This window comes from uncultured Treponema sp., assembly GCF_945873775.1.
Lineage (GTDB): Bacteria > Spirochaetota > Spirochaetia > Treponematales > Treponemataceae > Treponema_D.
In genome coordinates this window covers 1-115,343 of record NZ_CAMCEC010000003.1, presented here as the reverse complement: position 1 = coordinate 115,343, position 115,343 = coordinate 1, and the positions used below count along the sequence as shown (strand labels likewise).

Sequence of the window (115,343 nt, the reverse complement as noted above, 5' to 3'; positions counted from 1 at the left end):
TATGCATTTAATCCGCCAAAAAATCGGAATGGTTTTTCAAAGCTACGATTTGTTTCCGCATTTAACTGTTGAAAAAAATATTTTGCTTGGACCTGTAAAAGCGCAGGGAAGAAATTCTGATGACGTAAAAAAAGAAGCAGAACTTTGGCTTGAAAGAGTCGGACTTCTTGAAAAAAAAGATTCATATCCAAGAGAACTTTCCGGCGGACAAAAACAGAGAGTTGCAATTGTACGCGCGCTTTGCATGCATCCAGAAGTTCTTTTGTTTGATGAAGTTACAGCTGCTCTTGACCCGGAAATGGTGCGGGAAGTTTTGGACGTAATGGTAAACCTTGCAAAAGAAGGGCGCACAATGGTAATTGTAACCCATCAGCTTGAATTTGCCCGTGCAGTTGCGGACAGAATTGTTTTCATTGATGAAGGAAAAATTGTAGAAATATCAAAGCCGGAACAGTTTTTCAACAATCCAAAAACTGAACGCGCTAGAAAATTCCTAAAAGCCTTTATGTTTGACAAAGTAAAAAATAATTGAAATTGCGCTTGACATTTTCCTATCAAACAAGTATGTTTATTCTATCTTAAACAAAAGAGGTAGAACTATGAAAACAAAAAACGGAACTATTCTTGCCGCCGGAATTGCAGCAATCCTTGCTTTATTTTCAGCCTGCACAAAAGAAAATAAAACTTCCGCAAGAACTGTTGAGCAGATAAAGAAAAGCGGAGAAATAAAAATAGCAGTTTTCAGCGACAAAAAGCCTTTTGGATATGTTGATGAATACGGCGAGTACCAAGGATACGATGTTTACTTTGGCAACCGCATCGCAAAAGATCTTGGCGTAAAAGTAAAGTACGTTCCAGTTGAAGCCGCAAGCCGCGTTGAATTTCTTGTTACAGGAAAAGTTGACATTGTTCTTGCAAACTTTACAGTAACTCCAGAACGTGCAGAAAAAGTTGACTTTGCGCTTCCTTACATGAAGGTTGCGCTTGGAGTTGTTTCCCCGGAATCAGCTCTCGTTACAAAGCCTGAAGACTTGATTGGAAAAAAACTTATAATCAGCAAAGGAACTACAGCTGAAACTTATTTTACAAAAAATTATCCAGAAGTTGAGCTTTTAAAATTCGACCAGTATGCAGAAGCCTACGCCGCCCTGCTTGACGGAAGAGGAGCCGGAATGTCAACAGACAACACAGAAGTTCTTGCCTGGGCTTTGGAAAATCCTGGATACAAAGTTGGAATTGAAAGTCTTGGTGAACTTGACACAATCGCTGCCGCAGTTCAAAAAGGAAACTCAAGCCTTCTTGAATGGCTAAACAATGAAATCGTAGAACTCGGAAAAGAAAACTTTTTCCATGCTGACTATGAAGCGACTCTTCGTTCAACTTATGGAGCAGATTCTGACGCAGACGCTCTTGTAGTTGAAGGCGGAAAACTTTAATAAAAAACAAAAAGGAAACTAAAAAGAGATTGCTTTTTACAAGCAGTCTCTTTTTTTTAATGAAAATTATGTGGTTAATTTTTGCAATCTTATCTTCTGTATTTGCCGCGCTAACTTCAATTCTTGCAAAAATAGGAATTGACGGCGTAAACTCAAATCTTGCAACAGCAATAAGAACTGCGGTTGTTCTTGCAATGTCTTGGCTCATGGTGTTTGTAACAAGCGCGCAATCTGGCATTTCCGAAATAAACAAAAGAAGCTGGATATTTTTAATTCTTTCTGGGCTTGCAACGGGAGCTTCCTGGCTATGCTATTATAAGGCGCTGCAAATCGGTGAAGCTTCAAAAGTTGTTCCAATCGACAAAATGAGTGTTGTGCTTACATTAATTCTTGCGTTTGTTTTTTTGCATGAACAGTTCACGGCAAGAACATTGGCAGGAATGGCTCTTTTGACGGCTGGAACAATTCTTATGATAAAATAAATTTCAAAATTCTTTCAGTCGTTCTGGCAATGTATAAAAGTCAGTTCGTGCTTATTATAATTCAAATGCAAAACTTTACTGTCTGGAATTTCTTCAAACTTTGAAATCAGATTCCAGTCAGCTTTTCCCTGCATTTTTATTGTGCAAATCATCTTTTTAGTTTTTCCGCTTTCAAGCCACATTTTTATCCATTCAAGAAGACGTTCAGGGTAGCAAATCACGTCGCTGAAAACCCAGTCAAATTCTCCAAGAGATTCAGGCTTCAATGTAAAAGCATCATGCGCCAAAAATTCCACAAGCGGATTTTTCATTAAAGACGGAACAAGCTCGCTTCTGTCAACTGCAAAAACTTTTGCGCCTAAATTCACAAGAACGTAAGTCCAGCCGCCGGGACACGCTCCAGCTTCAAAGCACCTTGAAGAAGCAGAAGGAAGTCCGCAGCCAAAAATGCTGTCTGCAACAGAAAGGCTTTCCTGAATTTTTAAATACGCACGGCTTGGAGGATTTTCGTGATCTTCTATAAATGAAATTTTTCCTGCAGGAAGCGGACTGGAAGTTTTTGCGGAAGCAATCATCTCGCATTTATCAAGCAAACAGAAAAGTCCAATTTCTGATGCAGGAAGTTTTACAGGAAAATTTTTAGGCTTGAAATTTATATACGGAAGTTTTTCCTGAATCAATGCGGCTCTTCTAAAACAAGTTGAACTGCATGAAGCCCAGGAACGTTGAATTTTTTTCAGTTCAACAGCGGCTTCTCCAATTGAATCAAATTTCAAAATGAAAGGCTCAAGCATTGCGCTTCTGCAAAAGTAAGGAACTTTAAAAGCTCCGTCAGAATTTTTTGCGCTGTAGTCAGGAATGTAAAGAAGTTCCCCGTAAGAAATAGCATTTTCCATAGAAACAGAAAAACGTTCTTTTAGCTCGTCCTTTAAAATTCCATCCATTTCTGGAAAAGGAATAAACGCCGCGCCTGAAATTTTTTCTATTGAAATGCTCATTCTACAAATTCCGCTTCTGGAGAAATAATCATATCGGCAAGATCAGGATTTTCCTCGGAATTTTCCTGAAGGCTGTTTATAAAGGAAGCCAATACAGGAGAATCCGGAGAACGCAAAATCTTAAATCCAATTTCAGTTTCACTTTCGTCTTCGTTTTTCCATTTTGGAACACAGACAAATTCTAGCGGACGTGAAAAATCCTGCCGTGAAAAAGTTATAAATACAGTATATTCATCTTCCGCATCTACAAAGACAGGATTTGGAAAATGCGCACTGAATCCAGACATGCTTATATCTTCAAGGACTCCGGGCAAGGCGCAGATACGTTCACAATCAATACGCCCAATTTCATTAAAACGCTCTTCCCCTCTGAGCTCCTTTTTCATATCAGTTCATAACCTCTTCGCTGAGTTTCATAATCATGTCGTAAATCGGTTTTCCGCCTGGAACCATAGGGAGAACCATTTCGTCAATGTCAACTTCAGCATCGATTACTGCCGGCTTTTTTGCGTCAAAAGCTTCCTTGAAAACTTTTTCAAATTCCTTTGCATTGCTCGCCTTGTAGCCTTTAATTCCGTAAGCATCAGCAAGTTTGCACCAGTTCGGTCCAAAGTCAAGAGTTGTCTGGCTGAATCTTTTTCCGTAGAAAAGACGTTGCCACATTCTTACATTTCCAAGCGCGTGGTTGTTCACAACAATAATTACAATCGGAAGATTATAATGCTGAATTGTCGCAAGCTCATTGCAGTTCATGCGGAACGAGCCATCGCCTGCAATATGCACAACGCGATTATTTTTGTCCGCAAACTGAACTCCCATTGCAGCTCCAGTTCCAAATCCCATTGTTCCCAATCCGCCGGAAGTTATAAAAGTTCTAGGCTTTGTGAACGGATAAAACTGAGCTGTCCACATTTGATGCTGACCAACTTCAGTTGTGATAAATGTATTTTCACCTGCAATTTTGTTTATACATTCGCAGATAAATTTTGGATTTATGGAATGCTCTGGCTTTTTGTCGTAGCATTCAGGATATTCTTTTTTCCATGCCTGAATTTGATCAATCCATTCCTTGCGTTCTTTTTTTTCAACGGAAGGAATAAGGCGGCTAAGGATTTGCTTTAAATCTCCAACAAGCGATGTGTAAGCCGGAATATTTTTATTAATTTCCGCAGGGTCAATATCAATATGGACAACTTTTGCATTCTGCGCAAATTTAGAAGAATCCAAAATAACACGGTCGCTGAATCTTGAGCCAAGAGAAATCAAAAGGTCGCACTCTGTAACGCCCATGTTGCTTGCTTTTGTTCCGTGCATTCCAATCATCCAAGTGCATAGCGGATGATTTGCCGGGAACGATGAGCGGGCCATAAGACTTTCACTTACAGGAATATTTGCTTTTTCCGCAAGCTCAAGAAGTTCTTTTTCTGCGCCGCTTATTCCAATTCCGCCGCCAGCATAAATAAAAGGGCGTTCTGAATTATTTATCAGCTCTGCAACTTTTTTTATATTTTCTTCTGAAGGAATATTTATTTCAGCGATTCTTTTTAAATTTGAATGATTTTCTATGAGAATACCGTTTCTTTCATTTTCTTTTGAAAGCGGCTCAAATTCAACTTCCGCAGCAGTAACATCTTTTAAAATATCAATCAGAACAGGGCCAGGACGACCGGTCTTTGCAATAAAAAATGCCTCGCGGATAGTCTTTGCCAAATCCTTTACATCGCGAACCATGAAGTTTTGCTTTGTAATCGGCATAGTCACGCCTGTAATGTCAATTTCCTGAAACGTATCTTTTCCCAAAAGATTGTTTGGAACATTGCAAGTAATTGCAACAATCGGACTTGAATCCATATATGCAGTTGCAATTCCTGTAACAAGATTTGTAGCACCCGGACCGCTTGTTGCCATGCACACTCCAACTTTTCCAGTTGCACGCGCATATCCATCCGCAGCATGAGCAGCACCTTGTTCATGCGCAGTCAATATATGATTTATTCTGCCTGAATTTTTATAAAGAGCATCATAAATGTTAAGAATGTTTCCGCCTGGATAACCGAAAACAGTATCAACTCCCTGCTCTATAAGACATTCTATAACAACTTGTGAACCTGTAATTTTCATTTCTTAATATTCCTTTTATTTTTTTATTTACTGAAAAATCGTAGTCTTACGGCAAACTCGCAGAACACTGGTTATTGTAAAATAGCTCCCTTATCCGGTCGTAGCCTACGGCTACTTATCGAGTTTGCTTTCGCAAACTCGCACAATTATTCTACTGTAATATCGCGCCTTTGTCTGCGCTGCTTACCAGCTTAGCGTAGCGGGCAAGATAGCCGGTTTTTACTTTTGGCTCCGGGGCAACCCATTTTGCTTTTCGGGCGGCAAGTTCCTCGTCGCTTACTTCAAGATGGATTTTGTAGTTGTTTATGTCCAAAGTGATTTTGTCGCCTTCTTCAACAAGCGCAATCGGACCGCCAACAGCCGCTTCCGGTGAACAATGTCCCAACGACGCGCCACGTGTAGCTCCGCTGAAACGTCCATCTGTAATGAGCGCAACCTGCTTGTCCAAGCCCTGACCTGCAAGTGCCGCTGTAACCGCAAGCATTTCACGCATTCCAGGACCGCCTTTTGGACCTTCGTAGCGGATTACTACAACATCGCCCGGCTTAATCTTTGACTTTTGAACAGCCTCCATCGCCTCGCTTTCGTCGTTGAACACGCGGGCCGGACCTGTATGGTGCATAAGTTCCGGGGCGCAAGCTGAACGTTTTACAACAGTTCCGTTTGGCGCAAGATTTCCGAACAAAATCGCAATTCCGCCGTTGTCGCTGAACGGATTTTCAATCGGGCGCAGGATTTCAGGATTCCTGTTTTTTACGCCTTTAATATTTTCGGCGATTGTTTTTCCTGTAGCGGTAATCAAAGATGTATTTATAAGATTCTTTTTTGCAAGTTCAGCAAGAACAGCCTGAACACCGCCGGCATCATCAAGCTCGCACATAAAAGTGTGTCCTGCCGGTGCAAGATGGCAAAGGTTCGGAGTTCTTTCTGAAATTTTATTAACTTCGTGCAGGTCAATGTCAATTCCAGCTTCGTGCGCAATCGCAGGAACGTGCAGCATTGTGTTGGAAGAACATCCGAGCGCCATATCCGCTGTAAGCGCATTGCGGAAATTCTCACCTGTCATCATCTGGCGGGCAGTAATTCCTTTCTTATACAAATTCATAACAGCCATACCAGCGTGCTTTGCAAGAGCAATTCGTTCACCGGTAACAGCAGGAATTGTTCCGTTTCCAGGAAGACCAAGTCCCAAAACTTCAGTCAGACAGTTCATTGAGTTTGCAGTGAACATTCCAGAACAAGCGCCGCAACCCGGACAAGCCCTGTGCTCCATTTCCTTAAGCTGCTCCTCAGTGATTTTTCCGACAGCAAGACCGCCGACAGCCTCGAACATATCTGTAAGCGAAAGATTTTTGCCGGAATAAGGATTTGAAGCATCGTTTCCCGGAAGATGCCCCGGCATCATCGGACCGCCGGAAACAAAAACAGTCGGCAAATCAAGACGAGCGGCAGCCATAAGCATTCCCGGAACAATCTTGTCGCAGTTTGGAATCATAACCAGAGCGTCAAACTGATGAGCCTTTGCAACACATTCAACGCTGTCGGCAATAAGCTCGCGTGTAACAAGCGAATATTTCATTCCCTCGTGGCCCATCGCAATTCCGTCGCAAACGCCAATCGCCGGAAATTCAATCGGAGTTCCACCAGCCATCCTGACGCCGGCCTTAACAGCCTCCGCAATCCGATCAAGCTCAATATGCCCCGGAATAAGTTCATTTTTTGCGCAAATAACACCAACCAGCGGCTGATCCAATTCCTCATCAGTGTAGCCGGAAGCATAAAAAAGAGAACGGTGCGGCGCGCGTGCTGTTCCCCTGCAGGCATTGTCAGATTTTTTTGTCATAGTCGAACCTCGGTATAAAAACTTTCTTTAAAAATCAAAAGTTTTAAAATGTATTTTTCTATATAAAAGAGCTTCAAAAGCCAAACGATTTTTGAAACTAATTTCTATTATACAAAAATATACAGATTTGTAAAAGTCAGAGCGTTTTTAAAAGACAAACTGAATTTCAGCGTACGAATTTATCTTCTTCCAAATGCTTCAAGATTTGCAAGTCCTCTTTTAAACTGCGGAATCCTTGCACAAGCTGTTGTATTCAGCGGACTAGTTTCTCCTCGCTTAAGAAAATGATACGCAACGCCGGCAATCATCGCGCCATTGTCTCCGCATAATTTTAAAGGAGGAAAAATGCAGTTTATTTCTTTATGTTCAGCAAGCATTGCCCTAAGCCGTGAATTTGCAGCAACACCTCCGCCTGCAACAACAGTTTTTAGCCCTGTGTCTTCCACCGCCCTAAGCAATCTTGAAACCAAAGTTCTGCAAGCAGTTTCCTGAAAAGACGCCGCGATATTTTCAACTGACTTTTCAAATCCTGAATTTAAAAACATATCAGCCTGATGGATTACGGCAGTTTTTAGTCCGCTGAAAGAAACATCATAACGATGTTCTCCTTTATCAAGTTTTGGAAGAGGAAAACTGAACGCATCTGGATTTCCGTTTTTAGCAAGCCTGTCAATTATAACTCCTCCCGGATAACCCAAGTCATAATATTTTGCAACCTTGTCAAACGCTTCTCCAACGCTGTCATCAATTGTAGTTCCTAAAATTTCCAAGTCGTCAAAGCCATTCACTTTTGAAATAATGCTGTGTCCGCCGGAAACCAAAAGCCCAATGTACGGATAAGGAATGTCATTTTCAAGATGAGCAGCATACATGTGTCCAAGCATGTGGTTTACAGCGATAAAAGGTTTGCCAGAAGCCCATGCCAAAGTTTTTCCAAAAGTAAGTCCAACCAAGAGCGCGCCCATAAGCCCTGGACGATTTGTAGCGGCAATCGCATCAACTTCATCAAGATTCAAATGAGCTTCTTCAAGGCTTTGTCTTACAACTGGAAGAATCCATTCAGCATGCTTGCGGCTTGCAATTTCTGGCACAACGCCTTTATAAATCTGATGAAAAGGAATTTGCGTTGCAACAACATTGCTTAAAATTTTTCTGCCGTCTTCAACAATTGCGCAGGCAGTTTCATCACAAGAAGATTCTATTCCAAGAACTTTCATATATACTCCAATACATTACATTCCAAGTAAAGTTATTTTTGAATCTGCGAAGGAAAAGCGAACTTGTATCCTTTCTGCTTTAAATATGGATACATATCATTTAAAAGCTGCGGAAGAATTTTTGCAGATTTATCAACGTGGCCAATCATTATAACTTTTCCATTTTTATTTGCAATTCCAAGTCCGCGGTAAATTTGAGCAAGCATTTCATCTTTAGAAATTATGTCGTCTATAAAAACATCACGCTCAAGAATTTTCATGTCTCGTTCCAATGCGGCTTGAGGAGCTTTTGTCTGCGCGGAAGTTCTGGAATCCACAAAGAAAATTCCATTGTCAAGAACCGCATCAAGAACCGCACCAATTTTCATAACATCGCAAGTTATAAGAGAACCTTCATGATTGTTAAGACCTTTTATTGGTCCGATTTCCGCAATATTTTCTGAAACCTGTTTATAAACTTCGCTCAAAGACATATCGGGCAAAATCGCGCCTTCACCTGGATTAAGCTTTAAATTCTGGGCTTGCATTGGCTGATGAAGCATAAGTTCCTGTCCCGAATTTCTTACGATAGCTGCACAGTCTTTTGAATGCGCAAGCTTTGGAAGAACCGCAATCGCAATTGGAAAAGGAAGACTTGTGTAAAGCTTTAAATTGTAAGTGTCGTATCCGCCGTCATCAATTATAAAAACAAGCGTCGCTCCATTTTTTGCAGGCGGAATTGAATATTTTTCAATTTTTATTTCTTCAGTTTTTTTTGCAGGCGGATTCACAGAAGCAATTTTAGGTTCTTCTTTTTTTACTTCCGGCTTGGAAATTGGCTGCGGCTTTTTCTCTTCAGTTTTTTTCTCAACTGGAACTTTTTTTACTTCAGGCTGAATCTCAACTGGCTTTTTAACAGTTTCCTTTTTTTCAGGCTGAACCTTTTTCGGCTGGTTTACATTTTCTGAAATTTTATTTTTTTCAGCAGACTTGACTTTTTGTTCCTGATGCAAAACTGGCTGCTCAACATTTGTAGCATTTGGCTGCTTTTCTTTTTTGGGAGATGAAAAAACAAAAGCCATGGAAAGAAAAACTGCGCACAAAAAAATAATCGATGCAGACAAAAGCATAACACTTTTATTGTCAAGAATTATCTTTGGCTTTTTTTTACGAGGAGTTCTTTTTTTTGCAGTTCTTTTCCTGTTTTGTTTTTTTGCAGACATTTTTATCAAGAAATAATTTTAGCAAAACTACAAGTTTGCGTCTGGCACAATCAAATTAAAAATGCGGTCCAAATCTTCAGAAGAAAAATAATTTATAGAAATTGTTCCCTTGCTGAATCCGCCTTTCAACTGAACTTTTGTTCCAAGCCGCTCAATAAGCTTTTGCTCAAGAGCTGCAAGATTCGGATCTTTTTTTTGTTCTGGTTTAAAATCAGTTTTTGCAGCTGAAGGAATTCCGCTTTTCATTTCCTTGGCGATATTTTCAGACTGCCTTACAGAAAGTCCCTGTCCAATTATTTTTCCAAAAAGAATCCGCTTGTCAGAATCATTTTCCAAGCTCAAAATGGCGCGCGCGTGTCCAGAAGAAATTGAATCTGTAACAAGAGCTTTTTGAATATCTTCCGGAAGCTTTAAAAGACGAAGGCAGTTTGCAACAGTAGATCTGTTTTTTCCAACACGCTCCGCAACCTGATCCTGCGTCAAGTTTCCAAGCTCCATCAAATCATAATAAGCCTGGGCTTCTTCCAACGCATTCAAATCTGTACGCTGAATATTTTCTATAAGCGCAACTTCAAGTTTTCTTTGCTCTGAATATTTTCTAAGCTGAACAGGAATTTTTTTAAGGCCTGCGGCTTTGGCTGCGCGGGTACGGCGTTCACCAGCAATGATAAAAAATGTTCCGTCGTTTGCATCTTCTATTATAACTGGCGAAAGAATTCCTTCCTTGCGCACTGACTCTGTAAGCTCAGCAAGTTTTTCATCATCAAAGTAAGTTCGCGGCTGACGAGGATTTGGCTTTAAAAGAGCCGGGTCAACCCAAAGCGTTCCGTTTTCGTCAGAAGAAATTCCAGCCGGAAGATCTAAATTTACAGGAGACGCACTTTCCTTAAGCTGAACTCCATTTTCGGAAACTTCCTCGGACAAATCAGCTTCCTGCATCAAGGCGCCAAGACCTTTTCCCAATCCCTGATGTTTAGCCACGGCTGATTACCTCTTCTGCAAGTCTCTGATAGCTTTTTGCGCCAACACAATTCGGATCATAAATGCAAATCGGCTCGCCATGTGAAGGCGCTTCTGAAAGCCTTACATTGCGCGGAATAATTGTATTGAAAACAACATCTTTGAAATAGCTTTTTACTTGCATAACAACATCTTGCGCAAGACGAGTTCTGGAATCATACATCGTAAAAAATATTCCGCCGATTACAAGATTTTTATTTATGCTTTCCTGAACTTTTTTTACTGTCTGCAAAAGAAGAGTGATTCCTTCAAGCGCAAAATATTCGCACTGCATAGGAACAAGAACAGCATCTGCGGCGGCAAGTCCGTTCAATGTAAGAATTCCAAGGGAAGGCGGACAGTCAATCAGAATGTAATCGTATTTTTCACGGACAGGAGCAAGGGCGTTTTTTAAAAAGTATTCGCGGTTTTCCTGATCTACAAGTTCAATCGCCGCGCCAGACAAATCAATAGACGCGCTTATGACATCAAGATTTTTTACACCAGAATGTTTTATAGTTTCGTCAATAGTGGACTGACCGGCAAGGAGCTCATAAATAGTAGGCTTTTTTTTGCTGACTCCAACGCCACTAGACATATTTCCCTGGCTGTCAAAATCAACAAGCAGAACTTTTTTTCCGCCAACAGCAATATACGCCCCGATATTTATAGCAGATGTAGTCTTGCCAACGCCACCTTTCTGATTAACAAAAACAAATACCTTTCCCATGATTAAACCATTATAGATTATATAGTAATAATTTTCAATTAATATGCGCCAGTTTCAAACTTCCGATAAAATTGAAAAAAAATTTATTGCTACGCTTTTAATGCGGAAACTGAAAACTTCTGTTTGTAAAGTTTTGCAAAATAAAAAATTTCTGCCGCAGCGGTAATCGTCCAGGAAAAAGCAAAAAGCAAATAAAGAGATTCAATTGTTTTAAAATATGCAAACACGGTAAAAATCCATGCGATTCTAAAAACACATGAACCAAGAATAACAATTACAGTCGGAACGGAAGTCTGACCAAGTCCGCGTGAAGCCGCAATAGTGCAATCCATAAATGCTGAAATGCAATAAGAGCAAGCCATTATCGAAAGCCGCTTCATTCCAAGTTCCACAATCGCAGGATCTGAAATAAAAATCGAAATAAAATTTCTTCCAAACGCAAAAAGCAAAAGACCTAAGAACAACGCAAAAAAGAACGAGCACGCAAGACTTATAAAATAGCTTTTTAAAACTCTGGATTTTTTTCCAGCTCCATAATTCTGGCCTATAAAAGTTGAGCAAGCCACATAAAATGCGCTCATAACATTATAGACAAGCGGATCTGAATTTGAAGCTGCGGAATTTGCAACAACCATAGAAGCGTCAAAAGAATTAACTCCAATCTGAATAAAAAGATTTGCAAATCCAAAAATCGCATTTTGCATTCCAGCAGGAATTCCAATTTTTAAAAGCCGAACAAATTTCGATTTATTGACTTTAAGCTTGGAAAAACGCAGCGCAAGAGAATCATTTTTTCTGTGCAGTTTTATAAAAACAAGAAATGCTGAAACATAAAGCGCGACAACGCTTGCAATTGCAACTCCGGCAATATCCATTTTAAAATGAATAACCAAAAGCAAATCCAGCACAACATTGAAAATTCCAGAAATAAAAAGAAAAAGCAAAGGCGACTTTGTATCTCCTTCCGCGCTAAGAATTCCATTTCCGAAATTATAAAAAGCAAGAGCAGGAAGTCCAACCATGTAAATTCTAAAGTACAAAACCGCGTCTTCAATAAGAACTGGCTTTGTGCTCATCAAGTTCAAAACGGAACGGGAAAAAATTATTCCGGCGGCACCGACAATGAATCCCGCAACAAGGCAAACAACCGCGGAAGTATGAACAGTTTCGCAAATGTCGTTGTCATTTTTTGCGCCTATAAAAAACGCCACAATGACGTTAACGCCAGAACCAAATCCAATAAGAATTCCTGTGCATAAAAAAACAAGAATTACCGTAGAACCAACCGAGCCAACAGAAGACGGACTTGCAAAACGTCCCAAAACCGCAATATCAGTCATATTGAAAAAAGTCTGGAGAAGATTTGTAAAAATTAGAGGCAAACTGAAAATCAAAATATTTTTTAAAAGCGGACCTTCAGAAAAATCTTTTTTAACTGACATCTTTGTAACCCTTTCTGTAGAAATATATCATTTATAATAAAAATGTAAAGGTCATAAAAAATGCGCTATCCTCAAAAACAAATGTTTGTGCTAATATAAAAATATGATTTTAAGCGCAGTATTTTCAAAGCCATCAAAAACTTGCCCGGAAATTTTTGGCAAGCCTTATATAAAAATCCGGATCTGGAAAAACCCATCTCCTTCCGCAAAAAAGCAAAATGAATTTCAACCTGAATTTTTTACAGAAAAGCAGGCGTTTCAAAAAAGTTTCACTGCAGAGCAAGCGCGGGAATTTATTGAAAAGCACGCAGGAACAGCTTTTAAAAATTGCATTGTAAAAACGGATACAGAAGAAATTACAACAATGGCAAATAAAAAAGGCGAAATAAAAGTTTTCAGAAAAGCAGCAAAAAATTTTTCAGCGGAACAAAAGTTTTCAAATAATTTCAACCGAATAAAAAATTATATTTTGCAAGAAGGAATTCCAGTTCCGTTTTTAGTTGAACTTGGAGTTATGACAAAAGACGGAAAAGTTGTCGCGCAAAAATATGACAAATTCCGGCAAATAAACAGATTCCTCGAATTTATAAACGACATAATTGAAAACATTGAAAATCTAAATGGAGCTTCTTACAGTCAGGGAAATCCGCTAAGAATTGTTGACTTCGGCTCAGGAAAATCTTATTTAACTTTTGCAGTTTATTATTTTTTGACTGAACTGAAAAAAATTCCTGTCTGCATAACAGGACTTGATTTAAAAGAAGACGTAATAAAAAACTGCGATTCGCTTGCAAAAAAACTTGGATGCAAAAATCTTGAATTCAAAGTGGGAAACATTGCAGACTATTCATCTGAAAAAACTCCAGACATCATAATTACACTTCACGCCTGCGACACAGCAACAGACTTCGCGCTCGACTATGCGGTTAAACATAATGCAAAAGCAATTCTTTCAGTTCCTTGCTGCCAACACGAAATAAACAGCCAGCTCGAAAAACAAAAAATCAAATCAGAAAGTCCGTTCGCTTCAATTGAAAGATTTGGAATTTTACGTGAACGGCTTGCAGCAATTGCAACTGATGCAATCCGTGCAGAACTTCTTGAGCAATGCGGATACACAGTTCAGCTTTTGGAATTCATCGACATGAGCCACACTCCAAAAAACATTTTAATCCGCGCTGTAAAAAAACAGTCAGGCAATTTAAAAAGCCAGGAAGCAAAAATCAGAATGAAAAGTTTGTTTAAAGAGCTTGGATGTTCCCAAACACTTGAAAAACTTTTGAGCAAAGAATCAGAGCTATAGAAAAAAAAAATCAACTATGTTAGACTTAGTTAATTTTTCAATAAAAGGAAGCAGATATTATGGAAGAGAAAGAAATACTTGAAAGAGCTGCAAAATATATTGCAGAAGAAAAAGACGATTCTTTCCGCAAGGAAGTTGAAGATTTAGTTGCAAAAAAAGACATGGCTGAACTGGAAGACCGTTTCTATCAGAGCCTTGAATTTGGAACAGGCGGACTTCGCGGCGTAATGGGCGGCGGAACAAACCGCATGAACACACTCAACATTTCAAAAGCAACTCAAGGTCTTGCAAACTATTTAATCAAGGCATTTCCAGAAGAAGCAAAAAACGGCACATTGAGCGCATGTGTTGCTTATGACAGCCGCCACAACCACGATAAATTTTCTGACATCACCGCAAGAGTTTTTGCAGCGAACGGAATCAAAGCATACCTTTTCACTTCGCTTCGCCCTACTCCAGAACTTTCTTATGCAATCAGAATTCTTGGATGCAAAACTGGCGTTGTTGTAACTGCAAGCCACAATCCACCACAGTACAACGGCTACAAAGCTTACTGGGACGACGGCGCGCAGGTTGTTGAACCACATGACAAGGGAATTATCGATGAAGTCAACGCAGTAAAAGAAGTAAAGCTTATCGAAAAAGACGAAGCTGTAAAGTCAGGAAAAATTGTTTTAATAGACAAGGAAATTGATGACAAATTCCAGGCAATGATAAAGTCAAACCTCTATCGTCCTGAGCTTATAAAAGAAAAAGCAAGCAGCGTAAAAGTTGTATACACTCCGCTCCACGGAACAGGCGCAATGCACGTTGAAAAAGTTCTTGGAGACCTTGGACTGAATGTAATCACAGTTCCAGAACAGCGTGAAGGAAACGGCGACTTCCCGACAGTAGAAAAGCCAAACCCAGAAGAAGCTCCAGCACTTAAAATGGCAGTTGAACTTGCAGAAAAAGAAAAAGCTGATGTTGTAATGGCAACAGACCCGGACGCAGACAGATTCGGAACTGCATTCCCAGACAAAAACGGAAAATACGTTCTTGTTTCAGGAAACCAGATGGGCGCGCTTCTTGCAGACTATGTTCTTCTTTCAAAAAAAGAATTCAACAAGATGCCGGAAAAACCAGTTCTTATCCGTTCAATCGTAACTTCACCTTTCGTTGATTCAATTGCAAAAAAATACAACGTAGTTGTAAAAGAATGTCTTACAGGCTTCAAGTGGATTGCTTATGATGAAGGCCAGATGGAAAAAGACGGAAGCGGAAACTACGTATTCGGACTTGAAGAAAGCTACGGTTATCTTGTAGAAACAGAAGTACGCGACAAGGACGGAATTTCGGCTGCCGCAATGTGCGCAGAAATGACTCTTTACTGGGCAAGCAAAGGAAAATCGCTTCTTGAACATTTGAACGATATGTACAAGGAATACGGACTTTTTGAAGACCGCGCAATCAGCAAATACTTCCCTGGAGTACAAGGTCCAAAAATCATGGGCGGAATCATGACAAAGCTCCGCACAGAAGGACTTACTTCTCTTGGCGGAAAGAAAGTTGTAAAAATCCGCGACATCCAGCAGCAGGTTGCTTTTGATCCAGCAAATCCGTCTGTAAAAGAAAGTCTTCCGTGGCCAAAGAGCAATGTTCTTCAGTTCGTTCTTGAAGGCGGAACAATTGTAAGCGCGCGTCCAAGCGGAACAGAACCAAAGATTAAGTTCTACATAAACAGCACAGTTCCTGTTTCTGCAAAAACAGACGAAGCCTTGGAAGAAGCAAAGAAAGCCGCCGACAAACTCTGCTCAGATATTTCAGAAGAAATAAACGCAGTTCTTAACGCAGCAGGCTGAATCTAAAAAAAACAACAATGGTATCCGTAATGATTTTGCGGATGCCGTTTTTTTTCAACTTATGGCATTTAAAATCTTCAACAGTTTTAGAAATCTCGCAAAAGAATTTTATTCAGGAAAAACTTTTGTAGCATTTGACACAGAGACCACAGGATTAAAAGCTGAAAAAGAATTCATAATAGAAATCGGCGCTGTAAAATTCAACTGCGACGGACTTATCGGAGAACCGTTTGATATTTTAATAAAGCCGCCAATAGAACTTCCTCAGTTCATAAAAGACCTTACACACATTACAGACGAAATGATTTCATGCTGTCCAGACGCAAAAGAAGCCGTCCCGCAGTTTTTAAATTTTTTAGGTGGAAAAGAAACAGTTCTTGTAGCGCACAACGCGCAGTTTGACTTGGGCTTTGTAAATTCAGAGCTAAAAAGATTTAATCATCCAGAACTTCCAAACGTCTGCATAGACACATTGAATGCCTCAAGATGGGCGTATCCTGATTTCATAAAGGAACAGGAAAAAGGCCAGTACAAACTTCAAAGCCTAGCAAAAAGATTCGGAATAGAAGCAAAAGCCGCTCACCGCGCAAACGACGATGCAAGGCTGTGCATGGAAATTTTCAAGCGGATAATAAGCGACACAATGGACAGGCAAAAAAATTTTTCAATGAACAAAATCAAAAGAAATCCGATTCAGGCAGAATTGTTCTAAAGCAAAAATACTAATTGATAAAAAAAACAATTTAATATAACATTGGCGAATGTCAGAAAATATCAGAGAAAACAAAATGGGCGTAATGCCTGTAACAAAACTTCTTTTAAATATGTCATTGCCAATTATGCTTTCAATGCTGGTAATGGCGTGCTACAATATCGTTGACAGCATTTTTGTTGCGCAGATAAATGAAAATGCGCTGACTGCCATATCGCTTGCATTTCCTGTTCAAACACTGATGATTGCAGTTTCAATAGGAACAGCAATCGGTGTAAATGCGCTTCTAGCAATGAAGCTTGGACAAAAAGACAGCGATGCCGTAAACAAAATCGCCATGAACGGACTCTTCCTTTCAGTTTGTAGTTTTATTGTTTTTTTTATTCTTGGATTTCTTTTTACAAAGCCTTATTTAAAAACACAGACTAGCGATGGACAGATTATTCAATTCGGAAGCGAATATTTAAAAATAATAACAATGGCATCGTTCGCGCTTTTTGTTTCAACAATGTCGGACAGACTTTTGCAGGCAACAGGAAGAACATTTTACACGATGATAACACAGCTTGTTGGAGCAATCACAAATATAATTCTTGACCCTCTTATGATTTTTGGAATCGGTCCTTTTCCTAAAATGGGAATGGCAGGCGCGGCATGGGCAACAGTCATCGGGCAAATTTTTTCTGCGGCAGTTTCGCTTTATTTCAATCTGAAAAAAAATCCTGACATACATTTTAAACTAAAAGGATTCAAACCGAACTCTCTGATAATCGGCCAGATTTATAAAATCGGAATTCCTTCAATTCTTCTTCAGTCTATAAATTCTGTTACAACTTACGGAATGAATTTAATTCTTGGAACTTTTTCCGCAACAGCAATCGCAGTCTATGGAGTTTATTTTAAACTGAATAGCTTTATCTTTATGCCAGTATTCGGACTTACAACTGGAATGGTTCCGATTGTTTCATACAACTACGGAGCAGGAAACGCAGAGCGGATCAAGAAAACTGTAAAGTCAACAATTTTAATTGCAGTTTCAATTATGATATTCGGCATTGTAATTTTTGAACTTTTTCCAGCGGAACTTTTAATGCTTTTCAAGGCAAGCGAACACATGCTTGGAATCGGATGCACGGCAATGAGAATTATCGCGCCAAGTTTTATTGGAGCGGCAATCGCAATTACATTTGGATCAACTTTTCAAGCTTTAGGAAAATCTTTTTTAAGCATGACTGTTTCTTTTGTAAGACAGATAGTTGTTTTGCTTCCTGTGGCGTATTTTCTTTCGCGCACTGGAAAACTTGAAAACGTCTGGTTCTGCTTTCTTGTTGCTGAAATTTTTGCAATCAGCCTTTCTGCATTTTTTATGCACAGAATAAAAAAGACAATGCTCGACAAGCTATAGTTTTAGTTTTAAAAAGAGGCAGGCGAATAAAGCTAGCCTCTTGGAGCCTTTGCAGGATCAATAGGATTTGACTTTTGAAAAACCATAAGGCAAATCTGCGTTGTGCCTTTTATGCTGTCTGTTCCCGCTGTTCCCAAAGAATCGCCAAACACAACATAATCGCCTTTGCGGACTTTTATAGAGCCGAGCCCTGAATAAACATAAATGTGCCCAGTTTTCGCCTGAACAAAAACAACTTGCCCGTAGCCTCTGTAGTTTCCAACATACATAACCGTTCCCGCGCGGATTGCAGTTACGCTTTCATTTTTCTGCGCGCTAAGCTGAACGCCGCTGACTTTTCCGTTCATGTAAGTTACAGTCGGATTTTTTACAGGCCAAGTCAAACTTGAATCGCCTTTTTTCTCTGAATATTTGCGAGGATCACTTGAAGGCAAGCTAGGAAGAGATGCCGAAGTATCAACAATTGTAACAGGAATTTTCAGACGCTGTCCGGCTTTTAAAACTGTATCGGAATCAAGATTATTCAAGGACTTGAGTTCTTCAACAGAAATTCCATTCACTTTTGCAATTCTATAAAAAGTATCGCCTTTTTGAACTGTGTATGTGTCAAATTTTCTTTCTGCATTAGATGGATTTTTCGAAGATGAAACTGAAGGCAAAGAATTTTTTTCAGTGTTTTTTTCTGGAATTGAAAGTTTCTGTCCAACTTTTAAAACATCGTTTACTGTAAGATTATTTACAGCGCAAAGCTGATCCACAGAAATTCCATATTTGCGGCTGATTGAATAATAAGTTTCTCCCTTTTCGACTGTATGAGTTTCTGCAAAAGAAAAACAGACAGTCAAAAAAAGAATTGAAAGAAACAAAATATTTTTTCTATATTCAAATTTTTTAGTCATAATCATACCGTTAGTTTATCGGCTGATTTATGAAAAAAAATTACCTTAAAGTTTTAAAACAATTCAGGAAAAACATCATTCATGCCGTATAATGCGCCGGGCTTTAGTCTGCCTTCTTTCAACATGGAAGAAAGATTTTCCAAAGCGTGAACTGCTCCGTTTGCAAATCCCTTGCGGCTTCTTGCTGTGTGCGTAATTTCAATTGTATCAGCTTCGCAGTCAAAGAAAACTTTATGTGTTCCCGGCACTGAACCGCATCTCGTAGAAGAAACATGAAGCTGGCTCGGCAAAGGCTTTTCCTTGAACTCATTTGTTACAATTGAATTTTTTCTTTTGAATTCAGAAAGCAAATGATTTGCAATTTCAAGCGCAGTTCCAGAAGGACTATCAGCTTTTTGATTGTGATGCATTTCCCAAATCGCAGCGTCATACTCAGAAAATTTATTTGCAAGACGAGCGGCATCTTCTACAATTTTATAAAGAATATTAACGCCAATGGAAAAATTCGCACTTGTCATAATTGTTCCGCCGCACTTTGCAGCAAGAGAAGCAACTTCATCTTTTTTGTCATTCCAGCCTGTAGTTCCAACCACCATAGGAATTTTCAAAGGAAGAAGCGTCTTTATATTTTCAAGAACAGAAGACGGATGAGTAAATTCAATTATTCCATCTGCGCCGCTAGAGTCAACTGCATCTGCAAGAGCCTTGCTGTCCCCTGCGGAAATTTTCACTTTGGCATCTGGCGCAAAAACATCGATTGTAGACACAACTGAATGTCCAAGCGACAATGCGGACTGCTCAAGCATGTGTCCCATTTTTCCATATCCAACCAATGCAATTTTCATTATTAATCCTCCCAAAAATCAGGCAAAAAGAACTGAATGAATTGCTTCAACAGTTTTATCTGCCTGCTCTGTATCTACAAGCATGCTTATGTTAACTTTGCTTGCTCCTTGGCTTATCATCTGAACATTTATTCCTTCTTTTGAAAGTCCGTCAAATGCCTTTGCAATAATCACGCTGGATCTTGAAGCGTCGCAAATTATTGTAACAATAGCCTTGCCTGTTTTAACGTTGACATCAGCAACTCGCTTTAAATCTTCAATAAGTCCTGCCAAATCTGTTTTTCCATCTACAGTCAAGCTTACAGAAACTTCGGAAGTCGCAATCACGTCAATGCTGATATTCCATTTTAAAAACTGATTGAAAATATGCGCAAGAAATCCGGCAGCCCCAAGCATACGGCTAGACTGAATATCTATGAGCGTTACATTTTTTACTTTTGTAATTGCTGTAACAAGAGGACGAATTCCAGTGTGCTCTTCAACAATAAGAGTTCCGCGGCTTTTTATGTTGTAGCTGTTTTTTACGCGGACAGGAGTTCCTGTTTTTCTGCAAGGAATCATGCTGCGCGGATGAAGAACCTGGCTTCCGAACATTGCAAGTTCCTGAGCTTCTTCATAAGTTACTTCGTCAACAGGGCGGGCTTCTTTTACAATGCGAGGATCTGTTGTCATAATTCCGTCAACATCTTTCCAAGTCTGAATTTCTTTTGCCCGCATTGCCGCGCCAATCATTGTTGCGCTCAAGTCGCTTCCGCCGCGTCCCAGAGTTGTTATGATTCCGTTTTTATCTTTAGCAATGAAACCAGTTACTATAGGAATTTCATCTGATGTTCCATTTTTATATCCGTCAAGATGCTTCGGAATATTTTGCCAGACTTCATCCAGAAGTTCAGCCGCCATATAATTTGAATCGCTCACAAATCCAATGTCCCAAGAATCAAATGCTTTCGCTTCAGTTCCAAGAGAACAAAGATAAGCTGACATCATGCGCACGGACATACGTTCGCCAAAAGACACAAGATAATCTCTGGTGCGTTTTGTAAGTTCATGCAGCATGCTTATTCCAGTAAGAAGCGTTTTCAATTCAGCAAGCAATTCTTTTATTTCTGGAACAGAAACACCAAGTTTTTGTTCTGTTTCAATATGAAGCTTTTCAATTTTTTCAATGTCAACAGTTCCCTTAACTGCCATGTCAGCAGCTTCAAGAAGATGATCTGTTGTGTCTCCCATTGCGCTTAAAACAACAACGGGACGTTCATCCTTATATGCCTGAATTATTTCGGCTACATGTTTAATGCGGTCAGCGTTTGCAACTGAGCTTCCGCCAAATTTCATTACGATCATAGCAACGATTATACTTAAGGATTAACTGAAAGTCTATCGGCTGAAAAAAGTTTTCGGCACTCAAGATAGAATCTTTTTTCGCTGGCTTCTCCCATGCTGAAACTTTTTCGAGGCAAAGGTCCGCGGATAGAAATTGTTTCAAAGAACGAATCTTTCGCAATTGGAGGAAGAAGAATTGCAACTGCGTTTTTCTGCGCGCCAAGCCTAAAAACTTCTTCATTACCATGAATGTAGTCAATTTCAATTTCTTTGTTACAGGAAATAAATTCATCAAGCAACGGCTGAAGACGGCTGACTGCAAGCTCTTGAATTTTTGTTTTTATTCTGAAATATTTTTGCTTTTCATTTTCCTTAAAAACAAAGCCAAAATCTGCCTTGAAATTTTTTACATTTTTTTCCAAAGAAGTTTCACTTGTTTCTTCTACAAGTTCTCCGTTAAGTTTTTCATTTAAAAAAGAAATCAATTTGAAAGCATTGCAATTAAAAAGCACACGATGGATCGGCTCGAAAGTCAAACCAAAATCATAAATATTTACAATTTCAACAAGAGCATAGCGCGCATTTAAATCTGGCGAATCAGAATTTTTGCATTCATCCCAAACAGCTTTTGCAGTTGCCAAAGAATGATTTCCGTCTCCAACAGCAAACAAAAAAGAATTTCCATCGCCGTCAGAATTTTCTCTTTTTAATTTTTCAAGCGCAGAAAAAATTTTTTCAAATGCCTCTTTTGATTTTACAGCCCAGCCTGAAATATGCCCGGCATTCATCATCAAGTCTCCGTCATAAACCGGCGGATTTTTTTTAGCCTCACTGCCAGCCTGTTCTATAAGACAATGTTCAGGATCGTTTACCAAAAGCATAATGTGAGGAAGCTCAAGCGGCGCGTCTTTTCTAATTTCTTTTCGTACTGGAATTCTTTCTGGAATAGTAGCTTCCGTGGCACGGATTAAACTTTTTGAAAACGGCTTCCATTCATAAGTTTCCAAATCAATCGCAACAACAAGACCGCGGCGAATTCTTCCGTAGCAAGTTTTTCGTTCAACATAAATAAATTCTTTTTCAGGCGAATCAAAAATATTTTCATCAAGATATTTTTTCATTGTCTGGCGGATTTTTTCTATTCGCTCTTTTTTATCTGGAGAAGAAAGAAAAATTTCCGGCAAAATCAAATTCAAAGTTGAAGAAGAATCACCAGCAATTTCTTGTGTTTTTTTCCAATAATCAAAATCCTGCGTATACTGATCGCACGCCACAACGCACCAAGTCTTTAAATCCTTTTTTCTAGGCAAAAGAATTTCTGGGATTTGTATTCCAAACTGCTCAAAATTTTCCATAAAAAAATTATATAGATATTTTTCAGTTTTAGCCATAAGAGAAAACAAAAGATTTGGCAAGCTCAAAAGCAAAATTGAATTTTCTGCAAATTGAAATTATAATTAAGCAATGACAGGATTAGAATTTCAGCAAAGACAGATTCAGTCTCAAATTCAAATAATGAGCCAAAAGCAAATTCAGGCATTAAAACTTTTAGCCATGAACTCAAAAGATTTGACTGAAGAAATCTATAAAGCTGCGGAAGAAAATCCTGCGCTGGTCATAACAAAAGACAGATCAAACTGGGACGGAACAAAAGTATCATCAGCAACTGCAAGCGGCGAAGAAGCAAGTGAAAATTTTCAGGCGGCACTTGAAGCAAAAGCGGATGAACGTGAATCTTTGCAGGAACATCTTTTGTCCCAGCTGAATGCAATGCGTCTTGGCGCAACTGAAAAAACTTTATGCGAAAAACTCATTTACAATCTTGACGCAAAAGGATTTTATATTCTTGCGCCAATTTCACTTCTTGACAAAAAAGACAAACTGCAAACGCCGGGGCTTTTGGAAAAATGCATTGGAATTGTAAGACAGCTAGAGCCTTGCGGAGTGTGCGTTACAAACACAGAAGAAAGCTTGCTTGTGCAGGCAGAACAAAAAGAAAATGCGCCGCTTCTTGCAATTTTTATTTTAGACGGAAAACTAAAATTCCTTGATCCGCCTCGTCCTGAAAAAGTTCTCCAGAAAATTCAAGAATATCTTTTAGAACAGAAAAAACTTTTTGCAAATTCCCAAAATGAAAAGTATCTAAATTTAAATCCTACAATTCAAGATGTGGAAAAAGCAATTAATTTTATACGGACGCTAGATCCTTTTCCTGCGCGAAATTTCAGCACAAAAGAAATTCATTTTATTTCTCCTGATGTCTACGTGGAAAAAATTCAAGAAGGATTTCAAGAAAATCAAATTGAAGATAACATTGTTACGAACGGAAAAAATTCCTGGAACGTGAGGCTTGCAAAAGACAACTTCCCGCAAATTTCAATAAACCCGGAATTTTTAAAGCTTGCAAAAAACAATGCAAAAAATTCTTCATCAATAAAAACTGAAATAAAAAAAGCAAAAGATTTTTTAGATACTTTGGAATTCAGGCAAAGCACGCTTTTAAAGGCCTGCATAGAAATTGTGCGGATTCAAACTGATTTTTTTCTTTACGGACAAGGCAACTTGGTTCCTTTAAGACAGCAAGACATTGCGGACAAACTTAAAGTCCACGAAACAACAATTTCACGAATGGCAAACAGCAAATTTCTTCAATGTGAATGGGGACTTTTTGACATAAAATATTTTTTCACAAACGCCGCAAGCAAAAAAAACAAAACAATAAGCCAAGACAAAGCAATAGCAGAGCTAAAAAAAATATTGAACTCTTCCGTCGGAAAAAAAATGAGCGACCAAAAACTTTCAGAAGAGCTAGAAAAATCTGGAATAAAAATTGCGCGCAGAACAGTTGCAAAATACAGAAGCAGACTCAGCATAGATTCTTCATACAACAGGCAATAAAAAAGGCTGCCATTTTAGACAGCCCGAATTGTTTTAAAGTTCAAATAAAGAAACTACTTTTTTGAAAAAGATTCTTTCCTTAAAAGAAAAATTATTTTTTTTCCTGAACCTTATCTTTTTCTTTCTTGATTTTTGTATCAAGGACATCCATCATTTTGTTGAGCGCAGCCGCAAAGTCAAAGTCATCGCCTGTAACATGAGCATTTCCGCCCCATCTAAAGTTAACAGTTGTATCAAAATAGAATTTTTTATCTTCCTTTACGTGCATAATCAAGTCAACGATAAGATTTTCAGCGTAGCTTATGCGCTCCAGTTTTTTGTTGATAAGAGCTGTCTGGTCTGAATCCAAAGTAAAGCCCTGTGCAGATATTGATTTTGTCATAGTTTTTCTCCTAATAAATATATTTAAATTCCGCAGCAAACTGCCGCCGCAATCTTTTTAAGATTACACTAATATTATACTACGGAATATTCCAAAAAGCAAAGAAAAGTTTTTTTTATAAAAAACACTTGACAGAATCCCCGGGGGGGGTACAATAAAATATCCCATTTTTCTGGAGGTAAATATGAAAAAAGGAGTAGGTTTATTGTTGTCTATGCTGATTTTAGCGGCAACACTAACAGGCTGCATTTCTATGACACCACTTAGTGATGCAGGAGCTTTTCCAGGTGATGCGCAAAGCTATGAAGTTCTTGGACGTGTAGAAGTAAAATCTTCAGCCACAAATTCTGGCTACAGCAAGCTTTATGCAGAAGCAAAGAAAAAGTACCCTGAATGCGATGACGTTGTAAATGTAAAAGTTGACGCAAAGAAAACAGTGTTCCTTATTTTTACATTCAACAGTTACAACATGAGCGGAATTGCTATCAGCTATAAATAATAACTAAAATTTATTTATAGCAAATTGGCTGCCAAAAACGCATAATGAATTAAACTTCATAATGTTCTTAGGCAGCCTTTTTTATTTTGTAAGTGCAAGCTGTTCGGCAATGTTAAAGCAACGGTCGCCTATTTTTTCTATCTGGCGCACTAAATCCATGTACAAAAGCTCGGCCTTTACATCCGCACCATCTTCAAGTCGTTTGCGCGCTATTTTTTTCAAGGCTTTGCGTTCTGCGTCAATCTGGGATTCAAGTTCATTCGCAAAATCAAGCTGTTCTTTTGAAAGAGCCTTGTTGATATTTTTGTAAATAAACTGAAGCAGCTGCCGTGCAAGCTCAAGATAAGGAATCAGGCGGTCAAAATCTTCTTTCTTAAATACGTAATGCTTTTCTGTTATGCGCTTTAGATAAACGCCGATGCTCAAACAATCATCAGACATAGATTCAAGTTCACCTGTAATCGAAATCATTACATTGATATTTTCACGGAGCTTGTCATCAATATCAAGCTGGGCGCATTTTAAAAGATACTTTGTAAGCTGTTCCTGCATCTGGTCAAGGTAATCTTCTTCGCGCACAAGATTGTCGTAATGATCCACAGCAAAACGCCCGGACAAATCAGTAAGCCCGTACTGAAGCCTGTCAAACATCTGCACAGAAATATCAGCCATACGCCTTACTTCCATTTGCGCTGAAACAACAGGAATTGTAGGAGACTCATGCGCGGCGCGTTCAGGAAATTCAAACTTATATATAGAAGGAAGTGAAGTTTTGTCGTCTTTTATAAGAATATGCGTAAGCTTGCAAAGAGGATTCACAAACGGCATAAAGAAAAGCGAGCCGATTATGTTGAACATTGAATGAAGCATCGCTATGTGCATTGTAATATTTTCTGTAACAGTTCCCGGAACAATTAAATCCACAAACTGCGTAAACGGCTTTATAAAAATCAAGGCGACAATTGCTGTAAACGAATTAAACAAAACATGAACAAGCATTGTGCGCTTTGCATTTGCGTTTGCCCCGAACGAAGCCATAACAGAATCTATAGTCGAACCGACGTTGCTTCCGATTATAATTGCCGCGGAAAATTGCCAAGTAAGAATCTGGTTGTATGCCATTGTAATTACAATCGCCGTCATAGCGGAAGAAGAATGAATCATTGCAGTAACAAAAATTCCGATTACAAAAGCAATAAGATAGCTAAAAATTCCTTTGTCTTGCAAGGCAGGAAGAAAATTCATTGAGCCTGAATTAAGCGAAATTGTGCTTGAAAGCCACTGCAACGCAATAAAAAGAATTCCAAATCCCATAATGGCCTGGCCAAGCCCCGGATTTCTTATTTTCTTTATAACTGTAAAAAGATAGCCAATGCCAAAAAGCGGAATTGCAAATGCTGAAATTTGAAAATTAAAGCCGAATATAGCAACAATCCAAGCCGTTATCGTTGTTCCAACATTCGCACCCAAAATCACGGCAATCGACTTGCTTAGCTCGATAAGCCCGGCGTTTACAAAAGAAACAACCATGACAGTTGTAGCCCCGGAAGACTGAATTATCATAGTCAAAAAACAGCCTGTAAAAAATCCGGTAAAACGGTTTCCTGTCATAAGATGAAGAGCAGCCTGAAGTTTATCTCCCGCAGACTTCTGGATTCCATCGCTCATCATTTTCATTCCAAAAAGAAGAAAACAAAGACTGCCAAAAAACTGAAGGAATATAGACAATATACTCGAAATGCTCATAAGCCGATTATACAGAAAAACACCACGAATTTAAAGCAAAAAGTTAAGAGCAGTAAAATTTAAAATTGAAAGAGTGCCTATTTTTCAAAAAAATCATATTGAAAAAAATTCCAGCGGAATCTGAAGAATTTGTTTTCCATCAATATTGAATTCTCATCACGCCGAACGACTTAAAGCGCGAATCAGTGGCGGCATAATATCGGCAAGTAACACCGCTGATGTCGTCTTTTTCCGTGCTGTCGATAAAATAGACATTGCCGTTTTCCAGTCGGTCAAAAAGCGCGATATGCGACACAATGGAAGAATCCGCCTCGCCCATGAAAATCAAATCGCCCTGCCGCATTTGCTCCAGAGAAACGTGAGACGAAGCACTTTCGCACATATAAGCCGCCGTCATGTCCGAAACAGGCAAAGAATATTTTGTATCGACCATTGCGTACTTGTAGCACATCACGACAAGCCCCGAGCAGTCTATGGCAATAGCGGAACGGACTGGAGCTTGACCGCCCAGCTCATAAACCGTATCAGAATCTTTGTACAATTCAGCAAATCGGAACGCGCGGGAAGCAATTTCCGCAGGGCAGTCTATTTCAGTAGTATCATCGGAATCATTGTTAAAATTGCAGGAAACAAACACAATGGCAAAACAGAACAAAAAAGGAGCAAATATAAATTTGCTTTTCATTTCTACCCCCCTCGTGTATAGTATTTTACGGGGTTGATAAAATTAAGATTTGAATGGTTTATTATAACACGAAACATAAATATTGCAACGGTATAATAAAACACAAAGAAAACGAAAAATCCCGCCAGAAGAAATTCCAGCGGGATAGACCTATCGTTTGCCTTTCAGCAAACTAGCATGGTTGTTATGCTTTGTTAAGACGTGATTCCAAATCATCCAAGCAAGCTGAAAGTTCTTTTGGAAGATGTTTGCCGAACTTTGGATAGTGGTTTTCGCGGATGTCTTTACATTCCTTGAGCCAGCCTTCCTTGTCAACTGCTGTGATTGCAGGAATCTGAGCCTTGTAAACGTCTGCAAGACCGTCAAGGTTGAGAGCACCTTCTTTTGGCATGAATCCGATTGGTGTGTCAACGTAGTTGTCTTTTCCGTCGCAGCGGTCAAAAATCCATGCAAGAACGCGGCTGTTGTCGCCGTATCCCGGCCACATGAATCCGCCTGGCAGATCCTTGTTGTTTTCGTCCTTGCGGAACCAGTTTACATAGAAAATCTTAGGAAGTTTGTCCTTGTCAGCAGCAGCGTTGCCAACGTCGATCCAGTGCTGGAAGTAGTCGCCCATGTTGTATCCGCAGAATGGAAGAATTGCGAATGGGTCGCGGCGGATTTTTCCAACCTGAGAAGCATCGATTGTAGAAGCGGCTGTGATTTCTGAACCTACGATAGATCCAAGGAATACACCGTGATTCCAGTTGCGGCTCTGGTGTACGAGCGGAACAGTTGACGGGCGGCGTCCACCGAACAGGATTGCGCTGATTGGTACACCTTCAGGGGACTCCCAGTCAGAAGCGATACAAGGACACTGTTTTGCAGGTGCTGTAAAGCGTGCGTTCGGATGAGCGAATTCTTCACCCTTAGGAGACTTGTCTTTTGGAAGAGCGTCGCGTGTGTTTCCTTTCCAGTCAACAAGCTTGCCTTTTGCTGGATAACCGATTCCTTCCCACCAGACATCTCCGTCTTCTGTAAGAGCACAGTTTGTGAAGATTGTGTTCTTTGAAGCAGCTTCAAGAGCGTTCTTGTTAGATTCAGCAGATGTTCCCGGAGCAACGCCAAAGAATCCTGCTTCCGGGTTGATAGCGTAAAGACGACCATCTTTTCCGAATTTCATCCATGCAATATCATCACCGACTGTCTCAACTTTCCAGCCAGGAATTGTAGGAATAAGCATTGCAAGGTTTGTTTTTCCACATGCAGAAGGGAATGCGCCAGTAACGTATTTAACTTCTCCTTCAGGGTTTGTAAGCTTAAGGATAAGCATGTGCTCAGCAAGCCAGCCTTCTTCGCGTGCAATTACAGTTGCAATGCGGAGAGCGAAACATTTCTTTCCAAGAAGAGCGTTTCCGCCGTATCCGGAACCATAAGACCAGATAAGGCGTTCTTCCGGGAACTGGCTGATGTATTTGTGCTCAACATCTGCGCAAGGCCAGACACCGTTGTCTTTCTCGCCGTTGTTGAGCGGCTTTCCGACTGAGTGAAGACATGGAACAAAGTCTCCGTCTGTACCGAAGTATTCCCAAACTTTTTCGCCGGCGCGTGTCATAATGTCCATGTTAAGAACAACGTATTCAGAGTCTGTAAGCTCGATTCCGTATTTTGCGATCGGTGAGCCGAGAGGTCCCATGCAGAACGGAATGACGTACATTGTGCGTCCGTGCATACATCCTGTGTAAAGGCCTTTCATTGTAGCCTTGAGCTCTTTAGGATCGATCCAGTGGTTTGTAGGACCGGCATCCTCTTCCTTTACAGAAGAAATGAACGTGCGTGACTCAACACGGGCAACATCACTCGGAAGAGAGCGGAAAAGGAAGCTGTTGGGCTTTTTGGCAAGCGGAGTTGCAAGACCTGCATCTACGCATTTTTTCATAAGGCGGTCATATTCGGCTGTAGAACCATCGCAAACAACAACATTGTCCGGCTCACACATCTTAACACATTCTTCAATCCATGCCTTGATTTTGGCATGTTTGATGTCATTAACTGTCATTCGATTACTCCTATGCTTAGAGTCAGAATTGAAATAGCTTTAAGCCTTCTGATTCCATATAGAATAAATATACTTTTTTTTCTGATGATTTTCAATAGAGACAAGAAAAAGAAGTTTATATTAATTTTGCAAAATCTATAATTTTTTCTTATCAATTGAATTTTATAAAAACTTGATTTAAAAACAAAAAAGGCAGCGTAAAACTGCCTTGAATCTTAAAAGCATATCTTTGACCCTCGCGGGGTTCGAACTCGCTACCTACAGCTTAGGAGGCTGTCGCTCTATCCATAGTGAGCTAGGGGGTCATGGCATTCCAAAGGAAAGAAAATCAGTCCTTTGGAAAAACAAATTATTTGTCTTTTGCTCTTTCTACAAATGAACCATCTCTTGTGTCGATTACGATTTTATCATCTGTGTTGCAGAACAAAGGAACTCTTACTTCCATTCCCGTATCAAGAGTTGCAGGCTTCAAAGATTTTCCAGAAGTGTCTCCTTTGATTCCTGGCTCGCAGTATGTAATTACGCGAACAACGTTAATAGGAAGCTTTACGCCAACTGGCTTTCCTTCATAATATGTGATTGTTACATCATAATCATCATCTGGAGAAATGTATCCAGCGTTGTCTCCCAAATCTTCCTTAGAAAGCATAACGTCTTCGTAAGTTTCCTGATCCATAAAGTGAAAGTCATCACCATCGATATAAGAAAGCTTTACATTTTTTTCTACAAGGTCAACATCGTCAAATTTTTCACCAGCATCAAGACCCAAATCCTGAGTTCCGCCTGTAACAATATTTTTTACACGAAGCTTTACTGTAATTCCCTGACGTCCGGCTTTCTGACCAAGCATTTTCTGAACAATAAAAGGAGAGCCTTCAAACATAAAAGCTGTTCCAACTTTAATTTCGTTTGTTGATAACATAATAAACTTCCTTGATAATAAACTTGCTATTCGATTATATATGAACTGAAATAAAATTGCAACATTTCAAAACGCAGGCAAAATAAATTTGCTTTAGCGCGGAATTTTTGTTTCAAGGAAATTCAAAAGATTTTCCGCAAGATTTCCGTTCTTTAAAATTTCATTGGAAAACTTTTTAAATTCCGGTTTCAAATTTTCAGAATTTTTCAACAAGGAAAGAATTTCAGTTTTCATTTCTGAATTTATTTTTTCAGGTTCAGATGGAAGTTTTTTTTCTTCAAGAATTTCCAAAGCTTCCGGACAGCAGCTGACTTCAAAATTTCTGTTGTACAAAAAAGAAAATTTTTCAATCTGCGGAATTTTTATTCTTTGCAAAAACGCATTCAACTTTACAATATGAAATTCTTCTTCCTGCGGATAAATGTTCCATACAAACGGATTTCCCAAAAGACAGCAGCGGCTAAACGAATCTTCTCCGCGCACAAAAGAAAAATCCATAAGCGACAAAAAAGCGTCCCAAACTTCCTGCTGCATAAACGGAAGGCAAATAAAATCGACATTGAATTTTTCCAAGGAATTTTTTGCTGAATCCGCTCCAGCTCCGGGCGCAACAAAAACAAGAACTTTTTTTAAAAGAGAAAATTCTTTTATTGCAGAAGCTAGAAAATCAAAATTTTTTGGATACGAAAAAATAAGAATTTTAAATGAAGTAGAAAAATCTTCGGAAAGAATTTTTTTATCAAGATTTTGTTTTACAAGATTCAAGGCATATTTTTTTTCGGAAAGGCAGCGCATGAAATTTTTATCCAAAATCAAGCCGCCAGTTTTTTTTGTAAATCCCGGCATGAAATTTATTTTTTTTATTTTTGCAGAACGCGTGCCGCTTTTTAACAGATGAAAATCATCAGCCCAAGATTCAGCCGTCAAATATTCAACATTCACAATTTGAACATTTAAATTGAACTGCGGCGAAAATAAAATTTCTTCAAGCCATTCCGGGCGTCCGCATTGAAAACATTCCAAAATAAATTCCGGCGGATTTATTGAAAATTCTTTTTTGCAAAGCTCATTGTCGTTCCAGTCAAAAATTTTCCATCCGCAGAATTCCTGAAATGTTTTTGCGGAATCTATGTCTTTTGAAATTTTTGCAAAGGAATCAAGATTGCTTACAACAAGCCGGATTTCAAGATTTTTTTTCAGCTCGGAAAGCGCGCGGCATAAACGAAAAACAACTCCGATGTCGCCAAAATTATCAACGACTTTGCATAAAACTGTAATTTCCATAGAAAAGCATTTTATCAAATTTTTTTGATTTGCGGCATTTTTTTTATTTTTTTCATAATAAAGTTTTTAATTCTTGAATTTTTTATTTGGAGTAAACATGAGAATTTTTTGTTTTTCGCCTTTCGGTTACGAAGGAAATCTTGTTACAGTTGAAGTTGATTTGCGCCGCGGAATTCCTGCCGTTGATATAGTCGGACTTGCGGACAATGCGGTAAAAGAATCGCGAGAAAGAATGAAAAGCGCAATTATAAATTCAGGGCTTTTGTTTCCGCCTGAACGAGTTCTTATAAGTCTTTCTCCTGCTGATTTGAAAAAAGAAGGAGCCGGCTTTGATCTTGCGATTGCTCTTGCAGTTTTGTCAGCAAAAGAAAATTTAGAAAATGAAAATTCTGCGTTTCAAATGGAACCGATTCTTGTAATCGGCGAACTTGAACTGAACGGAAATATACGTCCGGTAAAAGCTATTCATGCGGCGGCGGCAACTGCTTATGCTAGCGGAATAAGATACTGCATTGTTCCTGCTGCAAATGCGGAAGAAGCAAGAGAAATTCGCACAATGAAAATTTTTGGCGCGGAAAATTTAACAGAAGCTTTCAATGCGTTAAAAAATCCCGAATCATTTTCTGATTATAAAACTTCGCACATTGAAGAAAAAAATGGAAGCACAATAAAAGACGCAGTTGAAATAAATGGAATTCTTTTTCCGCCGGAAGAATTTGAATTTAAAGAAATTTGCGGACAAAAAGAACTTGTAAGAGGTTTGCAAATTGCAGCGGCTGGAAAACACAACTTGCTTGCGTTCGGTCCTCCGGGCTGCGGAAAAACGCTTTCGCTGCAAAGATTCCCCGCATTAGTTCCATTGCTCACAAAGGAAGAAAGTCAAAGCGTAACTCGAATTTATTCGATTGCAGGAATTCTTCAGGCCGGAACAAGAGTAATAAAAAAAGCTCCGTTCAGGCAGCCACATCAAACATCTACAATAGAAGGAATGTGCGGCGGTGGAATTCATTGCAGCCCAGGAGAAATTTCACTTGCGCATAACGGAACTCTTTTTTTAGATGAAGCTGCGGAATTCAGAACATCAGTTCTTCAGATTTTAAGGGTCCCGCTTGAAACAGGAAGCATAACTTTAAGCAGAGCTGGACGCTCAACAATTTTTCCGGCAAATTTTCAGCTTTTAATGTCAATGAATCCGTGCCCCTGCGGAAACTACGGTTCAAAGGAAAAACTTTGCTTGTGTTCTGCCCGCTCTGTTGAACAATATTGGAAAAAAATTTCCGCGCCGCTTTTAGACAGAATCGACTTAAGCATTCAGGTTGAAAAAGTTTCAATAGAAAAATCAGATTTATCGCAAAACATTTCAACATCAGAACTGCGAAAAGAAATTGCAGCGGCAATAAAAATTCAGCGCAAACGTGGAAAAAGAAATTCAAGACTGTCGCCATCGGAAATAAAAGAATTTTGCAAAATGGATTTGGACGCAAAAAAAATTTTAGACGAGGCAACAGAAACTTATGAGTTTTCACCAAGGTCCGTTTCAAGCTGCATAAAAATTGCAAGGACAATTTCTGATATGAAGGAAGAAAATATAATCGGAAAAGAAGCAATGGAGGAAGCTGTGAAATTTAAAAAGCCAGCAGGTGCAATGAGTCTTTTGGCATAAAAAAAGACCGAACAAAATTCGGTCTAAAAGATACCGGCTCAGAGACTTGAACTCTGACACGCTCGCGCGCAAAAGATTTTGAGTCTTTCGTGTCTACCATTCCACCAAGCCGGCAAGTGATAAATACTATATCAAAAAATAAAAATAAAATCAAGAGAAAGTTTTCAGAAGTTGTTTGGCTTTTAAAATTTCCTTTCAAGCAGAAAAAAAATGGAGGTTTTATTTTTGGAATCATTTTTGTATAATCATTTGTATGAATCTATAAAAAACATTTCATTTCAATTCGCGTTGCAAAACTCATTATTTTTTCAGGAACCATCTATGGACTACACATTATTCGACAGAACACCAGAAGATATTTTAAAATCAGTTTTTGGCTATGAATCATTCAGACCGATGCAAAGAAAAATAATTCAAAATGTTTTGGACGGACGCGACACGCTTGCAGTCATGCCAACTGGAGGCGGAAAATCTTTATGCTATGAAATTCCGGCTCTTATTCTTCCGGGAATTACAGTTGTTGTTTCACCATTAATTGCGTTAATGCAAGATCAAGTGGCGCAACTCGAATCCTATGGAATTTCTGCTGTCTGTTTAAATTCATCTCTTGAAAGAAACTATTATCAAAAATGCTGTGAAAAAATTTTATCTGGAAAAATCAAGCTTCTTTATGTTTCGCCAGAAGGATTGAATTCAGGAAGGATGATAAGGCTGCTTCAAGAATCAAAAAGTTCTGTTGACTGCATTGCAATCGACGAGGCGCACTGCATAAGCGAATGGGGACACGACTTCCGCCCGGACTACATGGAAATAACTCATATAAGAAATCAGTTTCCAAAAGCAGTTTTTCTTGCGCTCACGGCAACTGCAACAAAGCAAGTCCAAGCTGATATTATAAAAAATTTGCGGATGGAAAATCCTGAAATATTTATGGCAAGTTTTAACAGACCGAATATTTTTCTTCAAGTAATAAAAAAAGACAAGCCGATAGAACAGGTTCTCAACTTCATAGAAAATCATCCGAACCAAAGCGGAATAATTTATTGCTTTTCAAGAAAGCAAGTTGATTTAGTTGCGCAAGAACTGCACTTAAATGGAATAAAAGCATTGAGTTATCACGCCGGACTTAACGATGCGCAGCGGGCAAAAAATCAGCAGGACTTTATTTCAGACAAAGCCGACATTATGGTTGCCACAGTTGCATTTGGAATGGGAATTAACAAACCTGACGTTCGCTTTGTAATTCACTTTGACATGCCAAAATCCATAGAGCAATATTATCAGGAAATCGGACGTGCAGGACGTGACGGATTGGAAGCCGAAGCTTTGCTTTTATACAGCGCAGGAGACATTCACAAAATCAGATATTTTTTCAAAGACAATTTTGATTCTGCTAAATCAGAAAATCTTTTGCAAGGAATGATAAACTACTGCGAAAATTCTGTTTGCAGACGGCAAGCGCTCTTATCTTACTTTGGGGAAAGCTATTCAGATGCAAGGCAAGACTGCGTTTCTTCAGAAAATTGCTGTGATATATGCGCATCAAAAAAAATAAACTACAATCAGCCTCGTGCAATTCTTCATAAAAAAATCCAAAGTTTTCCAAAACCATCAAAAAAATCTACAGGAGAACTTTTTGTTTCTGACACTTTGGAAAACAATGAAAAAATTTTATCAGAAAAATTGCGCGGTTGGAGAAAAAAGGCGGCAGAAGAATTGAATGTTCCGCCTTATGTTATTTTTGGAGACAAAACACTTTTTGACATCGCGCAAAAGAAACCTTCAAACATAAAAGAGCTTACAAGCTGCTACGGAATAGGAGAAATAAAAGCTGAAAAATTCGGATACTTTATCTTGAAAATAATAAAAGAAAACGCGCAGTAATTTTTAAGATTGCTCCAAAATCCGTTTTGCTTTTTTTGCATTTGCATTTTTCTTTTTTGCTCCAAACTGATAACCTTTAGGTTTTTCTGTTTCTTCTGGCAAAACTTCTTCTTCGGCATCTTTTGCAATTTCTTCAACGGCGGATTTTACGCTTGAGTATCTTCCTTTCGCCCAAATATCAAGACCCGTGCCTTGAGTTGCAACATCATCGCTCGCAATATATTCCGCGCAAATATCAGCAAATTCGGAACGATCATATTTTGCAAATTCCTTTCCCAACGCATAACGTAAATTTTTCTGAATGTCGCTCTTCAATGTTGAACGAGCAAGTTCTATAACTTCTTTTGTTCCTGCATGATTATATTCCAGCAATGCCGCAGAAACCTTCGCCTTTGTAGCATCGCCAATTTTTTTGTCTTTTAAAACACTGATTAAATAATCGTTTCCGTCAGAAGTATTTAAATCCGCAATTACAGAATAACATTTCTCCTTTACTTGCTTCTGCTCGTCTTTATCTTTGCATCTGAAAATCAAAAAAGGAACAGCTTTGTCAATTCTATTTTTTCCAACTGCGGAAACTGCTTCAAGCCGGACTTTATACTGAGAATCACGCAACGCCTGCGTAATTAAATCTGAAGACTTTTTGTCGTTGAAATATGAAATTCCTTTTATAACGTAAGTTCTAAGATTCGGATCATTTGACTCAAACAATTCCACAAGAATATCTTCTGATTCAGGCTTTTCCATTGCACCAATCGCTTCCGCAGCATACATTCTAACAAAAGTGTTTTCATTTTCGTCTTTTGCAATTTCTGAAATCTTTTGCCAAGTTTCAACAGCCTTGATTCTTCCAAGAACACGCATGAGAGCTTGCCTCTGGGAAACATTCAAATCATCACGGTCAAGATAATCCGCAAGAAAAAGAGCTTCTTCTTTTCCACCTGTTTCGCCCAATGCAGAAAGCGCTCCCGTAAAATATGCATCTTCCTCCTTATCAACCAAATCAACAAGTCCCGGATTCGCATCTTTTATATCAGCTTCGGAAACATATTTAAAGCATTTTTCAACAATCGATTTTTTTTCATCGTAAGGATCATTTATAATTTCGACCGCATAAGAAGCAAGGCAAGGATCTTTTAACTTTGTGAAGTAATCAAGAATTTTTTCTTTAACAGCAACACTTTTTGTTTCCTGAAACAAATCATAAATTCCATCAACAAAACGATTGTCCTGATTTTTTGTAAGCTCATCAATAAGTTCTGTAATCTGACCTTCAAGTCCGTATTTTAAAATGTCATTGCAATTTTTTTCATAATCCTTGGAACGGTCAATATAATTTTTTGAGCTGTCATGTTTTTTGGGACGAGCATCTGCTGGATAAATTTTCTCTCTTGTATATTTAAACTTTATATTTTCTGAAGGCTGGCTTCCAGAAATCGCATCATAATTTTCTGATTCTGCCTCGTTCTGAATTTCTGGAACAGCATTTTCAGGAAGAGAAACATCTGGAATTTCTGTTTCCGAATTTTGGGAAGTTTCTTCTGAAATAATTTCATCTGGCGCAGAAATTTCCGATTGGGAATTTTCAGATTCAGACAAAATATTTTCAATAACTTCTGGCGCGGAAGATTCTTGAGACCATGCAAAAATAAAAATCAATGAAACAGCAGCGAGCAAAAATTTTCTCTTCATTTTTTCTCCAGACAAATCTTTTTAATTATCGGCATCAAAGTTCATTTGAATGAAAATTATCAAGGAAATTTTTTTTGTATTCTTCAAATTTATCATTTTCAATTGCAGAGCGGATTTCTAAAATCATATTGTGCAAAAAATAAAGATTGTGGTAGCTTGCCAGCATAGAAGAAAGAATTTCCTGCTCGCGGAAAATATGCCGCAAATATGCACGCGAATAAGTTTTGCAGACTTTGCAATTGCATTCAGAATCAAGCGCAGAAAAATCACGTTCAAATCTTTTTTGCTTAATTGAAAGCATTCCTTTGTGATGAAAATAAAGTCCATGCCGGGCAATGCGCGTAGGCTGAACACAGTCAAACATATCAATTCCATTTGAAACTGCGTCAAGAATATATTCAGGAGTTCCAATTCCCATAACATACCGAGGCTTGCTTTTTGAAAGAAACTGAACTGTATATTTCAACTTTTCAACGAAAACATCAGCAGGCTCACCAACACTTAATCCGCCAATCGCAAGTCCCGGAGTTCCAAGAGAATCTACAAATTCCGCGCTTTCTTTTCTAAGGTCATCAAAAAAATTTCCCTGGACAATAGGAAATAAAATTCCTTTGTATCCATTTTCAGAATGAAACTTCCATTCTTTTATCGCACGCACAGCCCAATCTGAAGACAAGCGGAAAGCACGTTCAGCCTCACGCCTTTCAACGCCATATCCAGAGCAAACATCAAGCTGCATTTGAATATCGCTGTTAAGTTTTACTTGAGTTTGAACAACATTTTCTGGAGTGAAAAAATGCTTGCTGCCATCAATCGTGCTTCTAAATGCAACTCCTTCATTTTCAATTTTCCGAAGATTTGAAAGAGACCACACTTGAAATCCGCCAGAATCCGTCAGAAAATTTTTGTTCCACTTTGTAAATCCGTGAAGTCCGCCAGCTTCGGAAACAATGTCAGCACCGGGGCGAAGATAAAGATGGTAAGTGTTTGCAAGAATAATTTCAAATCCGATTTCTTCCAAATCATCTTTTGTCAAAGCCTTTACAGTTCCTTTTGTTCCAACCGGCATAAAAACAGGAGTCTGAACATCTCCATGCGCCAAATGAACAACTCCAGTCCGAGCACAGGAATTTTTATCTTCGTGATGAATTTCAAAAAAATTTTTTATCATAATACTTTGCCTCATTTTTCAAATTTTTAAGTTTTAGCATATTTCAACAAAACACAGCTGATAATTATAAAAAGCACAACCGGACTCCATGCTCCAAACAAAGGCGGAATAGCTTGAAATTTTGCCATGAGCATCGTAATCATTTGAAGGACATAAAAAAGAACGACTGCCGTTATGCTCATTGCAAGGCTCACAAGCAAAACATTTTTACGAGTTTTCCCGCTAAGTCCAATCGCTAAAAAAACAACAATAAAAACAACAAAAGGAAACGAATATTTTTTATAATAAACAGATTTTTCTTCTGCGCTCGGAAGTCCGGCTTTTTCAAGATGCTCTATATATTCTCTAGCTTCTTTCGTGTTTACCCGTTCAACAGAAATTGTATTATTTCTGAAAGTTTCTGGAGGTTCCAAAAGACGTTCTTCTAATCTTTTTTCCAAAACGCAAGCTAAAAAATTTTCATCTTGAAATTTATATTCCACAGCATTTTCAAGTTTCCAAGAATTATTTTTCCAAAAAGCTTTTTGAGCATAGACAACCGCATCAGGCTTTTTGTCTTCAGTTCTAAAAAGAACATAAAGTTTTGAAAGAGATTCCGCCTTGTTGTTGAAAAAATCCGCTTTGTAAATTACATTTCCGCCTTCCGCCATAATTACAATTTTGCTGTTGTTCAAAGATTTTTCTTTTGACAAAACTGATTCCTGCAACTGCGTTTTTTTTGAAAATGTCGGAACAACAATATTGTCCTCAAAAATGAAAAGAGCAAAACTCATTGCAACAGCAACAGCAAGCAACGGAACCGAAAACTTAAAAAGTGAAATTCCAGATGCAAAAACCGCAAGCAATTCATTCCGCGCATAAAAATCACTGAGCATATAGGCCGTCGCAAAAAGCATTGCAATCGGAACAGCATACCAGACCGCTTTTGGAATATAATAAATAAGAATCAAAGCAACATCGCGCGATGAAACATTTTTTGAAATATAATTCCAAAGATTCATAAACAAATCTGTGAGGCAAAGAACAAGAACAAAAAACATAACCGCGCCAATAAAAACTGGAAAGAAACGCTTGAGCATATAAAAAACAAGTTTCATTTTTTCTTGAGCCTTATGTAAAGAATGATTCCTAAAATTCCTATTACAAAATTAGGAGTCCACATCATCCAAAATCCGTTGTAGCCTCCGCGGATTCCGAACATCTGTCCGATTATTGTTGCCGACCAGTAAAGAACTGAAAGTATTATTCCAAATATAAGTCCAAGTGTCTGACCGTCTTTTTTTCCGAAAATTAATGCAAGAGGAAAAGCTAACAATGCGAAAAAAAATGATCCAAAAGGAACTGAAAATTTTTTATTGCATTCAAGTATAAAAGTGTTTAATCTTTTTTTCGTTGAAGAATTTTCCTGCTTCATTTTTTTTATTCGCTTTATCAAATCCCACGATGTCATTTCACGCGGCGAAGTTCCGTTGCTAGAAGAGATAATAGAATCTTCAAAAATATTCAGCCTCAGTTTTTCAGCTGAAATAGATTCATAGTTTTCTGTTTTTGATTTATCAAGGCTCAAGACAATCGGACTGTTCATATCAAGCTGCATAATTACGCCAGGAGTTGAAGATTTTTTCACGTCGGAATTTCCAGCCATTATAATACGCTGAACACCGTCTTTTTCCGAGTCAAACAAAACAATATCAGAAACATTATTTTTGCTGACATTTCCAATTACTAAAGTTGAATCATTCATTCTTTTTATTGACTTTGATTCAAGCTCGATTGCAGGGTTTGACACAATAATTTGTTTGAAAAGCCGGTTGTATTTTAAAGTTCCAATCGGAAGAAAATAATCATTCATAATAAAACTAAAAACTGAAATCAAAAGTCCCATTGCCAAAACAGATTTTAAAATCAAACTGTAACGCTGGCCGCTTGCCCGGAAAATCAAAATTTCATTGTCAGTAACAAGTCTGCCAAGGCACATCAAAAATCCAACAAGAGTTGCAAACGGCGCAGACTGGGAAATCACATTTGGCAAGCAATATAAAATCAGCTTTAAAACAGAATTCACAGGAACTCTTTTCTTTAAAATAGTTTCAGCAAGCAAAAGAATTTGATTTACAAAAAACACGACAAAGAAAAAAACAAAGCAAATCAAAAAGTAAAGCAAAAGTTCCTTTGCAATGTAGCGCACTAAAATATTCGATTTTACAGAATTCAGCTTGAAGATTTTCTTTGCAAAAAAAGCCTGAGTTTTTACACAATTAATTTTTCTTCCAATTGAAAATCCAGCTGTGTAAATTTTTCTTTGAAACTCAAAATGTTTTAATTTCTTAAATTTCCGTTTAAAAAAAAGAAAAGAAAAAGCGAATTGCTTTCTAGCAAAAACAACTGCCGAGTCTATTTTATTGTAAATAAATTCAAAAATTTTTTTTGCCAACATCAATATTAGACACCAGTGCTTCCGAAGCCTCCAGCTCCACGCAAAGTTTCAGAAATAGAATTTACAGAAATAAAATTCGCTGTTGTAACTAAAGAAATTACAATCTGGGCGATTCTATCTCCGCTGTTCACGGTAAAATCTTCCTGTCCAAAATTAGCAAGAATAATTTTAAGTTCTCCGCGGTAATCACTGTCAATAGTTCCAGGCGAATTTAAAACAGTAACGCCATTTTTTAAAGCAAGCCCGCTTCTTGGACGAACCTGAATTTCATAGCCAGCAGGAATTTCAAAAATCAAGCCTGTAGGAATCAAGGCACGCTCGCCTTGCTTAAGAACAATCGGAGCATCCAGCAAAGCGCAAACATCAGCGCCGGCGGAACCTTCGGTTTTATAAGCAGGCACAACAGCATTTTTTTGCGCAACAATTTTTAAATTTATTTTTTCCAGCATAATATTTCCTTTTTTTGTTTTGAAGAAAGCGCAGGTCCGTAAACAAGCGATGATTTTTTTTCTTCATTCAAAAGATTTTTTATAAAACTGATTATATCATTTTTTTCAGCTGAACGTATACTATTCAGAATTTCTTCAGTTTCGCAAAGCGGAAATCCCATTGAATAAAAATTCCAAAGCCGCTGCATCAAAAACGCAGTTCTAGTTTCTCCAAGAATTTCTGAGCCGCACAAACGCTCTTTTGAAATTTCAATTTCCTCATCTGAAATTTGATTTTCAACAAATCCCGAAATTTCTTCTGAAAGTTTTTTATAGACTTCTTCAGCTTTTGTTTTTTCACAAACAGCATAAGCGCACCAAAGTCCTGCATTTTCATAAGTCGTGTAAAAACTTCCAACTGAATAGCAAAGTCCGGATTTTTCACGAAGCGAAGAAAAAAGGCGGCTGCTCATAGTTTCTCCGGCGGCAGAATTAAAAATCAAAAGTGAAATGTAATCCTTGAAGGAAAGGTTTGAAGAAAGCGGATACAAAGAAAAAATTTGCGTCTGATTAAATTTAGCTTTTAAAATCCTGTTCTCTGTGTTCCAGACAACTTTTTCTGGAAAATGAAGATGCTTAAAAAATTCCTGCGAGGGCTTATGCTGCGGAAGTTTCTGCAAAGTTTCAACAAGAATGTCTTCAAAAATTTTTCCGCAAACAATTACAACAAGCTCGCCTTCCGCAAAATACTTTTTATACCAGTCAACCATCTGCTCCCGCGTAATTGAATCAACATCATCAGAAGTTCCAGTTATCGCAAGGCTAAGTTTTTGGTTCGGCCAAACACAAGACGCAACTTCATCCATTGCAGAATCATCAGGATCGTCCAAAACAGCAAGAATTTCACTTTGAACAACACCGCGCTCTTTTTCCATTTCTTCAGGCGGAAAAGTGCAATTCGAACTCAAATCGCAAAGAGTTTCCAATGCCGTTTTGTAATTTTCCAAATTTTCAGAAGGAACAGTGCAGTAAACGCCTACATTTTCGCGCTCGGTAAAAGCATTGAAAATTCCGCCCATTCTGTCAAAGATAAGAGATATGTCCCGGTTCGATTTTGTTTTTGTTCCTTTAAAAATCATGTGCTCGGTAAAATGGCTGATTCCATGCTCACCTTCATTTTCAAAACGGCTTCCAACTGAAAAGTAAAAGCCAAACGTTGTAACTTTTGAATTTGCAACTGGCTGAGTAATAAGCGTTATGTTATTTAAAAGATTTTGTTTTTTTGCGGGCATAAAATGATTTTAGCAAATTTCAAAAAGTTTTGCATCAGATTGAAATTTCGCAAAAACAAAAAAAAATCCGCCTGCAAATTTACAGACGGATTCAACATAAAGTTAAATAAACTTATTTGCTTTCAATTGCATCAATGTAGCTCAAATTCAAGCGGCCCATTTTGTCAACTTCAAGCAGCTTTACAGGAATAACCTGGCCTTCCTTAAGAACATCGCTTACTTTTTCAACACGATTTCTTGAAAGTTTTGAAATGTGGCAAAGTCCTTCTTTTCCCGGAAGAATTTCTATAAACGCGCCAAAGTCCATAATGCGCTTTACAGTTCCCTGATAAATTGTGCCTGGCTCTGGATCTTCGCAGATTCCCTTGATAGCAGCTTTTGCAGCATCAGTAGAAACTCCAGACTTGCCGTAAATTGTAACAGTTCCGTCATCTTCAGTATTGATTGTAACATTGTACTGCTGACAAAGAGCTTTTACATTTTTTCCGCCTGGTCCAATCAAAGCGCCGATTTTATCAACAGCGATTTTCATTGTTTCAATTTTTGGAGCGTAAGGGCTGATTGGCTGAGGCTTGCTGATGCATTTTTCCATTATGTCAAGAATGTGATTGCGTCCGCGTTTTGCCTGTTCAAGGGCGCGTCTCATAATATCCATGGAAACGCCGGCAATTTTTATATCCATTTGGAATCCTGTAATTCCATCGCGAGTTCCAGCAACCTTAAAGTCCATATCGCCAAGGTGATCTTCTTCTCCCAAAATGTCAGAGAGAATTGCATATTTTTTGTACTGCGGTCCGTCAGTGATAAGTCCCATTGCAATTCCTGCAACCATTTTTTTCATAGGAACACCAGCAGCAAGCAAAGACAAGCATCCGCCGCAAGTTGAAGCCTGTGAAGAAGAACCGTTAGATTCCATGATTTCAGAAACAACACGGATTGTATAAGGGAATTCGCTTCTTGAAGGAATCATCGGAGCTAAAGAACGGCGCGCAAGATTTCCGTGTCCAATTTCACGGCGGCCAGTTGTAAGCTTTCCAACTTCACCAACAGAATATGGAGGGAAATTATAATGAAGAATAAAGTTTTCGCTTCTGTCGCCTTCAATGTCATCGTAAACCTGCTCGTCCATTGCAGTTCCCAAAGTTGTTACAGCCAAAGACTGAGTTTCGCCACGGGTAAACAAAGCAGAACCATGAGGACGAGGAAGAACATTTACTTCGCAAGTAATCGGGCGAATATCTTCTGTGCCGCGGCCGTCAATGCGAAGTCCTTTTTCAAGAATGCTTGAGCGAAGCAAATCATACTGAATGTCATCAAACAAAGTGTTGAACAATTTTGCCTGAATTTCATCTTCAAGCTGCTCTGAATATTTTTCTGCAATCTTAGCTTTTACAGCCTTAACCGCATTTCCGCGCGCCATTTTTCCTTTCTGGAAACAAGCTTCCTGCATAAGAGGAATTGCTTCGGCTTTGATTGCATCTGCGTTTTCTAGTTTTACATCAAGAGGTGCAAGCGGAAGTTTTTCTTTTCCGGCAAGCTTTACAAGTTCTTCCTGAAGCAAGCACGTATCGGTAATAAATCCCTGCGCTTTTTCCAAAGCTCCAAGCATAACTTCCTCTGAAACTTCGTTTGCACCGCCTTCAACCATTGTAAATCCGTCTTTAGTTCCGGCAACAACAATTTCAAGCTGAATTTTTTCCATCTGCTCATAAGTCGGATTCAAAATGTACTCGCCATTCAAATATCCAACGCGAACACCTGCAACAGGTCCGTGGAAAGGAATGTCAGAAATAGAAACAGCCGCGCTCGAAGCAAGAACTGCAAGAATGTCTGGAGGATTCACGCCGTCAATAGAAACGCAAGTCGGAACAATCTGAATTTCACGGCCAAAAGATGTTTCAAAAAGAGGACGCATCGGGCGGTCAATAAGACGGCTTACAAGAATTTCCTTGTCCTTTGGACGGCCTTCACGTTTTACGAATCCGCCAGGAATTTTTCCTGCGGCATAAAATTTTTCGTTGTACTCAACTGTTACAGGAACAAAGTCAAGCCCTTCCTTTACTTCGCTTGAAGCGCAGACAGTTGCAATTACAGCAGTTCCACCAATCTGCGCATAAACACAGCCGTTTGCCTGCTTTCCGATTTTTCCAGTTTCAAGAATAAGTTCCTGATCACCAATTTTTTTGGTTACTCTTTGTATCATAAAAGTTTCCTAAATATGCTTTTTATGAACTTCTGATTATCCACAGATTACATCGATTCCCAATCTATAGAAATCCATATAATCGGTGGACTGACTCTTATCAGAATATTCAAAGGGAAATTCTTTTGAATCCACCTTAAAAAAACAACGGCAGTAAATCCATTTTTGAATTCATCTGCCGTCATCATCCAATTTTTTCTGCAAAATTACTTGCGGATTCCAAGCTCTTTTATAAGAGAGCGGTAGCCTTCAAGATTTGTGCGTTTAAGATATTTCAAAAGCTTGCGGCGAGCACCAACAACTTTTAAAAGACCACGCTGTGCGCAGGTGTCTTTCGGGAAAGTTTTGCAGTGAGCAGTAAGCTCTTTAATGCGCTCTGTCATCAAAGCAATTTGAACATTTGAATTTCCAGTGTCGCTTGCGTTTGCTCCAAATTTTGAAACGATTGACGCTGTTGTTTCTTTTGTAAGTGCCATTTCTTACTCCTGATAAAAATTTTTTTTCAGTCCTTCGATTTTTACAGGGAACAAAAGTGGCGCTTTGTATTCCAAGCAAAATCACAACGGAATGAACTGCTTTACATTTTACTGATATAGAAAGAAAAGTCAATGTTAAGCCGCGCGGCAAACTTCTCTGCGAATCAGCAAAATTTTATCTCGACTGTTTTTTCTGCAACTCCTGCCGTTGGAAGCGCAATCCTAAGATTTTCATTTTCAATCTCAAGAGTTGTGTGAAAAACATTTCCGTTAGAATTAAGCGCGGCAACTTTGTAAATTCCGTTCTTTGGCAAAACTTGATTTTTTTCATTGCGGAATTCAAAAATCGAATTTTCATTTCCAGCTGATTTTTCTTTCAATGAAATTCCGCGGACATCCAAAGCAAATGGGCGCAAAAGCATTTTCTGAACGCATATAAAATTTCCTGCAAGAATTTCTTTTTTTATGCGGCTTGAACTGATTTTTTCATCTTCAAAAAAAACGTAATCCTGTTTGCAAAGCTGGAAGTTTTTTTCCTGCGAAATTTTTTCAAGTTCTTCCATATTAAGCAAACCTTTGTAGCCGCATTTAAAATCGCTTCCTTCAACAAGAAATTTCATTCCGCAAACTGAAATCAAAGTTTCAATAAAATCATCTCCTTCAATTTTTGAAAAATCCTGCGTGAAGTCAATCACAACCGCAAAGTCAAGCCCAAGCTCCTTGAAAAATTCCAGCCGCTGCTCAAGAGTAAAAATTGAACCAGTTCCGTCATTTTTTATCTGCGAGGAAAAAGTTATAATTCCCGAAACAAAATTTTTTTGAGCAACAGCAGTTTTTATAAGCGCAACATGGCCTGCGTGAACAGCTTCAAAACTTCCGACCGTGAGAGCGCAGCCTTTTGATTTCCATTCAATCGGAAAATTCAAACTGCAAAATTCATTCCAAGAAAAAATTTTGAATTCCTTTTTTTCAGGCGGAACAACAAAACCATAAGAAAGTCTTGAATCCTTGTTTTTGCAAATTATTCCGGCGAAAGTTCCAGACGAATAAAAAACCGCAATTTCATTTTCAACATTTCCGCAGCTTGCAATGTCAAACATTTTCTGTGAAAGCGGACGGCCATTCAAATATGACTTTTCAAATTCAGGCTTTAAAATATCGCAGCTAAAACCGCAAAGAGACGCCAGTTTTTGAGAAAAAAGCAAAAAGTGATTTCTTATGTCTTGAATTTTTTCAGCTGAATCTTCACGGCGTTTTTTTATTTTTTGTTCAAACGGAAGATGGATTTTCTCTTTTTCCTTTTGAAAATAAATCGCATTTTGAATTCCGTTTTCTATTGAAAATTCTTTTAGCTCGCAAAAACACGCCGCATCTTTTAATTCAAACGGTCCGACTTTAGTCCGCCTCAAAGCGCATAAATGGGCGCAAGTTCCAAGGCTAGAGGCAATGTCTCTGGCAAGCGCGCGGATGTAAGTTCCTTTTGAGCAGACAATTTCAAGCAGTGCGTAAGAGCAAGCGTCATTTTCTGAAGGCTCTTTAAAATCAAGAAGTTCATTTTTGTAAATAAAAACTTGCCTGCTTTCAAGCCGAATTTCATTTCCGCCGCGGACAAGATCGCTTGCGCGTTTTCCGTCAACATGAAGCGCAGAATAAACAGGCGGAACTTGAAGAACTGCTCCAGTAAATTTTTTCAGCACAGTTTCAATTTGCTCTTTAGAAGCCGCCACACCAGTTTTTACAACATCGCCAGTCGGGTCAAGAGTGTCCGTTTCTTTTCCGAAGCAAACAACAGCCCGATAAGTTTTTGTAAATGAAGTTATATGAGGAACAAGGTGCGTAAGATTGCCAGACAAAACAACAAGCAAGCCTTCAGCAAAAGAATCCAAAGTTCCAGTATGCCCGACCTTTTCAGTTTTCAAGGCATGCTTTATGCTCCAAAGAGAAGAAAAACTTGTAATTCCCGGAGTCTTTGCATAAAGCATAACCCCGGAAACTTTATTCTTGGTCTTCTCTGGCATTTTGCTCATTCTGGCTGATTTCAACTTGCCTAGATTCATTTTCCAGCGCATTAAGTTTTTGAACCATTTTATAGCCTTCTTTCATGCTGAAATCTGCTACAAAAGTAAGTTTTGGAAATCTATAGATTGAAACTTTTTTTGCGATTGTAGACTGAATAAATCCAGCCGCGCTTTGCAAGCCTTTTACGCCGCGTTCAACAGAAGCGTCATCCAAAAAAGATGAAACATAGACTTTCGCGCATGATAAATCCTTTACAACTTCCACACGGTTTATTGTAAGAAATTCATTCACACGCGGATCTTTTACTTCGTGGCGCATTATGAGAGTTGCAATTTCTTCCCTAAGCTGGTTGCCCAGCCTGTCCATTCTATACTGTCCCATTGCAAATCCTTTTATTCAGCGGAAACTTCTGCAGCGGCATTTTTCTTTTCTGCTTCTGCCTGCTCATCTGCCAAAGTTTTTCCGAGCTTGCGTTTAACTTCGATTGTCTCAAAAGCCTCAAGCTGATCTCCAATCTGAAGATCCTGCCAGTTTTCAATTCCGATACCGCATTCAAATCCGTCTTTAACTTCTTTTGCATCGTCCTTGAATCTTTTGAGAGAAGCAATTTTTCCAGTGTAAATAACAACGCCGTCGCGGATAACATTCACGCTGCAAGTTTTTTTGATAACACCATCTGTAACATAACATCCGGCAATAACGCCAATTTTTGGAACTTTGAAAGTGTTGCGAACTTCCGCAGTTCCTGTTGTTTCGTCTTTTGTATCAGGCTGAAGCATTCCTTCCATGGCCTGCTGAATTTCTTCAACACACTTGTAGATAATGTTATACTTGCGGATTTCAACTTTTTCCTGTTCAGCCAAAGATTTTGCTTTTGGAGTCGGGCGGACATTGAATCCGATAATAATTGCATTTTCATCAGCGGCAGCCAAAGTAACATCGCTTTCGTTGATTGCACCCGCGCTTGAATGAATGACAACAAGCCTAAGTTCCTTTGTGCTGAGTTTTTCAAGAGAAGTTTTAAGAGCTTCCGCAGAACCTTGCAAATCAGCCTTGATGATAACTTTAAACTCTTTGACTTCGCTTGCTTCAATTGTTGAATACAAATTGTCGAGCGTAACTTTCTTGACAGCCTTTGCATCTTCAAAGCGTTTGAGTTCCTGGCGTTTTGCGGCAAATGCGCGCGCATCTTTTTCAGTTTCTGTAACCTGAATAGGATCTCCGGCATTCGGCATAGCTTCAAGTCCAAGAACTTCCACCGGCATTGAAGGTGTTGCCTCTTGAATTTTCTGTCCGCGGTCATTGAAAATTGCACGAACGCGTCCTGAATAAATTCCTGCAACCAAAGGATCGCCGATGTGCAAAGTTCCACGCTGAACAACAACAGAAGCAACAACACCGCGGCCTTGGTCAGTGCGGCTTTCAATAACTTTTCCTTCAGCCCGGCAATCATACTGCGCTTTAAGCTCAAGAACTTCAGCCTGAATAAGAATCGCATCCAGCAAATCATCAATTCCCTGATGCTTCAATGCTGAAATATTTACATATTGAGTGTCGCCGCCCCAAGCTTCAGGAGTAAGCCCAAGCTCAGAAAGCTGCGTCATAACTTTTTCAGGATTTGCATCCGGCTTATCAATTTTGTTGACCGCAACGATAATTGGAACTTTTGCATCTTTTGCGTGGTTTATAGCTTCCATTGTCTGAGGCATAACGCCATCGTCAGCCGCAACAACAAGAACAACAATATCTGTAATCTGTGCACCGCGGGCGCGCATCATTGTAAATGCCTCGTGTCCCGGAGTATCAAGGAAAGTAATTACGCCTTTTGGAGTTGAAACCTGGTAAGCACCGATTTTCTGTGTGATTCCGCCAGCTTCTCCAGCAGCAACATCAGCATTGCGGATTGCATCAAGAGTTTTTGTCTTTCCATGGTCAACGTGTCCCATGACAGTAACAATCGGAGGACGAGTGCGCTCACCTTCAGAGCTTCCCTTGTCGCTTTCAATAACAGTTTCATCGTAAAGGCTTACAAGGTGAACCTGACAGTTATATTCAGAAGCAAGAATTGTCGCTGTGTCAGAATCAATGGACTGGTTGATTGTAACCATCATTCCCATTGACATAAGCTTGCCGATAATTTCGCTTGCCTTAAGATTCATTTTGCGGGCAAGATCTGAAACGGAAATTGTCTCCATGATTTCAATTTTCTCTGGAACAACGCTTGCCGGAGTTGAATCATGCTTTTTGTTCTGATAAAGTTCTTCCTCGTCAAAGAAATCTTCTTTATCTTTTCTATTATAAACTTGCTTTTTTCCTTTAAATTGCTTTTTAGCCGGCGCTTTGTTTCCTGCAATAGCTGAAGGATCTGCAAATCCAGCTGGACGAGGTCCGCCAAATCCCGGACGGCCTGCTCCGCCAGCAAATCCTCCCGGTCCGCGATTGAAGCCGCCTTGACCACGGTTAAATCCGCCCGGCTGTCCGTTGTTTCTGTTGAATCCGCCTGGTCCGCGATTGAAACCGCCGCCAGTTCCATTTCTATTGAAGCCGCCTGGACCACGGTTAAATCCGCCCGGCTGCCCGTTGTTTCTGTTGAATCCGCCATTTGGATTTCCACGGAAAGAACCGTTGCGGTTTCCAAAATTCGATCCCTGTGGATTGCCACGGTTAAAATTATTTTGTCTTTCGCGGTTCTGATAGCTTTCTCTAGCCTGGCTTCCAGTGAATCCGCCATCTCTGCGGCCATTTCCATTATTTGAATAACGGTTTCTTCCGCCGCTCAAATTTCCAGCCTTGACATTTGGACGAACATTAGGAAATTCCAAAGTCTGAACCTGCGGCTTTGCAGGCTGGGCAACAGGAGCAACCGGCTTTTTTTCTTCTGCCGCAACAGTTTTTTCCTGAGAAACAGGAACTTCAGTTTTTGCATCCTCAGCTTTAACAGATGAATCAGGAGTCTTTTTAGACACTACGTGAATTCTTTTTTTCTGTTCTTGTTTTGCCGCCTCTGCAGAAGGAGCTTTTCTTTTTATAACAATCTTCCGCTTTGGGCTGGCTTCCCCTGCAGGATGAGAGTCCTGTACATGCTTATTTAAAACTACGCCTGTCTTTTTCTCTGATTCATCTGCCATACTGTATCCTATTACCTCTTACTCTTCTTCAAATGAGAATTCAACACCGCATTTTGGACATCTTGTCATATCCGGTGTAATTTTTTCGCCGCACTCAGGACAGAAATATTCTTCTTCTGAATCTTCCTCTGCTGAATCTGCTGTCTGCTGCGGTTCTTCCTCATCTTCAAATTCAACGTTTTCATTTATAATTGAATAAACTTCATCAAGCTGCTCTTTTGTTACGCCGTCAAGTCCATTCAACGCTCCGCTTTCATAAGACGAAACGAAAACTTCTATATCATCATAGCCGGCTTCCTTAAGAATTTCCGCAACACGCTGGTCAACACCTGGAAGCTGAGCAACTGTAAGAATTTCCTCGTAAGATTCATTTTCTGAACCGCCAAAGAGTTCTTCCGCAGCCCTTCTTGTGTCATTTTCAACAAGATCTTCGTCTGTAACCATAGCTTCGGTTTTTACATCGATTGACCAGTTGCAAAGACGGTTTGCAAGGCGGACATTCAAGCCCTGTTTTCCAATTGCAATAGAGAAATTTTCATCGGAAACAACCGCAAGCGCCTCTCTTTTTTCAGCATCTTTAATTACAACTTGCTTTACTTCAGCAGGCGAAAGCGCATTTTTTATAAACACATGAGGATCTTCGTCATAGCGCAAAACATCGATTTTTTCGCCTTCAAGTTCGCGGATTACATTCTGAATGCGGACACCTTTCAAGCCAACGCAAGCGCCAACAGGATCTACATCGATTTTGTTTGAAGCCACGGCAATCTTTGTTCTATAGCCAGGCTCGCGCGAAATGCTTTTTACAACAATCGTATTATCCTGAATTTCTGGAACTTCAAGCTCAAGAATGCTTTTTACAAAATTTTCATCTGTGCGGCTAAGCACAACCTGAATTCCGGAGGGAACTTTTTTTACATCTTTTACCAAAGCCCTGATTCTGTCGTTCTTTTCATAAACTTCGCGTGGACTCTGATATTTTACAGGAAGCACGCCTTCAACTTTTCCAAGCTCAACATAAATGTTTCCTTTATGCTCGCGCTGGTAATATCCGATTATAATCTGTCCGATTTTTTCCTTGTATTCATCAAGAAGCTTTTTGCTTGAATTTTCATTCAAATCCTTGTGGGCTTCCTGCTTTCCAACTGAAACTGCGCCGCGTTCAAAATCGCGTTTTGGATCAAGCGGAATATCAAGAGTGTCATGAATCACGGCTTCTGGAGCAAGCTTCTGCGCTTCTTCAAGCTCAATTTCAATAACAGGATCATAAACTCCGTCAACAACAGTTTTGCGCGCATAGACATTCACATCCGACATATCATCTGCAAATTTCACAATGCAGTTGTCGTAGCCTTTTCCGAATGATTTTTGATACGCCGCAAGAATCATTCTTTCTATAGTCTGCCTGATTGAAGATTCATCAATTCCTTTTTCTGCAGAAAGCGCACGGATTGCATCTGCCATTTCTGACATAACAAGCCCCCTTATAAATGTAAAAATTTTGCTTTAGCAATATCAGCATAGGCAACAGACTTTTCGCCGCCGCCTTCTATTTCCAATGTAACTTGATTTTTATCTGAAGATTTTATTTTTCCGCAAACCCAGTCGTTTATGTTTTTATCCCAGACGCGGACTTCTCTTCCTATAAAAATCTCAAATTCAGCCGCATTTCTTAAAGTGCGTTCAATTCCCGGCGAACACATTTCCATAGAAATATCGTCTTCATTTTTTCCGAGGATTTTAACCATTTCTGAAAACAACGCGCGATGTGCTTTTGCGCAATCTGAAACACCGATGTCTTTTTTAGAATCCGCCGAAGCTATGACAGCAGAAACATTAACTTTGCCATTCTGCGGAACAACATGAAGTTCCACCAGCTTAAAACCTTCCGCAGACATCACAGCGGAACACTCATTAAAATACGGAATATTCTCGAAAGAACTATACTCCAAGTCAAACCTCTAAAAAACACGCTTAACGAAAAGCATTTCAGACTAAAAAAAAAGAGCCTTTGTTGCGGCTCAATTTTCAAGGATAATCAAAATGTAAAATAATATTATCATATCAAACCAACATTGTCAATAAACAAAAACGCATTCTGGAAAAACTTTCCAAACAAATTCTTTTCTATTTGAATACAAATGTGCTAGAATAATCTGATGAATGAAATTGAAATCAAAGCCCACGTTTACAAAAAAGATGAGCTTATAAAAAAATTAAATTCTTTCGCTGAATTCAAGCATGAAGTTTTGCGGGACGACATTTACTACGAAAGCCCTCTGAATCCAAAAATCAAAATTAGAATCAGAAAAGAAAAATGCGGAAAAGAAACCCGCTTCATTCTCACTTACAAACGGAAAGAAATTAAAAGCGCGTCCGAAAATTCCAGCACAGAATTAAATGAGGAGCTTGAAACAGAACTTTTATCTTCTGCGCCTTTGGAACAATTTTTTTGCGACGCAGGATTAAAAGTTGCGCTAAAAAAACACAAGGAAGTCATGGACTGGGAACTGAAACTTCCAACTTCAATTGAAAACATTCAGCTTAAGGCGACTCTTGAGCTTTGCAATGTTCCGCCGCTCGGTGATTTTCTTGAAATAGAAATTCTTTCGCCGTCAAAAAAAGACGAAGATGTAAAAAAAGTTCAGCAAATTTTATTTGAGCTTCTTGAAAAATGCGGAATCGAAAAATCCTGCATAGAAGAAAAATATTATTCGGAACTTCTTTCGCAAATTGAAAAAAATAATTAAATTATAAAAAGAACATTACAGGAGAATTTATGTTTGAACGAATCAATTACAAAAATCAGGCACGTGAACAGCTAAAAGGAAAAATGAAAACTCCAATAATTGCGTTTGCTGTAACAATGGCAATCACAGCAATGGCGGCAGGACTTCCGCAGGAAAACCTAGACGGAACTGCAGGGCTTATTTCATTTTTGCTAATCGCTTTTATAAATAGTGTTTTCTTTTTTGCATTTTTAAGAATTTTCATTCAGATTCACAACACAAAAAACAAAGCCGAATTTTCAGATTTTATAAACAGTTTTTCGCATTTCTTAAAAGCATTTTTCGGATTTCTTTGGTTTTATTTATGGGTCGGACTTTGGAGCTTGCTTTTCTTTTTTCCGGGAATTGTAAAAGCATTTTCGTACTCGCAGATGTTTTTTGTTCTGGCGGAAAATCCAAAAATTTCAGTTTCAAAAGCCATGAACATAAGCAAGGTTCTCACTCGGAATCACAAAGGCGATTTGTTTCTTATGTCGCTAAGTTTTTTGGGCTGGGAATTTCTTTCAATGCTTACACTTTTTATTCTTCAGATTTGGGTCAAGCCTTACGAAGCAATGTCATTTACAAACGCATATTACGCGCTGAAAGAAGAAGCATTCAGAACAGGCTCTCTTACTCCGGCGGATTTTGAAGCGTAACTAAAAGTTATTTTTTATTGGAGAAAAAAATGAAAATAAAGTTTTCAACAGAAAATTATTCAAAAAAAGGGCTTGCCGTTTTTGCCTGCACAATTATTCTTGCGGCTGCAATTTTTATTTTTAACACAGCAAATTCCATTTTGAGCAAAAACACAAAAAGCACAATTTCCGCAGTTTCAAATTCCGAAACAAAAATCAAAGACAAACTGCTCGGAAAAAAAGAAAATAAATTTCCGAAGAGCGAATATATCGCAAAAGTCTTTATAAAAGGCGTAATTTCAGAAGCGAACGATTCGTACAACCAGGAATGGATTTTGTCTACAATAAAAGACTTGCAGGAAGATGAAAACAACCGCGGAATCGTCCTTGTAATAAATTCTCCAGGCGGCGGAGTTTATCAGGCTGACGAAGTTTTCCTTGCGCTTGAAAAATATAAAAAGGAAACCAAACGTCCGGTTTACGCATATTTCACTTCTCTTGCGGCAAGCGGCGGATATTACGTTGGATGTGCAGCTGACTACATAATGGCAAACAGAAATTCTCTAACCGGAAGCATCGGCGTTATCGCAGGCCAGTTCACGGATTTAACAGGGCTCATGGAAAAATGGGGAATCAAGTCAACGACAATCCACGCAGGACGCAACAAGCTCATGGGAAATTTCAACGAGCCAATGACGCAGGAACAGCGGAACATAATGCAGTCAATTGCAGATGAATGCTACGAGCAGTTCACGGACATTGTGGCAGAAAGCCGCGGACTTTCAAAAGAAGAAGTCTACAAACTTGCGGACGGAAGAATCTACACGGCATCACAGGCAAAAGAAGCGTCCCTAATAAATTCAATAGGAACTTTAGACGAGCTTATTGAAACAATGCAGCGAAAAGAATTCGATTTTGCAGAATACGAAACTGCGGATTTTTCTTACAAAAAAGAAGACAGCATTTACAGCCTGATTATGGGAAGCGCAAAAGAATTCAAAAAAGCATCTTTAGGAATTCCGGATGCTGTAATGGAAGTTTTAGAACCGCAAATTGAATTTCCTGCGTATTATTACAAATAGGAATCTTCTTCTGAAATAACAATTCCAATTTGCTTTAGCGTAAAGCCTTTCTGAACAAGAGAGGCTTTTATTTTATCCAAGTCTTTTTTGAACAACAGGCATTTTTTATAGGCACGCCGGCAAATCTCAAGTTCATCTTTTTCTGAAAAAAATTCATCAAGGGCTTTTTTTGAAGCCAAACGGTCAACGCCCCTGGACGCAAGTTCAGCCGCAAGCCGGATTCTTCCTTCAGCATGGTCGATTGAACGGCTTCTTAGCCAAGCACCGGCAAACCTTTCATCGCTCAAATTTCCACACTGCTCAAGATAGTCCAAGGCTTTTTCTACAGCGGATTTTTCAATTCCCTTTTTTAAAAGCTTTCGTTCAAGTCCGGCACGGCAATGCTCAGCACGAGCAAGATACGTCATTGCGGCAAATTCCGCGCCATAGACAACCGCCGCATTCAGCAAATCCGAGGCTTCTTCATCAGAAAGTTCCGCTCCGGCAAAAAGATTTTCTTCGGTTAAAAGAGAAAGATAACACGCACGCAAAAAAAATGCAGACCCAACAGAAAGCGTAATTTCGTACACTCCTGTAAAAGTCTGCTGTATTTGGCGAATAACCAATTTTAGCGTTTGCTGAACTGGAATCTGCGGCGAGCACCACGCTGACCGTACTTCTTACGCTCAACCATACGAGAGTCGCGTGTAAGATAGCCGTTTGCCTTAAGAGAAGGACGTGCATCTGGATCTACCTGAGTCAAAGCACGAGAAACTCCATGCAAGCAAGCTGCCGCCTGACCATTAAGTCCTCCGCCGCAAACGTTGATAAGAATATCAAACTTATTTACATTTGATGTAACCAAAAGCGGCTGAATTACAAGACGAGCCTGTGATTCTGTTGCAAAATAGTCTTTTATATCTTTTCCGTTAACAACAATTTTTCCTGAACCTTCGCGCATAAAAACACGGGCAGTTGCTGTTTTTCTTCTTCCTGTACCGATAGCTATATTCTTAATCACGATATGCTCCTATTTTAAACTTCAAGAGGTTTTGGATTCTGAGCTGCATGAGGATGCTCTGGACCTTCGTAAATCTTAAGATTTCCGATAATCTTGCGTCCAAGGCGGTTATGAGGAAGCATTCCCCAAATTGTTCTCTTCAAAGGCTCTGTAGGATGTTTTTCAATAAGAGTATTGAATGAATAAGAGCGCAAACCACGTACATAACCTGTATAATGGCGATAAAGCATATTGTCAGCTTTTTTTCCTGTAACCTGAATCTTTTCAGCGTTAACGATTACAACAAAATCACCACAGATAGAGTTCGGTGTATAAGAAGCTTTGTGCTTTCCACGGAGAACAGAAGCAGCTTTTGCAGCTACACGTCCCAAAGTTTTTCCAGATGCATCGATGACATACCAGTCATTTTTTACATCTTCATTTTTAGCAAAATAAGTTTTCATGTATATACCTTTCTAAATAAAACATTACGCTTTCCGCTTTGCATCTAGCTTCAAACGTTTGCAGGCAATGAGCAGTTGCCAACAATATATACGGGGTAAAAAAAGATACCATGTTTTCAGCTTTTTAGTCAATTGAATTCAAGAAATTCAACTGCAAAAACTGAAAATATTTGCGCCAAAAACGAAACTTATTTCTTTTCTATTGATTTAGCGGCGTTTTCTTCTTTTTTTGCTTCCTTTTTGTCTTTTATATCAGCAAAACCTATAAAAACAGAAATGAGTCCGCAGAATGCCGCAAAACACGGAGCAAATCCCTTCAAAAAAGAAACAATGTCAGAAGTCCAGTTCAAGCCAAGGCAAGAAAACACGCAAAATCCAATCAGAACAATTCCAATCAACAATGAAACCATGAAAATACTCCATAATTGTTTTAGCCGTTCTTGTAAAAACAAAAACGGCATTTTATAAAAAAATTATTAAACTAGTAATTTTCAGCTTTTACTTCAAAATAGCTTTGAGGATGAGCGCAAACTGGACAAATATCCGGCGCTTTTTTTCCTACGCAGATATGTCCGCAGTTTGAGCATTGCCAGATAACGTCTCCGTCCTTGCTGAAAACACACTCATTTGTAACGTTATCCAAAAGCTTGCGGTAACGCTCTTCATGCGTTTTCTCAATCGCGGCGACACCTTCAAATTTCTGGGCAATATCGATAAATCCTTCTTCACGCGCTGTCTTGGCAAACGAAGAATACATATCTGTCCACTCGTAATTTTCACCTTCCGCAGCATCCTTTAAATTTTCTGCGGTGCTTTTTATTCCGTCGTTAAGATATTTGTACCAAAGCTTTGCGTGCTCCTTTTCATTTTCAGCAGTTTCCTCGAAAATTTTTGCAATCTGCACAAATCCGTCTTTACGAGCCTTGCTTGCGAAAAAAGTATACTTGTTGCGGGCCTGAGATTCACCTGCAAAAGCCGTCTTAAGATTTTCTTCAGTTTTTGAACCTTTTAATTCCATGATTTACCTCCAGTACAAACACAACCACAAAAATAAAAATTTCCTATTTATATAAAGTATAATCAATTATTTGAACAATTGCAATTCAAACAGGAAATTTTTTAAGTTTTCACATAATTCTGGACAAAACCATAAAAATCACAGTGCTTGAAAAAATGCTTACCATGGAATTTTTAAATGCAAGATGAATAACAACAGTTACCACGGAAGCAATTAAATGCGGAATTCCAAAAGGAGAGGTCAAAAAGCTTGTGTCCTTGAAGCAATAAACAACCAAAACCGCCATAATCAAAGACGGCGTGTATTTTTCAATAAAACGGATTATCGCAGGCGGATTTTTTCTGCTGAAGGCAATAAAGGGAAGCAAGCGAGTTCCATAAATAACTGCCCCGGAAACAAAAATAGCCGCCAAAGCCATTAAAAGACTGTAGGACTCTTTCATGCCAATTCCTCCGATTTAGAATTTGAAAGAATTTTTTCTTTTGTAAAAAATGACGGACCTCTTACCAAAAGCATTACTCCAAGAGCCGCGCAAATTGAAACCCAGATTATATTTGACGAGCCAAAAACGCCGGTTTTATAAAGCGCAACGGAAACCACAGCGGCAAGTCCGCCAGCCAAAGCGGGCACACAATCCTTTGAAGATTTTAGCTGCTCAATCAAAAGAACTATAAAAAGCGAAGTCAGCGCAAAATCAACTCCGGTTAAAAATTTTCCAAGTCCGTAGCGGTCCATGACAGTGTAAGCCACAGCGCCAATAAGACTTCCCAAGCACCAGTAGCTTTGATCCAGCGCGGAAACAATCGCGTAAAATGAAATTTTATTTACACGAGGAGGAACTTCAATTCCCTGAACAAGCGCAAAAGTTTCATCTGTAATTGCAAAAATAAGATAAGGCTTTTTTCCGCCGGCATTTTTATATTTTGAAATAAGCGAAAGTCCGTAGAAAATATGGCGGATGCTAAGCAAAAACTGCACAAGAATTATTTCAGCAAAAGAAGCCCCGGAAGCAAGCTGGCCGACTATAAAATACTGGCCTGAACCAGTGTACATAATAAGCCCGGAAAGAACAGCAAGCCACCAAGGATAGCCCGCATTCGCAAGCAGCATTCCAAATCCGATTCCAATCGCAATATATCCAAAAAACACAGGCGCAGTTATTTTCAGTGCCTGGGCAAAAACGTAGCGGTTCATAATGAGCAAGTATAATAGCAATAAAGATAAATAGGTTCAACAGTGAAAAATTTCAACTTTCTACAATAAATTCAGCAAAAATCCGCAAAAAGTTTTTTTATAAATTTCCACTTATTTTTTCAAAAATTATTGACTTTTTTACGTATTAAATACAAATTAAGCCTTAGACTTTAAAGTCTATCAGAGCCTTGTTTTGCCAGACAAAAGGCTTTTATCACTCAGGAAGGAGTTGTACCCTAGTGAACGGAAGTACAGTTTCTATTAACAGCGTGTCCAAGCATTTTGGCTCGTTCCATGCGCTTGACGACATCAGCATTACAATTAAGCAGGGTGAATTTTTTTCTCTGCTTGGACCGTCCGGCTGTGGAAAGACAACACTTCTCCGCATTATCGCAGGATTTGAATTTCCTGATGAAGGCGCAGTTCTTTTTGATGACAAGAATGTTGTGCCTCTTCCGCCTAACAAACGCCAGAGCAATACAGTTTTTCAGAGCTACGCGCTTTTTCCGCACCTTTCAGTTTATGAAAATGTCGCGTTTCCGCTCCGCTTAAAAAAGACTGACAAAAAAACAATCGACGAAAAAGTAAAGGAATACTTGCATCTTGTTCAGCTTGACCAGCACATGTATAAAAAGCCGAACCAGCTTTCAGGCGGACAAAGACAGCGTGTGGCAATTGCAAGGGCGCTCATAAACGAGCCGAAGGTTTTGCTTCTTGACGAGCCTCTTTCTGCGCTTGATGCAAAGTTGCGCGCAAATCTTTTGGTTGACCTTGATGCGTTGCACGACAAAATCGGAATCACATTTATTTACGTTACCCACGACCAAAGCGAAGCTCTTGCCGTAAGCGACAGAATCGCTGTAATGAACCAGGGAAAAGTTCTTCAGGTTGGAACTCCGTTTGAAATTTATGAAAGTCCGGCAACGCAATTTGTAGCGCAATTCATAGGCGAGACAAACCTTTTTGAAAGCACAGTTGTTTCCTGCGAGCCTCACAAAAATTCCAAGGGAGAAGATGAATTCAACGTAACGCTGAACACTCCAGTTCTTGGACTTCAGGCAAAGCTTAAAGGCGAAACTCAGGCAATGCGCGAAGAAGACAAAAACATTCTTGTTACAGACTATGACCACACAGATCCTGGCCAGAAAGTCTGCTTTACAATCCGTCCGGAAAAAATCCGCATAACGCTTGAAGAGCCAAATGTAGGCGGAAGAAAAGACATCAATGTTTTCAAAGGAATTGTAGAAGAGCCGGTTTACACAGGATTTCAGTCTAAATTCTATGTGCGCCTTGAAAACGGAGCAATCATAAAAGTATTCAAGCAGCACACAAACTATCTTGATGACGGTCCGGAAATCGCCTGGAAAGATGAAGTCTTTGTTTCATGGTCAGCAGACGACGGCTACATTGTTGAGGACATAAACACATGAAAAGCAAGCAGGAAAAGAAAGAGCATAAAAGCTTTCAGCTCAAACTGGCTTCAAAAGCTTACAGTGCAAAATACAAGAAGGCAAATCCCGGTCCTGCTTATGCCTGGCCAATGGGAGCTTGGTTTTCACTTTTTTTTATTGTGCCGCTGATTATAATTGTGTGCTATTCATTTTTAAAGCGTGATGTTTACGGCGGAGTCACAAGGGAATTTTCGCTTAAAGCCTACGAGCAGATGCTAAGTCCAGCTTACGGTCTTATATTTTTGCGCACGCTTTGGATTACAATAATTGCCACAGCAGTTACAATTCTCATTTCGCTTCCGTGCGGATATGCGATGGCAAGAAGCAAGCACCAGACACTTCTTTTGATTCTTGTTATTGTTCCGTTTTTAACAAACAGCCTCATAAGAATTTTTGCTTGGATTACAATTCTTGGAGACAACGGACTTTTCAACCAGCTGCTTTCAAATTTGCACGGAATTATTTGCAAGATAACTGGCTCTACAAAAGAATTTGTTCCGCATAAATTTATGTTTACGCGCGGGGCAGTTATTCTTGTAAGCATTTATATGTACTTGCCCTATGCGATTCTTCCAGTTTTTACAGCGGTGGACAGATTCGACTTTACTTTGCTTGAAGCCGCACGAGACCTTGGCGCAACAAAAATGCAGTCCATGTTTAAGGTTCTGATTCCCGGAATTAAAAGCGGAATTTTAAGCGCAGTAATTTTTACGTTTATTCCGATTTTTGGAACATATACAGTTCCGCAGCTTGTAGGCGGAAAAGACAGCTATATGCTTGGAAACATCATTGTTGACCAAGTTCAGAAAGTACGCAACTGGCCGCTAGCTTCTGCATTCAGCCTTGTAATTACAGTTATAAGCATGGCAGGCGTTCTGCTTATGCTTTCAACAGGAAAAAAAGAAGCAGACTTGAACAAGAAGTCGAACAAAGAAGACACAACATCAAGCATCGCGGAAAGCATTTCCAAAGCCAGCCTCGAAGGAAGCAAATGAAAAATCCGATTTTATTACTGAACAAAAAATACAAGTCGATTCCCAAAAGCGAGTCAAACAGACACGCAAAACGCCAATGGAAAAAACGCAATCCAAAATTCAGTCTGTCAAATACAGTTCTGTGCCTTTCGATTTTGTTTTTGTTTTTGCCGCTGTTTGTAATTGTGTTTTTTTCATTCAACGAGTCAAAAGACACAACGTTTACAAATTTCTCATTCATCTGGTATCAGAAGCTTATTTTCAGTTCCAAACCTTTATGGCACGCACTCTTGAACAGTTTTATTGTAGCCGTAACTTCCGCAATTACAGCAACTGTGCTTGGAACTTTGGCGGCAATCGGAATCAGCTGGTATAAGTTCTTCGGAAAATCCTACATTCAGTCGATCAGCTTTTTGCCAATGGTTCTGCCGGAAGTAATCATGGGAATTTCCCTCCTGATTTTTTTCAGCGGAATAAAACTTTCGCTCGGACTTTTTACAATTTTCATTGCGCACACAACATTTTGTCTTCCGTTCGTTTATCTTATGGTAAGCGCGAGAATCGATGAATTTGACTATTCAATTATAGAAGCAAGCCACGATTTAGGCGCAAACGAATTTCAGACGCTCACAAAAGTAATTGTACCTGCAATCATGCCTGGAATTATTTCCGGCTTTATGATGAGCATAACAATGTCGTTTGAAGACTACGTTATAACAGCTCTTGTTTCAGGACCGGGAAGCACTACACTTCCGCTTTACGTTTATTCGCTTATAAGATTCGGCGTAAGTCCTGTAATCAATTCGCTTTCGTTCGTGCTGATTCTGATAATCTGCGCCATTGCAATTCTGCTTAGAAGCCGCCTAAAAACATTTGCGGCATCAAGATAATTCATTCTGCAAAAAAGCAAAGCTGACCTTAAATGCCAGCCTTGCACAGGAGTTTCTATGAAAAAAAGAGTTTGTTCAATTATTTCAGCTTTTATCGCCTGCGCCTCTGTTTCGTTTTTTTCATGCAAAGAAGAAAATGAAGTCTACCTTTACAACTGGACTTACTATACGCCGGATGAAGTTTTGCGCGACTTTGAAAAAGAATTCAACTGCACTGTAAAAGTAGACAGCTACGCTTCAAATGAAGAAATGTATGCAAAGCTAAGAGCAGGAGCAAAAGGCTACGACATAGTTGTTCCGTCTCAGGATTACTGCTCGATTATGATTAAGCAAGGAATGTTCCGCGAGCTTGACCAAAGCAAGATGACAAACAAAAGCCACATAAATCCGCTTGTATTTGAAAAAGCTGATTACGATCCGCAAATGAAATACTGCGTTCCATATTATCTTGGAGCCGCCGGAATTGCCGTGAACAAGACAAAAGTTTCCGCGGATTATGAAAGAACCTGGAACATTTTTGCAGACAAGCAGTTTGCAGGACACGCCACAATGATGGACGATATGCGCGAAGTTATTGGGGACGCCCTTACAACTCTTGGCTACAGCATAAATACAGTTAACCAGAATGAGCTGAAAGAAGCTTCGGATTACATAGTAAAAAACTGGAAGCCGAACCTTGTAAAGTTTGACGCTGAAGGATTCGGAAAGTCATTTGCTTCCGGCGACTTCTGGCTTTGCCAAGGATATGCGGAAGTTGTATTTGGAGAAGTTCCTGAAGACAAATGGGAAGAAACAATCGACTTCTTTATTCCAGCTGAAGGCGGACCTTCTTACCTTGACAGCATGTGCATTCTAAAAGATGCTCCTCACTATGACCTTGCCAATGAATTTATAAACTATATACATCGTCCTGAAGTCTACGCAAAGTTTCTTGACGCTTTCCACTTTCCTTGCTTTGTAAATAAGGATGCCGCCCAATACATGACAACAAAAGCAATGTATGAGGCAGACCAAATGTCAAACTGCGTTCTAAAGGAAGACCTTGGCGAAGACCTAGACAAATACAACGAGCTTTGGCAGGAAATAAGATTCACTGAATAATATGAAAATCATTGCTAAAAAAACAGCCCTCAATGGACACATTCAAGTTCCGGGCTCTAAATCGCATACAATCAGAGCGCTTTTGCTTGCTTCCCTTGCAGAAGGAACTTCATATATACGCAATCCTCTTCCAAGCGCAGACTGTCTTAGCGCAAGCCGTGCAGTTCCTCTTATGGGCGCAAAAATTGAACTGGAAGAAGGCTCTGTAAAAATCGGGCAGACTTGGACAGTCCAAGGAGCAGGAAACGAAATCCACTTGCCAAGCAATATTGTTGACGTAGGAAATTCCGGCTCGCTGCTTTACTTTATGTCGCCAATCGCAGCCACATTTGAAGGCTGGAGCGTATTCACTGGGGACGAAAGCATAAGAAAACGCCCCGTAAGCCACGTTGTAGACGCATTAAGGCAGCTTGGAGCGCAGGCATTCACTGCGGAAGAAAAAAGCGGAACTTGCCCAATGCTCATAAAAGGCCCTATAAATGCAAGCAATACAGTAAAAACAGGCGGCGAGCTTAGCCAGTATATTTCTGGAATGATGATGGCGGCTTGCAGGCTAAACGGAACTCTCAAAATCGAACTTTCAAATCCAAAAGAAACTCCGTATCTTTACATGACTCAAAAGTGGCTTGAAAGCTGCGGAGTAAAAGTCAGAATGTCCAAGGACTTTAAGCACATTGAAGTTGACGGTCCTGCAAAAATCAAGGCGTTCGACAAAATAATTCCAAGCGACTGGGAAGCCGTGGCATTTCCGCTGATTGCAGCCTTAATCACAGACAGCGAAATTACAATCGACAACGTGGACTTAAGCGGAACTCAGGGCGATGAGGCAATAGTTGAAGTTCTAAAATCACTTGGAGCGGACATTGAACTTGACAAGCAAGCCTGCTCGCTCAAAGTGCGCGGCAGAACAAAAGCCAGAAACGGAACAGGACAACTTTCCACGGAGCTTTTAAAAGACAAGGAGCTTCACGTAAATCTTTCTGGATTCCCCGATGCAGTTTGCGCTCTTGCCGCAGTTTCTTGCTTTGCGGAAGGAACTGTATTTATTGAAGACATTGGAGTTTGCCGCAGAAAGGAAACAGACCGCATAAAGGTTCTAAAAAGCGAGCTTGAAAAACTTGGCGCGCAAGTAGAAGAAGGCGAAGATTTTTTGGTTATCCACGGACATTCGCCAGTCCTAAATGACGGAAAAGAAAATCCAGCGTTTACCCTGCACGGCGCAGAAGTTGAAAGCTACCTTGACCACAGAGTCGCAATGAGCCTTGCATGCCTAGGACTTGGATTAAAAGAAGGTCAAGAAGTAAAAGTAAAAGACGCCGAATGCTGTTCTGTAAGCTTTCCTGAATTCTTTGAAGCCATGAACAAAATAGGAGCTGGATTCACGCAAGCCTAAAAAAACACGCCGAGTTTTTAAAAATTCCCGGCGTGAAATTTAAAAAGTACGGCGTGTTTTAAAGAAATTCTCGCCGAGAATTTTAAGAATACTACAGATACAAAACTGAAATTGAAAAGCAAACTGGATTATCGGGTCGCTGCCCAGTAATGATATTAAAAGCAAAACTGCACGTAAAGCGTTTTACTTGCTTTTTTCACGGCCTTCAACAAGCTGAACTCTCCAGTCGTACTCTTTCTGCTCGTCTTCAATTTCCTGCTTGCGGAATGACTTTGACACTTCTTCAATAACAGGAGCAATGTTTATAACGGCATCTACAATGCAAGGCTCAAAATGACTTCCGCTTGATTCCTTGAAAATTTCAATTGTGCGCTCAATAGAAAACGGCTGTTTATAAGGTCTCCAGCTTAAAAGGGCATCAAGAACATCGGCAGCAGCCATTATGCGGGCGCAAAGAGGAATTTCATTTCCAGAAAGTCCATTCGGATAGCCGCTTCCATCATATTTTTCATGGTGGCAGTAAGCCATCTGTTCCGCAACCATGTTAAACCAGCCTCTGTTTATCATAGGCAAAAGCTGCACAAGCCTTTTTCCTTCAGCAGGATGAGCTTTCATCATTTGAAATTCTTCATAAGTGTATTTTCCGGGCTTGTTAAGAATGCTGTCTGGAATGTGAACTTTGCCAATGTCGTGCAAGTTTGCCGCGGCGGAATAAACAGAAATTGCCTGCTCTGTAAGAATTTCCTTGTAATGACCTTCCTTTACAAGTTCCCTGGAAATAAGCTCCACATATTTTACAGTATGGCGGACATGGTGGCCCGTAAAAAGCTCGTGGCTTTCAAGCATTCTTGGAATAAATTCCATAATCTTCATCTGAGTATCTTTCAGCTGAAAAGCCTTTGTAAGCGCGCGGCTAAGAGTTGAACGGCTTCTTTTGGAAAGCGCAACCGCTATAATGTAGGAAAAAACAAATTCAATTGTAAATCCTGCGCTCTGCGAAAAAAAGTAAAAGCTTTCAGTTGTGTTAAAACTGACGCACATAATTTTTGCGCGGAAATAAATTGAAGCAATCATAAAAACGTAGCAGACAAGTGCAATGCATCTTGTAAGCACAGCATTGTAATAAAGGCAGCTAAGAAAAACTACAAGCGCATAAGAAATATTGATTCCGATATGTCCGTTTGTTCCCATGTACGCCAAAATCGCAGCCATAACGCAAAGCCCGAACACCATAGGAATTCTGTGCCAGCGGAAAACATAGACAAAAATGCTCTGAATAATAGAAAATAAAGCTATGACGATTCCAAGTGTAACTGAATATGAATAGGGAATTTCAAAAATGCCAATCTTGCTGATAACAATAAAAAGTGGCGCAAGAACATTTCCAAGCAGCAAAATGCCAGTTGTAAGCCTGTTGACACTTTCAATATTTTCAGCGAAAAATTCTTCGTCTTCAACCGGCACAGAAAACTCCCTTCACTCTCCCAGCAAGAAAAAATCCAGAAACTTAAGTTCTTAGAAATACTTTTCAAATTATAAAAATATTCCGAGTAAAAATCAACACACCATAATTGCCACAGCGTAAATTGAACAAAAGAACACACATTGAACGCTGGCAGATTTTATGATATAATTATAGAATTATAACAAAAGGGGTCTTACTTTGATTTACTATCTTGGCGGCTTGCTGAAAAACTTTTGGGGACCGGCTAGGCTTTTTCAGTCATATACAGTTCTGATTGCGCTTGCGCTTTACACAGGATTTTTTCTTTCCAAAGTATTAATTCCAAAATTCTACAAGTATCTTCCAAGCGACAGAGGAAGAGAATTCACACTGACAAAAGAAACCGCAAAAGGAAAGCCGACAGGTTCTGGCGTTGTGTTTATAACAATCTTTGTAATACTCTGCTTTATAATTGTTCCGCTGGATTACCTTCAGTCTGGAATTCTTGCGCTTACTTGGCTTATGATGCTTACTGGTTTTTTAGACGACAGAAGTTTAAAAGGCTGGGGAGAATACAGAAAGGCTTTTTTGGATTTTGTGATTGCAGTGGCGGCGGCAGTTCTTTTAATGCATTATCTTTCGCAGACTTCTCCAGACGGAAGACTCAGATTTTGGTTTCCATTTTTTTCAACTACGATTCATATTCCGTGCTGGCTTTACGTTGCAATAACAGTAATCATGCTTTGGATGTCTGTAAACACAACAAACTGCACAGACGGAGTAGACGGATTAAGTTCAACTCTGGTTCTGATTGCGCTTTTGACTATGGGCGCGCTTTTTTATATCGTGCTTGGCCATGTTGACATTTCAACATACCTTCTTGTTCCGCATTTAAAAGACGGAGCTTCCTGGGCAATAATAACATTCTGCCTTGCCGGAGTTCTTATGGGATACTTGTGGCACAATGCGTTTCCAAGCTCAGTTCTTATGGGAGACGCAGGCTCACGCGCTCTGGGATTTTTTATCGGCGTATGTGTAATGGTAAGCGGAAACCCGTTTTTATTCCTTGCAACTTCTTCAATTATTTTTGTAAACGGCGGCATAGGACTTTTAAAAGTCGCGCTAAAAAGATTCTTCCATATTTCAATTTTTGAAACAGTAAGATTTCCGCTGCACGACCACATGAGAAAAAACAAAGGCTGGTCGCCAACTCAAGTGCTCATCAAGTTTATGATAATTCAGCTTTTGATAACTGTCGCAATGCTCGGAATATTCTTTAAAATCAGATAAGGAGAATTTTCAGCTAATATAATAAATTAAATTTTGAGTTTTATAATTCAATGTCATTATCGGGCTCGCCCCTGCGATGTTTCTGAAAAAAATTCAGTTAATAATCTATTGAAATTTTGCATTAGATTGTCGTGTCAAGCACGGCAATGACAAACTTGTTAGCATAGGAATAACAGCAAAGTATCTACTTTTATCAAAAATCGACATTCAGTATAATAAATTAAAACACATACAACACACAAACCAAAGCGAGGAAGATTATGGAAAAAAAATCAAAAGTTTTTTTTACAGATTTCCGTGTAACTCAGGACGGCGGAATAGAGGCAAAGCTGAAAAAGCTCTGCAAGAAAGCCGGCATTGAGCAAATTGACTTTCACGGAAAATTCACCGCTATAAAGCTTCACTTCGGGGAAGACGGAAACCTTTCATTCCTGCGTCCGGATTACGCAAGAGCCGTTGCAGAACTAGTAAAAGAACTTGGCGGAAAACCATTTCTTACGGACTGCAACACTTTGTATCCAGGCTACAGAAAAAATGCTCTTGACCATCTTGACTGCGCGCAAAAGCACGGATTTTCCCCGGCGACAACTGGTTGCCAGATAATAATCGGAGACGGACTAAAAGGCACAGATGAAGTTGACGTTCCTATTGTAAACGGAGAATACTGCAAAACTGCCCACATCGGAAGAGCCGTAATGGATGCCGACATTTTTATAAGCCTTTCACATTTTAAAGGACACGAGGCAACTGGATTCGGCGGAGCAATAAAAAACATAGGAATGGGCTGCGGAAGCCGTGCTGGAAAAATGGATCAGCACAACACAGGAAAACCGCAGGTAAATCAGGAAGCCTGCAAAGGATGCCGCTTGTGCTCAAAAGAATGCGGTTCAGACGCAATCACTTATGAAAATAAAAAAGCTTTTATAAACCAAGAGCTTTGCAAAGGATGCGGAAGATGCATTGGAGCCTGCAACTTTGACGCAATCTATAATCCAAACTGGAACGCAAATGAAGACCTTGACTGCAAAATGGCTGAATACACTCAGGCAGTATGCTACGGACGTCCTTGCTTCCACATAAACATAATCCGCGATGTAAGTCCTTGGTGCGACTGCCACGCTTTCAATGACGCGCCGCTTATTCCAAACCTTGGAATGGCAGCAAGTTTTGACCCGGTTGCACTGGATCAAGCATGCTCAGACTTATGCTGTCAGGCTGCAAGATTTGAAAACTCGCAAATTGCAGACAACATAAAAAAAGGACTCAAGCCAACAAAAGACCTTTGGAAAGATTCCACGCCAGAATCAGTCTGGGATATGTCGCTAATCCACGGTGAAAAAATCGGTCTTGGAAGCCGCAAGTACAAATTAGAAAAATTTTAAGGATTAGATTTAAAATTTACAGCCAGCTTATAGCAATACAGTTTATAGGCTGGCATTTTTTTTTCATTTCAACTGACTAAGTTATCATAAAAATCATTTGCGATTAGTACCATTTTATAGTATCATTTATTTATGAACTCAAAGCAAAAGAGGATTTATGATTTAATCTTCAAGAATCCAGTTCAGTCAAATATTGAATGGAAAGAAATTGAAAACTTGCTTAAATCATTAGGAGCAAATATATCAGAAGGAAACGGCTCAAGAGTTCGCATAGAATTGAATGGAGAAAGAGCTGTATTCCATCGTCCTCATCCAGAAAAAGTAACAGACAAAGGCGCAATAAAATCAATGCGCAGATTTTTATATAATGCAGGAGTTAAAAATGATGAATTATAAAGGCTTTGTTGGAATCGTGGAATATGATGATGAAGCCCGCATTTTTTCAGGAGAAGTTATAAATACTCGGACAGTAATTACATTTCAAGGCACAACAGTAGATGAAATTGAAAATGAATTTCATGCCTCTGTTGATGACTATCTTGAATGGTGCAAAGAAGATGGCATTGAGCCAGAAAAGCCGTATTCTGGAAAGTTCAATGTAAGACTTACACCTTTCTTTCACAGTCAAGTCGCTATTGCCGCAAAAAAACTAAATATGTCCTTAAATAGCTTTGTAGAAAAATCATTGCATGATGAGATTGCAACTATGCAGTCAGCATTTTAATCACTTACAAAATCCCTAGCAGGAGGAAAATTATGGGAAAGAAAAATGTTGGAATTATTCAGCATCTTTATTTGGCAGGAATGGCAATTTGCGCCATTGGATTTTTGTGTCCGCTGTTCAAGGCTCTTGGGCAGACAGCGAACGGATTCGATCTTATTTCAAAAGATTCTTCTGTAATAAGCGCAGGAATTCTTTTGATTTTTATCGGAGCTGTGGCAGGCGCAGTTCTTTGCTTTATCAAAATAAAAAATGCAAAGCTCTTTAAGCTGATTGCTCTTGCAGCAAGCATTCTGGGAGGAATAATTCTTGTAGTGCAGATGAACAACAGCGCGCTTTCACGTCTTATTGGAAAAGAATTCTTAAAGCACGCAACATTTGGATTCTACATGATAATTGCCGGCTGGATTATTGCAATTGCAGGATTTATAAAAACGAAATAGTTCAACTTTAAAAACTTCGGGTTAATGCCCGAAGTTTTTTTTCAGCTGATAATTTTTTTGAAATGCTTGCAAACTCCACGGAACTTTTTTATATTCTATATATAAACATTGCAAAAAATATGCAAATCAGGGAAGGAAAAATCTTCAATGTATAAGAAGCTATTTTCAAAACACATATAGCTTTTGAAAGGCTAATATACGCAAAATAAAAATATACGGAGGATATATGGAAGACATCGCAAGAGCCTGTTTTGTTATAGACGGAAATTATACAAGAAAAGGCTTTTCACATTTGGCGCAAGACGGAATTGATGGAAATTACTATTCAATAAATTTTGCAGCTCTCACAGAATACACGTCTTCTCTTATTGAAGCGGAAACTGGCAAAAGATGCGTGTTCTCGGATAAAAAAGTGTTCATGGGAACAAACGCAGAATTTGACCGTGAAAACCAGAAATTTTACAGGGCACTTGATGAAGCCGGATTTCAGCGCAACACATTCAACTTGCGCTCGCAGGAAAATTCGAACGGAAGACTTCCAACACTAAAAGAAGACGCTGTAGACACAACAATTGTATTCAACACAGCAAAAGAATTCTACACAAAAAGCCGCGATGAACGGTTTGACACGCTTGTTCTCTATGCAGGAGACGGAGACCTTTCAGTTCTTGTTTCAGGGCTCAAAGCGGAAGGCGTGCGCGTGTTTGTTATCTACTATGATTTTAAAACACCAGTTTCCATTACAAGAGCTTCACAGAATTTGCTTGAAACCGCAGACAAGGCAATCAGCATTTCAAGTCTTCTTGACGAGCGTGTTTCTCAGCAGATAAAATCAATCTTTACAAAAATAGATGCGCCGGAACAAGGATTTCAAATTCACTACAAACCAAATGCCAGAAGCACATTTGAAATGCCTGCCCACAATTTTGTTTTGCCTGAAAGACTCATCATAGAAGGAATTTCCAACTGCCGAAAAGACGACGACGGATGGGCACTTGTTGCTCAGCTTGGAAAATCAATTGAATACAAAATGGGCGCAAAGCTTCCGTTTGGAACAAAACTCCGCGCAGAAATTGCAAGATACCCAAAAACATTTGAGACAAAAGAAGTGCCGGCATTCAGCGTAAGAGTAAAATCAGCAGCATTACAGCATAAAAGCTAACTAAAAAATCACAATCGAGGTGAATTATGAAGAAGCGTATTCTTTTTGTTTTATTTACAATTTTTATTTCTGCATTTTTATTTTGCCAGTCATCTTCTACGAAAAAAAAGAAGCCTGCAAATTCAACTTCTACCACAAGAAAAGCTGCCACCCCTTCAAACAGTAAAAAAAGAACTCAGCAAAAAGCGCAAAGCAATGCCAAAAGCAAACAAAACCCTAGCAGCACTGCAAGCGCCAAAGCAAAAAGCAAAAATTCTTTGTGGAACATTAAATTGCTAGACACCGCAAGAAATGTTGATTATCTGGACGACTTTGAAAAAAATGTAATTCTGGAAATGAACAAAGCAAGAACAAATCCAAAGCAATACGCTGATTTATATATTGTTCCAAGGCTGGAAAATTTCGATGGATACAACTATGTCGAAAAAAGAATGTCGGCGGCTGGTCCGTACTACAGGACAACTTGCACACAAGAAGGTCCTGCGGCTGTAAAAGAATGCATAAATTATATGTACGAACAAACTCCACGCCCGCCACTTAAACCATCTAAAGAACTTACACAAGCTGCAAGAGGCCATGCGGAAACCCAAGTAGTAACTGACCAGCTTGGGCACAAAGGAGTTGACGGCTCGACACCAGCTGAAAGAATGCAAAACTACGGCATGTTTATGGCGACTGCTGAAAATATATTTTATTGCGTAGACACAGCAAGAAATACGGTTGTAAAATTTTTAATTGACGATGGAGTAGATTCACGCGGACACAGAAAAAATATTATGAACAAAAGGTACAATATAGCCGGCGTAGGATATGCTGAATGCGAAGAAAACAGAAGAGATGAATGTGTAATCGACTTTGCCCAAAGCTATGTGGAGAAGTAATCAGTTATAATCGACATAATCCCAGCACCCGAAAGCGCATTGTTGCAGGTTGACTTGGAAAATTAATCAGTTATAATCGATTCAACAAATACAACTTACGTAACTTTGTTGCAGGTTGACTTGGAAAATTAATCAGTTATAATAGCATCGGAGGTTTTGATTATGAAAACTTAGTTGCAGGTTGACTTGGAAAATTAATCAGTTATAATTTTGGGAACCGTTGTAAACAACATCTTTGTGTTGCAGGTTGACTTGGAAAATTAATCAGTTATAATCCTCTTGCGGTAGAAACGCCATTAACAGGAGTTGCAGGTTGACTTGGAAAATTAATCAGTTATAATAAAGGAAGTGCAGACAAGAAGTAATCTTGAGTTGCAGGTTGACTTGGAAAATTAATCAGTTATAATGCATGATTATGTGATAATGAGGGCGGCTCAGTTGCAGGTTGACTTGGAAAATTAATCAGTTATAATAAACAGCGATGAATTTCTGAGTCGAAGTTTGTTGCAGGTTGACTTGGAAAATTAATCAGTTATAATTGCCAAGAGGGTACTCGCCTCTTGCGGTAGGTTGCAGGTTGACTTGGAAAATTAATCAGTTATAATACATCCGATGTAATTCTTTTTGAGATAAAGAAATAGAATACATTGGATGTATTTTTTTTTGAGGAAAAATCAAAATAACATAAGTTGTTCAGGTGCTTTTTTTTCAATTTTATTTCCTGACGAATAGCTGATTATATTGGAATATTGCCTATCTGTTATTGTAAGAATATCAACTTTTCCATCTGGAGGCAAGTTGCTTACTATCTGTTTATAATATTTTTCGCAGGCATCTTTTCCAGAAAAAAGTTTTGTGTAAATTGAATACTGAACCATAGAAAATCCATTGTCCAAAAGAAAATTTCTAAAGTCAGTTGCGGCTTTCCGCTCTTTCTTTTCAATCACCGGCAAATCAAACAAGACCATCATCCACATAAGCTCGTACCTGTTCAATTCAAGATTATTCATCTTCTTCACCTTGCTCCCAAATCGGAAGCTCAATGGCAGAATTTTTATCTTCCAGTGCGTGAACATAGGAAGCCGTCATATACTGCATACTCTGAAATGCCGGAGCATAGCCTTCTGAAGTTTTTACTTTTAGCCACAAAGAATCCGTAAGCCGTTTTTTGTTTTTTGGCGAAAGCTCTTCCTCGCCTTCCAAGCACATTTTATAGACAATAGAATCCACAAGCGGACGATAGATTTCAAAAAAGTCATCGGCAAGGCAAAACTGATTTAAATTGTTGCTGTGGTTCACACCTAAAGCCGGAATAAGTCCCGAAGCGCAGACTGCTCTTGTCATTGCCGCTCGCATAACCGCATATCCGTAGTTCAGAAATGAATTGATTCCTTCTTCGTTTCGGTCGCGGCGGAATTCTTTTCCGAACAGCGTTGTCCAGTAAATTTTTGCGGCATAAGCTTCCCGGTTGTCGCTGTCGCCAGACTTTACAAGTTTTGAAATCTTTTCAACAAGAGAATAATCTTTTTCGTATAATTTTAAGACTTTTGCCTGATTTTCGATTTTTCGGATTACTATCTGCTGCCAAATTCTTTTCTTTAACGGCTCGGAAGCGTTTATCTGATTTTTTATAATTTTTGTAAAAAGGCAGTGATTCGCTACAGGCAAAACCATGCTCTGCGGAATAAAATTCTTTCCGCACAAGACCGTAACGCAGCCCCGTTCAGAAAGAGCGTTAAGAATATTCTTGCTGAGCGTAATTCCCTGCGCAGAAAGCAGAAGAACCGACACGTCATCCAGCGGAACTTGCCCCAATGTCTCAGTTCCATGCTGGATAACAACAAAGCCGCGGCTTAGAGAAACATAGCGATTTTCTTCACAAATCTCTAGAATTCTATTCAGCATACTTTGTTTATCGGTATGAGAAATTAAGTACTCAATTCTTATTTTTTCTGAACACCCGGCCTATAGGATTTACAGTTATCGGGCGGGCGAATTTTTCTCCAAAGAGAACGTTTACTGAAATCCAGTTTTGAGTCGGCGTTGGCTTCCAGCAAGGCTCAAGCACAGAATCATCTGTAGAAATTATCCAGTCAGCGCAATTTGTAACGGCATAAATCGGACGAATATCAAACTTATTGCTTGTAGCTGCATATCCCGTAATTCTGCACTTGTACCAGTTTCCCTTGTCCACAAATTCAAGATAATCATTTTTATGCAGAATACATATCTTCTTTGCGGCAGGATGAGGCTTAGTCATAATTTTCGGATTTCCGTCTAAATCAACTTGGTCACGGCGAATAAACGTTGCCTTGTACGCAGGCTTCGAATCTTTATTTTTTGGAGGAATCTGCCAGACAACAGCGGCAAAATAATCTTCAGGACAAAGATAACGCATTGTGCCGTCTTTATTTTTAATTTCAATCGGAGTTTGAACACGGTTTATGCAGCGGACTTTTTTGATTTTTGTTTGCTCGCTGAACTTCTGCATTACATCTTCTATTTTTTCAGATTTGTGGGCTTCCGTAAATTCGCGAAGCTCTTTTTGGATTTTCTTATCGATTATCGAATCAAAATCCTTTTCTTTTAGCCCTAGAATATTTTCCTTGCAAACGTAATATTCCTTAAAAACCCAAACAACAGGATAAAGTTCCTTAAGCTCCTTTTGAACTTTTTTAATATCCTTAAGTTCTGCAAGTTTTTTTTCAAACTCTGAACGGACTTTCTCATTCTTTATGAAAGCAATATCTTCTTCCCGAATCTTTGAGATTGCAACCTGCTCTGCCATTTTTATTTTTCCAAGCAGAGTTTCTTTAGAAAGCTTGCCTTGTGCGCCGTGGTCAGGCTTAAAACTTACGACAATATTTTTTGTCTTTTCTATTAGGTCTGTTCTTATAACAGGCATCTGCGGAACTTCAATTCTGTTTTTCTTTCCAATCTGATTAAGACGCGAAATTTGCTGAACCATTGATCGGTCAATCAATGCGATTACGCTTGCATCAAGAGCATGATGGCGATGGTCATACCGGTTCTTTTTGTAAGTTCCAATCTGCTCATCTTTCAGTTCAAAATGAAAAATTTCATTTTCTCCGATTTTTCTTTTCAAGATTGAATCTATTTCCCATTTATCGCGCAAAAGTTTTGTCATTCCGCCGCTAACAGCCCAGACATTGGAATCTTTTTCAACAACGCACTTCAAATATTTCAAAGCCATTTTTGAAAGATAAGCGTTGTCAGTAAGCTGGCGCGAAATAAATCCGCTTTCCTTTTCAAAAGTTTCCATCGCATTTTCTGAAAAAAGCCGCCTTTTCTGAGGATCTTTTAAATGCGAAGCTCTTTCAAGAATTTCATTCCAGTTGTAGCCTTTTGGATTTTTAAAGAAAGCCTCGTAAGGTGTATTTTCGCCTTTGAATGCGTTGCATTTTGTATGGGCAATAGTCTTGTTATGCTCGGAATCCCACAAAGTGAGTCCAAATGGAAGAATATGCTCAATCTGAACGGTGTTGTCATTGAAAATATCTGCGCCCGAAATTAGTTTTCCGCAATAAACGCATCTTCTGTTTAGCGCGTTTTCCGGATCAAGTTCTTCCCAGAGCTTGTATTTTAGACGGTCAGTTCGGTTTGGAAATAGAATAGAAGAATTCGCGTCCTTTATTTTCTTGTTAAGAATCTCGTTCTGCCTTTGGTTTGCCGCAATTTTCTGCTGCATTTTATTTTTAGCTTCTCGACTGGCTTTTAGCTCCCGGCTTACTTCTATTACAACCTGCGTAGGCTTTCCGAATTCTTTTATAAGAGAATTTACAACAACGCGGGTCTGGTTCAACGCGATATGGACAGTCGGATTGCTTATTTTTCCAAAACGTTCCTCGTCATTTTTAGGATTCGGCTTTGCTCCCATCGTTGAGCCAGCAAGAACTTTTCCGTAATAAGGAAGCTCGCTGCATTTTTCCACAGACTGATTCGCATAAGTATAGCCAAGTTCCTGAATCACATTGTGAATCTGACAGCGTTCCGTGCGTTCATTAGAATCTGCGAAGATTTTTGCATTTTCTTCGATTTTGTTCACAACATTTTCAGAGAATTCTCGGCAGAAACTCGTTGTTCCGCTTGGAAGAACAAGCTTTGTGATGAAATTCTTCTGTTCAGGAGACAAATCGTATTTTTCAAGCATTTTTTGAACATCGGAATCTTCCTGTGCAGTTATCAGACATTCAACAATGTTGTCCTGCTCTTCAAGGCTTAACGAATCCCAAATCTCGCCAAAACGATTTTTGCTTCGAAGTTTTACAGCAGTTGAGTTTCCCTGCAAAAAGTCGCGAGTTTCTGATTCAAGATTGAAAGTAATATTTTCATCAAGACCAAGTTTTTTGCGGATTTCCTTAAAAGTCACTTTTTCTTTTGAATCAAGCAGCTTTATGATTTCGTTCTGCCATTCTGGAAGAAGCTTTTTTGATTTTCCTTCCGCAATAAAAGAAAGATTGAAAACGTCTTGCAAAATGCGGATTTTTTGCGCGCACGGCATCGCCTTGAATGTTCTTTCTTTTTCCGGCATATACTGGCATTTTCCGCGCTCTTGAATTTTTAGCGGCCGCTGAAAGAAAATCTTATCATAGATTTCTTCCCATTCAACGTCAGGATAAAACGGCTCTTGTTTTTGCCGTATCAGATTAAATTCTTCTATATAAAGCTGCCGTACAGGATAATAATTCATTCTGTTTGGAGCAAAGCGAGTTCCGCCGTTTTTTTCTCTGTTTTTCCAAAGAAATTCTCCAAGCGTTCTGCAGCCGGAAGTTTTTATTGCATTTGAAAGGTTTGAGCATTTGTCCGCCTGCGTCAGTTTTTCAGATTTCGAATTTTCTTTTGTTTCCTCTTGCGAGCCGTCTTTTCTATTGCTTTTAAATCCGCGCCGAACAGAAAGATTGAACAAAACGCGTCCAAGCTCAAACGGCTCAAGTTTTTCATCAATGGCTTTTATGCGAAGCTCATAAGGATTCATAAGTTTCAACGATTGATCCTCATCTTTTTTTACAGGAAGAAGCCCCTGCTTTTGCAAAAGCCGGAAAGTTTCTCTTCTGCGGAGTTTTCTTCTATAAATTATTCTGCGTTGCCCGCGTGCTGTTCTTCTTTCTACTGCGAGAGGTTCTTTTGACTTTGGATTCCGGCCGTCTGAAAATATTCTTACGCCGAGGTCTTCAAGTTTTTCAGGCTCGTTGTCTTCATCAAGAGAATAAACAGCCCAGCCAATTGAATTTGTTCCTAAATCAAGCCCTAAACGATATTTCATTATAATCTCCAGCCAAAATTATACCACGGCTTATTAAACAGAGGCAATTATTTTAGTTAGACCGAATGCCGAGTTTTGATAAAAAAAGCAATTTTAGTGTAATTCACGTGCAGTGCACCTGGAAAAAGACAAATTATAGCAGTTCTTCGTAAATTGCCCTTTAAATACTGCACTAAATGCCTCATTATTAGTACGCTAATCGACACCCATTTAGTGCAATAATCAACACCTTATTACTGTACTAATTGTACTATAATATTAGGTAAGATTGCCGTGCTTGACACTACGATATTTGCATAGCAAATTTGGTCAGAAATCATTTGACAAATCATATTCTATCATTATAAAATAGTCTTACTGATTAATTTTTCTAGTCAACCTGCTAACAAGGAATCTTTAAGATTCCGCAAAATGCTTATACATTCTTAGGAATGTGTATAGATAAGATGATAAAAGGAAGCTACGGCTTCCTTTTTGTTTTTTCAAAAATCAGATAAATAGTTCAAACTTTCCCCTTCAGTCTTAAAACCCAAAAACTTTTTCTTTAACCTTTGCAAATTTTTTGGTGATAAAACCAAGAATCAAGCCGACTAGGACAGCTGCGATTACAGTTCCAATACCAACACTTCCAAAGTTGTGCAAAGCAAAAAGACAAGTTACAACTGAAACAAGAACCATCAGGCAGTCAAATGTAATTTTCACTTTTGCAAATTCAATTCTTGCGACTCTTGAAATTACGCCCATGCAGCCCTCTCCTGCAAGAGGAACAATATTCGCCGGAACATAAAAGAAAATTCCAATTGCCACAAAAACACAGCTTAGCAAAGACAATACAAGGCGAAAAAGAAAAAAATCAGGAGACGGAAAAAAATCAGCAAGAAAATTGCAAAGAGTTGTAAATTTTCCAAAAACAATTCCAATAGGAATTTGCAGAAGAATAAGAGGCGAAAAACTTTTTCGCAAAATCAAAAACTGAATAAGAACCAAAGCACAATGAAAAATTATCGTTGCGTTTCCCATTTCAATTCCCCAAACCCGCGTCATTGTATACGGAATCGAGCTGACTGGTGAAACTCCAAGATTTGATTTTACAGAAAGTGCTATGCCAATTGTCATAACAAAAAGTCCGGCAAAATACACTGAAAGGCGAAGCAGTAATTTTTTCATTTATCAGCCTTTATGAATTTGCCTTGTAAGTTTCTGCAATGATTCTGATTCCGTCTTCAAGCTCATCATCGGGGCGCGCATAATTTATTCTTATGCACTTTGAATAATGCGGATGATTTTTAAATGCTCCTCCATTTCCGAAGAAAAAATATTCGCCAGGAACAACAACAACGCCCTGCTCTTTAAGTTTTTTGTAAAGTTCCTTCGTTGTAATTTTTAGATTGCGCATTAAAATCCACAGGAAAATTGAACCTTCACCTTTATGAACAGCGTAATCAGTTCCAGCAAAATATTTATGCACAAGGCTCTGGGCAAATTTATTTTTCTTTTCATAATACGGACGCACAAAGTTTGAAGCAGCTTCAATCAGTTTTCCGCTTTCAATCAGATTAGAAGCAATCGCCTGGCCAAGACTTCCCGAAGCAAGCGCAATTATAGAATTCAAATTTGAAAGAGCCGTAACAATTTCTTTTCTTGCAATTATAATGCCGGTGCGCAAACTTGGAAGACCTATTTTTGAAAGGCTCATGCTAAGAATTACATTTTCATTCCAGAAAGGTTTTGCGTCATTGAAAATTATATGCGGCCACGGAAGTCCATAAGCATTGTCAATAATCAGCGGAATAGAATGTTTTTGCGCAAGGGCAGACATCCGCGTAATTTCTTCATCAGTAAGAACGTTGCCAGTCGGATTTGTGGGGCGGCTCACACAAAGTGCTGCAATGTCATTGTCCTTGTTAAGACGCTCTTCAAGTTTTTCAAAATCAACAAAATATTTAAAAGTGTTGTTGCTGTATTCTTCAAAGCGTGAAGGAATGCTTTCAAAAGTTTCGCTTTCAATTCCCTGATCCGCATAGCCCACATATTCCGGCACAAGCGGAAACAGAATTTTCTTTTTAGATTTTTTTCCATCTGGCGAAGTGAATGTTCCTGAAAGAAGATTAAAAAGATAAAAGCACGCGCTCTGGCTTCCGTTGCACACAGCGATATTTTCCGACTTTACATTCCATCCAAAGTTTCTTGAAAAAAAAGATGCAACAGAATTTATAAACGCATTTTTTCCCTGCGGACCATCATATTTTCCAATCAAGTCTTCAAACGCACGTCCGTCTTTCATTATGCGTTCCATTTCAGCGCGATACATTTTTTCAAGTTCTGGAATCTGCGCAGGATTTCCTCCTCCAAGCGCGCAAAGTTTTTTTCCTTCAGGAAGAGGAGCTCCCAAGTCTTCCATCAATTGTAAAATTCCAGACTCTCCCGTAAGTTTTTTTCCAAAATCTGAAAACATATTTCTTCCTCGTTACTTTATTTTTATAAAAGTTGATTTGCTTCTTGCGCTGAAAGCTCTTGCTTTTTCTTTGCAGAAACTGCTCTTTTTTTCTTGCTAAGTTTTAATGAAATAATTCCATCAACGCAATCCACGGAAACAGTTTCGCCTTCCGCATTTTCATTTTGCAAAAAAAGATTTGCAAGCGGATCTTCAATTTCTTTTTGAAGCAGACGGCGCATCGGACGCGCTCCCATTGAAGGCTCATATCCATGTTCCACAAGATATTCTCTGGCTTTAGGTTTAAGCGCAAGTGAAATTGATTTTTCAGCAAGACGCTCTTCAAGCTCTTTAATTTGAATTTCAAGTATAGACGCAATCTGTTTTTTTGAAAGCGCATCAAAAACTATCACATCATCAATTCGGTTAAGAAGTTCAGGCGACATGATTTTTTTGAGTTCTTCCATTGCGCTGGATTTTATTTCGTTGTATGGAACAATTCCTTCTTTTGCTGTGGAAAATCCCATTCTGCTTTCCGCAGTAATCTCGCGCGCGCCGGCATTGCTGGTCATAATGACAACTGTATTTTTGAAGCTCACGGTATGACCAAGGTTATCCTTTAATTCGCCCTCTTCAAGAAGCTGAAGCAAAAGATTGTAAATGTCGTGGTGAGCTTTTTCAATTTCATCGAGGAGCACAACTGAATATGGATGCTGCCGAACTTGCTCCGTAAGCAACCCGCCTTCTTCATAGCCAATGTATCCCGGAGGCGCGCCAACAAGACGAGATGCGTTTTGCTTTTCCATGTAGTCGCTCATGTCCACACGAATCAAAGCTTCTTCCGTTCCAAAAAGAAATTTTGCAAGCGACTTTGCAAGCTGAGTTTTTCCAACGCCGGTAGGACCAAGAAAAATAAATGAGCCCACAGGACGTTTATGTGAAGAAATGCCAGCTTTGTTTCTGCGGACTGCGCTGCAAATTGAAGCAACGGCTTCGTCTTGCCCAACAACTTCTTCATGCAGAATTTTTTCCATGTTCAAAAGCCGACCGGATTTTCCTTCGTCCAGTTTTGAAACATCGATTCCAGAAATTTCGCTTATAATCTTGCAGACATCTTCCGCGCAAACACGGCGTTTTTTTGCGGCATCAGAAGATTTCCATTTGCGGTTCAAGTCATCTATCCGTGAGCGCAACAAATTTATGTGGTCTCTGATATATGCGGCCTTTTCGTATTCCTGTGAAGCAACCAGCTCGCGTTTCTGCTCGTTGTATCTTGCATATTCCGCTTCAAGTTTGTCCAGTTCTTCCGGACGAACATCTTCCTGCAATTTTTTTGCAGCTCCGGCTTCATCAAGAATATCAATCGCTTTGTCTGGTAAAAAACGTTCAGAAATATATCGCTTGCTGTATTTTACAATAAGTGGAATCACATCATCTTCATAAACGACATGGTGAAATTCCTCATAATATTTTTTAAGTCCCAAAAGTATTTTTTGAGTTTCATCTTCGGAAGGCTCTTCAACTTTTACAATCTGAAATCTTCTTACAAGCGCAGAATCTTTTTCAAAATATTTTCTGTATTCCTTTGTTGTGGTAGCTCCAATCATCTGAAGCTCACCGCGGCTTAAAGCAGGCTTTATCATGTTGCTTGCATCCATCGAGCCTTCTGGTCCGCCAGCTCCAATTATAGTGTGAAGCTCGTCAACAAAAAGAATCACATTTTTTGATTCCTTTATTTCTTTCATTACACGCTTAAGCCGCTCTTCAAATTCACCGCGGTATTTCGTTCCGGCAATCATTGCAGCCAAATCAAGCTGAAGCAATTTTTTTCCAAGAAGATCGGCAGGAACTTTTCCATTTGCAATGCGATGTGCAAGAGATTCCGCTATTGCAGTTTTTCCAACACCCGGCTCTCCAACAAGAACTGGATTATTTTTTGTGCGGCGGCTTAAAATTTGAATTGTTCGCAAAACTTCTTTTTCACGTCCGACAACAGGATCTAAGTTTCCGTCCTTTGCATCTTGCGTTAAGTCTCTTGAAAACTGTGCAAGAATTCCAGACTGCTTTTGTTTTCTCTGCGCGCTTCCGTCCGCCATAAAAGGAACTGGAGTTTCCTGCGCAAAGTTTCCGCCTGAAAAATTCTTTTGCTCTTTTACAGCTGATGAAGGAATTTTGCGCTGAATATCTGCAATTGCATTTCTGACCTGCTCAATGGAAATTCCTGCGCGCTTTAAATATGCCCACAAAAGCGAACGTTCCTCCGTAGCCGCTGCAAACAAAAGATGCTCCGTTCCAACATAGTTGCACTGCATTGTCTTTGCATCAAATGCAGCCTGATTCAAAAATCTTTCTGTGCGCTCCGAATTTGGAATCGTCTTCAGTTCTGTATCTGGAAAACGGGAAGGCAAACTTTGTTCAATTGCAAGCTGAAGAGTAAGAACATTTATTCTAAGCTGCTGAAGCACAACATAACCAAGTCCTTCCGCAGATTTTAAAAGCGCAAGTATAATATGTTCCGGCTCAATCTGCCGGCTTCCTAAAAAATAAGCTTCGTCTTGAGCAAGCGCAACCAAAATACGCTGTGCCCTAGGAGAAAAATTTTCATACATATAGGAACCTCACTTTTCAATATTTTCAAAAGCTTCCTGTAAAATCAAAGCTCTAAGCCGCTCAATTTTACGCGGACGGTTGTCCTGAATATCTTTTTCAAATTTAAATTTTCCGTTGTCAAGAACATATTCAAGATGTCCTTCTTGAACTCTGTAAAGCAAAGCGTGTAATTCAGCCTCTTCAACTCCAGAAAAAATTCCCATGTCCTTGCCGAACTTAACGCCACTTATAATGTCGATAGCTTCTCTGAGCGAAACAAAAAAACTGCTCTTTGCCAAAGCCAGCGAACGAAGCGCATAGTTTGAAATTTCCGTTATATGCTGAGCCTTGCAACTTTTTCGTGCAGCTCTTTCTTCCTTTAAAATATTTTGAACAGCGCACTGAATTGAAGCAATCTGATCGAACTCACTTCCGCCCGCTGAACTTTTCGGAACAACAATGTAATAGCTGCCCAAAGAAGTTCCTTTTGTTCCAAAGCCGCTCAAAGCATTTCCGCCGCCAGAACCATAGCAAGCCAGCAAATTAAATCCATCACCTGAAATATTTTTTACAATTGAATTTATTGAGCCAAGCAATGAGCAGGCAGGCAGATGAAGTTTTACAACAACAGAAAGCCCGCTTCCTGAATTTAAAACTGAATAAGTCAAATATCCAAACTCATAGCTTGCAGCAAACTGAATTCTTTTTTGAAGCTCGTTGTCTATTTCATAAACTGAATTCGATGCGGCTTCAATTCCAAGACCTGGAATAAATGAAGAGATTTTCAAATGATCATCAGTATTTACAGTGCAAGAAATTTTTCCATCATTGCGAAGAACAAGTCCAGATTTTTTTCCTTTTGAATCGAAAAGAATTCCGCGCTCATGCATTATCTTGTTCCCGATGCCATCAAGTTTGCAAACAGAAACCGCCTGAAAATCTTCCGCATTCTTTAAAAAATTAAACGCATCAAAAACAATAGACTGAATGCGCTCGCTTTCAGAATCATTCAATTTATCTGGAAAAGGAAAATTTGCAAGATTTCTTGAAAGAGTCGCTCTGGTCGCAACAACAATATCTTGCTCAGGACCTGCGCAGGCATACCACGCTCCAGAAACATCTTCTTTTGATTTTTTTATCATCAGCCGATTTCTCCACTAGAAATTTCCGCCGAACCTGAAACTGCATTTTTTTCAAGAGCCTTTAAATAATCTCTGTACATTGCGGCTTTTTCATAATCTTCTTTTTGAATCGCAATGTTCAATTTATTTTGAAGAATAACTCTGTCATTTAAAACAGAACGCACCGAAGAAAGACGAGCCGGCATTGAGCCTTTAAATATTTCTTTTATTCCATTAGTTTCAAGAAAATGCCTTACATCGTTTTTAAAAATAGCGTAGCATTCCGGGCAGCCAGTTTTTCCGCTTCGAGTTATTTCTTTCAATGAAGTTCCGCAGACAGGACAAAGTTTGTTTTCGCGCTCTGAAATTTTCTTTGAAACATTGGCAAGTTCTCTAAAAAGATTTCCGATTGAAGACTCTATGCTTTTTGGATCTGGAGAAATTCCGCGTTCCATTGCGCATTCGAGGCATATATTTATTTTCCGGCGCGAACCATCAGTTGTGGTTTGTTCCATAAAAATTACAGCTTCACGTTCGTGGCAAAAATCGCAAATCATACTTTTCCTCGTTTTTCAAATAGTGAGTGTACCATAAATTACATTTTACGCAAAGTATCAATAGGTTTCTCTTTTCCGGCTTTAACTGAAGGAATCAAAGAAACCAAAGCGGAAAGAAGAAGCGTGCATAAAACAACCGCGACAATTTCTTTTACAGGAATTTCTATTGGAATGTCTTGAAGATAATATGCCGGATCAAGCAAATGAAATTTTGCAATTTCATGCGAATCTCCAAAAGAAAATGCAAGCGAAAATTTTTCAAAAAAGTTTACACAAGATTCAATTGCGCTGATAATTCCATTTATGTTTACGGAAATTAAAAGTCCAATCGGAACACCAATCAAAATTCCTGCAAGGCCAATTGAAGCTCCTGTTAAAACAAATGAAAGAGCAATTCCATTTGGAGACGCGCCAACGCATTTTAAAAGCGCAATTTCTTTTTTGCGTTCCATTACAATTATCAAAACAGAAGAGCTTACGCTTATGCTTGCGACAATCACAATCATAACCATAATCACAACAAGCAAAGCTTTTGTCGAAGCAAAGTTTTCAAGTTCAGACGCATTGACTTCTTTCCAGGTTTGAACTCTGGAATCTACCAAGCCTTCATCTTGAAATGCAAAATATTGAATCCGCTCCGCAATAGAAGAAAGTTCTTCGGAAAAAGAATTTTCAGTTTTTATGCCAACAACAAATTCGCAGGATGATTTTGCAAGGGAATTAAAAGCCGCTTCAATTGGAATAAAAACCCACACCGCATCAAGCTCCTGATAGCCGCTTGAAATTATTCCTCCGACTTTAAACTGCGCAACTTTTGGAACAAATCTTTTTCCTGCTGTGTTCATGCTTATAATTTTTATATTATCTCCAACATGAACTCCAAGCTGTTCTGAAATTTTTTCTCCGATAACAGCAGTCCGCAAATCAGGAAAAGAAATATTTCCTTCAATAACTTTAAAAAGTGAAGAAAAATTTTTATCAGTCAAAAAAGTGCCTTGAGGAACGCCTCTTACAAATGCACCAGATCTATAATTTTGTCCGGCCGCAAGAGCCATTCCTCGCACTTCCGGGAAAACTTTTTCCACGCCTTGAATATCCGCAATTTTTTCCGATGCCAAAATAAAATTTTTGCATGAACTCAAATACATAGAGTTTTTATAAACTGAAACTGAAATATCACGTGAAAAAAGATTTATCATCCGGCTTGTCATTCCTTGAACCATTCCGTTTGTAACAACGAGAAGAACAACCATCGGAACAAGACTTATTCCAATACACGCAATAGCGCCAGTAAGACTTCGCTTTCCAATTCCAGAATCAGAACTTTGAGACTTTGAAAAAAATATTTTTTTTGCATACATCAAGCATGAAGTAAAAGTCATATTTCAAGCTCCTGAAGCTGCCCGTTTTCTATGGAATATTTTATCTGTCCTTTTGAAGCAAGATTCATATCATGTGTAACAAGAATCAAAGTTTTTCCGTATTTTTCAGAAAGTGAAAAAAGAAGATTGCCAACAGACTCGGCATTTGCAGGATCAAGATTTCCTGTAGGCTCATCAGCCAAAATCAATTCAGGATTATTCACAAGGCTTCTTGCAACGGAAACTCTTTGCCGCTCTCCACCAGAAAGTTCAGAAGGCAAATGCGACATTCTTTCTTTCAATCCAACGGCACACAAAAGTTCTTCTGCTTTTTCCATTGCATCTTTTTTAGAAACGCCTGCCATAAATGCCGGAAGAAAAACATTTTCCAATGCAGTAAAATCTTTTAAAAGATAATGAAACTGAAATATCATTCCAAGAAATTCACGCCTGAATTTTACAAGCTGCTTTTCTGACATTGAACTTACATTCATTCCGCCAACACAAACAGTTCCTCCAGTAGCCTTGTCCAACCCGCCGATTATATTCAGCAAAGTTGATTTTCCGCTGCCGCTTTTTCCAACAATTACACAAGTTTGTCCCTGCTTCAACTCCATGTTCAATTTTTTTAAAATCGCAAGTTCCTCACTTGAAGTCTTGTAAGTTTTTTCCAAATCTTTTATTGACAAAACAATATTCTGATTATTCATCGCGCAAAACCTCCGTTACAGTCATTCGCAAAACATTTCGGCTAGCAAGCCAGGTTGCCGCAACCGCTGAAAAAACTCCGAACAAAAAAATAAAAATAACTTCATGCAAAAAAATTCTCGTAGGAATTCTTGCGTAAATTGCAAACATTGGATTTTCCGTCACAAAGTTTTCATATCCTGAATTGAAAATCATTGTAAAAAAATATTCGATTCCAAACTGAATTTTAGAAAGCAAATTAAAAACTGTTTTCATATTCAGAGAAATAAAAACGCCAAGAAAAAGTCCAGTTACACCGCCCAAAATTCCCGTGAAAATTCCCTGAACAACAAAAATGCTCTGCACATTTTTTTCAGAAGCACCAAGCGCAGAGAGAACTGCAATTTCATTTTTCCGCTCCAAAACAAGTTTCTTCATTGAATTAAAAATATTTATTGCGGCAACAACAAAAATCAAAAGCACAATAACAAACAGAGTGTTCTTTTCCATGCGAAGAACTCCAAAGTAACTTCGGTTGTATTCGCGCCAGCCTACTGCCTTGGACTGCGGAAAAGCATTCTTGAATTCTTTTATAAATGAAGAATCTTTTGAAGCTGAATTTAATTTTATTCCATATTTTTCTTCAGCGGAATTTCCGAGAATTTTTTTTCCAGAATCAAAATTTATAAATGCAAATGAAGAATTTATTTCCGCATAGCCACAATGAAAAATTCCTTTTACAACAAATTGACGGTTTGTAGAAAGCAAGCTTGTATCGCTTGAACCGCTAAGCGCCGCAATGTTCACTCTGCTTCCAATTCTAAGATTCAAGTTATATGCCAAAGTGCTGCCAACAACAATCGAGTTTGCTTCAGACAAATTAAATTTTCCTGCAACAATTTTTAGCTTGTCTTTAAATCCAAAATCAGTTTCCATAATATTTTCTGGAACTGCCCGGACAATCGAGGCGCATTGTCTTTCTGAATTTCCAACCATAAGACCTTGTGCTTCATAAAAAGGAACTGCACAAAGAACTTTTTTATTTTTACTGCACCAATTTTCAAACGAATCGTCTTGAATTTTAGATACCTGAATATGGTATGATGAAATTTCCATTATAGAATCTATAAATCCCATCTGAAATCCATTCATAACACTCATTATGACAATCAGAGCCATTACTCCAAGCGCAATTCCCAATGCAGCCAAATACGAAGCGGCTGCAGTGCGCCCTTTTCTATTTATTCTGCTTATTCGTCTGGCAACAAAGCATATCCATTTAAAATCTGATTTCAATTTTACCCTCATTAAATTTTTTCAATTTATTTTTTCACCATTTATAAATTTTTTTTCCATACATTTTCCATCTGGGAAATATACAGTTTCAACAAAATCATCATCGCTTGCATATTTTATAGAAAATCTTAAAGTTCCATTTTCATAAAATTCAAAATCTGCATTTTCACTTTTGCCTGTATAACTATAAACATTTTTTTTTCTATAAATTTCTTTGCCTTCTTTTTTTTCATCATAGGAAATTTCTTCATCAGATAAAAGCCGATTCTGCATGTCATAAGAAAAGAAAGATTTTTTTTCTAGCACTTTTATTTCAGGCAAAGGATTTTCTTCTGTTGATTCTGGATTTTGAACATAACAATATTCCACAACATAAAGCGGAAGAAAATCTTTATTGTACCGAATCTCATAGCTTTTCTTATTTTTAAAATCTTCTTTATTTGAAAAAATATATTTGCCTGAATATTTCCAGTTTTCCTTTAAAATAATTTTTGAATCTGCAACAGTATTTTTATTTTCCCAAACAATTTTTTCAACAGGCTTATAATCTGAATTATATTTTATTCTTGAAAACTGATCTTCATTTACTGATGTGCAGGAAAAATTTTCAAGTTCCTTTGAAACACTTAAAAGTTCTTTGTCAAATTTAAAAAGAACAAGTTTTCCAAGAGAATTTTTTAAATAAAATCCAGAATGATTTTTTTCTGAATCTTCATAAAGCTCAAAATCAATTTCATCTGAATTTAAAAATTCTTTTAGTTCAGTTTTTAATTCTTCTGTTTTTTCAAAAGAAATATTCCCTTTCATTGCGCGAGAAATCAGAAGTTGATTTTCATTTATAACGGGAAACAAAAAATACAAAAAAAACAAAGCCTCAAAAAAAGACATCACTCTGTTCCAACAAATTCATCCACATATTTTTTTGGATCAAAGGATCCTATATTTTCATATTTTTCTCCAGTGCAGACAAACAAAACTGGAATATTCAAATCTTTTCCAATTGAAACAAGCGCGCCGCCTTTTGCAGTTGAATCATATTTTGTAAGAACAACAGCGTCAATTCCAACAGCTTCATTAAAAACTTCAGCTTGCCTTACAGCATTCTGACCAGTTGTCGCATCAATTACAAGAATTTTTTTATAGCAACCGTCATCAGCTTTGGAAGCACAAATCCTATCAATTTTTTTTAGTTCATTCACAAGATTTTCTTTGTTATGAAGACGGCCAGCTGTGTCCGCAATTACAAGCCCGCCATTGTTCGCCTTGCAAGCATCCGCAGCATCAAAAACAACTGCGCTTGGATCACTTCCCATTTGATGTTTTACAACACGAAGCTTAAGTTTTTCCCCGTGCATGGAAAGCTGGTCAACTGCCGCTGCACGAAAAGTGTCCGCCGCCGCCATAATCACATTGACATTTTTTTCAGAATACAGTTTTGCCATTTTTGCAACTGTCGTAGTTTTTCCAACGCCATTCACGCCAAGAACCATAAAAATATTTACTTTTCCATTTGAAGGCTCTATTGAAACTGGCTTTAAAAATTTCAGCAGAATATTTTTTAACTCGGCAGTAATTTCTTCTGGAGAAAATTTCTTTTCTTTTTTGCAAAAGGACTCAAGATTGTCAACAATTTCGACCGCGTTTTTTGCGCCCAAATCTCCTTCAATCAAGGCGTCAGTTAAGTCTTCAAAAAAATCTTCAGAGAAATTTTTCTTGCCGCCAAAAAGATTTTTTAATTTTTCTGAAAATGAAATCTTCGCCATATTTTTAACTCCTAAAAAATTTACTCTTCTTGAATTTCAGTCCAAGCTGAATTTGAAATTTCAGATGAATGAATTTCTTTTGCATTTGAAGGAAGCAATGAATTTGCAGCGATAAGATAACGCGCAAGTTCAAAGCCAAAAAATCCAAGGCACGCAAAAGTTATTCCGCTAGAAATAGTTCCATAGCGTCTCCATTTTAAAACTTCATCATAGTCTTTTAAAGAACCACGATTATAAGCATTTGTAACTGAATTATTTTTTCCAACCGCATACAAAGTAAACGGAACAGAAAGAACCAAAGCTGTATAAGCTCTGTAGGCGGCAATTCTCCGCTTGTCAATATATTCAGAATGATTTACAGTTTTTCCTTTTACAGAAAGTCGAGCCTGATTTTGTTGCAGGATTTCAGGCACATAAAAAAAGAACAAAGCATTTTCATCTTGCGCAGATTTAAATTGCCCAATGACAGGAGTTCCATCAAAAGAAATTTCCGCAGAAAAATTTTCATCTGAAATTTCAGAAAGCAAATTGCTTCCAGAATATAGAAATCCATTTTCCAGATTTCTTTTCAATTCAATAGAGCCGGAAACTTCTGACTTAAGTTTCATATTTCCCTGAAGCTTAAAAATTTTAGAGCCTTCAAAATCATAGTTTATCGAACACGGAATATAGCCTGGCGACTCAATTGTTATAGAATGATTTCCAGAAGGAACAGAAATTTTTTCCGGCGCATTTTTGTAAACATTTCCATCAACAGAAACAATTGCATTTTTAAAAACTTCAGGCGGCTGAATTTCGAACTTAATTTCAACAGGAAAACTATTTACAATAATCGGAACAAAATAATTTGCGGCATTTTCTGCAACTGAAATATAGTCCTTTAACGAACCAATTTCTGTAACCTGCCCAAGAATCTTTTTCCCTGGAAAATTATAAAGCGCGCAGGAAATTGAAAAATACTCGCCATAAACAATAATGTTCCCAGTTATAAGGCCGTTTATTTTTGCAGCGACGACTTCATTTTCAAACTTGCGGCTTTCAATTCCAGAATCAAGAGCTTCCTGTGAAGGAGAAAAAAGTTCGTAAGAATTTTCTTTGTAGAAAGAAACATTTTCATTTTGAGGCTCTGGAAGAACTGGAGAATTTTTTTTCACAAAAAGATTTTTAAATGGATTGAACGGAAGCGGACTAAAACTTGTTTCTGTTTTTTCCTCTTGAGAAGAATTTTCATTTTTAAATTCTTCATAAAGCAGATGAGTTTTTTTTAAGTTCTCGTCAATCTGATTTTTTATTTCGTCAATTTTTTTTTCTTGGGCTGAAATTTTTTTTTGAATTCTTTTCTTGCTTCCAGACAAAAGAAAAATTGCATCACGCGTTTTTATTTCTTTTGAAAGCTGAAGAAACAAAGACTGGCGTTCAACAAGCAAATTGTTCAAAGACCTGTCCAGCATTTCCTGAGGCGTTGTATTGCGCGAAAGTCCTTCAGAAATTTTTTCCATTATAAGCTGCGGCATTATGGAAGACAAATCCTGCTCTGCGGAATTCAAAGTTTTCCCGCTGTCAAAATCAAATTTTTTGGCAGCAAGAATCCAAGGCTCGCAAAAAATATTCTCCGTCAGAAATAGTAAAAGAGAAAAAATAAAAAAAAATCTTTTATATTTCTGAAAGAGAAAATTCATCTCTACAAATCATCTCCATCGTCATCTGATGAAGAAGGAAGATCTTTCCATTTTGCTGAAAGGAATTCATCCAAGAATCCGTCGATGTCGCCATCCATTACGCCTTGAATATTTCCAACTGAATATTTTGTTCGGTGATCCTTTACCATTGTGTAAGGCTGGAAAACATAAGAACGAATCTGGCTTCCAAAAGAAATGTCCTTTTTTTCACCTGCGAATTTTGAATTTTCCTTTTCGCGCTCTTCCTTGTAATATTCATAAAGCCTTGACTTTAAAATGCTCATTGCGGATGCACGGTTCATAAGCTGGCTGCGCTCACTATCGCAAGCAACTACAATTCCAGTTGGAATATGAGTAAAGCGGACTGCGGATTCAGTTTTGTTTACGTGCTGGCCGCCTTTTCCGCCGGAACGGTAAGTGTCTACACGCAAATCTTTTGGGTCGATATTAACTTCGATGCTGTCGTCAAGAACTGGAAAAACATAAACAGAAGCAAACGAAGTGTGCCGCCTTGCATTTGCATCGAACGGACTTATGCGAACCAAGCGGTGAACTCCAGCCTCGCCCTTTGTATATCCATAAACATAAGGACCTGAAATTTTCATGTTGATTGACTTGAGTCCGCCTTCGGCTTCTTCCTGCGAAAGAACTTCAACTTTATATCCATGACGTTCCGCCCATCTTTGGTACATACGGCTAAGCATAAATGTCCAGTCGCAAGCTTCAGTTCCGCCAGCGCCAGCATGAACAGAAAGAAAGCAGTCGTTCTTGTCAACTTCATCGCTAAGAAGATTTAAAATGCTTTGATGCTCATAATCGGCTTTTGCTTTTTCGTACTGCTCTTTTAATTCTGACTCAATGCTCTTGTCATTTTCTTCAAGTCCAAGTTCATACAAAGCTTCAAGGTCATCAACCCGCTGAACCAAATCCTGCCACGGCTCAATTCTTCCCTTTAAAAGCTTAATGTCATTCATTATTTTTGTAGCCTTGGCATTGTCGTCCCAAAATCCGGGAGCAGTTGTAAGAGCTTCTTTTTCTGCTATTTTTTTATTGATGTCATCAACGTCAAAGACGCCCCCAAACAGCCGAAACATCTGCCTTCAGCTGTGCAATAGGCTCCTGAAAATCTTCAATCATAATTGTCCTCAAATTTTTAATTCTTAGGGTGCGCAGTTCCGTTAAAACAGCATTTGCGCCATTTTTTCTGTTTCATTTCTGTAATAACAAAAAGTCCGTTCAAAGGAAACTGATAAATTCTGATTTTATCATAGTAATCAGTAACCCTGTCCAAATCTTTTTTCAAGGCGGAAAGCTCTGTTTCATTCAGCTTTAAACTTTCCCAGCAAGAACGCTGAATTTTCTGAAATCCATATCTGGAAAGAATATCCACCATCATCTTGCCGCTATCAAGTCCGCCCGGCTCTATAATTACAGAAATAAACATACATATAATAGAATAAATCAAACGCTAGACATTGTCAAACCGCACCAAATACAAGATCAGGGCAAACGCATTATAAATGTATTCAGCATAAAACTGGCTCCCAGACACGGTTTTCTGGTTCAAAATCGCGCAATAATGCGCTACACGCTGATTGTTGCAAAGTAACTATAGAATTGCCCGCTCACGCGGTCGCAACAATCAGAGTGTTTTTGCCCCACGAACCGTTCCTTCGCGCAAACTTTACTTAAATTATTTATAATGCTTTTGCCCTGAATGCAAGATACACTTGAAAATCAGCGGAATTTAGTCCAAAATACAAACATGGAAATTTCAAATTCATTTAGAAAATTTTTTTCATCGGCACTTTTAATTTTTTCATCCTCAATTTTATTTGCGCAAAGCAAACGACCGGTTGTTACAGGAATCAACGCAATTCAGGCTGAAAACGGAAAAATTTCAATAAGCTGGATTCTTCCAAAAAACGATTCAGATTCAATTTCTTCATTTATAATCTACAGAAGCAAAAAGCCTTTTACAAGCTACGGTCAAATTGAATTCAGCCAGCCTTTGGCAACTGTAGAAAAAATTACAGATTCATACACAGACTCGCCAAGAGACACAAGCGAATATTTTTATGCCGTAATCACAATGATTTCGGAAAACGGCAAAGCTCAAAGCAACAGCGAAATTTATTATGACGAGCAGCTCGACGGAAAAAAATCGCTTAGAACTGAAACTCCAGTCCGGCTTGTGCTTCCGGGAGTAAACGCCACAACTGAAGGAATCAAAGCTTCCGCAGCAATTTATCTAGGACAGCCTTCAATCAAAAAAACTCCTCAGGAAAAAAAAGAATACGAAGACAAAATGCGCGAAATGCCGTTGCCGCTTGTAGACGTTCTTGGTGAAAATTCAAAGCCAGCGGAAACTCAAATCAGCGAAAGCTCACGCCGAAAAATTCAGCCGCTTTTAAAATCAAAAAAAGAGCAAGCAAAAGTTCTGCCGGTTTATATTTTTGATGAAGACTTGATAAGTCCTGCAGGCGGAGACGAATATCTTTTATTTGAAATCTTGCGCACTTCATTTATAAAGAAAAAATATTCAGATTCAATTGTCGCGCTGAAAAAATTCCTTGCGCAAAACAGAAACAAGCAAGTTACAGACAGAGCGAATTTTTATCTTGGCGAATCTTATTACTACACCGGAAATTTTCCGTCTGCGCTCACATATTTTCTTTCGCTTGAAGAAACATATCCAGAACTAAGCCGCAAATGGACAGAAAGCACACTAGATAATTTTTCCGCTGAAATAGAATAAAACGTTTTAGAAAATTATGCGCAGATGATGAATGTTGCTATAACGTTTTTAAAAATTGCACGCGGACAGCGAACGTTACAGTAACGTTTGTCAAAATCACTTGCAGTCAACAAACGTTAAAATAACGCTGTCTGAAATCATGCGCAGTCAAAGAAAATTAAAATAACATTTGAAGAAATTACGCCAGTTCAAGGAACGTTACCATAACGTTTCAAGAAATTACGTCAAGTCAGAAAACGTTATTTTAACGCAAGCAGAAATTGTATGCGGTCAGTAAAAAAGATTCCCGCATCAAGCACGGGAATAACAGTTGGATAACCTTTCGCAATCTCCTTTCTCTTGACAAAATAATCCTCTGCCGTTATAAAACAACTAATCAGATTAGTTGTTCAACTGGAGGAAATTATGCCGCGTGCGGGTCTTACAAGGGAAAAAGTTATTGAGGCGGCGGCTCAGCTTGCGAACGAGCATGGCTTGAGTTACGTTACAATCACGACGATTGCCGAGCATTTTGGAATTAAAAAACCGTCGCTTTACAACCACATTGAAAGCCAGGAGGATATTCAGAAGTCGCTGATGATTTACGGCTGGACGCATGGAATCGAGCCGCTTTCCGAGCAAATCAAAACTGACGACGCGCACGAGGCTTTGCGCCAATATGCAAATCTCTTCTATAAATATGCGATTGAAAATCCCGGTGTTTTTGAGGCGATGCTCTGGTACAACAAATACGAAAGCCCGGAGCTTGTTCAGTCGACCGAAAAACTTTACGATTTCTTTTTTGCCCAGACCGACAAACTTAAAATCAGCCGTAAAGCCGCGAACCATCTTTTGCGTACTTACCGCGCATTTTTGGAAGGATTTTCGCTTCTGGTGATTCACAATTCGTTCGGAAACCCGATTTCAATTGAAGAAAGTTTTGAACTTTCGCTTGATGTGATGATAAAAGGAATGGAGCAGTTTGAAGGAAAGTAGAAAATGTGCTTATTTTCTTGACATCGAGTTTTGCGTGTATTACATTGTATACGATATATATTACAATTATAGAGGTTTGTATGGCAACACTTAGCATAAGAATGGATGACAAGACAAAAAACGCATTTGAAAAGTTCTGTGATTCGGTCGGGCTTACAGTTTCCGCCGCTGTGAATCTTTTTGCGAAAAAAGTTGTGAGCACGCACGAAATTCCGTTCAAAATTTCCGAACCTGACCCATTTTGGAGCGAAGAGAATCAGGCTTTTCTGAAAAAGGCAGTTACCGACATCAAAAATGGAGTTAATGTTTCTGAACACGAACTTATTGAGGTTGACTGATGAAAAAACTTTGGTACGACCTCGCATGGGAAGACTACCTTAAACTGCAAAATGAAGACAAAAAACTGTTGAAAAAGGCGAATGCGCTTCTGAAGGACATTGAGCGCAATCCTTACGACGGAATCGGAAAGCCCGAAGCTCTTGCTGGAGATTTGTCCGGATTCTGGAGCCGCAGAATTGATATTTTTAACCGTATTGTCTACCGGATAATCGAAAAAGACGGCGAAAAATACATTGAAATCGCGCAGTGTGGAACTCATTATCACAAATAATAAAAAATTCCGGACAAAGTTTCGGCGGAGGAAATCAAAATGACCGGACCAGACCCGAATAAAATTTATCCGAACGAGAACATTCGCCAACTTGTGTTTATCAAGAATGTCGTAAAGCGTGAGAACATCCTGGTGGGCGATTACACTTACTACGACGACCCGGACGGCGCGGAAAATTTCGAGGAGCACGTGACGCACCACTACGATTTTCTGGGCGACAGGCTGATTATCGGAAAATTCTGTGCGATTGCGCGGGGAATCGAGTTTGTGATGAACGGAGCGAACCACAGGATGTACAGCGTGACGACTTATCCGTTTAACATCATGGGTGGCGGCTGGGAAAAGTTTTCGCCAAAGCTGAAGGACTTGCCGTTCAAGGGCGATACGGTCGTGGGAAACGATGTGTGGATCGGGCAGAACGTGACGGTGATGCCGGGCGTGCATATCGGCGACGGGGCGATTATCGCGGCGAATTCGGTGGTGGCGAAGGACGTTCCCGCGTATTGCGTTGCAGGCGGAAATCCGTGCAAAGTCATCCGCAAAAGGTTCGACGACGAGCTGACGGAATATCTTCTGAAACTGAAATGGTGGGACTGGGATGCGGAGAAAATTTTCCGCAATATGGAAGCCCTGTGCAGCGGCGACCTGGAGAAAATCAGGAAGATTAAAAACTAACGAGTTCAATTTCGAATTTTGATAAAAATTGCAACTAAACTGTCATTGCCTGGCTTGACCGGGCAATCTGTTTCATAACTGCATGAGATTGTCGGGTTTAACCCGACAATGACAAAGTTGTAAGCACGAAAATGACAAAGTGGCTGTGCCATATAATGACAAGAGATATTCTCGATAATGGCAGTAAAATATAAACTTTGAATTCAACTTAGCAGCGAGATTCGCGGAAAAAAACGATGAGCAAATATAATGACTTGTGGATTTATATTGATTTGATTTTCAAACAAACGAATAAAGAAAAACTGGAACTGTCTTTCAGCCAGATAAAAGACGTGGCGGGAATTGAACTTGACCATTCGTTTTTAAACTGCAAAAAAGAGCTTCTGGATTACGGCTACAAAGTTGAGAAAGTAAAACTGAAAGACAAGAAAATTGTGTTTTCAAAGGTGAATTAAAGGCAAAATTTGCTAATGGAATATTTATATAAGTTTATAGGATAAAAATGGAACTTAGAATCTTGCGGTATTTTTTGGCGGTTGCGAAAGAGGAAAATTTCACAAAGGCGGCAATGTCGCTGAACGTGAGCCAGCCGGCGCTTTCAAGGCAGATTGCGCAGCTTGAGGACGAGCTTGGGCAGACGCTTTTTGTGCGTTCGAGCCACTGCATTGTGCTTACGGACGCGGGGCTTCTTTTAAAGCGGCGGGCGGAAGAAATGCTTTCGCTGGAAGACAAAATCCGCCGGGAATTTTCCGATGACGGAGACGAGATTTCGGGCGAGCTTGCGTTCGGGTGCGGCGAGAATATGGGAATGTTGGAGCTTGCCGAAAAACTTGCGGAATTCAAAAGGCAGAATCCGAAAGTCACTTTCAGAATCTACAGCGCGATTGCAGACGACATAAAATTCCGCCTTGACCAGGGGATTCTGGACTTCGGGCTGATGAGCGAGCCGGTCGAGATTCTTCATTACGATTTTGTGCGAATAAAAACTGTGGAGCACTGGGGAATTCTTGTGCGGAGCGACAATCCGCTTGCCTCAAAAAAGTCCGTAACGCCGCAGGATTTGACCACAATTCCGCTTTATCTTCCGTGGCGGACAACAATGCGGAGCGAAGTTTCCGCGTGGCTTTCCGACTGCGCAGAAAAAATCACTGTCGCCGGAACTTACAACCTGCCGGGAAACATAACGCACCTTGTAAAACTTCAGAATGCCGCCGCAATCACCGTTGAAAAAATCTACTGCTACAATGGTCTTACATTCGTTCCGTTTGAAAAAGCCAACCCGATGACCTCGGTTCTTGCATGGAAAAAATCCGCGAATCTAAACCCGACCGCAAAAGCATTTGTGGAATTTTTCAGGAATTAAGAAGTATAAAGCAATAAAATCCAAACCGCCCGGCTCAGGCAAAAGAACTGAAACCGGGCAGAATTGGAATCCTAAATCACCGCTGGAGAGAACCACTTAATATCCGTTTCCAGCAGCGATAGAACACAACTTTGTTCTGCCTCTTAGAATTCGTTTCCCGGGAAGCGCGGAATCAAATCAATTGACTTTTTGATTTCCTCGTCGGTCGGGATGTAGTCGCTCATCGTGCCGTTGTTGAACGCTTCGTAGGCTTTCATGTCGAAGTAGCCGGTTCCGGTAAGTCCGAACAGAATCGTCTTTTCCTCGCCGGTTTCCTTGCATTTGAGAGCCTCGTCGATTGCGACCTTGATTGCGTGGCTTGATTCAGGAGCAGGCAGAGTTCCTTCCGAACGGCAGAAAAGTTCAGCCGCCTTGAAAACTTCCGTCTGCTCAACGCTTCTTGCCTCGATGTAGCCGTCGTGGTAGAGCTGGCTTACGATTGCGCTCATTCCGTGGTATCGAAGTCCTCCTGCGTGGTTTGCGCTTGGCATGAACTGCGATCCGAGCGTGTACATTTTCTGCATCGGACAGACCTCGCCTGTGTCGCAGAAGTCGTAGGCGAACACTCCGCGTGTAAGGCTTGGGCATGATGCCGGCTCAACCGCAATGAACTGGTAGTCTTTTTCGCCGCGCAGTTTTTCTCCCATGAATGGGCTTATAAGTCCGCCCAAGTTCGAGCCGCCTCCCGCACATCCGATTATTACATCCGGCTTGATTCCGAACTTGTCCATCGCAGCCTTTGCTTCCATTCCGATTATCGACTGGTGAAGAAGAACCTGGCTCAAAACCGAGCCCAGAACATATCTGTAGCCGTCGTGCTTTGTGGCGTATTCAACCGCTTCCGAAATCGCGCAGCCCAAAGAGCCTGTGCAGCCCGGATATTCGGCGTTCAGTTTCTTTCCGATTTCAGTTTCCATGCTTGGGGAAGGAATCGCATGACCTCCGTAAGTTCTGATTACCTCGCGGCGCTGAGGCTTCTGTTCGTAGGAACATCTGACCTGATAGACGCGGCAGTCCAAACCAAGATATGCGCACGCCATCGACATTGCAGTTCCCCACTGGCCCGCTCCTGTTTCCGTAGTAACGCCTTTGAGTCCCTGCTCCTTTGCGTAGAATGCCTGGGCGATTGCCGAATTGAGCTTGTGGCTTCCGGAAGTGTTGTTTCCTTCAAACTTGTAGTAGATTTTTGCCGGCGTTCCGAGCTTCTTTTCAAGGCAGTAAGCCCTTGTGAGCGGAGAAGGACGGTACATCTTGTAGAAATCCAGAATTTCTTGGGGAATCGGAATGTAGCGGTCAGTTTCGTTCAGTTCCTGCTTTACAAGCTCCTTGCAGAAAACGTGCTCCAGCTCTTCCGCAGTGCAAGGCTTGAGCGTTCCCGGATTCAAAAGCGGTGCTGGCTTGTTCTTCATGTCGGCTCTCATATTGTACCACTGCTGTGGCATCTCTTCTTCGTTCAAGTAGATTTTGTAGGGGATTTTCTTTGTGTCCATAAATGTACCTCCTGTAAGGTGTGAAGTTTTCAACGCAGCAGCCCTGCGCTTGTTTCTACAGATAGTAATATACAGCCTTATTATGATTCTGTCAATAGTAACAGTGCAAAAAATGTTGCGGTTTATGTGGAGATTGCGCTGTCATGCTTGGAATATCAGGAGAAGTTGAATTGTCATTATCGGTCTTGACCAGATAATCTAGTGGCAATCCGCCGATTTTTCTTAGCAACATCGCGTCATTTATTGAACAATTTTGCGCCGTGTGGTATTCTTATCCAATGCAGAACTACATACGCGCGCGGAGCGACGACCAGAAAGAAGAAAGACTCAACCAGATAAAGGAAGCGGCGGACTCGCTTTTTGCGCAGATGCCGTACACAGAAATCACTCTCACGACAATCGCCGACAAGCTCACCTGGTCCCGCGCGAACCTTTACAAATACGTTACGACAAAGGAAGAGATTTTTCTTGAGATTTCCGCGCAGAAAATGGCGGCATATTTCAACGCGCTCAATTCAGCGTTCCCGGAAGGCAACAAATTTTCCCCGGAAGTTATTGCCGAAGTCTGGGCCGGAATACTGAACGCGAACCAGGACTACCTGCGCTATGTCTCCTACTTGAACCCGATTATCGAGACGAATGTTACAGTTGACCGCCTCGCCTCATTCAAGAAAAAATACTACGACTTTGCCTACGTTTTCCGCGACAAGCTTTCCGCAATGCTCGCCCTTTCCGCCGATGAAGCATACAAGCTCCAGCTTAGCGTCCTGATGTTCGCCGCGACAACCGCCGTAAGCTGCTACAAAAATCCGCTGATAAAAGAGGCTCTTCAGAAAATCGGAATAACTCCGCCAAAAATGGACTTCTACGAGGATATGCGCGACTTTGTCCTGATGAAAATCAGGTGGAGCGTAAGGGAACAGTAAAGAAGCAATAGCAGACTTGGCATTTCTTCCGTTTAGTATTCTATGGAGCATCAATAGTAGCTCTCTATGGACAACCTATAGCATCCACTATGGACACTCCATAGAGCACTCTACGAGCACCCCATAGCGAACGCTATGCACACCTCATAGTAGTCCTATATGGACAGTCCATAGAGAATTGCTAAAGTTCATACATACTCCCGGCAATGACAGAGTTCTAAAAATATTTTATAGTGTCCATAGAGAAACTTTCAAACTTGAAAAACGGACAGTCTGATGAAAGAAAAAGAACGCGCGGCGAACAATAGGACATTGATGCTTGAACCGCAGGAAATTGAAGGTTTGAGAAACCGCCTGCTTACAGAGAAAAATATTTCTGCGGAAACGGACATTGTGAACCGCACACTGAACGGCGACATTCTGAAAATGCTCGAGTTTGTTCCGGATAATTTTGCCGATTTGATTATCATTGATCCGCCGTACAATCTTTCAAAAAATTTCAACGGAATGAAGTTCGCATCGCGCTCGCAGGAAAATTATGACGAATATCTGTCGGAATGGTTTCCGCTGATCTGTAAAAAGCTGAAATCCGACGGCTCTCTTTATATGTGCGGCGACTGGAAATGCACTTCATCGCTCCAGCGTGCGATAGAAAGGGAGCTTGCCGTTCTGAACCGGATTACCTGGCAGCGTGAAAAAGGCCGCGGCGCAAAATCCAACTGGAAAAACGGAATGGAGGACATCTGGTTTGCGGTAAAAAATCCGGACGACTATTATTTTGATGTTGATGCCGTAAAAATGAAGCGGAAAGTTCTTGCGCCGTACAAAGCTGACGGAAAACCAAAGGACTGGAATGAGGAATCGGACGGAAAATTCCGGATTACGTATCCTTCGAATTTTTGGGATGACATTTCCGTGCCGTTCTGGTCAATGCCCGAAAACACAGATCATCCTACACAAAAACCTGAGAAACTTTACGCAAAGCTGATTCTGGCAAGCTCACGCCCCGGCGATATTGTTTTTGACCCGTTTTTGGGAAGCGGAACCGCAAGCGTTGTTGCGAAAAAGCTCGGCCGGCGATTCTGCGGAATCGAGCAGAACGAGGAATATTGTCTTTTTGCAGAAAAACGCCTTGCCCTCGCGGAAACCGACAAGTCAATTCAGGGGTACAGCGACGGTGTCTTCTGGGAAAGGAATTCGGGAATCTGGCAGGGAAAGTAGGATTGCCCAGCTAGACATCTTGCAACTTCCATGCCCACCCCTGTCATCCTCTGGCTCGCTCAAAATGTCATTGCCGTACTCGTCTCCGCGTCATTGTCGCGCTTGACGCGACAATCTTATGCAACAGATCTTCGGGTCAAGCCCGAAGATGACATAGAAACCAAGTGCGGAATTGACATAAAAAATCCGCAAATTTCCCCACTTTTTTTGCCGTTTAAGTTGTCATTTCAAATAAACTCACTATAATTAAAGATATACAAAAATTCTATTTTTCATGGAGACAAAATGAAATTTAATACCCATTCCACTACCCCCCCCATTGGATTTTAGCCTGCATTCTTGCACTTAGCCTTGCGCTCTCGTTCACTTCATGTTCGGACGGCTCAAGCGGCGGTTCGGAGAACGACAGCGGACAGGTAGCAGCAATTATTCCAAAAATCTATGCAACCGCTGACAATATTACAGATAAAATCTCAAGTCTTTCTTCTGGCACTCATACAATCATCGTTACAGGCGATGTCAACAGCATTCTTACAAGAAATGAAGGCAATTCTCCTTCTGAAATAGCAGCGGCATTGATTGAGCTAAAAAAGAGCTGCCCCGATGCAAAGGTGATTCTGGACTTGAGCGGAACTGAAAATCTTACTGAAATTCCAAAATCTGCATTCGAAGGAAATCCTAACTATAACACGGATAATCTTGTCGGAGTTGTGCTGCCAAACACTGTAACTTCTATTGGAAATGACTCATTTGCCAATGCCGGAATTACAGAAATTTCAATTCCTGCCAGCGTCAAATCGATAGGAGATTATGCGTTTGGATATTGCAGCAATCTTGCAAGCGTTAATCTTCCTGACGGTCTGACATCTATAGGTGGATTGGCTTTCAGAGGCTGCTATAGCTTAGAAAGCATTGTGATTCCTGATTCTGTTACAACTTTGATGTATGGAACATTTGAAGACTGTTCTTCTCTTACAGAAGTTGTAATCGGAAGCGGTATTACCGAAATACTTGCTGAAATGTTCTGCGGATGGTCTTCTCTTGAGACCGTTCATATTCCAACCACTGTTACAAAAATAGGTGCAGGCGCTTTTCAATGTGGTTTGGACGCTAAAGAAAAATCATTTACCATTAAATATGCTGGAACTGTGGATGACTGGAACAAAATAGATATAGATATGAATGCAAGTTCTGTTGGAGCAACAAATGATGCACTCCTGAAAGCAAAAATTGTCTGTCTTGCTGATGGAACAGAAGGAATTTACGAAGAGCTAAAAAATATTGGGCAATAGTGATATTAGAATGCACTGTCATCTTTTGGCGTAAATTATTATGTCATTGTCGTACTCACCTCCGCGTCATTATCGCGCTTGACACGCGATGTTTGCGAAGCAAACTCGGTCAGCAATCTCTTTGCAACAGATCTTCGGGTCAAGCCCGAAGATGACATAGAAAACAAGTACGGGAATGACAAAATGTCAAATCCGAAAATGACAAATATCACACTGATTTATCGTCATTCCTGTACAGCGACACAGGAATCTATTTCATGGAATTATCCTGTGAACCTGAATAATGGCAAATTTCCCGTCACTCCCCTTTCAGCTCGTCGAACTTCTGCTTCATCGTAGGATTGTTCCTTACAAGCTTTTTCACGGTCAGATCCTCAAGCTTGTTGTTCGCAAGGCGGTAGTTGTTCTCGGAGCTAAGCAAATCCTCCTTCATCTTCTGCAAATTTGAAATCGCCTTATCAATCTGCTCAACCGCGCTCATGAATTTGCGACTTGCAAGGTCGTAGTTTCGGCTGAATCCGTCCTTAAATCGGTTCAAGTCCTCCTCAAAATGCGTAATGTCCATGTTCTGCTCTTGAATCCGCCTAAGTTCGCGCTTAGACTCAAGAGTATTCATGGCAGCGTTCCGCAGAAAAGTAATCACCGGAATAAAAAACTGCGGACGAATCACGTACATCTTTGGATACTTGTACGAAACGTCCACAATTCCCGTGTTGTAATAGTCGTTGTCGCTTTCAAGCATGGAAACCAGAACCGCATACTCGCAGCCCTTCTCGTTCCTGTCCTTGTCCAGTTCCTTCAAAAAATCCTCGTTCTTGTGCTTGGTCGCCGTCTCGTCAGCCTGATTTTTCATCTCAAACATGATTGAAATGAATTCCACGCCTTCGCTGCTTGCTTCCCTAAAAATAAAGTCGCCCTTGCTGCCCGAAGAGCGCGAAACCTTGTTGTCCTTCTCAAAATACGAATTCTGAAAACCCAGCGCGCGGTTCTTGTTGAACTCCGTAAGGCAAAACTGCTCCAAGTCCTCGCCAATTCTCTTGGTTGATTCCTTCGCCTTGAAGTCCTTGTAGAACGCAATTTCCTCATCCTTAGCCTTGAGCTGCGCCGAAAACTGCTCTTTAATAGAAGAAACTTCGCTTTTTGACTTGTTCTCAAGCACTGCAAGGTCGCTTTTAAGCTGAATTATTTCCTTTTCCTTGTCCTGAACTGCGGATTTCACAGCAATCTCGGAATCCTTTTTGCCAGAATCAATTTTTTCTTTTAAAACCGCAATTTCCTGCTCCTTCGAGGCAAGCGCAACTTTCATTTCCGACTGCGACTTTTCTTTTGCCGCCCCAAGCTCCGCAGAAATTTTAACAATCTGCTGATTTTTTTCCGCCAAAGCAATCTGCAAGTCCGACTTTGATTTCTGCTTTTCAGCCTCAAATTCCGCCGCCAGTTTTGAAAGCCTGGACTCCAAAGCCGCAATTTCCTTTTCCTTTTCGTTCTGTGCCTTTGAGACCGCAAGCTGAACCGCAGCATCTTTTTCCTTGCTCAAGGATACCGCGCGTTTTTCAAGCTCTTTTTCAAACTGCTCGTTGCGCACATCGTTCGCAATCGAATCATAAACATTCTGCTCCAGTGCAATCAGCTGCCCGCAGTTAGGACACTTTATATTCATTTTTCACCTCATTTCTTGCCATGCAAATATAATATATACCATTTTTTGCAAAAACTGCACAGATTAACAAGAATTTTCCTTTCCACCTAAAAATGATTATCTTATCATTATGGTTTACGGTTACATTCGGGTCAGCACGGACAGACAGACGGTGGAAAACCAGCGGTTCGAGATTCTGCGGTTCTGCAAAAAGAATTCGCTTGAGGTGGGAGCCTGGATTGAGGAGACAATCAGCGGAACGCTCACGCCGGACAAACGCGAGCTGGGCAGGCTTCTTTCGCACATTCGCAAAGACGACCTGATTATATGCAGCGAACTTTCGCGTCTAGGCAGAAGTCTTTTTATGATTATGTCGATTCTGAACCTGATTATGGAAAAAGGCGCGCGGATCTGGACGATAAAGGACAGTTACCGCCTCGGAGACGACATTCAGTCCAAGGTTCTTGCGTTCGCGTTCGGACTGAGCGCGGAAATAGAGCGCAACCTGATAAGCCAACGCACAAAGGAAGCCCTCGCGCTCAAAAGGGCGCAGAACGTGCATCTCGGCCGTCCCAAGGGAAGACAAAACAACGAGCATCTTTTGGACGGCGCAGAATTCCAGATAAAGACAATGCACCGCTGGGGCATGAGCATAAACCGAATCGCGCATTTTGTCGGCGTTTCCCGCAACACCATAAGAAGATGCCTGAGGGCGTAAATTTATCGCGTCAAGCACGGCAATGAAAGAGAGACAAGATCCAGGACAGTCTGTATAAGCTATACAGTTTTCCTGTGACGACGCTACAGTTTGGCTGTATAACAACTACAGACAAACTGTACAGCGTATTTTTAAAGTCTGTGCCTGTTATACAGTTTGACTGTAGCGCCGATTTTGCATTATAGCTCTCGTAAGCACAGGCACAAATTCTTTTTGCGGAATTTATATTAAAGAGTTAAAAATTAGAGCATCCCATTCGTTTGCAACACATTGGACGACTTTATAACCCAAAAATATGGAGGCGACCGGGAGAATAGGGCATTTACTTTCTTTCTAAATACTACAGAAAAATGTTTACATCAAACAGTTCTGGCTTAGCTAACAACCACTCCGCCGCCTGATGAATAATTTCCATAGGGATTGATAAAATTTGCAAGTTTCTTCTATTTATTTTATAGTTAAGGCTATGGACGAAATTGAAAAAAACAGGCTCGAACGGGCATTGGCACTTATACGGCAAATACTTCCACTTGTAGAAGCGGCGGAAAAGAAATTCAAAAGCGCGCGCAACTGGGGATTTCTTGATATGTTCGGTGGAGGAACGCTCGTTGACCTTATAAAGCATTACAAGCTGAATACGGCGGCAGACATAATGAACCAGATAAGTTTTCTTTTGCAGCAACTTCAGGCGGAACTTAGGCAGGTTGTAATTCCTGTGGATTTTAGAATGAACACAATGACATTTGCAACATTCGCGGATTTTCTTTTCGACGGAATACTTGCGGACACATATATGCAGTCCAAGATAATGAAAAGTCTTGATCAAGTACGGGAGCTAAAGAACCGCCTTATTTTGCTAGAAAAAAATCTTTCCGCACTAAAACAAAGAGGATAAGAATTTCACTGTCATCATTTGTGTTTTTTTATTGCCATTGCATGGCGCAACCTTTTTGTCATTCCCCAGTATGACTTTTTCTGTCATTCCCGCACTTGATGCGGGAATCACTGCACATAGATTATCTGGTCGAGCCAGATAATGACAGTTTTTCAAGCCGGATAATGACAAATAGTCAAGTACGACAATGAAAGATGGTCATCATTGCGCAGTTGTTTCTTCTTCTGGATTTTTATTAGGGTTTAACTTTGGATTCAAGACCCAGCTGCGCACAGTGTCCCGGGAAAGTCCGTACATCTTTGCAAGCTTTTTGTAGCCGCAAGTTCCCATCTCGTACTTTCCTATAACTTCAAGCTTAAACTCTATAGAAAATTTCTGCTTTCCCATAATCTGTTCCCTGATTTTATTTTAAAAACAAGTTTTTATTTCTAAACTGCCTCTAAAAACTAAAGTTTCCAGAGACAGTTTAGATTCAAACTTTAAATTCATCAATTCTACTGCCAATATTCCTTATAGAATCGCTCATATCATTTGAAATTTTAAACAAAGACTTTCCAGTATCAGAAACAGAACAAATATCCTGCTCCATTTCAGAGATTCGGATATTCATTACAGAAGTCGCCTCTTTTAATTTTGATACCTCTTCAAGAATAGACTTGTTCTTTTCATTCATCGTTTCATATTTAGACTTGAATTCATTGGAACTGTCTCTCATAATCGCAAGAGATTCGTTTATCTGCGAAGAACCTTCCTGCTGCTCAAGCATCGCATTTTTTATTTCCTGCATAAGTTGGTTTGTAGCTTCTATTTCCTCAACAACAGAATCAAAAGACTTTGTGGATTCTTCCGAAGCAGAAACTACATCTGATATAGAATTCTGTATTCCGCTCAGCTGCTCGCTTATACTATGTGACTGGGAAGAAGATGTTTCTGAAAGTTTTCTAATTTCATCGGCAACAACACTAAATCCTTTACCAGCCTCTCCTGCATGAGCAGCTTCGATTGCGGCATTCATAGCAAGAAGATTCGTCTGTTCAGCAATAGATGCAATAACAGCATTCGCATCCTGAAGACTTGCCGATTGCCCCGCTATGTGCGCTATTTTTTCACTAACATTGTCCTGCATGGAAGAGCCGTTCTGAGCATCCAAAAGAAGCATTTCAAATCTTTCAGCCATCTTTTCAACAGAATTATTTACAGAATGAATATTTCCAACCATTTCTTCAACAGCGGCAGATGCATTTTCTGTGCCTTTTGCCTGCTCAAGCACAAGACTATCCAGCCTGCTTATATTGTCCGCAACTTCGCGTACAGAATCAGCTGTAGCATCCACACAATTTGACTGCTTTGAAATTTCCTCATTCACTATATCAATATTTGAAACAATATTTGAAATAGAAGAATTTGACTTTTCTGCCGAACACTGCAACTTTGAATCAAAACAAAGAAGCCTATCCTTTGAAGCCTTTACATCGCTTATAATTTTATGCAATTTTTCTATAAACTCATTGAATCCGGAAACAACCTCACCAATTTCATCATCTGAATAAATTTCGATTCTTTTTGTCAAATCTCCATTTCCAGAAGCAATCATTTTTATAGAAGATTTTAAAACATTAAGCGGCTTCAAAAGTTTCAAGACGAATGCTGAAACTATGAAAACCGCAAAAAACGTAAATACACAGAAAATCACAACAGCAAGCAAAAAAAGCCTGTTCAGTCCACCCAAAAAGTCATCAGCAGGAGCAGAACAGATTACAGTCCAGTCAGTATATCCGCCTACAGGATAATAAGAAACGCTGTATTCTTTTTTTGTATTTTTATCAACGCAGAATTCAGAGCCAAATTCTCCAGATTTTATTTTCATTATAACAGATTCAAGCTCTGCCGGAACATTGTCATAAAGGCTTTTTTCCTGCTTTAAAAACTCAACATCGGAGTGCGCCACATATTTTCCAGTCTTAATATTAATTACATAAGGATGAGAATTTTTTCCCATAATCATCTCAGAAACTGTCTTGCAAAGTCCAAGGCTATCTACAACAGCAACAACAGCACCTGCCTGCCGGCTGTCCTGACCATAAAAAGGAACAGCGTAAAAAGTCGAAAGCTTTCCATTTACGGGACTCCAGTTTGGATCAAGAATAGAAACGTTTCCTTTTAGGGCTTTTGTTAAATATTCTCTTGTGTGCAAGTCCTGATATTTTCCTGTAGTTGTATAACCTATGCCTTTCTCATCATAAATTGCCATTCCAATATAAGAAGAATCTTCCTTGCTAATGGCATTTATCATTTCCCATTTTTTTCTAATGTCTACAGATTCATCACGAATAAGCGGCAGTTTTGAAAGGGAATCAAGCATTTTGTATTCCCTGTCATTTATGTTGTGAATCTGCAGTGCGGTAGAATACGTGAAGTTTGAGTTTTGTTCAGCAAGGGATTTCATAAGTTCGTTTCGTGAATTTACAAATAAAAAGCAAACAAGAAACAAATTTGAAACAATAATTATTGAAATAATGGAAACTAAAAGGCGTGCCTTTAGGCTCGAAAAAAGTTTTTTTTGCATATATCCCCCCTGCAACTGCAACTAAAATTTATCCCGCCTCCAGGGATGCTGCCGCAATTGCATCTTTGCAATCAAAAAACAAAATAATAATACCCCCCCCCAGTCAACATTGTCAAGCGATTTGTTTGTATAGAACTGCCTCTATACATAAAATTCGCATGCATTTTTTCTTACCGCATATTCAGCGAATTGTCATTTCCATGCCCCGACACGGGAGTCCACTTAACAACAACAAATAGATTATCGGGTCAAGTAGGATAATGACAAAATACATTGTAATTCAAGCAGGTTCTTAAGGCGCAGCCCTAAGTGTTGCAAGGAAAGGATGGTGGCATGGAGGGAGAGAAAAAGGCGATTGAATCGCTTCGCTTACGAGCTAGTTGTTTTTTTCCTCCATAACTAAAGAATAGACAGAACAGGGCATTTTTTATATAATATGCTGAAATTTCTAAGGCACTATAGCTGCCAAATTTCATTTCAAGAGGGCAAAATGGCATACTTTTACGAAGAACCGTCTCACACATTCGGTGAGTATCTGTTAATTCCCGGCTACACATCCGCAGAATGCATTCCAGAAAATGTTTCACTGAAAACACCTGTTGTAAGATTCAACAAAAAATCAGGCGAAAAACCTTCGCTTTCAATGAACATTCCTTTGGTAAGCGCAGTCATGCAGTCGGTTTCTGATGACAAAATGGCAATTGCCCTTGCAAAAGAAGGCGGAATCAGCTTTATATTCGGTTCGCAGACAATCGAAAACCAGGCGGCAATGGTTGCGCGCGTAAAATCATACAAAGCAGGATTTGTAACTTCCGACTCAAATATCCGCCCGGATCAGACTCTTGAAGAAGTTGTATCTTTAATAGAACAAACTGGACACAGCACAATCGCCGTAACAGACGATGGAACTGCGCACGGCAAACTTGAAGGAATTATCACAGAGCGCGACTTTAGAATCGACCACGTTCCTGCAAATTCAAAAGTAAGCGAATACATGACGCCTTTTGCAAAACTTGTTACAGGTAAAGACGGAATCACTTTGAGCGCAGCAAACGATTTAATATGGGCGCACAAAGTAAATCAGCTTCCTATAATCGATGACAAAAATCATCTTGTTTCAATTGTATTCAGAAAAGACTTCGACAACCACGAAACTCATCCAAATGAGCTTATGGACACTAACCACAGATACATTGTTGGAGCAGGAATCAACACACGCGACTATATGGAAAGAGTTCCAGCTCTTTTGAAGGCTGGTGTTGACATTTTGTGCCTTGACTCAAGCGAAGGATATTCAGAATGGCAGGCAAAAGCTCTCCACGACATCCACGAAAAATTCGGCAAAGATGTAAAAGTTGGAGCTGGAAACGTTGTTGACCGCGAAGGATTTATGTTCCTTGCAGAAAACGGCGCGGACTTTGTAAAAATCGGAATCGGCGGCGGCTCAATCTGCATTACACGCGAGCAAAAAGGAATTGGACGCGGACAAGCCACAGCTACAATCGAAGTTGCAAAAGCGCGCGATGAATACTACTCAAAGACAGGAATCTACGTTCCAATCTGCTCAGACGGCGGAATCGTTCACGACTACCACATAACACTTGCTCTTGCAATGGGCGCGGATTTTGTAATGCTCGGACGTTACTTTGCAAGATTCGATGAGTCTCCTACAAACAAGCTTATAATCAACGGAAACTACGTAAAGGAATACTGGGGCGAAGGAAGCAACAGGGCGCGCAACTGGCAGCGTTATGACCTCGGCGGAAAAAAGGGAATGGCGTTTGAAGAAGGCGTTGACTCTTATGTTCCTTATGCCGGACGCTTGCACGACAATGTTTCACTTTCAATGAGCAAGGTAATCCACACAATGTGCAACTGCGGCGCGCTTTCAATTCCAGAACTTCAGCAAAAAGCAAAACTTACACTTGTTTCATCTACAACAATCAGCGAAGGAAGCGCGCACGACGTTACAGTACGCAACACTTCTATTCACAGCTGAAACTAAATTAAAAATTCTAGGCAAAAAGCCTTGGAGGAATTATAAATGAATGTTGTTATCATTGGCGCTCAGTGGGGCGATGAAGGAAAAGGCAAAATTGTAGACTACCTTGCAAAAGACGCAAAATATGTTGTCCGCTATTCAGGAGGTCCGAACGCAGGCCATACAATTGTTGTAGATGGAAAACAATTTGCGCTTCATCAAGTTCCAAGCGGAATCCTTTATTCAGACAAAAAGGTTTTTCTTGGAGCAGGAATGGTAATCGATCCGGAAGCCCTGTTCGAAGAGCTTAAGATGATAAAAGACAACGGCGTGGACTGGGAAGGCAGAGTATTTATTTCTGACCGCGCGCACCTTATTCTTCCAAGATACCGCCAGATGGACAAAGACAGAGATGCGTCCCGCAAACGTCCGATCGGAACAACTGGACGCGGAATAGGAATCGCATACAGCGAAAAAGCGCACCGCGACGGACTTCGGCTTGCAGACTTGGACTGGACAGAAAAGCTTGCTGACCTTGAAAAAGAAGACCTTGACTATCTTGACAAATACAAAGAACAGCTTTTGCAGATGCGTGTAGACCTTACACAAAAGATGTGGGAATTCCGCAAGGAAAACATTCTTTTTGAAGGCGCACAGGGCGCAATGCTCGACATTGATTCTGGAACATATCCTTATGTAAGTTCCGGAGCTTCTTGCGCGGCGGGAGCTGCTACAGGCTGCGGAATCGGTCCTCACAATCTTGACCACATTCTTGGAGTTTTCAAGGCTTACGAGACACGCGTAGGAAACGGTCCGATGCCAACAGAGTTCAACGCCACAAGCGAAGGCGAGCTTTGCCAGTATGTGCGCGACACAGGACGTGAATACGGAGTTACAACAGGAAGAGCCAGAAGATGCGGCTACCTTGATTTGGTTGCATTGCGCTATGCCTGCCGTGTAAACAGCTTGGACAGCCTTGTTCTTACACATCTTGATATTTACGATGCAATGGATCAGATTGAAGCTTGCGTTGGCTACGAAATAAACGGAAAGATTGTAACAGACTTTCCTGCAAACATTGACCAGCTTAACAGCGCAAAGCCAATTCTTCAGAAATTTTCCGGCTGGAAAACTTCGCTCAAAGAATGCAGAAGCTACAAAAAAATGCCAAAGAATGCGCGTGCTTATGTTGAATTCATTGAAGCATTCACCGGCACACCAGTAAGCATTATTTCCGTAGGCTACGAGCGTGACGAAACATTCATCCGCAAAAATCCTTGGAAAAAGTAAACACTTGCTGTCACTCCCATGCTTGACTTATTTTGTCATTGTCGTACTTGATACGGCAAAAATAAATGTCATTCCCGCACTTGATGCGGGAATCTGAAATAGATACTCCGGTCAAGCCGGAGTATGACATACTGTCAAGCCTGAAAATGACAGAAAAGATACTTACGAGGCATCCCCATTGCCATTTGCCTAATAAACCTTTCACACAGCCTTTTTATACATCCAGACTTTTGATTTCCATCTAAGAATCATCAGAATTCCGCGGAAAAGCTCATCGCACGCCATCGCAATTATAACTCCAATAAATCCCCAGCCAAACAAAACCGCAAAGACATAAGAAAGCAAAGTTGAAATCATCCAGTTTGAAAAGATTCCGGCACCAACAGGAAAGTGAATGTCGCCAGAAGCCATAAGGCACGGAATGATAATGACATTTATGGAACGCCCAAGCTCCAGAAAAAATGTTACCGGCATTACAGAAAGTATTATAGAAGTAATCGCCGCATCCGTGGTAAAAAACGCAATCATCTGATGACGGAAAATAAAAATCACAGTCGCAATAAAAAGGCTCACCGCGCTTCCCGACATCTGGTAGCAAAAAACATTTCTGTATGCAGTCTGCTGAAGTCCTGCGCCGCAATAATGCCCAGTCTTGATTTGAGAAGCCGTTCCTATGGAAATCGCAATCATGTAGATAAAACGCAAAATCGTCATAAGATAAGTGAACGCAGCAATTGCTTCTGTTCCAAATGTTGTAATTATTATCATTATAACCAGCTGCGACAAATTCCAGGAAACGCTTTCGCCGGCAGTAGGAACTCCAATTTTAAGAATCTGTCTCCATTCGCTTTTTACAATCTTGAACGGATTTTTTACTGAATATCTTGAATCTTTTAAGCAAGCGATTCTAACAGAAAGAATAATAGCTCCCGCAAACTGGCTTGCCACTGTGGAAATTGCAACGCCTTTAACACCCAAAATCGGAAGACCAAACCAGCCGTACAAAGCAAGAGCATTGCCCACAATATTTAAAGAGTTCGCAATTGCGTTTACAACCATCGCATCTTTTGTGTGTCCGTAGCTGCGCAAAATAGAAGACTGAACAATAGAAATTCCGCTGAAAACAGAAAACGCTGAATAAATAAAAGCGTACTGGCTTGCAAACAAGCGCACTTCATCGTCAATGTTGTATTTTTTTAGAATCTGCGGAATTAAAAACGCAAACGCAAGTCCAAAAAACAAGCCGAACACAATGACCATCTGCAATGCCGTCCTGGAAATCTTTTTGGCCTTTTCAACCTGCCCTGCTCCCAAAAAGTTTGTAAGGGAAATAGTCGCGCCGTTTGGAATCACTTGCAGCAAGACAAGAAGAAACCAAGTGTACTGGGTTATAAGACCGACAGCTGCAACTGCCTTGTCCGAATATCCAGACAACATAAAAACATCAATACTGGAAAATGCAAGAAAAAGAAGATTTTCAATTACAAGCGGATAAGCGATTTTTCTAAGCGGAGTATCGTTTACTTTGTCAATAAGTTTTTCTTGAGCCATAAAACACCTCGAAGTTCAAACTTATACAGCAAAGAATTTTTTTAGTCAATAGATTTTATCAGAGATTTCGTCAAGGATTTTTACTACATCATGCGCGCCGTCTACAAGGATTCCGCCCATGCCAAGCTCAAGCGGAAGCGCAATGTCTATGTCAAATCTGTCGCCCACAGAAACACACTCGCTGAATTCACTTGAAGTCTTTTTTGCGGCAAGCTCAAGCATTTCCTTTGCGGGCTTAGACTTCATGCAAGTATCAAGTCCAATTACTTCTGGAATAAGATCTGAAATTCCAACTGCCGCCAAAGTTCTTCTTGCGGCTTTTACAGGATTGTTCGTAACGCAAATTAAGTTGAAAGATTTTTTTAGCTCCCCAAGAAATTCTTTTAGCTTTAAATCTGGCGAAAGAAATTTTTCCGGCTGCAAAAGCTCATTGCGCCACTTTATGCTAGTTTCAATATCCACACCGAACGCAGGAAAAGTGTTTCCCAAGCTGATTTTTTTTCCACCGTGTTCCGCGCTCCATTTTTTTCTGTAGTCTTCAATCATGCTTCTTGCGGAATCTTCGGAAATGCCGTTTATGTGCGCGTAATGCCGAATCTGAACATCAACCTGCTCCGCAACAAATTCCGGGCTTGTGTAAAGAGTTCCGTCAATGTCAAAAATAAAAGTTTTAATTTTCCTAGGAATTGAATAAAACTTCACGTGCGCCCAAGCCTTTAGTAGTTCTGCGGATAAAAAGTTTCCGCCTTGGAAAACAAGGATTCAGATGCGCAAACCAAATTAGGAAAAACTTTCAACGCTGTAAATGCAAACGCGGCATCTCCCAAAAGTTCTGCGTCAGGGCAATAAGGAACTGAAATTTTCATTCCAGTTATGTCGGCCTTCATCTGATTCCAAAGCGCGCTTTTTGCCTGTCCGCCTGCAACTCGCATTTCATCAGGAAACGGAATTCTTTTTTTTGCAGCGGCATCTTTTAAAATTCCAAGCGCATCTTTTAAATTCAGCGCAGTCTGAATCATAAGATACTTGCCTTGATCTAAAGAAGCATTTGTTCCGTCGTTTCCTATTATTTCCTGAACAAGAACCGAATATTCAATCTGGCTTCCAAGCTCGCGTTCAATTTTCAATTTAAAAGAATCAAACTTTGAGCCTGAATCAGGAAGCAAAACAGAAGCGTTCCAAAGTTCCGGAACAACAGAAGGAAGCGTCCTTATTTTTTCACCTTCAAGAGGAACAGCCGTGCAGAAGTTAAGACCTTCGCTTGAACCTGCCCTATCGCACAAAACGCCCGGCTTTACAGTCGCAGTGCCAACAAGCGCAGAAATAAAATCTGGAGTGCCGCAAAAAACAGGAAGCCCTTCTTTTATTCCAAATTCTTCCGCGCCCAAAAATGAAGATGCTTTTCTTGAAAGTCCTGCAAGCTTATGTGAAGGCTCTGCAAATAAAGGAAGCTTGTTTATTTCATCAGCCGAGAATCCGCTTTCCAAAAGAAGCTGCTTGTTCCAATATGCGGACTCAAATCTTTTTTCAGGAAGAATTGTGCAAGACTCCCCGGTAAGAAGCCACAGAAAATATTCAGGACCGCTGTAGACCAGCTCGTTCTTTTTCCATACATCAGGGAACTTGTCTTTAAACGCAAGCAGGCGCGGAATAAAAAGAGAACTGGATTTTAGCTGAAGAACTTTTTCGTTCCACAAAAGAGTTTCGCCGGACTGGGCAACAAGTGTAGGTCCGTTTCCGCTCACGCAAATTCCGCTTGGACGAACTTCTGGCGACTGGGAAACTAAATCCTGCAAAGCATTTTGAAAAGCAGGAAGCCATTCCTTTGAAGCGTACTCCGTGTTGCAAAGTAAAAACGGACGGCGGCTGAACGCATAGACTTTTCCTTTTTCAGAAACAAAGGCAGCCTTTAAAGAAGATGTTCCAATATCAACGGCAAGAACGGTTTGTTCCATAAAAAACAATTTTCCAAAAACAACAACGGCATACAGCTTTTATAGAAATCATTCATCAAAAAGAAATATGTCGTTTAGAATATTACTCGCTTTTTTCAGCTGGAGTTGAAACTTTTATAAGCTTGTCTATGATTGTGCGGTTGTCAAGCAAATCGCTCAAAGACTGGTCGTGGTGAAGCCTTGTGATTACGTTTGCAAAAAGACCAGAAACATTTGTGCTGATGTACCATTCACGCTTTAAAAGCTCTTCGTGGTAAACCGCATTAGTTCCAATTATTCTATAGAACAAGCCCTTGCTGTACGCTTCATCAAACTGCTCAATCGCATTTCCTGTAAAGAACGGAAGGCTGATTGCGGCAATAACTTTTGTCGCGCCCTGCTCATGCAAAAATCCCATTGCCTTGAGCAAAGTTCCGCCAGTGCCAAGCATATCGTCTGCAAGGAAAGCAACTTTTCCCTTAACATCGCCTAAAAGCTTTATGCTCTTGATGTTTGTGTTTTTTGCATCCTGAGTAACAATTGAATAGTCGCGCTCTTTGTAAATCATGGCAAGCGGCTTTTTAAGACCAGTCGCATAGAATTTATTGCGGTCAATTGCTCCAGTGTCCGGGCTTACAACAACAAGATCTTCTTTTGTAAGATCAACTACACGTGCAAGCTCGCGGATAATCTGGTAAGAAGCATGAAGATTTTCGCAGTGAGTATGGGCAAACGCATTTACAATTTCGCGTGAATGAAGGTCAAGCGTGATAATGCGCTTAACTTCCATCATTTCATAAATGTGTCCCAAAAGAGCGGCGGTAAGACCTTCGCGGCTCTTCTTTTTATGCTGACGGCTGTAAGGATAAGCAGGCAAAACCAAAGTAATCTGGCGCGCTCCAGCCTGACGCACAGCATCAATTGTAACAAGAAGGCTCATAACGTGATCATTTACGCTTAGGCTAAGAACATTTTTTCCGTCGTTAAGAGCAAGCTTTTCGTGGTTTTCAACATCCTGAAAAATATAAACATCTTTTCCGCGGATGCAATCCAAAAGTTCTGTCTTGAATTCTCCGTTTGCAAAATATGTGAACCTTGCATTAACCTTAAAAAACGGCGCGCGGTACTTGTCCGTTACACCACGGATGCAAAGGTCGCTAGTTTCAATATCATTCTTCAAGTTAATCTGCTGAACGATATTTTCCTTTTCAAGTCCATAGCGTTTTGAAATAACATCGCTCTTCAAAGAAAAACGGTGCTTATACATGTGGCGCAAATGTGTGATGACTTCGTTGGCGAAAGACTCTCCGCCCGGACACGCTACAACAGCAAGATCAGTTGGCTCAGAATACGGCATTATTCTTACCCCTTATTTAGATTTTTTTGAAAGCAGAAGATTTAAGTAGAACTTTTACGCATATAATACCGTTTTATGGAACATAGGTCAATTAAGACGAATTTTGTAACCAAAATCGATTTTCTTCCACTGTCATTATCTCGACCAGCTCCCTGTCATCCTCCGGCTCGACCGGAGGATCTCTTGTACAAGGATTCCTGTGTCGTAGCACAGGAATGACAAAGAAATCAAGCAAGGGAATGACACAAAACAAACTTTTTTCACTTTTTTTGCCGTTTAAGTTGTCATTTCAAATAAACTCACTATAATTATAGGTATATAACACATATAAGGCCCCAAGTTGTCAATACTAATTCTAAAAAAAATACAACT

The 115,343-nt window shown here is 39.7% G+C and carries 102 protein-coding genes, 2 tRNA genes, 2 pseudogenes and 1 CRISPR repeat array (1 of these 107 running past the window's edge); of the genes and pseudogenes, 40 read left to right on the top strand and 66 right to left on the bottom strand.

The genetic code is table 11. The features are described from left to right. From Q0N70_RS02910 to Q0N70_RS02900, 3 genes are all read left to right on the top strand, one after another. Positions 1 to 532, top strand: partial view of an amino acid ABC transporter ATP-binding protein gene (locus tag Q0N70_RS02910; RefSeq protein ID WP_273465900.1) — the 3' portion only. 221 nt of this gene lie to the left of the window's left edge; the window shows 532 of its 753 coding nt (coding positions 222-753); its start codon lies beyond the left edge, outside the window; it ends in the stop codon at positions 530 to 532. Positions 533 to 599: 67 nt separating this feature from the next. Beyond that, on the top strand, positions 600 to 1,436 hold the full coding sequence (locus Q0N70_RS02905) for a cysteine ABC transporter substrate-binding protein (RefSeq protein WP_273465901.1): 837 nt from the start codon (positions 600 to 602) through the stop codon (positions 1,434 to 1,436). Positions 1,437 to 1,501: 65 nt separating this feature from the next. Beyond that, positions 1,502 to 1,918 (top strand): EamA family transporter, encoded by a 417-nt coding sequence (locus tag Q0N70_RS02900; protein WP_273466064.1) that lies wholly within the window; start codon positions 1,502 to 1,504, stop codon positions 1,916 to 1,918. A 14-nt stretch (positions 1,919 to 1,932) separates the two neighbouring features. On the opposite strand, the gene Q0N70_RS02895 is transcribed toward Q0N70_RS02900, so the two are convergent. The 9 genes from Q0N70_RS02895 to Q0N70_RS02855 all read right to left on the bottom strand — a co-directional run bounded on the left by Q0N70_RS02895 (position 1,933) and on the right by Q0N70_RS02855 (position 12,470). Continuing rightward, positions 1,933 to 2,916 carry an SAM-dependent methyltransferase gene (locus Q0N70_RS02895; protein ID WP_294013601.1) on the bottom strand — a complete coding sequence of 328 codons (984 nt, stop codon included), beginning with the start codon at positions 2,914 to 2,916 and terminating at the stop codon, positions 1,933 to 1,935. Beyond that, the gene (locus Q0N70_RS02890; RefSeq protein ID WP_273465903.1) at positions 2,913 to 3,302 is read right to left on the bottom strand and encodes a PilZ domain-containing protein; all 390 of its coding nucleotides are present in this window, start codon (positions 3,300 to 3,302) and stop codon (positions 2,913 to 2,915) included. The genes Q0N70_RS02895 and Q0N70_RS02890 overlap by 4 nt, the downstream gene beginning before the upstream one ends. Before the next feature lies 1 nt (position 3,303). Next, a complete protein-coding gene (gene ilvB / locus Q0N70_RS02885; RefSeq protein WP_294013596.1) occupies positions 3,304 to 5,037 on the bottom strand; it encodes a biosynthetic-type acetolactate synthase large subunit in 1,734 nt (577 codons plus the stop codon). Positions 5,038 to 5,188: 151 nt separating this feature from the next. Next, positions 5,189 to 6,880 carry a dihydroxy-acid dehydratase gene (ilvD, locus tag Q0N70_RS02880; protein WP_294013593.1) on the bottom strand — a complete coding sequence of 564 codons (1,692 nt, stop codon included), beginning with the start codon at positions 6,878 to 6,880 and terminating at the stop codon, positions 5,189 to 5,191. 179 nt (positions 6,881 to 7,059) lie between these two features. Continuing rightward, the gene (gene tsaD / locus Q0N70_RS02875; protein ID WP_294013590.1) at positions 7,060 to 8,097 is read right to left on the bottom strand and encodes a tRNA (adenosine(37)-N6)-threonylcarbamoyltransferase complex transferase subunit TsaD; all 1,038 of its coding nucleotides are present in this window, start codon (positions 8,095 to 8,097) and stop codon (positions 7,060 to 7,062) included. A 32-nt stretch (positions 8,098 to 8,129) separates the two neighbouring features. Then, the gene (locus tag Q0N70_RS02870; RefSeq protein ID WP_294013713.1) at positions 8,130 to 9,299 is read right to left on the bottom strand and encodes a divergent polysaccharide deacetylase family protein; all 1,170 of its coding nucleotides are present in this window, start codon (positions 9,297 to 9,299) and stop codon (positions 8,130 to 8,132) included. A gap of 27 nt (positions 9,300 to 9,326) precedes the next feature. Beyond that, entirely contained in the window at positions 9,327 to 10,280 is a 954-nt protein-coding gene (locus Q0N70_RS02865) for a ParB/RepB/Spo0J family partition protein (RefSeq protein ID WP_294013587.1), read from the bottom strand. Next, entirely contained in the window at positions 10,273 to 11,028 is a 756-nt protein-coding gene (locus Q0N70_RS02860; protein ID WP_273465909.1) for a ParA family protein, read from the bottom strand. Before Q0N70_RS02860 ends, Q0N70_RS02865 begins: the two co-directional genes overlap by 8 nt. A gap of 89 nt (positions 11,029 to 11,117) precedes the next feature. Next, positions 11,118 to 12,470: an MATE family efflux transporter gene (locus Q0N70_RS02855; protein ID WP_273465910.1), complete on the bottom strand. Its 1,353-nt coding sequence runs from the start codon at positions 12,468 to 12,470 to the stop codon at positions 11,118 to 11,120. 103 nt (positions 12,471 to 12,573) lie between these two features. On the opposite strand from Q0N70_RS02855, the gene Q0N70_RS02850 reads away from it, so the two are divergent. The 4 genes from Q0N70_RS02850 to Q0N70_RS02835 all read left to right on the top strand — a co-directional run bounded on the left by Q0N70_RS02850 (position 12,574) and on the right by Q0N70_RS02835 (position 17,731). Then, entirely contained in the window at positions 12,574 to 13,773 is a 1,200-nt protein-coding gene (locus Q0N70_RS02850) for an SAM-dependent methyltransferase (RefSeq protein ID WP_294013579.1), read from the top strand. Between the two features lie 59 nt (positions 13,774 to 13,832). Further along, positions 13,833 to 15,614, top strand: a complete 1,782-nt coding sequence (locus tag Q0N70_RS02845) for a phospho-sugar mutase (RefSeq protein ID WP_294013576.1) — start codon at positions 13,833 to 13,835, stop codon at positions 15,612 to 15,614. A gap of 61 nt (positions 15,615 to 15,675) precedes the next feature. Next, positions 15,676 to 16,326, top strand: a complete 651-nt coding sequence (locus tag Q0N70_RS02840; protein ID WP_294013574.1) for a PolC-type DNA polymerase III — start codon at positions 15,676 to 15,678, stop codon at positions 16,324 to 16,326. A 49-nt stretch (positions 16,327 to 16,375) separates the two neighbouring features. Then, the gene (locus Q0N70_RS02835; RefSeq protein WP_294013571.1) at positions 16,376 to 17,731 is read left to right on the top strand and encodes an MATE family efflux transporter; all 1,356 of its coding nucleotides are present in this window, start codon (positions 16,376 to 16,378) and stop codon (positions 17,729 to 17,731) included. A gap of 32 nt (positions 17,732 to 17,763) precedes the next feature. On the opposite strand, the gene Q0N70_RS02830 is transcribed toward Q0N70_RS02835, so the two are convergent. The 4 genes from Q0N70_RS02830 to Q0N70_RS02815 are packed head-to-tail and all read right to left on the bottom strand — an operon-like array spanning position 17,764 to position 22,153. Further along, positions 17,764 to 18,636 carry a LysM peptidoglycan-binding domain-containing protein gene (locus Q0N70_RS02830; protein ID WP_273465915.1) on the bottom strand — a complete coding sequence of 291 codons (873 nt, stop codon included), beginning with the start codon at positions 18,634 to 18,636 and terminating at the stop codon, positions 17,764 to 17,766. Between the two features lie 47 nt (positions 18,637 to 18,683). Then, complete coding sequence (gene dapB, locus Q0N70_RS02825; RefSeq protein WP_294013567.1) at positions 18,684 to 19,475, bottom strand: 4-hydroxy-tetrahydrodipicolinate reductase; 792 nt, start codon at positions 19,473 to 19,475, stop codon at positions 18,684 to 18,686. Positions 19,476 to 19,493: 18 nt separating this feature from the next. Continuing rightward, entirely contained in the window at positions 19,494 to 20,819 is a 1,326-nt protein-coding gene (locus tag Q0N70_RS02820) for an aspartate kinase (protein ID WP_273465917.1), read from the bottom strand. Positions 20,820 to 20,833: 14 nt separating this feature from the next. After that, positions 20,834 to 22,153 (bottom strand): DUF1015 domain-containing protein, encoded by a 1,320-nt coding sequence (locus Q0N70_RS02815; protein WP_273465918.1) that lies wholly within the window; start codon positions 22,151 to 22,153, stop codon positions 20,834 to 20,836. 109 nt (positions 22,154 to 22,262) lie between these two features. Between Q0N70_RS02815 and Q0N70_RS02810 the strand changes: the two genes are divergently transcribed. Continuing rightward, on the top strand, positions 22,263 to 23,696 hold the full coding sequence (locus Q0N70_RS02810; RefSeq protein WP_294013563.1) for a hypothetical protein: 1,434 nt from the start codon (positions 22,263 to 22,265) through the stop codon (positions 23,694 to 23,696). Positions 23,697 to 23,787: 91 nt separating this feature from the next. On the opposite strand, the gene Q0N70_RS02805 is transcribed toward Q0N70_RS02810, so the two are convergent. Next, the gene (locus Q0N70_RS02805; RefSeq protein ID WP_013702196.1) at positions 23,788 to 24,078 is read right to left on the bottom strand and encodes an HPF/RaiA family ribosome-associated protein; all 291 of its coding nucleotides are present in this window, start codon (positions 24,076 to 24,078) and stop codon (positions 23,788 to 23,790) included. 184 nt (positions 24,079 to 24,262) lie between these two features. Between Q0N70_RS02805 and Q0N70_RS02800 the strand changes: the two genes are divergently transcribed. Next, complete coding sequence (locus Q0N70_RS02800) at positions 24,263 to 24,577, top strand: hypothetical protein (RefSeq protein ID WP_013702197.1); 315 nt, start codon at positions 24,263 to 24,265, stop codon at positions 24,575 to 24,577. Between the two features lie 81 nt (positions 24,578 to 24,658). Here Q0N70_RS02800 and Q0N70_RS02795 read toward each other — a convergent pair whose 3' ends face one another. The 6 genes and pseudogenes from Q0N70_RS02795 to earP form a co-directional block, all read right to left on the bottom strand. After that, positions 24,659 to 26,323: a Na/Pi cotransporter family protein gene (locus Q0N70_RS02795; RefSeq protein WP_273465920.1), complete on the bottom strand. Its 1,665-nt coding sequence runs from the start codon at positions 26,321 to 26,323 to the stop codon at positions 24,659 to 24,661. 139 nt (positions 26,324 to 26,462) lie between these two features. Next, positions 26,463 to 27,008, bottom strand: coding sequence for an NlpC/P60 family protein (locus Q0N70_RS02790; protein WP_273465921.1), 546 nt, complete (start codon positions 27,006 to 27,008; stop codon positions 26,463 to 26,465). A gap of 184 nt (positions 27,009 to 27,192) precedes the next feature. Beyond that, positions 27,193 to 29,052, bottom strand: a pseudogene (locus tag Q0N70_RS02785) (phosphoenolpyruvate carboxykinase (GTP)); the annotation flags it as partial. A 224-nt stretch (positions 29,053 to 29,276) separates the two neighbouring features. Next, positions 29,277 to 29,351, bottom strand: a tRNA-Arg gene (locus Q0N70_RS02780). 44 nt (positions 29,352 to 29,395) lie between these two features. Beyond that, positions 29,396 to 29,968, bottom strand: coding sequence for an elongation factor P (gene efp, locus Q0N70_RS02775; protein WP_273465922.1), 573 nt, complete (start codon positions 29,966 to 29,968; stop codon positions 29,396 to 29,398). 93 nt (positions 29,969 to 30,061) lie between these two features. After that, positions 30,062 to 31,252: an elongation factor P maturation arginine rhamnosyltransferase EarP gene (gene earP / locus Q0N70_RS02770; RefSeq protein WP_294013546.1), complete on the bottom strand. Its 1,191-nt coding sequence runs from the start codon at positions 31,250 to 31,252 to the stop codon at positions 30,062 to 30,064. A 97-nt stretch (positions 31,253 to 31,349) separates the two neighbouring features. Here earP and Q0N70_RS02765 point away from each other — a divergent pair, with 97 nt between their 5' ends. Next, a complete protein-coding gene (locus Q0N70_RS02765; RefSeq protein ID WP_294013543.1) occupies positions 31,350 to 32,915 on the top strand; it encodes a YifB family Mg chelatase-like AAA ATPase in 1,566 nt (521 codons plus the stop codon). A 31-nt stretch (positions 32,916 to 32,946) separates the two neighbouring features. Here Q0N70_RS02765 and Q0N70_RS02760 read toward each other — a convergent pair. After that, a tRNA-Leu gene (locus tag Q0N70_RS02760) sits at positions 32,947 to 33,029 on the bottom strand. A gap of 207 nt (positions 33,030 to 33,236) precedes the next feature. On the opposite strand from Q0N70_RS02760, the gene Q0N70_RS02755 reads away from it, so the two are divergent. Further along, entirely contained in the window at positions 33,237 to 34,799 is a 1,563-nt protein-coding gene (locus Q0N70_RS02755; RefSeq protein ID WP_294013540.1) for an ATP-dependent DNA helicase RecQ, read from the top strand. A gap of 3 nt (positions 34,800 to 34,802) precedes the next feature. Here the strand turns inward: Q0N70_RS02755 and Q0N70_RS02750 are convergent, their stop codons facing one another. The 13 genes from Q0N70_RS02750 to Q0N70_RS02690 form a co-directional block, all read right to left on the bottom strand. After that, positions 34,803 to 36,491, bottom strand: a complete 1,689-nt coding sequence (locus tag Q0N70_RS02750; RefSeq protein WP_294013537.1) for a HEAT repeat domain-containing protein — start codon at positions 36,489 to 36,491, stop codon at positions 34,803 to 34,805. 34 nt (positions 36,492 to 36,525) lie between these two features. Next, positions 36,526 to 37,662: a tRNA guanosine(34) transglycosylase Tgt gene (gene tgt, locus Q0N70_RS02745; protein ID WP_294013534.1), complete on the bottom strand. Its 1,137-nt coding sequence runs from the start codon at positions 37,660 to 37,662 to the stop codon at positions 36,526 to 36,528. Between the two features lie 26 nt (positions 37,663 to 37,688). Continuing rightward, positions 37,689 to 38,759 (bottom strand): LptF/LptG family permease, encoded by a 1,071-nt coding sequence (locus Q0N70_RS02740; RefSeq protein ID WP_294013530.1) that lies wholly within the window; start codon positions 38,757 to 38,759, stop codon positions 37,689 to 37,691. Continuing rightward, on the bottom strand, positions 38,756 to 40,099 hold the full coding sequence (locus tag Q0N70_RS02735) for an LptF/LptG family permease (RefSeq protein ID WP_273352303.1): 1,344 nt from the start codon (positions 40,097 to 40,099) through the stop codon (positions 38,756 to 38,758). The genes Q0N70_RS02740 and Q0N70_RS02735 overlap by 4 nt, the downstream gene beginning before the upstream one ends. A gap of 5 nt (positions 40,100 to 40,104) precedes the next feature. Then, positions 40,105 to 40,548 (bottom strand): dUTP diphosphatase, encoded by a 444-nt coding sequence (dut, locus tag Q0N70_RS02730; protein ID WP_294013525.1) that lies wholly within the window; start codon positions 40,546 to 40,548, stop codon positions 40,105 to 40,107. Continuing rightward, positions 40,533 to 41,819: a pitrilysin family protein gene (locus Q0N70_RS02725; protein ID WP_294013522.1), complete on the bottom strand. Its 1,287-nt coding sequence runs from the start codon at positions 41,817 to 41,819 to the stop codon at positions 40,533 to 40,535. Before Q0N70_RS02725 ends, dut begins: the two co-directional genes overlap by 16 nt. Before the next feature lie 112 nt (positions 41,820 to 41,931). Continuing rightward, on the bottom strand, positions 41,932 to 44,022 hold the full coding sequence (gene pnp / locus Q0N70_RS02720) for a polyribonucleotide nucleotidyltransferase (protein ID WP_294013520.1): 2,091 nt from the start codon (positions 44,020 to 44,022) through the stop codon (positions 41,932 to 41,934). A 206-nt stretch (positions 44,023 to 44,228) separates the two neighbouring features. After that, positions 44,229 to 44,498: a 30S ribosomal protein S15 gene (rpsO, locus tag Q0N70_RS02715; protein ID WP_013702212.1), complete on the bottom strand. Its 270-nt coding sequence runs from the start codon at positions 44,496 to 44,498 to the stop codon at positions 44,229 to 44,231. Positions 44,499 to 44,662: 164 nt separating this feature from the next. After that, positions 44,663 to 46,516: a tRNA pseudouridine(55) synthase TruB gene (truB, locus tag Q0N70_RS02710; RefSeq protein WP_294013517.1), complete on the bottom strand. Its 1,854-nt coding sequence runs from the start codon at positions 46,514 to 46,516 to the stop codon at positions 44,663 to 44,665. Continuing rightward, the gene (gene rbfA / locus Q0N70_RS02705) at positions 46,494 to 46,898 is read right to left on the bottom strand and encodes a 30S ribosome-binding factor RbfA (protein WP_294013514.1); all 405 of its coding nucleotides are present in this window, start codon (positions 46,896 to 46,898) and stop codon (positions 46,494 to 46,496) included. Before rbfA ends, truB begins: the two co-directional genes overlap by 23 nt. Before the next feature lie 11 nt (positions 46,899 to 46,909). Further along, the gene (infB, locus tag Q0N70_RS02700) at positions 46,910 to 49,645 is read right to left on the bottom strand and encodes a translation initiation factor IF-2 (protein ID WP_294013511.1); all 2,736 of its coding nucleotides are present in this window, start codon (positions 49,643 to 49,645) and stop codon (positions 46,910 to 46,912) included. Between the two features lie 18 nt (positions 49,646 to 49,663). Next, on the bottom strand, positions 49,664 to 51,118 hold the full coding sequence (nusA, locus tag Q0N70_RS02695) for a transcription termination factor NusA (protein WP_294013508.1): 1,455 nt from the start codon (positions 51,116 to 51,118) through the stop codon (positions 49,664 to 49,666). 11 nt (positions 51,119 to 51,129) lie between these two features. Then, positions 51,130 to 51,597 carry a ribosome maturation factor gene (locus Q0N70_RS02690; RefSeq protein ID WP_294013505.1) on the bottom strand — a complete coding sequence of 156 codons (468 nt, stop codon included), beginning with the start codon at positions 51,595 to 51,597 and terminating at the stop codon, positions 51,130 to 51,132. A 207-nt stretch (positions 51,598 to 51,804) separates the two neighbouring features. On the opposite strand from Q0N70_RS02690, the gene cyaB reads away from it, so the two are divergent. From cyaB to sppA, 3 genes are read left to right on the top strand one after another with little or no spacing between them, the layout of a single operon-like run. Next, positions 51,805 to 52,395, top strand: a complete 591-nt coding sequence (cyaB, locus tag Q0N70_RS02685) for a class IV adenylate cyclase (protein ID WP_294013503.1) — start codon at positions 51,805 to 51,807, stop codon at positions 52,393 to 52,395. Between the two features lie 29 nt (positions 52,396 to 52,424). Next, on the top strand, positions 52,425 to 53,072 hold the full coding sequence (locus tag Q0N70_RS02680) for a DUF975 family protein (protein WP_294013501.1): 648 nt from the start codon (positions 52,425 to 52,427) through the stop codon (positions 53,070 to 53,072). A gap of 29 nt (positions 53,073 to 53,101) precedes the next feature. Next, positions 53,102 to 54,133: a signal peptide peptidase SppA gene (sppA, locus tag Q0N70_RS02675; protein WP_294013499.1), complete on the top strand. Its 1,032-nt coding sequence runs from the start codon at positions 53,102 to 53,104 to the stop codon at positions 54,131 to 54,133. On the opposite strand, the gene Q0N70_RS02670 is transcribed toward sppA, so the two are convergent. From Q0N70_RS02670 to Q0N70_RS02640, 7 genes are all read right to left on the bottom strand, one after another. After that, entirely contained in the window at positions 54,124 to 54,702 is a 579-nt protein-coding gene (locus Q0N70_RS02670) for a regulatory protein RecX (RefSeq protein ID WP_294013497.1), read from the bottom strand. The two genes, sppA and Q0N70_RS02670, sit on opposite strands and share 10 nt — an antisense overlap. A 38-nt stretch (positions 54,703 to 54,740) precedes the next feature. Next, the gene (rpsI, locus tag Q0N70_RS02665; RefSeq protein ID WP_294013494.1) at positions 54,741 to 55,133 is read right to left on the bottom strand and encodes a 30S ribosomal protein S9; all 393 of its coding nucleotides are present in this window, start codon (positions 55,131 to 55,133) and stop codon (positions 54,741 to 54,743) included. Between the two features lie 14 nt (positions 55,134 to 55,147). Next, on the bottom strand, positions 55,148 to 55,576 hold the full coding sequence (rplM, locus tag Q0N70_RS02660) for a 50S ribosomal protein L13 (protein ID WP_294013491.1): 429 nt from the start codon (positions 55,574 to 55,576) through the stop codon (positions 55,148 to 55,150). Positions 55,577 to 55,764: 188 nt separating this feature from the next. Beyond that, positions 55,765 to 55,986, bottom strand: a complete 222-nt coding sequence (locus Q0N70_RS02655) for a hypothetical protein (protein WP_294013488.1) — start codon at positions 55,984 to 55,986, stop codon at positions 55,765 to 55,767. Positions 55,987 to 56,057: 71 nt separating this feature from the next. Next, positions 56,058 to 56,594: a rubrerythrin gene (rbr, locus tag Q0N70_RS02650; RefSeq protein WP_273352319.1), complete on the bottom strand. Its 537-nt coding sequence runs from the start codon at positions 56,592 to 56,594 to the stop codon at positions 56,058 to 56,060. A gap of 109 nt (positions 56,595 to 56,703) precedes the next feature. Beyond that, complete coding sequence (locus Q0N70_RS02645) at positions 56,704 to 57,036, bottom strand: branched-chain amino acid transporter permease (protein ID WP_294013482.1); 333 nt, start codon at positions 57,034 to 57,036, stop codon at positions 56,704 to 56,706. Continuing rightward, positions 57,033 to 57,788, bottom strand: coding sequence for an AzlC family ABC transporter permease (locus tag Q0N70_RS02640; RefSeq protein ID WP_294013480.1), 756 nt, complete (start codon positions 57,786 to 57,788; stop codon positions 57,033 to 57,035). Before Q0N70_RS02640 ends, Q0N70_RS02645 begins: the two co-directional genes overlap by 4 nt. Before the next feature lie 239 nt (positions 57,789 to 58,027). On the opposite strand from Q0N70_RS02640, the gene Q0N70_RS02635 reads away from it, so the two are divergent. From Q0N70_RS02635 to aroA, 5 genes are read left to right on the top strand one after another with little or no spacing between them, the layout of a single operon-like run. Then, positions 58,028 to 59,218 carry an ABC transporter ATP-binding protein gene (locus Q0N70_RS02635; protein ID WP_013702228.1) on the top strand — a complete coding sequence of 397 codons (1,191 nt, stop codon included), beginning with the start codon at positions 58,028 to 58,030 and terminating at the stop codon, positions 59,216 to 59,218. After that, positions 59,215 to 60,234 carry an ABC transporter permease gene (locus tag Q0N70_RS02630; protein WP_294013475.1) on the top strand — a complete coding sequence of 340 codons (1,020 nt, stop codon included), beginning with the start codon at positions 59,215 to 59,217 and terminating at the stop codon, positions 60,232 to 60,234. Before Q0N70_RS02635 ends, Q0N70_RS02630 begins: the two co-directional genes overlap by 4 nt. Further along, positions 60,231 to 61,103 carry an ABC transporter permease gene (locus Q0N70_RS02625; RefSeq protein WP_294013471.1) on the top strand — a complete coding sequence of 291 codons (873 nt, stop codon included), beginning with the start codon at positions 60,231 to 60,233 and terminating at the stop codon, positions 61,101 to 61,103. The genes Q0N70_RS02630 and Q0N70_RS02625 overlap by 4 nt, the downstream gene beginning before the upstream one ends. Positions 61,104 to 61,160: 57 nt before the next feature. Further along, entirely contained in the window at positions 61,161 to 62,204 is a 1,044-nt protein-coding gene (locus tag Q0N70_RS02620) for an extracellular solute-binding protein (protein WP_294013466.1), read from the top strand. Between the two features lies 1 nt (position 62,205). Beyond that, positions 62,206 to 63,597, top strand: a complete 1,392-nt coding sequence (gene aroA / locus Q0N70_RS02615) for a 3-phosphoshikimate 1-carboxyvinyltransferase (protein WP_294013465.1) — start codon at positions 62,206 to 62,208, stop codon at positions 63,595 to 63,597. Positions 63,598 to 63,780: 183 nt separating this feature from the next. Here the strand turns inward: aroA and Q0N70_RS02610 are convergent, their stop codons facing one another. Then, a complete protein-coding gene (locus Q0N70_RS02610; protein WP_294013462.1) occupies positions 63,781 to 65,061 on the bottom strand; it encodes an HD domain-containing phosphohydrolase in 1,281 nt (426 codons plus the stop codon). 199 nt (positions 65,062 to 65,260) lie between these two features. On the opposite strand from Q0N70_RS02610, the gene Q0N70_RS02605 reads away from it, so the two are divergent. The 7 genes and pseudogenes from Q0N70_RS02605 to Q0N70_RS12295 form a co-directional block, all read left to right on the top strand. Then, on the top strand, positions 65,261 to 66,331 hold the full coding sequence (locus Q0N70_RS02605; protein ID WP_294013459.1) for a phospho-N-acetylmuramoyl-pentapeptide-transferase: 1,071 nt from the start codon (positions 65,261 to 65,263) through the stop codon (positions 66,329 to 66,331). A gap of 260 nt (positions 66,332 to 66,591) precedes the next feature. Next, positions 66,592 to 67,713, top strand: a complete 1,122-nt coding sequence (locus Q0N70_RS02600; RefSeq protein ID WP_294013456.1) for a DUF362 domain-containing protein — start codon at positions 66,592 to 66,594, stop codon at positions 67,711 to 67,713. Between the two features lie 132 nt (positions 67,714 to 67,845). After that, positions 67,846 to 68,109, top strand: coding sequence for a type II toxin-antitoxin system HicA family toxin (locus tag Q0N70_RS02595; RefSeq protein ID WP_288758017.1), 264 nt, complete (start codon positions 67,846 to 67,848; stop codon positions 68,107 to 68,109). Next, complete coding sequence (locus Q0N70_RS02590; RefSeq protein WP_288758015.1) at positions 68,096 to 68,437, top strand: type II toxin-antitoxin system HicB family antitoxin; 342 nt, start codon at positions 68,096 to 68,098, stop codon at positions 68,435 to 68,437. The genes Q0N70_RS02595 and Q0N70_RS02590 overlap by 14 nt, the downstream gene beginning before the upstream one ends. A 32-nt stretch (positions 68,438 to 68,469) precedes the next feature. After that, positions 68,470 to 68,877 (top strand): hypothetical protein, encoded by a 408-nt coding sequence (locus tag Q0N70_RS02585; protein WP_288758012.1) that lies wholly within the window; start codon positions 68,470 to 68,472, stop codon positions 68,875 to 68,877. A 226-nt stretch (positions 68,878 to 69,103) separates the two neighbouring features. Next, positions 69,104 to 70,039, top strand: coding sequence for an NYN domain-containing protein (locus tag Q0N70_RS02580; RefSeq protein ID WP_294013445.1), 936 nt, complete (start codon positions 69,104 to 69,106; stop codon positions 70,037 to 70,039). A 26-nt stretch (positions 70,040 to 70,065) separates the two neighbouring features. Continuing rightward, positions 70,066 to 70,863 (top strand): annotated as a pseudogene (locus Q0N70_RS12295) (CAP domain-containing protein); the annotation flags it as partial. A 32-nt stretch (positions 70,864 to 70,895) separates the two neighbouring features. After that, positions 70,896 to 71,525: direct repeats of the CRISPR family, unit length 36 nt; unit sequence GTTGCAGGTTGACTTGGAAAATTAATCAGTTATAAT. Positions 71,526 to 71,594: 69 nt separating this feature from the next. Here Q0N70_RS12295 and cas2 (Q0N70_RS02575) read toward each other — a convergent pair. The 16 genes from cas2 (Q0N70_RS02575) to cas2 (Q0N70_RS02500) form a co-directional block, all read right to left on the bottom strand. Beyond that, entirely contained in the window at positions 71,595 to 71,930 is a 336-nt protein-coding gene (cas2, locus tag Q0N70_RS02575) for a CRISPR-associated endonuclease Cas2 (RefSeq protein ID WP_294013442.1), read from the bottom strand. Then, positions 71,923 to 72,825: a type II CRISPR-associated endonuclease Cas1 gene (gene cas1, locus Q0N70_RS02570; protein WP_294013439.1), complete on the bottom strand. Its 903-nt coding sequence runs from the start codon at positions 72,823 to 72,825 to the stop codon at positions 71,923 to 71,925. Before cas1 ends, cas2 (Q0N70_RS02575) begins: the two co-directional genes overlap by 8 nt. Positions 72,826 to 72,856: 31 nt before the next feature. After that, positions 72,857 to 76,204 carry a type II CRISPR RNA-guided endonuclease Cas9 gene (gene cas9, locus Q0N70_RS02565; protein WP_294013436.1) on the bottom strand — a complete coding sequence of 1,116 codons (3,348 nt, stop codon included), beginning with the start codon at positions 76,202 to 76,204 and terminating at the stop codon, positions 72,857 to 72,859. 522 nt (positions 76,205 to 76,726) lie between these two features. After that, on the bottom strand, positions 76,727 to 77,371 hold the full coding sequence (locus tag Q0N70_RS02560; RefSeq protein ID WP_294013433.1) for a DUF6198 family protein: 645 nt from the start codon (positions 77,369 to 77,371) through the stop codon (positions 76,727 to 76,729). 10 nt (positions 77,372 to 77,381) lie between these two features. Next, positions 77,382 to 78,659, bottom strand: a complete 1,278-nt coding sequence (locus tag Q0N70_RS02555; protein ID WP_294013430.1) for a valine--pyruvate transaminase — start codon at positions 78,657 to 78,659, stop codon at positions 77,382 to 77,384. A 23-nt stretch (positions 78,660 to 78,682) separates the two neighbouring features. After that, a complete protein-coding gene (locus Q0N70_RS02550; protein WP_294013427.1) occupies positions 78,683 to 81,247 on the bottom strand; it encodes an ATP-dependent Clp protease ATP-binding subunit in 2,565 nt (854 codons plus the stop codon). 9 nt (positions 81,248 to 81,256) lie between these two features. Further along, positions 81,257 to 82,369, bottom strand: coding sequence for a hypothetical protein (locus Q0N70_RS02545; protein WP_294013424.1), 1,113 nt, complete (start codon positions 82,367 to 82,369; stop codon positions 81,257 to 81,259). Continuing rightward, complete coding sequence (locus Q0N70_RS02540; RefSeq protein WP_294013421.1) at positions 82,369 to 82,905, bottom strand: UvrB/UvrC motif-containing protein; 537 nt, start codon at positions 82,903 to 82,905, stop codon at positions 82,369 to 82,371. The genes Q0N70_RS02545 and Q0N70_RS02540 overlap by 1 nt, the downstream gene beginning before the upstream one ends. 38 nt (positions 82,906 to 82,943) lie before the next feature. Further along, positions 82,944 to 84,287: an FtsX-like permease family protein gene (locus Q0N70_RS02535; protein ID WP_294013418.1), complete on the bottom strand. Its 1,344-nt coding sequence runs from the start codon at positions 84,285 to 84,287 to the stop codon at positions 82,944 to 82,946. Then, entirely contained in the window at positions 84,284 to 84,976 is a 693-nt protein-coding gene (locus Q0N70_RS02530) for an ABC transporter ATP-binding protein (RefSeq protein ID WP_294013415.1), read from the bottom strand. Before Q0N70_RS02530 ends, Q0N70_RS02535 begins: the two co-directional genes overlap by 4 nt. Next, positions 84,969 to 86,249, bottom strand: coding sequence for an ABC transporter permease (locus Q0N70_RS02525; protein ID WP_294013413.1), 1,281 nt, complete (start codon positions 86,247 to 86,249; stop codon positions 84,969 to 84,971). Before Q0N70_RS02525 ends, Q0N70_RS02530 begins: the two co-directional genes overlap by 8 nt. A gap of 21 nt (positions 86,250 to 86,270) precedes the next feature. Then, positions 86,271 to 87,056 (bottom strand): hypothetical protein, encoded by a 786-nt coding sequence (locus tag Q0N70_RS02520; protein WP_294013408.1) that lies wholly within the window; start codon positions 87,054 to 87,056, stop codon positions 86,271 to 86,273. Positions 87,057 to 87,136: 80 nt separating this feature from the next. Then, the gene (ftsY, locus tag Q0N70_RS02515) at positions 87,137 to 88,012 is read right to left on the bottom strand and encodes a signal recognition particle-docking protein FtsY (RefSeq protein ID WP_294013403.1); all 876 of its coding nucleotides are present in this window, start codon (positions 88,010 to 88,012) and stop codon (positions 87,137 to 87,139) included. Positions 88,013 to 88,032: 20 nt separating this feature from the next. Continuing rightward, the gene (locus Q0N70_RS02510; protein WP_294013400.1) at positions 88,033 to 89,691 is read right to left on the bottom strand and encodes a PEGA domain-containing protein; all 1,659 of its coding nucleotides are present in this window, start codon (positions 89,689 to 89,691) and stop codon (positions 88,033 to 88,035) included. Positions 89,692 to 89,693: 2 nt separating this feature from the next. After that, a protein-coding gene (gene prfB, locus Q0N70_RS02505; RefSeq protein WP_169309765.1) for a peptide chain release factor 2 occupies positions 89,694 to 90,828 on the bottom strand; the annotation gives its coding sequence in 2 pieces (ribosomal slippage) (positions 89,694 to 90,758 and positions 90,760 to 90,828; 1,134 coding nt in all). A 16-nt stretch (positions 90,829 to 90,844) separates the two neighbouring features. After that, entirely contained in the window at positions 90,845 to 91,135 is a 291-nt protein-coding gene (gene cas2 / locus Q0N70_RS02500; protein ID WP_273352445.1) for a CRISPR-associated endonuclease Cas2, read from the bottom strand. Between the two features lie 273 nt (positions 91,136 to 91,408). Between cas2 (Q0N70_RS02500) and Q0N70_RS02495 the strand changes: the two genes are divergently transcribed. The 7 genes from Q0N70_RS02495 to Q0N70_RS02465 all read left to right on the top strand — a co-directional run bounded on the left by Q0N70_RS02495 (position 91,409) and on the right by Q0N70_RS02465 (position 96,072). Next, entirely contained in the window at positions 91,409 to 92,449 is a 1,041-nt protein-coding gene (locus Q0N70_RS02495) for a hypothetical protein (RefSeq protein WP_294013389.1), read from the top strand. A 405-nt stretch (positions 92,450 to 92,854) separates the two neighbouring features. Beyond that, positions 92,855 to 93,424 (top strand): TetR/AcrR family transcriptional regulator, encoded by a 570-nt coding sequence (locus tag Q0N70_RS02490; RefSeq protein ID WP_294013386.1) that lies wholly within the window; start codon positions 92,855 to 92,857, stop codon positions 93,422 to 93,424. Between the two features lie 80 nt (positions 93,425 to 93,504). Further along, the gene (locus tag Q0N70_RS02485; protein WP_294013383.1) at positions 93,505 to 93,762 is read left to right on the top strand and encodes a type II toxin-antitoxin system RelB/DinJ family antitoxin; all 258 of its coding nucleotides are present in this window, start codon (positions 93,505 to 93,507) and stop codon (positions 93,760 to 93,762) included. After that, on the top strand, positions 93,762 to 94,034 hold the full coding sequence (locus tag Q0N70_RS02480) for a Txe/YoeB family addiction module toxin (RefSeq protein WP_294013378.1): 273 nt from the start codon (positions 93,762 to 93,764) through the stop codon (positions 94,032 to 94,034). The genes Q0N70_RS02485 and Q0N70_RS02480 overlap by 1 nt, the downstream gene beginning before the upstream one ends. Before the next feature lie 39 nt (positions 94,035 to 94,073). After that, positions 94,074 to 94,709 (top strand): Vat family streptogramin A O-acetyltransferase, encoded by a 636-nt coding sequence (locus Q0N70_RS02475; protein WP_294013375.1) that lies wholly within the window; start codon positions 94,074 to 94,076, stop codon positions 94,707 to 94,709. A gap of 236 nt (positions 94,710 to 94,945) precedes the next feature. Further along, positions 94,946 to 95,164: a hypothetical protein gene (locus Q0N70_RS02470; RefSeq protein ID WP_294013372.1), complete on the top strand. Its 219-nt coding sequence runs from the start codon at positions 94,946 to 94,948 to the stop codon at positions 95,162 to 95,164. Between the two features lie 47 nt (positions 95,165 to 95,211). Then, the gene (locus tag Q0N70_RS02465; RefSeq protein WP_294013369.1) at positions 95,212 to 96,072 is read left to right on the top strand and encodes a LysR family transcriptional regulator; all 861 of its coding nucleotides are present in this window, start codon (positions 95,212 to 95,214) and stop codon (positions 96,070 to 96,072) included. Between the two features lie 143 nt (positions 96,073 to 96,215). Here the strand turns inward: Q0N70_RS02465 and Q0N70_RS02460 are convergent, their stop codons facing one another. Further along, positions 96,216 to 97,601, bottom strand: a complete 1,386-nt coding sequence (locus Q0N70_RS02460) for a TrpB-like pyridoxal phosphate-dependent enzyme (RefSeq protein ID WP_294013366.1) — start codon at positions 97,599 to 97,601, stop codon at positions 96,216 to 96,218. Positions 97,602 to 97,879: 278 nt separating this feature from the next. Between Q0N70_RS02460 and Q0N70_RS02455 the strand changes: the two genes are divergently transcribed. The 3 genes from Q0N70_RS02455 to Q0N70_RS02445 all read left to right on the top strand — a co-directional run bounded on the left by Q0N70_RS02455 (position 97,880) and on the right by Q0N70_RS02445 (position 101,040). Further along, on the top strand, positions 97,880 to 98,527 hold the full coding sequence (locus Q0N70_RS02455) for a TetR family transcriptional regulator (RefSeq protein WP_294013363.1): 648 nt from the start codon (positions 97,880 to 97,882) through the stop codon (positions 98,525 to 98,527). 276 nt (positions 98,528 to 98,803) lie between these two features. Continuing rightward, the gene (locus Q0N70_RS02450) at positions 98,804 to 99,748 is read left to right on the top strand and encodes a DNA methyltransferase (protein WP_294013360.1); all 945 of its coding nucleotides are present in this window, start codon (positions 98,804 to 98,806) and stop codon (positions 99,746 to 99,748) included. A gap of 575 nt (positions 99,749 to 100,323) precedes the next feature. Next, positions 100,324 to 101,040, top strand: a complete 717-nt coding sequence (locus Q0N70_RS02445; RefSeq protein WP_294013357.1) for a leucine-rich repeat domain-containing protein — start codon at positions 100,324 to 100,326, stop codon at positions 101,038 to 101,040. A gap of 298 nt (positions 101,041 to 101,338) precedes the next feature. Here the strand turns inward: Q0N70_RS02445 and Q0N70_RS02440 are convergent, their stop codons facing one another. After that, positions 101,339 to 102,700, bottom strand: coding sequence for a DUF2130 domain-containing protein (locus Q0N70_RS02440; protein ID WP_294013354.1), 1,362 nt, complete (start codon positions 102,698 to 102,700; stop codon positions 101,339 to 101,341). Positions 102,701 to 102,809: 109 nt separating this feature from the next. Between Q0N70_RS02440 and Q0N70_RS02435 the strand changes: the two genes are divergently transcribed. After that, on the top strand, positions 102,810 to 103,397 hold the full coding sequence (locus Q0N70_RS02435) for a master DNA invertase Mpi family serine-type recombinase (protein WP_294013351.1): 588 nt from the start codon (positions 102,810 to 102,812) through the stop codon (positions 103,395 to 103,397). A gap of 466 nt (positions 103,398 to 103,863) precedes the next feature. Next, positions 103,864 to 104,292, top strand: a complete 429-nt coding sequence (locus Q0N70_RS02430; RefSeq protein ID WP_013702270.1) for a hypothetical protein — start codon at positions 103,864 to 103,866, stop codon at positions 104,290 to 104,292. A 201-nt stretch (positions 104,293 to 104,493) separates the two neighbouring features. Here Q0N70_RS02430 and Q0N70_RS02425 read toward each other — a convergent pair whose 3' ends face one another. Next, positions 104,494 to 104,679, bottom strand: coding sequence for a helix-turn-helix domain-containing protein (locus tag Q0N70_RS02425; RefSeq protein ID WP_294013343.1), 186 nt, complete (start codon positions 104,677 to 104,679; stop codon positions 104,494 to 104,496). Between the two features lie 85 nt (positions 104,680 to 104,764). Then, positions 104,765 to 106,858: a methyl-accepting chemotaxis protein gene (locus Q0N70_RS02420; protein WP_294013339.1), complete on the bottom strand. Its 2,094-nt coding sequence runs from the start codon at positions 106,856 to 106,858 to the stop codon at positions 104,765 to 104,767. Between the two features lie 490 nt (positions 106,859 to 107,348). On the opposite strand from Q0N70_RS02420, the gene Q0N70_RS02415 reads away from it, so the two are divergent. Further along, positions 107,349 to 108,857 (top strand): IMP dehydrogenase, encoded by a 1,509-nt coding sequence (locus Q0N70_RS02415; protein WP_294013336.1) that lies wholly within the window; start codon positions 107,349 to 107,351, stop codon positions 108,855 to 108,857. Positions 108,858 to 108,902: 45 nt separating this feature from the next. Further along, positions 108,903 to 110,129 (top strand): adenylosuccinate synthase, encoded by a 1,227-nt coding sequence (gene purA, locus Q0N70_RS02410; protein WP_273354632.1) that lies wholly within the window; start codon positions 108,903 to 108,905, stop codon positions 110,127 to 110,129. A gap of 201 nt (positions 110,130 to 110,330) precedes the next feature. On the opposite strand, the gene Q0N70_RS02405 is transcribed toward purA, so the two are convergent. The 4 genes from Q0N70_RS02405 to prs form a co-directional block, all read right to left on the bottom strand. After that, on the bottom strand, positions 110,331 to 111,680 hold the full coding sequence (locus tag Q0N70_RS02405) for an MATE family efflux transporter (protein WP_294013327.1): 1,350 nt from the start codon (positions 111,678 to 111,680) through the stop codon (positions 110,331 to 110,333). A gap of 45 nt (positions 111,681 to 111,725) precedes the next feature. Continuing rightward, complete coding sequence (locus Q0N70_RS02400; RefSeq protein WP_294013322.1) at positions 111,726 to 112,382, bottom strand: HAD family hydrolase; 657 nt, start codon at positions 112,380 to 112,382, stop codon at positions 111,726 to 111,728. A gap of 14 nt (positions 112,383 to 112,396) precedes the next feature. After that, the gene (locus Q0N70_RS02395; RefSeq protein ID WP_294013317.1) at positions 112,397 to 113,635 is read right to left on the bottom strand and encodes an FGGY-family carbohydrate kinase; all 1,239 of its coding nucleotides are present in this window, start codon (positions 113,633 to 113,635) and stop codon (positions 112,397 to 112,399) included. 82 nt (positions 113,636 to 113,717) lie between these two features. Then, on the bottom strand, positions 113,718 to 114,971 hold the full coding sequence (gene prs / locus Q0N70_RS02390) for a ribose-phosphate diphosphokinase (RefSeq protein ID WP_294013314.1): 1,254 nt from the start codon (positions 114,969 to 114,971) through the stop codon (positions 113,718 to 113,720). Positions 114,972 to 115,343: the final 372 nt, after the last annotated feature.

Coding starts and splice junctions, on each gene's coding strand:
- Q0N70_RS02395 (WP_294013317.1), bottom strand. CDS start 113,635: ATGGAACAAACCGTTCTTGCCGTTGATATTGGAACATCTTCTTTAAAG.
- Q0N70_RS02420 (WP_294013339.1), bottom strand. CDS start 106,858: ATGCAAAAAAAACTTTTTTCGAGCCTAAAGGCACGCCTTTTAGTTTCC.
- Q0N70_RS02530 (WP_294013415.1), bottom strand. CDS start 84,976: ATGAATAATCAGAATATTGTTTTGTCAATAAAAGATTTGGAAAAAACT.
- Q0N70_RS02845 (WP_294013576.1), top strand. CDS start 13,833: ATGGAAGAGAAAGAAATACTTGAAAGAGCTGCAAAATATATTGCAGAA.
- Q0N70_RS02815 (WP_273465918.1), bottom strand. CDS start 22,153: ATGGAAAATTTTGAGCAGTTTGGAATACAAATCCCAGAAATTCTTTTG.
- cyaB (WP_294013503.1), top strand. CDS start 51,805: ATGAATGAAATTGAAATCAAAGCCCACGTTTACAAAAAAGATGAGCTT.
- cas2 (WP_273352445.1), bottom strand. CDS start 91,135: ATGTTTATTTCTGTAATTATAGAGCCGGGCGGACTTGATAGCGGCAAG.
- tsaD (WP_294013590.1), bottom strand. CDS start 8,097: ATGAAAGTTCTTGGAATAGAATCTTCTTGTGATGAAACTGCCTGCGCA.
- Q0N70_RS02415 (WP_294013336.1), top strand. CDS start 107,349: ATGGCATACTTTTACGAAGAACCGTCTCACACATTCGGTGAGTATCTG.
- Q0N70_RS02455 (WP_294013363.1), top strand. CDS start 97,880: ATGCAGAACTACATACGCGCGCGGAGCGACGACCAGAAAGAAGAAAGA.
- rbr (WP_273352319.1), bottom strand. CDS start 56,594: ATGGAATTAAAAGGTTCAAAAACTGAAGAAAATCTTAAGACGGCTTTT.
- Q0N70_RS02495 (WP_294013389.1), top strand. CDS start 91,409: ATGCAAGATACACTTGAAAATCAGCGGAATTTAGTCCAAAATACAAAC.
- truB (WP_294013517.1), bottom strand. CDS start 46,516: ATGCCAGAGAAGACCAAGAATAAAGTTTCCGGGGTTATGCTTTATGCA.
- Q0N70_RS02795 (WP_273465920.1), bottom strand. CDS start 26,323: ATGAGCATTTCGAGTATATTGTCTATATTCCTTCAGTTTTTTGGCAGT.
- Q0N70_RS02425 (WP_294013343.1), bottom strand. CDS start 104,679: ATGGGAAAGCAGAAATTTTCTATAGAGTTTAAGCTTGAAGTTATAGGA.
- sppA (WP_294013499.1), top strand. CDS start 53,102: ATGAAAATAAAGTTTTCAACAGAAAATTATTCAAAAAAAGGGCTTGCC.
- rbfA (WP_294013514.1), bottom strand. CDS start 46,898: ATGGGACAGTATAGAATGGACAGGCTGGGCAACCAGCTTAGGGAAGAA.
- Q0N70_RS02820 (WP_273465917.1), bottom strand. CDS start 20,819: ATGATCGTAATGAAATTTGGCGGAAGCTCAGTTGCAAACGCTGACCGC.
- Q0N70_RS02905 (WP_273465901.1), top strand. CDS start 600: ATGAAAACAAAAAACGGAACTATTCTTGCCGCCGGAATTGCAGCAATC.
- Q0N70_RS02520 (WP_294013408.1), bottom strand. CDS start 87,056: ATGAAAGGGAATATTTCTTTTGAAAAAACAGAAGAATTAAAAACTGAA.
- prs (WP_294013314.1), bottom strand. CDS start 114,971: ATGCCGTATTCTGAGCCAACTGATCTTGCTGTTGTAGCGTGTCCGGGC.
- Q0N70_RS02835 (WP_294013571.1), top strand. CDS start 16,376: ATGTCAGAAAATATCAGAGAAAACAAAATGGGCGTAATGCCTGTAACA.
- Q0N70_RS02870 (WP_294013713.1), bottom strand. CDS start 9,299: ATGTCTGCAAAAAAACAAAACAGGAAAAGAACTGCAAAAAAAAGAACT.
- Q0N70_RS02555 (WP_294013430.1), bottom strand. CDS start 78,659: ATGTTTTCAGATTTTGGAAAAAAACTTACGGGAGAGTCTGGAATTTTA.
- cas2 (WP_294013442.1), bottom strand. CDS start 71,930: ATGAATAATCTTGAATTGAACAGGTACGAGCTTATGTGGATGATGGTC.
- Q0N70_RS02460 (WP_294013366.1), bottom strand. CDS start 97,601: ATGGACACAAAGAAAATCCCCTACAAAATCTACTTGAACGAAGAAGAG.
- pnp (WP_294013520.1), bottom strand. CDS start 44,022: ATGATACAAAGAGTAACCAAAAAAATTGGTGATCAGGAACTTATTCTT.
- Q0N70_RS02600 (WP_294013456.1), top strand. CDS start 66,592: ATGGAAAAAAAATCAAAAGTTTTTTTTACAGATTTCCGTGTAACTCAG.
- Q0N70_RS02755 (WP_294013540.1), top strand. CDS start 33,237: ATGGACTACACATTATTCGACAGAACACCAGAAGATATTTTAAAATCA.
- Q0N70_RS02680 (WP_294013501.1), top strand. CDS start 52,425: ATGTTTGAACGAATCAATTACAAAAATCAGGCACGTGAACAGCTAAAA.
- Q0N70_RS02560 (WP_294013433.1), bottom strand. CDS start 77,371: ATGAAAAAATTACTGCTTCGCCTTTCAGTGTATTTTGCCGGACTTTTT.
- Q0N70_RS02465 (WP_294013369.1), top strand. CDS start 95,212: ATGGAACTTAGAATCTTGCGGTATTTTTTGGCGGTTGCGAAAGAGGAA.
- Q0N70_RS02790 (WP_273465921.1), bottom strand. CDS start 27,008: ATGAAAAGCAAATTTATATTTGCTCCTTTTTTGTTCTGTTTTGCCATT.
- Q0N70_RS02595 (WP_288758017.1), top strand. CDS start 67,846: ATGAACTCAAAGCAAAAGAGGATTTATGATTTAATCTTCAAGAATCCA.
- Q0N70_RS02645 (WP_294013482.1), bottom strand. CDS start 57,036: ATGAAAGAGTCCTACAGTCTTTTAATGGCTTTGGCGGCTATTTTTGTT.
- Q0N70_RS02550 (WP_294013427.1), bottom strand. CDS start 81,247: ATGTATGAAAATTTTTCTCCTAGGGCACAGCGTATTTTGGTTGCGCTT.
- Q0N70_RS02805 (WP_013702196.1), bottom strand. CDS start 24,078: ATGACAAAATCAATATCTGCACAGGGCTTTACTTTGGATTCAGACCAG.
- earP (WP_294013546.1), bottom strand. CDS start 31,252: ATGGAAATTACAGTTTTATGCAAAGTCGTTGATAATTTTGGCGACATC.
- Q0N70_RS02545 (WP_294013424.1), bottom strand. CDS start 82,369: ATGATAAAAAAATCAAAAGAAGATGTTTCTGGAGCGTGGTATGCCTGC.
- Q0N70_RS02475 (WP_294013375.1), top strand. CDS start 94,074: ATGACCGGACCAGACCCGAATAAAATTTATCCGAACGAGAACATTCGC.
- cas9 (WP_294013436.1), bottom strand. CDS start 76,204: ATGAAATATCGTTTAGGGCTTGATTTAGGAACAAATTCAATTGGCTGG.
- efp (WP_273465922.1), bottom strand. CDS start 29,968: ATGTTATCAACAAACGAAATTAAAGTTGGAACAGCTTTTATGTTTGAA.
- Q0N70_RS02630 (WP_294013475.1), top strand. CDS start 59,215: ATGAAAAGCAAGCAGGAAAAGAAAGAGCATAAAAGCTTTCAGCTCAAA.
- Q0N70_RS02625 (WP_294013471.1), top strand. CDS start 60,231: ATGAAAAATCCGATTTTATTACTGAACAAAAAATACAAGTCGATTCCC.
- rplM (WP_294013491.1), bottom strand. CDS start 55,576: ATGAAAACTTATTTTGCTAAAAATGAAGATGTAAAAAATGACTGGTAT.
- Q0N70_RS02590 (WP_288758015.1), top strand. CDS start 68,096: ATGATGAATTATAAAGGCTTTGTTGGAATCGTGGAATATGATGATGAA.
- Q0N70_RS02490 (WP_294013386.1), top strand. CDS start 92,855: ATGCCGCGTGCGGGTCTTACAAGGGAAAAAGTTATTGAGGCGGCGGCT.
- Q0N70_RS02750 (WP_294013537.1), bottom strand. CDS start 36,491: ATGAAGAGAAAATTTTTGCTCGCTGCTGTTTCATTGATTTTTATTTTT.
- Q0N70_RS02895 (WP_294013601.1), bottom strand. CDS start 2,916: ATGAGCATTTCAATAGAAAAAATTTCAGGCGCGGCGTTTATTCCTTTT.
- ilvD (WP_294013593.1), bottom strand. CDS start 6,880: ATGACAAAAAAATCTGACAATGCCTGCAGGGGAACAGCACGCGCGCCG.
- Q0N70_RS02430 (WP_013702270.1), top strand. CDS start 103,864: ATGGACGAAATTGAAAAAAACAGGCTCGAACGGGCATTGGCACTTATA.
- Q0N70_RS02800 (WP_013702197.1), top strand. CDS start 24,263: ATGAAAAAAGGAGTAGGTTTATTGTTGTCTATGCTGATTTTAGCGGCA.
- Q0N70_RS02510 (WP_294013400.1), bottom strand. CDS start 89,691: ATGAATTTTCTCTTTCAGAAATATAAAAGATTTTTTTTTATTTTTTCT.
- dapB (WP_294013567.1), bottom strand. CDS start 19,475: ATGAAAATTGCATTGGTTGGATATGGAAAAATGGGACACATGCTTGAG.
- Q0N70_RS02480 (WP_294013378.1), top strand. CDS start 93,762: ATGAAAAAACTTTGGTACGACCTCGCATGGGAAGACTACCTTAAACTG.
- Q0N70_RS02830 (WP_273465915.1), bottom strand. CDS start 18,636: ATGATTATGACTAAAAAATTTGAATATAGAAAAAATATTTTGTTTCTT.
- Q0N70_RS02405 (WP_294013327.1), bottom strand. CDS start 111,680: ATGGCTCAAGAAAAACTTATTGACAAAGTAAACGATACTCCGCTTAGA.
- Q0N70_RS02535 (WP_294013418.1), bottom strand. CDS start 84,287: ATGACTTTTACTTCATGCTTGATGTATGCAAAAAAAATATTTTTTTCA.
- rpsO (WP_013702212.1), bottom strand. CDS start 44,498: ATGGCACTTACAAAAGAAACAACAGCGTCAATCGTTTCAAAATTTGGA.
- Q0N70_RS02640 (WP_294013480.1), bottom strand. CDS start 57,788: ATGAACCGCTACGTTTTTGCCCAGGCACTGAAAATAACTGCGCCTGTG.
- ftsY (WP_294013403.1), bottom strand. CDS start 88,012: ATGGCGAAGATTTCATTTTCAGAAAAATTAAAAAATCTTTTTGGCGGC.
- cas1 (WP_294013439.1), bottom strand. CDS start 72,825: ATGCTGAATAGAATTCTAGAGATTTGTGAAGAAAATCGCTATGTTTCT.
- Q0N70_RS02850 (WP_294013579.1), top strand. CDS start 12,574: ATGATTTTAAGCGCAGTATTTTCAAAGCCATCAAAAACTTGCCCGGAA.
- Q0N70_RS02485 (WP_294013383.1), top strand. CDS start 93,505: ATGGCAACACTTAGCATAAGAATGGATGACAAGACAAAAAACGCATTT.
- Q0N70_RS02725 (WP_294013522.1), bottom strand. CDS start 41,819: ATGCCCGCAAAAAAACAAAATCTTTTAAATAACATAACGCTTATTACT.
- Q0N70_RS02855 (WP_273465910.1), bottom strand. CDS start 12,470: ATGTCAGTTAAAAAAGATTTTTCTGAAGGTCCGCTTTTAAAAAATATT.
- ilvB (WP_294013596.1), bottom strand. CDS start 5,037: ATGAAAATTACAGGTTCACAAGTTGTTATAGAATGTCTTATAGAGCAG.
- tgt (WP_294013534.1), bottom strand. CDS start 37,662: ATGATAAAAAATTTTTTTGAAATTCATCACGAAGATAAAAATTCCTGT.
- Q0N70_RS02810 (WP_294013563.1), top strand. CDS start 22,263: ATGACAGGATTAGAATTTCAGCAAAGACAGATTCAGTCTCAAATTCAA.
- Q0N70_RS02580 (WP_294013445.1), top strand. CDS start 69,104: ATGGAAGACATCGCAAGAGCCTGTTTTGTTATAGACGGAAATTATACA.
- Q0N70_RS02740 (WP_294013530.1), bottom strand. CDS start 38,759: ATGAAACTTGTTTTTTATATGCTCAAGCGTTTCTTTCCAGTTTTTATT.
- Q0N70_RS02540 (WP_294013421.1), bottom strand. CDS start 82,905: ATGATTTGCGATTTTTGCCACGAACGTGAAGCTGTAATTTTTATGGAA.
- Q0N70_RS02840 (WP_294013574.1), top strand. CDS start 15,676: ATGGCATTTAAAATCTTCAACAGTTTTAGAAATCTCGCAAAAGAATTT.
- Q0N70_RS02620 (WP_294013466.1), top strand. CDS start 61,161: ATGAAAAAAAGAGTTTGTTCAATTATTTCAGCTTTTATCGCCTGCGCC.
- Q0N70_RS02585 (WP_288758012.1), top strand. CDS start 68,470: ATGGGAAAGAAAAATGTTGGAATTATTCAGCATCTTTATTTGGCAGGA.
- nusA (WP_294013508.1), bottom strand. CDS start 51,118: ATGTCAGAAATGGCAGATGCAATCCGTGCGCTTTCTGCAGAAAAAGGA.
- Q0N70_RS02860 (WP_273465909.1), bottom strand. CDS start 11,028: ATGGGAAAGGTATTTGTTTTTGTTAATCAGAAAGGTGGCGTTGGCAAG.
- infB (WP_294013511.1), bottom strand. CDS start 49,645: ATGGCAGATGAATCAGAGAAAAAGACAGGCGTAGTTTTAAATAAGCAT.
- dut (WP_294013525.1), bottom strand. CDS start 40,548: ATGCTGGAAAAAATAAATTTAAAAATTGTTGCGCAAAAAAATGCTGTT.
- Q0N70_RS02735 (WP_273352303.1), bottom strand. CDS start 40,099: ATGTTGGCAAAAAAAATTTTTGAATTTATTTACAATAAAATAGACTCG.
- Q0N70_RS02765 (WP_294013543.1), top strand. CDS start 31,350: ATGAGAATTTTTTGTTTTTCGCCTTTCGGTTACGAAGGAAATCTTGTT.
- Q0N70_RS02470 (WP_294013372.1), top strand. CDS start 94,946: ATGAGCAAATATAATGACTTGTGGATTTATATTGATTTGATTTTCAAA.
- Q0N70_RS02450 (WP_294013360.1), top strand. CDS start 98,804: ATGAAAGAAAAAGAACGCGCGGCGAACAATAGGACATTGATGCTTGAA.
- Q0N70_RS02655 (WP_294013488.1), bottom strand. CDS start 55,986: ATGGTTTCATTGTTGATTGGAATTGTTCTGATTGGATTTTGCGTGTTT.
- Q0N70_RS02890 (WP_273465903.1), bottom strand. CDS start 3,302: ATGAAAAAGGAGCTCAGAGGGGAAGAGCGTTTTAATGAAATTGGGCGT.
- Q0N70_RS02440 (WP_294013354.1), bottom strand. CDS start 102,700: ATGAATATAAAGTGTCCTAACTGCGGGCAGCTGATTGCACTGGAGCAG.
- Q0N70_RS02435 (WP_294013351.1), top strand. CDS start 102,810: ATGGTTTACGGTTACATTCGGGTCAGCACGGACAGACAGACGGTGGAA.
- aroA (WP_294013465.1), top strand. CDS start 62,206: ATGAAAATCATTGCTAAAAAAACAGCCCTCAATGGACACATTCAAGTT.
- purA (WP_273354632.1), top strand. CDS start 108,903: ATGAATGTTGTTATCATTGGCGCTCAGTGGGGCGATGAAGGAAAAGGC.